Origin of the sequence: Nitrospirillum amazonense (assembly GCF_007828045.1) — a bacterium.
Taxonomy (GTDB): Bacteria; Pseudomonadota; Alphaproteobacteria; order Azospirillales; family Azospirillaceae; genus Nitrospirillum; species Nitrospirillum amazonense_C.
On the sequence record NZ_VITN01000002.1, the window covers coordinates 115,344 to 230,686 of the forward strand.

General features: G+C 66.3%; 94 protein-coding genes, 2 pseudogenes and 2 riboswitches (2 of these 98 cut by a window edge). Of the genes and pseudogenes, 38 read left to right on the plus strand and 58 right to left on the minus strand.

The window, feature by feature from the left end; translation table 11 throughout:
• Both FBZ89_RS02995 and FBZ89_RS03000 read left to right on the plus strand, forming a co-directional pair.
• Window positions 1-504, plus strand: partial view of a LacI family DNA-binding transcriptional regulator gene (locus tag FBZ89_RS02995; protein WP_145748563.1) — the 3' portion only. The gene continues 531 nt to the left of window position 1, outside the view; the window shows 504 of its 1,035 coding nt (coding positions 532-1,035); the start codon falls outside the window, past its left edge; it ends in the stop codon at window positions 502-504.
• A gap of 138 nt (window positions 505-642) precedes the next feature.
• On the plus strand, window positions 643-1,947 hold the full coding sequence (locus FBZ89_RS03000; RefSeq protein ID WP_145748564.1) for an Hsp70 family protein: 1,305 nt from the start codon (window positions 643-645) through the stop codon (window positions 1,945-1,947).
• Window positions 1,948-2,019: 72 nt separating this feature from the next.
• Here FBZ89_RS03000 and FBZ89_RS03005 read toward each other — a convergent pair whose 3' ends face one another.
• The 6 genes from FBZ89_RS03005 to FBZ89_RS03030 form a co-directional block, all read right to left on the minus strand.
• Window positions 2,020-2,169, minus strand: coding sequence for an entericidin A/B family lipoprotein (locus FBZ89_RS03005; RefSeq protein ID WP_145610108.1), 150 nt, complete (start codon window positions 2,167-2,169; stop codon window positions 2,020-2,022).
• Between the two features lie 32 nt (window positions 2,170-2,201).
• On the minus strand, window positions 2,202-2,666 hold the full coding sequence (locus FBZ89_RS03010) for a hypothetical protein (protein WP_145748565.1): 465 nt from the start codon (window positions 2,664-2,666) through the stop codon (window positions 2,202-2,204).
• Between the two features lie 50 nt (window positions 2,667-2,716).
• Window positions 2,717-2,962 (minus strand): hypothetical protein, encoded by a 246-nt coding sequence (locus tag FBZ89_RS03015; protein WP_145748566.1) that lies wholly within the window; start codon window positions 2,960-2,962, stop codon window positions 2,717-2,719.
• A gap of 121 nt (window positions 2,963-3,083) precedes the next feature.
• Window positions 3,084-3,566 carry a ferritin-like domain-containing protein gene (locus FBZ89_RS03020; protein ID WP_145748567.1) on the minus strand — a complete coding sequence of 161 codons (483 nt, stop codon included), beginning with the start codon at window positions 3,564-3,566 and terminating at the stop codon, window positions 3,084-3,086.
• A gap of 304 nt (window positions 3,567-3,870) precedes the next feature.
• A complete protein-coding gene (locus FBZ89_RS03025) occupies window positions 3,871-4,617 on the minus strand; it encodes a lipid-binding SYLF domain-containing protein (RefSeq protein WP_145748568.1) in 747 nt (248 codons plus the stop codon).
• 223 nt (window positions 4,618-4,840) lie between these two features.
• Complete coding sequence (locus tag FBZ89_RS03030; RefSeq protein ID WP_088873218.1) at window positions 4,841-5,041, minus strand: CsbD family protein; 201 nt, start codon at window positions 5,039-5,041, stop codon at window positions 4,841-4,843.
• A gap of 535 nt (window positions 5,042-5,576) precedes the next feature.
• On the opposite strand from FBZ89_RS03030, the gene FBZ89_RS03035 reads away from it, so the two are divergent.
• The 3 genes from FBZ89_RS03035 to FBZ89_RS03045 all read left to right on the plus strand — a co-directional run bounded on the left by FBZ89_RS03035 (window position 5,577) and on the right by FBZ89_RS03045 (window position 11,416).
• Window positions 5,577-5,735 carry a DUF3309 family protein gene (locus FBZ89_RS03035; RefSeq protein ID WP_145748569.1) on the plus strand — a complete coding sequence of 53 codons (159 nt, stop codon included), beginning with the start codon at window positions 5,577-5,579 and terminating at the stop codon, window positions 5,733-5,735.
• A gap of 303 nt (window positions 5,736-6,038) precedes the next feature.
• Window positions 6,039-10,427 carry a response regulator gene (locus FBZ89_RS03040; RefSeq protein WP_186457166.1) on the plus strand — a complete coding sequence of 1,463 codons (4,389 nt, stop codon included), beginning with the start codon at window positions 6,039-6,041 and terminating at the stop codon, window positions 10,425-10,427.
• 302 nt (window positions 10,428-10,729) lie between these two features.
• Window positions 10,730-11,416: a TetR/AcrR family transcriptional regulator gene (locus tag FBZ89_RS03045; RefSeq protein WP_145748571.1), complete on the plus strand. Its 687-nt coding sequence runs from the start codon at window positions 10,730-10,732 to the stop codon at window positions 11,414-11,416.
• A 63-nt stretch (window positions 11,417-11,479) separates the two neighbouring features.
• Here FBZ89_RS03045 and FBZ89_RS03050 read toward each other — a convergent pair whose 3' ends face one another.
• The 3 genes from FBZ89_RS03050 to FBZ89_RS03060 form a co-directional block, all read right to left on the minus strand.
• Window positions 11,480-12,568 carry a GGDEF domain-containing protein gene (locus FBZ89_RS03050; protein WP_186457167.1) on the minus strand — a complete coding sequence of 363 codons (1,089 nt, stop codon included), beginning with the start codon at window positions 12,566-12,568 and terminating at the stop codon, window positions 11,480-11,482.
• Window positions 12,569-12,827: 259 nt separating this feature from the next.
• On the minus strand, window positions 12,828-13,145 hold the full coding sequence (locus FBZ89_RS03055; protein ID WP_145748573.1) for a hypothetical protein: 318 nt from the start codon (window positions 13,143-13,145) through the stop codon (window positions 12,828-12,830).
• A gap of 102 nt (window positions 13,146-13,247) precedes the next feature.
• A complete protein-coding gene (locus tag FBZ89_RS03060; RefSeq protein ID WP_040843418.1) occupies window positions 13,248-13,646 on the minus strand; it encodes an acyl-CoA thioesterase in 399 nt (132 codons plus the stop codon).
• A gap of 187 nt (window positions 13,647-13,833) precedes the next feature.
• On the opposite strand from FBZ89_RS03060, the gene FBZ89_RS03065 reads away from it, so the two are divergent.
• Window positions 13,834-15,099: a CaiB/BaiF CoA transferase family protein gene (locus FBZ89_RS03065; RefSeq protein ID WP_145748574.1), complete on the plus strand. Its 1,266-nt coding sequence runs from the start codon at window positions 13,834-13,836 to the stop codon at window positions 15,097-15,099.
• A gap of 71 nt (window positions 15,100-15,170) precedes the next feature.
• On the plus strand, window positions 15,171-16,046 hold the full coding sequence (locus FBZ89_RS03070; RefSeq protein WP_145748575.1) for a dienelactone hydrolase family protein: 876 nt from the start codon (window positions 15,171-15,173) through the stop codon (window positions 16,044-16,046).
• A 404-nt stretch (window positions 16,047-16,450) separates the two neighbouring features.
• Here the strand turns inward: FBZ89_RS03070 and FBZ89_RS03075 are convergent, their stop codons facing one another.
• Both FBZ89_RS03075 and FBZ89_RS03080 read right to left on the minus strand, forming a co-directional pair.
• Entirely contained in the window at window positions 16,451-17,185 is a 735-nt protein-coding gene (locus FBZ89_RS03075) for an SDR family NAD(P)-dependent oxidoreductase (protein WP_145748576.1), read from the minus strand.
• Between the two features lie 110 nt (window positions 17,186-17,295).
• Window positions 17,296-17,802 carry an Lrp/AsnC family transcriptional regulator gene (locus FBZ89_RS03080; RefSeq protein ID WP_145748577.1) on the minus strand — a complete coding sequence of 169 codons (507 nt, stop codon included), beginning with the start codon at window positions 17,800-17,802 and terminating at the stop codon, window positions 17,296-17,298.
• Between the two features lie 160 nt (window positions 17,803-17,962).
• Here FBZ89_RS03080 and ald point away from each other — a divergent pair, with 160 nt between their 5' ends.
• From ald to FBZ89_RS03095, 3 genes are all read left to right on the plus strand, one after another.
• Window positions 17,963-19,078 (plus strand): alanine dehydrogenase, encoded by a 1,116-nt coding sequence (ald, locus tag FBZ89_RS03085; RefSeq protein ID WP_145748578.1) that lies wholly within the window; start codon window positions 17,963-17,965, stop codon window positions 19,076-19,078.
• Window positions 19,079-19,254: 176 nt separating this feature from the next.
• Window positions 19,255-19,449 (plus strand): hypothetical protein, encoded by a 195-nt coding sequence (locus FBZ89_RS03090; protein WP_145748579.1) that lies wholly within the window; start codon window positions 19,255-19,257, stop codon window positions 19,447-19,449.
• A gap of 35 nt (window positions 19,450-19,484) precedes the next feature.
• Window positions 19,485-19,826 carry a cupin domain-containing protein gene (locus FBZ89_RS03095; RefSeq protein WP_145748580.1) on the plus strand — a complete coding sequence of 114 codons (342 nt, stop codon included), beginning with the start codon at window positions 19,485-19,487 and terminating at the stop codon, window positions 19,824-19,826.
• A gap of 619 nt (window positions 19,827-20,445) precedes the next feature.
• Here FBZ89_RS03095 and FBZ89_RS03105 read toward each other — a convergent pair.
• The 8 genes from FBZ89_RS03105 to FBZ89_RS03140 form a co-directional block, all read right to left on the minus strand.
• Window positions 20,446-21,180 carry a DUF4262 domain-containing protein gene (locus FBZ89_RS03105; RefSeq protein WP_145748581.1) on the minus strand — a complete coding sequence of 245 codons (735 nt, stop codon included), beginning with the start codon at window positions 21,178-21,180 and terminating at the stop codon, window positions 20,446-20,448.
• A gap of 104 nt (window positions 21,181-21,284) precedes the next feature.
• Window positions 21,285-23,546 carry a putative bifunctional diguanylate cyclase/phosphodiesterase gene (locus FBZ89_RS03110; protein ID WP_186457168.1) on the minus strand — a complete coding sequence of 754 codons (2,262 nt, stop codon included), beginning with the start codon at window positions 23,544-23,546 and terminating at the stop codon, window positions 21,285-21,287.
• 96 nt (window positions 23,547-23,642) lie between these two features.
• Window positions 23,643-24,041, minus strand: coding sequence for a response regulator (locus tag FBZ89_RS03115; protein ID WP_145748583.1), 399 nt, complete (start codon window positions 24,039-24,041; stop codon window positions 23,643-23,645).
• A gap of 143 nt (window positions 24,042-24,184) precedes the next feature.
• Window positions 24,185-26,578, minus strand: a complete 2,394-nt coding sequence (locus tag FBZ89_RS03120; protein WP_145748584.1) for a response regulator — start codon at window positions 26,576-26,578, stop codon at window positions 24,185-24,187.
• Between the two features lie 273 nt (window positions 26,579-26,851).
• Complete coding sequence (locus FBZ89_RS03125; protein ID WP_145748585.1) at window positions 26,852-27,094, minus strand: hypothetical protein; 243 nt, start codon at window positions 27,092-27,094, stop codon at window positions 26,852-26,854.
• A gap of 194 nt (window positions 27,095-27,288) precedes the next feature.
• The gene (locus tag FBZ89_RS03130; protein WP_246172010.1) at window positions 27,289-28,602 is read right to left on the minus strand and encodes a pentapeptide repeat-containing protein; all 1,314 of its coding nucleotides are present in this window, start codon (window positions 28,600-28,602) and stop codon (window positions 27,289-27,291) included.
• Window positions 28,603-28,771: 169 nt separating this feature from the next.
• Complete coding sequence (locus FBZ89_RS31845; RefSeq protein WP_145748587.1) at window positions 28,772-31,090, minus strand: hybrid sensor histidine kinase/response regulator; 2,319 nt, start codon at window positions 31,088-31,090, stop codon at window positions 28,772-28,774.
• 174 nt (window positions 31,091-31,264) lie between these two features.
• The gene (locus FBZ89_RS03140) at window positions 31,265-34,069 is read right to left on the minus strand and encodes a M16 family metallopeptidase (protein ID WP_145748588.1); all 2,805 of its coding nucleotides are present in this window, start codon (window positions 34,067-34,069) and stop codon (window positions 31,265-31,267) included.
• Between the two features lie 361 nt (window positions 34,070-34,430).
• Between FBZ89_RS03140 and FBZ89_RS03145 the strand changes: the two genes are divergently transcribed.
• The 5 genes and pseudogenes from FBZ89_RS03145 to FBZ89_RS03165 form a co-directional block, all read left to right on the plus strand.
• Window positions 34,431-35,078, plus strand: coding sequence for a paraquat-inducible protein A (locus tag FBZ89_RS03145; RefSeq protein WP_145748589.1), 648 nt, complete (start codon window positions 34,431-34,433; stop codon window positions 35,076-35,078).
• Entirely contained in the window at window positions 35,075-35,791 is a 717-nt protein-coding gene (locus tag FBZ89_RS03150) for a paraquat-inducible protein A (protein ID WP_145748590.1), read from the plus strand. The genes FBZ89_RS03145 and FBZ89_RS03150 overlap by 4 nt, the downstream gene beginning before the upstream one ends.
• Window positions 35,784-37,421 carry a PqiB family protein gene (locus tag FBZ89_RS03155; protein ID WP_145748591.1) on the plus strand — a complete coding sequence of 546 codons (1,638 nt, stop codon included), beginning with the start codon at window positions 35,784-35,786 and terminating at the stop codon, window positions 37,419-37,421. Before FBZ89_RS03150 ends, FBZ89_RS03155 begins: the two co-directional genes overlap by 8 nt.
• Window positions 37,418-38,077, plus strand: a complete 660-nt coding sequence (locus tag FBZ89_RS03160; RefSeq protein WP_145748592.1) for a PqiC family protein — start codon at window positions 37,418-37,420, stop codon at window positions 38,075-38,077. Before FBZ89_RS03155 ends, FBZ89_RS03160 begins: the two co-directional genes overlap by 4 nt.
• A 220-nt stretch (window positions 38,078-38,297) precedes the next feature.
• A pseudogene (locus FBZ89_RS03165) lies at window positions 38,298-39,965 on the plus strand (methyl-accepting chemotaxis protein); the annotation flags it as partial.
• 29 nt (window positions 39,966-39,994) lie between these two features.
• On the opposite strand, the gene FBZ89_RS03170 reads toward FBZ89_RS03165, so the two are convergent.
• Window positions 39,995-40,525: a DUF3833 domain-containing protein gene (locus tag FBZ89_RS03170; RefSeq protein WP_145748594.1), complete on the minus strand. Its 531-nt coding sequence runs from the start codon at window positions 40,523-40,525 to the stop codon at window positions 39,995-39,997.
• A 178-nt stretch (window positions 40,526-40,703) separates the two neighbouring features.
• On the opposite strand from FBZ89_RS03170, the gene FBZ89_RS03175 reads away from it, so the two are divergent.
• Entirely contained in the window at window positions 40,704-41,813 is a 1,110-nt protein-coding gene (locus tag FBZ89_RS03175) for a DUF5694 domain-containing protein (protein WP_145748595.1), read from the plus strand.
• 222 nt (window positions 41,814-42,035) lie between these two features.
• On the opposite strand, the gene FBZ89_RS03180 is transcribed toward FBZ89_RS03175, so the two are convergent.
• Window positions 42,036-43,142: a recombinase family protein gene (locus tag FBZ89_RS03180; protein ID WP_186457169.1), complete on the minus strand. Its 1,107-nt coding sequence runs from the start codon at window positions 43,140-43,142 to the stop codon at window positions 42,036-42,038.
• Between the two features lie 38 nt (window positions 43,143-43,180).
• Window positions 43,181-44,737 carry an ISL3 family transposase gene (locus FBZ89_RS03185; protein ID WP_145748597.1) on the minus strand — a complete coding sequence of 519 codons (1,557 nt, stop codon included), beginning with the start codon at window positions 44,735-44,737 and terminating at the stop codon, window positions 43,181-43,183.
• 168 nt (window positions 44,738-44,905) lie between these two features.
• On the opposite strand from FBZ89_RS03185, the pseudogene FBZ89_RS03190 reads away from it, so the two are divergent.
• The 5 genes and pseudogenes from FBZ89_RS03190 to FBZ89_RS03215 form a co-directional block, all read left to right on the plus strand.
• A pseudogene (locus tag FBZ89_RS03190) lies at window positions 44,906-45,040 on the plus strand (IS21 family transposase); the annotation flags it as partial.
• A 576-nt stretch (window positions 45,041-45,616) separates the two neighbouring features.
• Window positions 45,617-47,158: a 2Fe-2S iron-sulfur cluster-binding protein gene (locus FBZ89_RS03200; protein ID WP_145748598.1), complete on the plus strand. Its 1,542-nt coding sequence runs from the start codon at window positions 45,617-45,619 to the stop codon at window positions 47,156-47,158.
• 63 nt (window positions 47,159-47,221) lie between these two features.
• Window positions 47,222-49,885: a molybdopterin cofactor-binding domain-containing protein gene (locus tag FBZ89_RS03205; protein ID WP_145748599.1), complete on the plus strand. Its 2,664-nt coding sequence runs from the start codon at window positions 47,222-47,224 to the stop codon at window positions 49,883-49,885.
• A gap of 47 nt (window positions 49,886-49,932) precedes the next feature.
• The gene (locus FBZ89_RS03210; protein ID WP_145748600.1) at window positions 49,933-51,309 is read left to right on the plus strand and encodes a hypothetical protein; all 1,377 of its coding nucleotides are present in this window, start codon (window positions 49,933-49,935) and stop codon (window positions 51,307-51,309) included.
• A 45-nt stretch (window positions 51,310-51,354) separates the two neighbouring features.
• Window positions 51,355-53,169 (plus strand): hypothetical protein, encoded by a 1,815-nt coding sequence (locus FBZ89_RS03215; protein ID WP_145748601.1) that lies wholly within the window; start codon window positions 51,355-51,357, stop codon window positions 53,167-53,169.
• A 462-nt stretch (window positions 53,170-53,631) separates the two neighbouring features.
• Here FBZ89_RS03215 and FBZ89_RS03220 read toward each other — a convergent pair whose 3' ends face one another.
• From FBZ89_RS03220 to FBZ89_RS03295, 16 genes are all read right to left on the minus strand, one after another.
• On the minus strand, window positions 53,632-54,264 hold the full coding sequence (locus FBZ89_RS03220; RefSeq protein ID WP_145748602.1) for a response regulator transcription factor: 633 nt from the start codon (window positions 54,262-54,264) through the stop codon (window positions 53,632-53,634).
• Entirely contained in the window at window positions 54,264-55,766 is a 1,503-nt protein-coding gene (locus tag FBZ89_RS03225) for an ATP-binding protein (RefSeq protein WP_186457170.1), read from the minus strand. Before FBZ89_RS03225 ends, FBZ89_RS03220 begins: the two co-directional genes overlap by 1 nt.
• Before the next feature lie 21 nt (window positions 55,767-55,787).
• Complete coding sequence (locus FBZ89_RS30680) at window positions 55,788-56,306, minus strand: hypothetical protein (protein WP_186457171.1); 519 nt, start codon at window positions 56,304-56,306, stop codon at window positions 55,788-55,790.
• A complete protein-coding gene (locus tag FBZ89_RS03235) occupies window positions 56,303-57,265 on the minus strand; it encodes a YncE family protein (RefSeq protein ID WP_145748604.1) in 963 nt (320 codons plus the stop codon). The genes FBZ89_RS30680 and FBZ89_RS03235 overlap by 4 nt, the downstream gene beginning before the upstream one ends.
• A gap of 1 nt (window position 57,266) precedes the next feature.
• Window positions 57,267-57,794 (minus strand): SRPBCC family protein, encoded by a 528-nt coding sequence (locus FBZ89_RS03240; RefSeq protein WP_145748605.1) that lies wholly within the window; start codon window positions 57,792-57,794, stop codon window positions 57,267-57,269.
• Entirely contained in the window at window positions 57,791-58,804 is a 1,014-nt protein-coding gene (locus tag FBZ89_RS03245; RefSeq protein ID WP_246172012.1) for a vWA domain-containing protein, read from the minus strand. The genes FBZ89_RS03240 and FBZ89_RS03245 overlap by 4 nt, the downstream gene beginning before the upstream one ends.
• Window positions 58,801-59,355, minus strand: a complete 555-nt coding sequence (locus FBZ89_RS03250; protein ID WP_145748606.1) for an MxaK protein — start codon at window positions 59,353-59,355, stop codon at window positions 58,801-58,803. The genes FBZ89_RS03245 and FBZ89_RS03250 overlap by 4 nt, the downstream gene beginning before the upstream one ends.
• Window positions 59,352-60,380, minus strand: a complete 1,029-nt coding sequence (locus FBZ89_RS03255; RefSeq protein WP_145748607.1) for a vWA domain-containing protein — start codon at window positions 60,378-60,380, stop codon at window positions 59,352-59,354. The genes FBZ89_RS03250 and FBZ89_RS03255 overlap by 4 nt, the downstream gene beginning before the upstream one ends.
• Complete coding sequence (locus tag FBZ89_RS03260; RefSeq protein ID WP_211115090.1) at window positions 60,377-61,300, minus strand: hypothetical protein; 924 nt, start codon at window positions 61,298-61,300, stop codon at window positions 60,377-60,379. Before FBZ89_RS03260 ends, FBZ89_RS03255 begins: the two co-directional genes overlap by 4 nt.
• A 3-nt stretch (window positions 61,301-61,303) precedes the next feature.
• Window positions 61,304-62,185 carry a DUF58 domain-containing protein gene (locus FBZ89_RS03265; RefSeq protein ID WP_145748608.1) on the minus strand — a complete coding sequence of 294 codons (882 nt, stop codon included), beginning with the start codon at window positions 62,183-62,185 and terminating at the stop codon, window positions 61,304-61,306.
• Window positions 62,182-63,204: an AAA family ATPase gene (locus tag FBZ89_RS03270; RefSeq protein WP_246172013.1), complete on the minus strand. Its 1,023-nt coding sequence runs from the start codon at window positions 63,202-63,204 to the stop codon at window positions 62,182-62,184. The genes FBZ89_RS03265 and FBZ89_RS03270 overlap by 4 nt, the downstream gene beginning before the upstream one ends.
• A gap of 165 nt (window positions 63,205-63,369) precedes the next feature.
• The gene (locus tag FBZ89_RS03275) at window positions 63,370-63,660 is read right to left on the minus strand and encodes a methanol dehydrogenase (protein ID WP_145748610.1); all 291 of its coding nucleotides are present in this window, start codon (window positions 63,658-63,660) and stop codon (window positions 63,370-63,372) included.
• Between the two features lie 28 nt (window positions 63,661-63,688).
• On the minus strand, window positions 63,689-64,294 hold the full coding sequence (moxG, locus tag FBZ89_RS03280) for a cytochrome c(L), periplasmic (RefSeq protein ID WP_145748611.1): 606 nt from the start codon (window positions 64,292-64,294) through the stop codon (window positions 63,689-63,691).
• A gap of 40 nt (window positions 64,295-64,334) precedes the next feature.
• The gene (gene moxJ, locus FBZ89_RS03285) at window positions 64,335-65,222 is read right to left on the minus strand and encodes a methanol oxidation system protein MoxJ (RefSeq protein WP_211115091.1); all 888 of its coding nucleotides are present in this window, start codon (window positions 65,220-65,222) and stop codon (window positions 64,335-64,337) included.
• A 114-nt stretch (window positions 65,223-65,336) separates the two neighbouring features.
• Complete coding sequence (locus FBZ89_RS03290) at window positions 65,337-67,214, minus strand: methanol/ethanol family PQQ-dependent dehydrogenase (protein ID WP_145748612.1); 1,878 nt, start codon at window positions 67,212-67,214, stop codon at window positions 65,337-65,339.
• Between the two features lie 370 nt (window positions 67,215-67,584).
• Complete coding sequence (locus FBZ89_RS03295; protein ID WP_145748613.1) at window positions 67,585-69,657, minus strand: TonB-dependent receptor; 2,073 nt, start codon at window positions 69,655-69,657, stop codon at window positions 67,585-67,587.
• A gap of 207 nt (window positions 69,658-69,864) precedes the next feature.
• Between FBZ89_RS03295 and nikR the strand changes: the two genes are divergently transcribed.
• Both nikR and FBZ89_RS03305 read left to right on the plus strand, forming a co-directional pair.
• Entirely contained in the window at window positions 69,865-70,338 is a 474-nt protein-coding gene (nikR, locus tag FBZ89_RS03300) for a nickel-responsive transcriptional regulator NikR (RefSeq protein WP_145748614.1), read from the plus strand.
• Window positions 70,339-70,482: 144 nt separating this feature from the next.
• A complete protein-coding gene (locus FBZ89_RS03305; RefSeq protein WP_145748615.1) occupies window positions 70,483-71,796 on the plus strand; it encodes an aminotransferase class V-fold PLP-dependent enzyme in 1,314 nt (437 codons plus the stop codon).
• On the opposite strand, the gene FBZ89_RS03310 is transcribed toward FBZ89_RS03305, so the two are convergent.
• The 3 genes from FBZ89_RS03310 to FBZ89_RS03320 form a co-directional block, all read right to left on the minus strand.
• Window positions 71,793-73,205 carry a PepSY-associated TM helix domain-containing protein gene (locus tag FBZ89_RS03310; RefSeq protein WP_145748616.1) on the minus strand — a complete coding sequence of 471 codons (1,413 nt, stop codon included), beginning with the start codon at window positions 73,203-73,205 and terminating at the stop codon, window positions 71,793-71,795. The genes FBZ89_RS03305 and FBZ89_RS03310 overlap by 4 nt on opposite strands.
• A 13-nt stretch (window positions 73,206-73,218) precedes the next feature.
• The gene (locus FBZ89_RS03315) at window positions 73,219-75,417 is read right to left on the minus strand and encodes a TonB-dependent receptor (protein ID WP_145748617.1); all 2,199 of its coding nucleotides are present in this window, start codon (window positions 75,415-75,417) and stop codon (window positions 73,219-73,221) included.
• Between the two features lie 122 nt (window positions 75,418-75,539).
• A complete protein-coding gene (locus tag FBZ89_RS03320; protein ID WP_145748618.1) occupies window positions 75,540-75,956 on the minus strand; it encodes a DUF2946 family protein in 417 nt (138 codons plus the stop codon).
• Between the two features lie 303 nt (window positions 75,957-76,259).
• On the opposite strand from FBZ89_RS03320, the gene FBZ89_RS03325 reads away from it, so the two are divergent.
• From FBZ89_RS03325 to FBZ89_RS03355, 7 genes are all read left to right on the plus strand, one after another.
• Window positions 76,260-76,748 carry a hypothetical protein gene (locus FBZ89_RS03325; RefSeq protein WP_145748619.1) on the plus strand — a complete coding sequence of 163 codons (489 nt, stop codon included), beginning with the start codon at window positions 76,260-76,262 and terminating at the stop codon, window positions 76,746-76,748.
• 88 nt (window positions 76,749-76,836) lie between these two features.
• Window positions 76,837-78,927, plus strand: a complete 2,091-nt coding sequence (locus FBZ89_RS03330; protein ID WP_211115092.1) for a TonB-dependent receptor — start codon at window positions 76,837-76,839, stop codon at window positions 78,925-78,927.
• A gap of 42 nt (window positions 78,928-78,969) precedes the next feature.
• A complete protein-coding gene (locus tag FBZ89_RS03335; protein ID WP_145748620.1) occupies window positions 78,970-79,806 on the plus strand; it encodes an MbnP family copper-binding protein in 837 nt (278 codons plus the stop codon).
• Window positions 79,807-79,847: 41 nt separating this feature from the next.
• Window positions 79,848-80,957, plus strand: a complete 1,110-nt coding sequence (locus FBZ89_RS03340) for a methanobactin export MATE transporter MbnM (protein ID WP_246172014.1) — start codon at window positions 79,848-79,850, stop codon at window positions 80,955-80,957.
• Window positions 80,958-81,176: 219 nt separating this feature from the next.
• Window positions 81,177-81,581 carry a hypothetical protein gene (locus tag FBZ89_RS03345; protein WP_145748622.1) on the plus strand — a complete coding sequence of 135 codons (405 nt, stop codon included), beginning with the start codon at window positions 81,177-81,179 and terminating at the stop codon, window positions 81,579-81,581.
• Window positions 81,582-81,685: 104 nt separating this feature from the next.
• Window positions 81,686-83,860, plus strand: coding sequence for a TonB-dependent siderophore receptor (locus tag FBZ89_RS03350; RefSeq protein WP_211115093.1), 2,175 nt, complete (start codon window positions 81,686-81,688; stop codon window positions 83,858-83,860).
• A gap of 15 nt (window positions 83,861-83,875) precedes the next feature.
• Window positions 83,876-84,805 (plus strand): alpha/beta hydrolase, encoded by a 930-nt coding sequence (locus FBZ89_RS03355; RefSeq protein ID WP_145748623.1) that lies wholly within the window; start codon window positions 83,876-83,878, stop codon window positions 84,803-84,805.
• A gap of 29 nt (window positions 84,806-84,834) precedes the next feature.
• Here the strand turns inward: FBZ89_RS03355 and FBZ89_RS03360 are convergent, their stop codons facing one another.
• The 7 genes from FBZ89_RS03360 to FBZ89_RS03390 all read right to left on the minus strand — a co-directional run bounded on the left by FBZ89_RS03360 (window position 84,835) and on the right by FBZ89_RS03390 (window position 90,020).
• Entirely contained in the window at window positions 84,835-85,311 is a 477-nt protein-coding gene (locus FBZ89_RS03360) for a copper chaperone PCu(A)C (RefSeq protein ID WP_145748624.1), read from the minus strand.
• Window positions 85,312-85,324: 13 nt separating this feature from the next.
• Complete coding sequence (locus tag FBZ89_RS03365; RefSeq protein WP_145748625.1) at window positions 85,325-86,374, minus strand: lysylphosphatidylglycerol synthase domain-containing protein; 1,050 nt, start codon at window positions 86,372-86,374, stop codon at window positions 85,325-85,327.
• Complete coding sequence (locus FBZ89_RS03370) at window positions 86,371-87,234, minus strand: hypothetical protein (RefSeq protein WP_145748626.1); 864 nt, start codon at window positions 87,232-87,234, stop codon at window positions 86,371-86,373. Before FBZ89_RS03370 ends, FBZ89_RS03365 begins: the two co-directional genes overlap by 4 nt.
• Window positions 87,231-88,226: a ferritin-like domain-containing protein gene (locus tag FBZ89_RS03375; RefSeq protein WP_246172015.1), complete on the minus strand. Its 996-nt coding sequence runs from the start codon at window positions 88,224-88,226 to the stop codon at window positions 87,231-87,233. Before FBZ89_RS03375 ends, FBZ89_RS03370 begins: the two co-directional genes overlap by 4 nt.
• 32 nt (window positions 88,227-88,258) lie before the next feature.
• The gene (locus FBZ89_RS03380) at window positions 88,259-88,954 is read right to left on the minus strand and encodes a Crp/Fnr family transcriptional regulator (RefSeq protein ID WP_145748627.1); all 696 of its coding nucleotides are present in this window, start codon (window positions 88,952-88,954) and stop codon (window positions 88,259-88,261) included.
• 65 nt (window positions 88,955-89,019) lie between these two features.
• On the minus strand, window positions 89,020-89,553 hold the full coding sequence (locus FBZ89_RS03385; RefSeq protein WP_186457172.1) for a DUF2244 domain-containing protein: 534 nt from the start codon (window positions 89,551-89,553) through the stop codon (window positions 89,020-89,022).
• 92 nt (window positions 89,554-89,645) lie between these two features.
• Window positions 89,646-90,020: a DUF2946 family protein gene (locus tag FBZ89_RS03390; RefSeq protein ID WP_145748629.1), complete on the minus strand. Its 375-nt coding sequence runs from the start codon at window positions 90,018-90,020 to the stop codon at window positions 89,646-89,648.
• Window positions 90,021-90,291: 271 nt separating this feature from the next.
• A riboswitch (cobalamin riboswitch) is annotated at window positions 90,292-90,517 on the plus strand.
• Window positions 90,518-90,625: 108 nt separating this feature from the next.
• On the opposite strand from FBZ89_RS03390, the gene FBZ89_RS03395 reads away from it, so the two are divergent.
• The gene (locus tag FBZ89_RS03395; protein WP_145748630.1) at window positions 90,626-92,539 is read left to right on the plus strand and encodes a ribonucleoside-diphosphate reductase subunit alpha; all 1,914 of its coding nucleotides are present in this window, start codon (window positions 90,626-90,628) and stop codon (window positions 92,537-92,539) included.
• The gene (locus FBZ89_RS03400) at window positions 92,530-93,627 is read left to right on the plus strand and encodes a ribonucleotide-diphosphate reductase subunit beta (protein WP_145748631.1); all 1,098 of its coding nucleotides are present in this window, start codon (window positions 92,530-92,532) and stop codon (window positions 93,625-93,627) included. Before FBZ89_RS03395 ends, FBZ89_RS03400 begins: the two co-directional genes overlap by 10 nt.
• Here the strand turns inward: FBZ89_RS03400 and FBZ89_RS03405 are convergent.
• From FBZ89_RS03405 to FBZ89_RS03425, 5 genes are all read right to left on the minus strand, one after another.
• Window positions 93,624-95,015: a peptidase gene (locus tag FBZ89_RS03405; RefSeq protein WP_186457173.1), complete on the minus strand. Its 1,392-nt coding sequence runs from the start codon at window positions 95,013-95,015 to the stop codon at window positions 93,624-93,626. The genes FBZ89_RS03400 and FBZ89_RS03405 overlap by 4 nt on opposite strands.
• Window positions 95,016-95,029: 14 nt before the next feature.
• Window positions 95,030-97,012 carry a TonB-dependent receptor plug domain-containing protein gene (locus FBZ89_RS03410; RefSeq protein ID WP_145748633.1) on the minus strand — a complete coding sequence of 661 codons (1,983 nt, stop codon included), beginning with the start codon at window positions 97,010-97,012 and terminating at the stop codon, window positions 95,030-95,032.
• A gap of 108 nt (window positions 97,013-97,120) precedes the next feature.
• Complete coding sequence (locus FBZ89_RS03415) at window positions 97,121-98,110, minus strand: MmgE/PrpD family protein (protein WP_145748634.1); 990 nt, start codon at window positions 98,108-98,110, stop codon at window positions 97,121-97,123.
• Window positions 98,111-98,161: 51 nt separating this feature from the next.
• Window positions 98,162-98,524: a dihydroneopterin aldolase gene (folB, locus tag FBZ89_RS03420; protein ID WP_145748635.1), complete on the minus strand. Its 363-nt coding sequence runs from the start codon at window positions 98,522-98,524 to the stop codon at window positions 98,162-98,164.
• Window positions 98,525-98,651: 127 nt separating this feature from the next.
• A riboswitch (cobalamin riboswitch) is annotated at window positions 98,652-98,888 on the minus strand.
• 50 nt (window positions 98,889-98,938) lie between these two features.
• On the minus strand, window positions 98,939-99,850 hold the full coding sequence (locus FBZ89_RS03425; protein ID WP_145748636.1) for a LysR family transcriptional regulator: 912 nt from the start codon (window positions 99,848-99,850) through the stop codon (window positions 98,939-98,941).
• Between the two features lie 108 nt (window positions 99,851-99,958).
• Here FBZ89_RS03425 and metE point away from each other — a divergent pair, with 108 nt between their 5' ends.
• Window positions 99,959-102,253, plus strand: a complete 2,295-nt coding sequence (gene metE / locus FBZ89_RS03430) for a 5-methyltetrahydropteroyltriglutamate--homocysteine S-methyltransferase (RefSeq protein ID WP_145748637.1) — start codon at window positions 99,959-99,961, stop codon at window positions 102,251-102,253.
• Window positions 102,254-102,324: 71 nt separating this feature from the next.
• The gene (gene glyA / locus FBZ89_RS03435) at window positions 102,325-103,572 is read left to right on the plus strand and encodes a serine hydroxymethyltransferase (RefSeq protein WP_145748638.1); all 1,248 of its coding nucleotides are present in this window, start codon (window positions 102,325-102,327) and stop codon (window positions 103,570-103,572) included.
• Between the two features lie 69 nt (window positions 103,573-103,641).
• On the opposite strand, the gene FBZ89_RS03440 is transcribed toward glyA, so the two are convergent.
• The 5 genes from FBZ89_RS03440 to FBZ89_RS03460 form a co-directional block, all read right to left on the minus strand.
• On the minus strand, window positions 103,642-104,841 hold the full coding sequence (locus FBZ89_RS03440) for a HEPN-associated N-terminal domain-containing protein (RefSeq protein ID WP_145748639.1): 1,200 nt from the start codon (window positions 104,839-104,841) through the stop codon (window positions 103,642-103,644).
• A 101-nt stretch (window positions 104,842-104,942) separates the two neighbouring features.
• On the minus strand, window positions 104,943-106,016 hold the full coding sequence (locus FBZ89_RS03445) for a helix-turn-helix domain-containing protein (RefSeq protein ID WP_211115094.1): 1,074 nt from the start codon (window positions 106,014-106,016) through the stop codon (window positions 104,943-104,945).
• Window positions 106,016-106,648 carry a hypothetical protein gene (locus FBZ89_RS03450; protein ID WP_145748640.1) on the minus strand — a complete coding sequence of 211 codons (633 nt, stop codon included), beginning with the start codon at window positions 106,646-106,648 and terminating at the stop codon, window positions 106,016-106,018. The genes FBZ89_RS03445 and FBZ89_RS03450 overlap by 1 nt, the downstream gene beginning before the upstream one ends.
• A 385-nt stretch (window positions 106,649-107,033) precedes the next feature.
• Window positions 107,034-108,077: an IS110 family RNA-guided transposase gene (locus FBZ89_RS03455; protein WP_145748641.1), complete on the minus strand. Its 1,044-nt coding sequence runs from the start codon at window positions 108,075-108,077 to the stop codon at window positions 107,034-107,036.
• A gap of 156 nt (window positions 108,078-108,233) precedes the next feature.
• Window positions 108,234-109,433, minus strand: a complete 1,200-nt coding sequence (locus FBZ89_RS03460; RefSeq protein ID WP_145748642.1) for an IS256 family transposase — start codon at window positions 109,431-109,433, stop codon at window positions 108,234-108,236.
• A 388-nt stretch (window positions 109,434-109,821) separates the two neighbouring features.
• On the opposite strand from FBZ89_RS03460, the gene prpC reads away from it, so the two are divergent.
• The 4 genes in view from prpC to FBZ89_RS03480 are tightly spaced (at most 17 nt apart) and all read left to right on the plus strand, a layout consistent with a single transcriptional unit that may run on beyond the window.
• Window positions 109,822-110,985, plus strand: a complete 1,164-nt coding sequence (gene prpC, locus FBZ89_RS03465) for a bifunctional 2-methylcitrate synthase/citrate synthase (RefSeq protein WP_186457174.1) — start codon at window positions 109,822-109,824, stop codon at window positions 110,983-110,985.
• An 11-nt stretch (window positions 110,986-110,996) separates the two neighbouring features.
• A complete protein-coding gene (gene acnD / locus FBZ89_RS03470; RefSeq protein ID WP_246172017.1) occupies window positions 110,997-113,633 on the plus strand; it encodes a Fe/S-dependent 2-methylisocitrate dehydratase AcnD in 2,637 nt (878 codons plus the stop codon).
• Complete coding sequence (gene prpF / locus FBZ89_RS03475) at window positions 113,633-114,838, plus strand: 2-methylaconitate cis-trans isomerase PrpF (RefSeq protein WP_145748643.1); 1,206 nt, start codon at window positions 113,633-113,635, stop codon at window positions 114,836-114,838. The genes acnD and prpF overlap by 1 nt, the downstream gene beginning before the upstream one ends.
• A gap of 17 nt (window positions 114,839-114,855) precedes the next feature.
• Window positions 114,856-115,343: the 5' portion of an isocitrate lyase/PEP mutase family protein gene (locus FBZ89_RS03480; RefSeq protein WP_145748644.1), read on the plus strand. The gene runs 373 nt beyond the window's last position; 488 of the gene's 861 nt are visible here — the first part of the coding sequence; the start codon lies at window positions 114,856-114,858; its stop codon lies off the right edge, out of view.

Genomic DNA, 115,343 nt, shown 5'->3' on the forward strand with positions numbered 1-115,343 from the left:
CAGATGACGCGCCACCTGATGGACCAGGGGCACCGCGACATCGGCTTCATCCAGGGCCATCCCAAACACGCGGCGGCGGCCCAGCGTGAGGCCGGCTATCGCGACGCCCTGTTTGACGGCGGCCCTATCCCCGAACGCCTGATCCAGCCGGGCCTGTTCACCTTCAACAGCGGCCTGCCGGCCGCCCGCGCGCTGCTGGAGCAAAAGCGGCGCCCCACCGCCATCTTCGCCGCCAACGACAGCATGGCCATGGCCGCCCTGTCCGTGGCGTACAAAATGGGCATCCCCGTGCCAGGCGCCCTGTCGGTGGCCGGCATCGACGACCTGCCCGCCGCCAGCGTCGTCTGCCCGCCGCTGACCACCGTGCGCCAGCCGGTGAAGGAAATGGGCGCCGCCGCCGCCCGCTTCATCATCGACCGCACCGCCGGCCAGGTGGGCAGCTATTTGAAGAAGGTGTTCGACCACAGCCTGGTGGTCCGCGAGTCCACCGCCCCGCCAGCGTGAGGCCAGCGGATGCGGACGCCCGGCGCTTGAGGGAAAATGGGCAACTCCATTTTTCCTAGCCGCGCCCGGCTATTTCCGTTAAAAACCGCGCCCCCATTCAAAAACCCGATCCTCTCGGCCGTCGTTGGAGCGCGCACCATGGGCTATTGCGGCCTGGACTTTGGAACGTCGAACAGCACGCTGGGCGTCGTCGATGATGGCCAAGCCCGCCTGCTGCCCCTGGAAGGGGAAGAGACCACCCTGCCCAGCGCGCTGTTCTTCGACTTCGCCGCCAAGCGCGAGGAGTTCGGCCGCGCCGCCATCCAGATCTATGCCGAGGGGGCCGACGGCCGCCTGATGCGCTCGCTGAAGTCGGTGCTGGGCACCGACCTGATCGACATGGAAACCCAGCTGGATCGGCGGCGCATCCGCTTCCGCGACGTGCTGAAGACCCTGCTGACGGAGATCAAGCGCCGGGCGGAGGAGCAGGCCGGCCGCCCCCTGACCCAGGTGGTCCACGGCCGCCCCGTGCATTTCGTGGACGGTGACGACGCGGCCGACCGCCGGGCGGAAACGGCCCTGGCGGAAATCGCGCGCGATATCGGCTACACCGACATCTCCTTCCAGTTCGAGCCCATCGCCGCCGCCCTGGATTACGAGCGCCAGGTGAACGCGGAGGAGATCGCGCTGATCGCCGACATCGGCGGCGGCACCTCCGACTTTTCCATCGTGCGCATCGGACCGGACCGGCGGGAGGCCGCCGACCGGGGCCAGGACATCCTGGCGAGCACCGGCGTGCGTATCGGCGGCACCGACTTCGACCGCCTGCTGTCCCTGCACGGCGTCATGCCGCACCTGGGCTATCAGTCGCCCATGAAGCGCGCCGGCCTGCTGGCGCCCAACAGCTATTTCAACGACCTGGCCACCTGGTCCAAGATCAACTTCCTCTACGCCCCCAAGGTGATGGCGGAGCTGCGCCAGGTGCTGCGCGAGTCCGCTAAGCCCGACCTGATCGGCCGGCTGATCCATGTGGTGGAAGAGCACCTGGGCCATCGCGTGGCCATGACGGTGGAGCGCACCAAGATCCGCCTCAGCGCCACGGCGACCCAAATGAACGCCAATGGGCCGGGTGGTTCCGACCCGAGCGGTTCAGACATAGTGGTGGAAATCCCGTTCGACTTCATCGAGCGCGGACTGACGATTCCCTTCACCGTGCCCGGCTTCGCCACCGCCACCACGCCGCTGACCGACGGCATCGCCGGCATGATCCGCAAGGCGCTGGGCGACAGCGGCCTCACGCGCGACAAAATCGACGCCGTGTTCCTGACCGGCGGCTCCACCCTGCTGCCCAACGTGCGCGCCAGCATCCTGGCGGAATTGCCGGAGGCCCGGGTGGTCGAGGGCGACAAGTTCGGCTCCGTCGGCCTGGGCCTGACGCTGGAGGCCCACCGGCGCTATCGTTGAGGCACGCAGAAAAACACCCGCCGGCGGTATCGCGGGCGGGTGTTTTTCCTTTGGCTACATGGGAGCGCCCTATCACGGGGTATCCTTGTGGGCCTCCTTGCTGATGGCGTGGCCGGTGGCGGAGATATCCTCGCCGGCGCCCTCGGTGGTATGGCAGGCGCTGACCAGCGCCCCCATGCCCAGCATGGACAAAAGAACAAGCGCGCGGAGTTTGGTAGTCATCGTGGCCCTCCTTGATGGGCTAGGGGTTGCACTCATTTGCGGGGCGGCCGACTGCCGGGGCTTCCGACAATCAATCCGGCCACCACGGCCGCCAGCAGGGCTGGCACCTTGTGTTGGACCACCAGGCGCTGGGCTTCGGTCAGCAGCACCTCGGGGTCCAAATCCAGGGCGGGATGCACCACCGGCGGGGCCGGCGGCTCACGCCGGCTGACCAGCAGCCGCATCACCAGCAGCAGCACCAGGCACAGCACGATCAGGGCCAGCGCCACCAGCGCTGGGGTCCAGACCGGGCCCATCTGCGGTTCCAGCCCGGCCCACAGCGCGGCGCAGAGCAGGCCCACCGCGGCGATGACCGCCAACATGGCCATCACCCCGGTGATGACGACGGTGACCACACCGTCGACCAGCGGCGCCGGAGAGGACCGGTGCACCGGACCAAAGGGGATGACCCCCAGTTGCGACAAGGCCATAACGGCCAGCTTGGTCCAGCCTTCCATCACCGGTCCCCCTTATGCGGCGCTTATGATCCAGCCTCGCCCGCCCCGTCTCAGCGGGACAGCAGGCGGCTGGCGATGAAGCCGGCGGAGAAGGCCAGCAGCAGGCTGGTGATGGGCTGCGCCTCCACCTGCGTGCCCACGGCCTTGGCGGCCGCCTCGCCCTTGGCCGCCAGCGTCTTGTAAAGGTCGCTGGCCTCCGCCTTGATGGCGTTGGACAGGTGGTCGGCGTCCTCCCGTGCGGCATCGCGCACGGAACGGGCGGCGGTGGCGGCGGCGTCGATGGTTTCGCTCTTCATCGTCCTTCTCCTTCGTCGGTTGGGGGCGTCAACCGGTTGGGTATCGGCATGGCCCCCGCAGATTGGCGGGCCCGCTCAAGCAAAGGAGGGGCCCGCCGGATCTGGCGTCACGCGCCGCCGGTCAGCGGCGTTCCAGCGCGTGCTTCAGGGTGCTCATCTGGTCGTGGTCGGCCTTGATGCTGTCATAGCAGGTGGCGACCACTTCGCGCGCCGGCATGGGCAGATCGCCCTGCAGCGCCCTCTCGAAGCTGGCCTTGATGTCATCCTCGCCTGCCTCGACGGCGGCGACGACGCTCTGGTCGCTGCCGGTGACGGCATTCTTCAGGTTGACGAACATGCGACGGGCGGCGCCCAGCACCGTGCCGTCCGTTTCCGGCTGGCCGCCCAGGCTGATGACCTCGGCTTGGAGGGCGGTGGTCAGTTGCCGGCGCTGGCGGGCACGGGTGGCGAACAGCGTCTTGAAGCTGTCGTTGGTCGACTCTTCCGCAGCGTCCTTATAGCCAAGGGCACTGTCCAGAGTCTTCTCGATCAGGTCATTCAACACCTTGACGGAGTGCTCCGTGGCGGCGGGGGGGACGCTGGGGGGAACCGTGGGCGGGATCATGGTCTGCTCCTCTCCTTGAATGGTTGCCATGTCGGGATCGTATTATTTGTCCCAACTTCAAATAAACAAACTCTGCATAAGAAGCGTTTCGCAGAAATTGTTTGCTATATCTTTATCAATAAATTTAGCCAGTTATTCATAGTATATAATGTTCTATCTAAGCTTTGAGGCGAACCCAGTACTGGCAAACCTTCCGCCTAGACCAAACGCGCCCGCCTTCGTCGGTGGACATATGTCAACGTGATCCGGATGCGTCCGAGTGAAGAGGGGCGGCACGCCACCCCTCCCCTTTCGGTGAACAACGTCAGCGTATGGTCGCCAAGTTCTTGCGCAGGCCATCGGCGTCGGCATTCTTGACGCTGCGGGCCGAGACGATGGCCGACACCGATTCCGGCTTGCCGTAATAGGCCTCGTTCCAGCTGTCGCGCGGCTTCAGGACCGAGCCGTTGAGCGTCAGGCCGGCATAGGCGCCGCTGGCCGAGGACCAGACGATGATGTCGCCGCTCATCGAGGTGCCGGTGGCGGCCTCGGCGGTGGAGCCCAAGGTCACCACGGCCAAGCCCGCCTGGGCACCGATCTTGAATTCATCCTGCAGGACGGACGACAAGGCCTTGTCGCTCATGATGAACAGGACCAGCTCCGCCTGCTCCACGCCGATCTGCAGACCGAAGGAGGCCGAGCCCAGGGTGTAGAAGGCGGGATAGCTGAACTCGCCGTTGGGGCCGCGCGTCAGCAGCACGGCATCGCCGCCCTCGCCGCCCACGAAGAAACCACCCTTGATGAGCTGCGGCACGATCAGCACGCCCTTGGCGCGCTTCATCAGCTCACGGGCGTTGCCAAATTCCTTGTCCTTGCGCAAATCGTCAACGGTGACGCGGGCACGTTCCACCAGGTTGCTCTGGTCGGTACCATGCGTGGCGACGGCGGCCAGCGCGTGCGGCGCGGTCGCGGTCATGGCGCCGAAAACCATCAGGGCCGACAGGGCGGCGGGAATGACTCGGGATTGCAGGGACGGCTTGGCCGCCGCCGAGATATGTGACACAGGCATCATGGTCACTCCGTTATTGGGCCGGCCGGGCGTACCGGCCAAGCCATCGCCGCTGAGGGTCCAGCCGGCGGGGATGGTGGACGGGAACGGCCGCGCGGGCCGTTCCCTTTGCTGTTTCAAGGCACTCGCCAATAAGGTCAGGGACCCCGCCGCGATGCGGGGGGTGACGGCGTTCACGCCGTCACCGGTCCAGCGGCGGGCACAACGGCAGACCACCGCCGCCCTATCAGTCCAGGGCCTTCTTGGCGGTGTCCTTCAAGGCCTTGCCGGCTTCCTGGATCTTGCCGGCGGCGTTCTGGGCGTGGCCTTCGACCTTCTTGGCCTTGCCTTCCGCCGCCATCTGGTCGTCACCGATGACCTTGCCGGCCGCTTCCTTCACGGCGCCACCGGCGATCTTGGCATTACCCTCGATACGGTTCTTGTTCATGGTCGTCTTCCTCACTTGGGGTTGAAGTACCAGTCGGACTGAAGAGCAGGACCGCCGCCCACCAACACCCGGAATACCTTGCCCCAGGGCGGTCATGACGGGGGCCCGTGGATCCATCCTGTGAATGCCCGTTCCAGTACGGGTAGGCGTTCCCAAGAGTTGATCCGTCAATAGCCAGTCAATGTTCGACACGCCTTATGGCGGGAATGTGGCGTGTTTAGGTGGATCATGCGGCAATTATCACTGGGAAATGAAGTAGGAGATTGGAAAAGAAGGACATTATTTATTTCGTCATCGCCACGATGGCCACACCCCGGCCCTGTACGACCAACCGCCTATGCCATCTCTTTTACTTACGCGCCAACCCGGCAATACGGGATACATCCGGGCGCGTAGGCATTATGGTTCGGATTATGTAGGCCCCTTTTCTTTGGCGAATAGACGGTTTTTCATGCCGCCGGGACTTTAAAAACATGTTTTGGTCACAATGAATTTCCATCATCCGTACGCCTTCGAATTCTGGAGAGAGGCCGCTATGAACATTGGAACCATCATCCTGATCATTCTAATACTGTTCCTGATCGGCGCCTTGCCCACCTGGCCGCATAGCGTCAACTGGGGCTACTACCCGGCCGGAGGCCTGGGTACGCTGATCGTCATCGTGCTGGTCCTCATCCTGATCGGCCGGTTGTAGGACCGCCTGTCCAAACGGGCCTTAACGGCCCCGGCGCTTTCCGGCGCCGGGGCCGTTCGCGTATCCCAGCCCTGATCCGGGGCCTGCAGCTGGCGGACAAGTACCCCTATGGATTTCGCCCTGCGGCGCCGATTGGGGATAGAATTGGGCCGGGGTCGGAACTACTCCCTATTTCCCGTCGATTTCGCGGGATTTGGTTGCTTGATTGATGGGAACGGCGACGCCAACCATGGCGCGGCCGTCCCATGGCCCCGCCCCTTTCCAAAGGGGGACGACGGCGGCGCTTCCGAGCGGGGGAGAGGCATGCGGTTCGGCTTGCGGCACCGTCTGCTGTTGTTTCTGCTGTTGTCGGTCCTGCCTTTCATCCTCCTGCTCGCTTGGGACATTCAGCAGCGCCGGGATGAAGCGGTGGCGGGCGTGCAAGCCACCGCCCTGTCCTTCGCCCGCCTGGCGGCCAACAGCCAGCAGCGCCTGCTGGAGCAGGTCCGCGACCTGACGGCCAGCTTCGCCACGCATTCCGCGCGGCTGCAGCCCGACGCCTGCAACGACGACGCCGCCATCATGAAGGATGCCCAGCCCTGGCTGGCCAACATCCACGTCGCCACCCGCGACGGCCAACTCGTCTGCTCCTCCCTGCCTAAGCCCTGGCCCAGCTACGCCGACCGCGCCTTCCTGCAGGAAGCGGTGCGCAGCGGCAGGCCCACCGTCAGCGGCTTCCTCATGGGGCGGGCCGCCGCCAAGCCCATTGTCGGCATGGCCTATCCCATCCCGCAGCCCGGCGGCGACGTGGACCGGCTGGTCGTGGCCGGCATCAACCTGGATTGGGTGGAACACAACAGCAAGGTCATCCTTGAGGACGACATGACCTTCCTGATGGTGGACAGGGAAGGCACCGTCATGGCCCGCCTGCCCGCCATGCCGGAGGTCATCGGCAAGAAGATGGCCGGCACACCCACCATCCGGTTCGCCCTGGAGCGGGATCAGGGCAGCGGCAGCGCCATCGGCCTGGACGGCCGGGAGAAATTGTTCGGCAGCGCCGTCCTGCCCGCCACCGGCATGCGGGTGATCATTGCCTTCGACCGGGCCGCCGTGTTGTCCAAGGTGGACCGGGATTCAGAGCGCATCACCCTGCTGGCCCTCGCCGTGACCCTGGCGACCATGAGCCTGGCCTGGGCGACGTTGAGCGGCACGGTGCTGCGCTGGCTGGCGTCCCTGCAGCAGGCCGTGGACCGCCTGGGCGCCGGCGACAAGACCACCCGCGCCAACTTGCCCGCCGGTGCCGGGGAACTGGGACAACTGGCGAACGCCTTCAACGTCATGGCCGAGGCCATCACCTGGCAGGACCGGGAACTGATGGCGCGGGAGGCCCGCTTCCGCGACCTGACCGAGATTTCCAGCGACTGGTTCTGGGAAACGGATGGGACCGGGCGTATTTCCACCATGTCGCAGGGCATCACCACCATAGGCCTGGATCCCACCGACATGCTGGGGCGCACACGGCGGGAACTGTCGGCCAGCCCCACCGATCCTTCCATCGCCCGGTATGAGGCCTTCCTGGCCGCCCGCCAGCCTTTCCGAGAGCTGACCTACGCCGCACTGGACCACCAGGGCGACACGCACTTCATCGCCATCAGCGGCGTCCCCCGCTTTGGTGAAGACGGTACGTTCCTGGGCTTCCGGGGCTCCGGCCGCGACCGCACCGCCGAGGTCAAGGCGACCCATGCCCTGGCCGCCAAGGTGGCGGAGCTGGAAAGCGCGCGCATCGACCTGCAGGCGCAGCGCACCCTCCTGGACAGCGTCATGAACAGCTCGCTGGACAGCATCCTCGCCCTGGCGGTGGTGCGCGACTCCAGGACCGGCGCCGTCATCGACTTCCGCTTCGCGCTGGTGAACCGGGCGGCGGAACACTTGATCGGCCAGCCGGCCGCCTACCTGGTGGGCAAGCGCCTGCGGGAGGAATTGCCGGGGCCCCTGGGGGGTGGCCTGTTCGAACGCTACGCCCGCATCGTCAGCCAGAACGCCACCGAGACGTTCGAGCATCTGAACCGTCAGGAGGGCGGGCCGGATGGCGAAGGCACTTGGCTGCGGATCTCCGCCGTCCCCTGGGAAAGGGGCCTGGCCGTCACCCTGTCCGACATCACGGCGGAGAAGACGCGCGCCGCCGCGCTGGCTGAAAGCGAGCAGCGCTTCCGCCTCCTGGCCGACAATGCCACCGACATCGTGGCCATGCACGCCCTCGACGGCCGCTGCCTGTACATGTCGCCTTCGGTGGAACGGGTTCTGGGCTGGCGACTGGACCAGGTGATGGGTCGGCGCACGGTGGAGTTCACGGAGCCGGCGGACATCCCCATCCTGGCCAACGCGCAGCGCCGCCTGCTCGCCGCCCCGAATGGCGAGCCCGTCACCTACCAGTTCCGGGTCATCAGGGCCGATGGCTCCACCGTGTGGCTGGAGACGGTGGCCCGCCTGATCACCGACCCGGTGGAGGGTCCGCGCTTCGTCGCCTCTTCCCGCGACGTGACGGAACGGCGGCGCCATCTGGAGACGATGACCGAGGTCAACAGCCGGCTGGAGGCCCAGGCCAGCGAACTGGTGGCCCTGGCCGACGACCTGGAACGGTCCCGCCACGCGGCCGAGGCCGCCAACCAGGCCAAGTCGGAATTCCTGGCCAACATGAGTCACGAAATCCGCACGCCCATGAACGGCGTCATGGGCATGACCCAGATCCTGCTGGAAACCGACCTGACCTATGACCAGCGCACCTACGCCGAGACCATCTATGACAGCGCCGAGGCGCTGTTGAACATCATCAACAACATCCTGGACATCTCGAAGCTGGAAGCCGGCAAGGTCGAGCTGGAGATGTTGGAGTTCGACGTGGGCGACGTGGTGGACGGCGTGGTCGCCATCCTGGCCACCCGCGCCCAAGAGAAGAAGCTGGACCTGACCGGCCTGGTCGACACCAAAGCCGCCGGCATCTATCGCGGCGATCCCACCCGCCTGCGCCAGATCCTGCTGAACCTGGCCGGGAACGCCGTGAAGTTCACAGCCACAGGCCAGGTGGGCATCAAGGTTACGCCCATGGCGGCCAAGGGCGCCGACAAGAAAACCCGCCTGCTGGAATTCTCCGTCACCGACACCGGCCCTGGCATGACGGAAAACCAGCGGGCCCGCCTATTCCAGAAGTTCACCCAGGCCGACACCTCCATCAACCGCAAGTTCGGCGGCACCGGCCTGGGCCTGGCCATTTCCCATCAGCTGGTGCGCCTGATGGGCGGCGACATCATCGTGACCAGCAGTCCGGGCCAGGGCGCCACCTTCAGCTTCGCCATCCCGCTGGAGGTCGTGTCGGCCAAGGGCCGCAGCGGTCGCGCGCCTGTGCTGAAGGGCCGGACAGCCCTGGTGGTCGATGACCTGCCCCTGAACTTGGCGGTGATGGAAAGCCACCTGAACCGGCTGGGCATCGACTGCGTCACGACCTCGGGCGGCAACGCGGCCCTGCGCCAGCTGGAGCTGGCCAACCAGGCGGGCCGCGCCTTCGACGTCATCTTCGTCGATCAGGCCATGCCCATCATGGACGGCCTGGCCTTCGCCGCCCAGATCCGTCAGGACACGGCCTACGCCGAGGTGAAGATGGTGCTGGTCACCTCCGTTGGTGGTAAACTGGGGGAGATGAAGGGCCTGTTCGACGGCGTGCTGACCAAACCCGTGCGCCTGGCCACGCTGAAGGACTTGCTGACCCGCCTGGTGCAGCAGGACACCCCCGCCAGCCGCGGCCGCGCCGGTCGCTCGGGCGCCGTCGCCCGTGGCAGGACGCGGGCGACGGCCACGGCGGGACGCAAGGTGCCGCCTGTCGCCACCCATCCCGGTGAGGGGCGCACCGTCCTGCTGGTCGACGACAATGAGACGAACCGCGCCATCGCGCGCATCATGCTGGAACGGGAAGGCTATGCGATCGACGACGCCACGGACGGCGAGCAGGCCGTGGGCCGCTGCGCCGTCCGGGCCTACGACCTGATCCTGATGGATGTGCAGATGCCGGTGATGGATGGTGTGGCCGCCACCCGCACCATTCGCGCCGGCGGGCCCTGCACCCGGGTGCCCATCATCGCCATGACGGCCAATGCCATGGTGGGCATGCGTGAGGAATACCTGGCGGCGGGCATGAACGATTATGTGTCCAAGCCCTTCGATCAAGAGCAGTTCCTGCACAAGGTGGACCATTGGGCGGGTCAGTCGGCCCCGCCTCCGCCTGAAGCCGCCGGCCCCGCAACGGCCGGTCCGCTGGAACCGGCGGAGCGGCTGGAGCCCGCCTTCGATCCCGGCGTGCTGTCCGGCCTGGGCGCCGCGGTGCCGGCCGCCGCCTTTCAGAGCCTGGTGCGCGGCTTCGCCGATAATGGAATGGCCCGCATCGACCGCCTGCGGGTCCTGGATCCCCGCACCGACCTTGGTGTCATTCAGGGCGAGGCGCACGACCTGGTGTCCACCGCCGGCAATGTCGGCCTGCGCCGGCTGCAGCGCCTGGGCCGCGACCTGCACCAGGCCTGCATGGATGGCGACCCGGCCGGCGTCAGGACGGTTCTGGAATGCATCATGCGCGAGGGTCCCCCGGCCTGGGCCGCCCTGCGCCACCGTTTCATCGGCGACGACCGCCCCGCCCTGGAATCCAGCGCCAACGGTACGGACGACTGAACCATCGCCCACGCCTGCGCCCGAGCTGGCCTATGGCGAGGGCCGAAGCGGGCGATGACACCGGTTCCCTGTTCGGTCGAAAATAATATGACCCATTGTTGCCCGCCGGCATCTTGTTTGTTGCAATCCGATGCGATAAGAGGGGTTGGACAAGACGCCGCGCAGCCAAGCCAGGGAGTGGTTGCCGTCACCCGAAACGCGGCCATTCCAAGCGCTTGCGCACCCTTTCCGCCGCGTTTGGAAACCGTCGCCTGGGTTGGACTGTCTTCCGAATTCCCATGCCGTGAGAGCGCAGACGCCCAATGACCGCCACCGCCCTCGCCACCGCTCCCGGCCCCGGCCAAGCCCCCCGGCAGCGTTCCGTCCGCGGCCGTCCGCGCTGTGACAAGTCGCGCCAGGCCATCCTCAGCAGCGCCTACGACCTGCTGGTGCAGGCGGGCCTGGCCGGTTTCACCATCGAGGCGGTGGCCGCCCGGTCCGGCTGCGCCAAAACCACCATTTATCGCTGGTGGCCCACCAAAGGCGCGCTGGCTGTCGCCTCGCTGCTGGAGATGGTGGAGGTGGCGGCCCCCATTCGCGCCACCGGCTCCGCCCGCCGCGATCTGGAAAGCCTGCTGGAGGTCATGGCCGGAACCATGGCGGGCCCCATGGGCCGGGTCATCGCCAGCATCATCGTGGAAGGGCAAAGCAATCCGGAAGTGCTGGAGACCTACTGCACCCAGGTGCTGCAGCCCCGCCGGGAACGCATCCGCGAGATTGTGCGCATGGGCGTGCGCTCCGGTGAGTTACCAACCGACCTGGACGAGGCGGTGGTGGTGGAGCTGCTGTACAACACCCTTTATAGCCGCCTGCTGATCCGCCACCAACCGCTGGACGAACCCGGCTGGACCCAGCGCCTGGTGGCCGCCGTGCTGGGCCCGGCGAACGCCGCCCCTCAGCCGGTGACCAAACCCCCGCGCATCCATAGCGACGCGCTGTACCCGGCTTAGAGTGCGATCGCTTCAGATCGCCTCCTCCGAGGGGATCGCACGATTGAACAAAAACTCAAAAACCTACGCCGCCACCGACACGCGGTTGCGGCCGGCGTTCTTGGCGGCGTAGAGGGCCTTGTCGGCACGGCCCAGCAGGCTGTCCACGCTGTGGTCGTTGGGGGACAGGGTGGTGACGCCCAGGCTGCAGGTCAGGGTCACGGACACGTCCGGCGCCAGGGTGATGGGCGCGGCCGCCACGGCGCAGCGCAGGCGCTCGGCCACCCGCTCCGCCTCCGGCCGGTCGGTCTGCGGCAGCAGGATCACGAATTCCTCCCCGCCGAAGCGGCCGATGACGTCGGTGTCGCGGATGGCACCCTGGCAGAGATCGACCACGGCACGGATGGCCTGGTCGCCGGCCTGATGGCCCCAGGTGTCGTTGATGCGCTTGAAATGGTCGATATCCAGCATCAGCACCGACAGCGGCCCGCCATAGCGCCGGGCCCGCGCCATCTCGCGCGCCGCCGTGTCGGTGATGAATCGCCGTGTGCCGGCCCCCGTCAGGCTGTCGGTGATGGCGACCAGCCGCAGCAGCCGCTGGCTCTCGTAACTGGTGTAATTGATCTGCTCGAACGCGAAGAGCACGCAGATGAACATGGCGCCCACCGGGCCCAGCAGCAGCGGATACTTCACATATTCGAAGTCTTGGGCGAAGCCCGCGGCCCCTGCCGCCGGCGGCAGGGAGATGATCAGCACCATGAAGGCGGCGCCGGTGGTGAAGGGCACGTACTGCATCACCAGCAGCGGCAGGAAGGTGAAGAACAGGAAGCCGGAGAATTGGGCCTGCATGCCGTGATCCAGGCGGTTCAGCACCTCGATGAACAGAATCTGGCAGGTGAAGGCGCCGATGAAGGCGTAGGCCGTGGTCAGGCGGCGCGGTACCCGGAAATGCAGCAGCAGGGCGTGCAGTACGATGATGACGGACATCACCAGCCGCAGGCCAATGGTGCGCCGCGCCCCTTCGGCGTCGATGACGTAGTCCCATCCCCACAGGCCACTGACGGTAATGGAGGTCGCCACCGTCATGATGGTGCTGAACAGCCGGTGGTGATCGAACTTGTAGTCGATATAGGCCCGGTCCGGCCAGACGACGTCCTTGATATGGTGGCCCACCGGGTCCGTTCCCTGTCTCCCCACCCCGGTGCGACACATGTCGGGATGGACTTATCCTGGGCAGCTTATACCGCGCCGGCCAATCCAGACTACGCCAGTATTTTGATGGTCACGCTGCCATGATGCCGCAGGATAAGGCTAGTCCAGGCAGGATGGACAACCCCATCCTGACCCTCTGGACCGAATTTTAACGGGCACCGCCTTTGGCCCCACTCCTAAGGTAATTTAATATCTCCTTAGGGAAACACTATTTCTTGCTTTAAACCTTACGCACAGGCTTGGTCGGCTTGGCTGTCGCCTGCCCGTAAGCCTTGACCGCCGCCTCTGGCTTCTTCATTTCTTCCATCAATTTCATGGCGAAGCGGCCGCCATCATGGCGGGACTGCAGGAAGGTCATCACCACGTCGCGCGCGGCCTGTCGGTCGAAGGGGATGTCGGCGGGCTCCTCGGCCGGAGGAGCCGACCGCGCCGTCTGCATGCGCTCCGCCGCCGCGGCCGCCTTTTCCAGGACGTCCGGGTCGATCCGCCGCCGGATGGCGCGGATCTGGCGCAGCAGTTCGTCACGGGGATCGGCCATGAAACCAGCTCTGACTTCAGCAAAAGGGGGCGACGATAGAGTGCGCGCGCCATGCCCCTGATGTCGAGGGAACTTTGGTCCGGCCTCTCGGCTCCCACCCGCTTATTCCTCCACGACCGGCAGGGGGCGGGGGCGGCGATTCTCGTCGATGGCGACGAAGGTGAAGACCGCCTCGGTCACCTTGTTGGTGTCGTCGGCGTCGCGGCTGCGGCGCCAGGCCTCCACCTCGATGCGCATGGAGGTGCGGCCACGCGACACCAGCCGGCCGAACAGGCTGACCTCATCCCCCACGAACACCGGGCCCAGGAAGGCGATGGCGTCCACCGCCACCGTGGCGGCGCGCCCCCGCGCCATGCGGGCCGCCACGTTGCCCGCCGCCAAGTCCATCTGTGACATCAGCCAGCCGCCGAAGATGTCGCCGGCGGGGTTGGTATCGGCCGGCATGGCGATGGTGCGGATGACGGGGACCTCGTCGGGCATCTTGGCGTTCTTATCGAGCATGGGGGCCTCGGGTTCGGCAGGTAAACGATTGGGATATCAGAGCGTGAAACGGCCCGCAGGGGAAGCCTGGGCTTAACAACCCCAATGCCATCTAGGCGCTGGTCGCGTCCGCCGTGTAAGATCGCCGCCGTGCAGACCAGGCATCCCCGACAGTCAGGCATCCCCGACAGAAGGTAGACCTGCGCCCATGACCCAGCCGCCCACCCCCGCCACCGGCCCGCTGACCGGCCTGAAGGTCCTGGACATGAGCCGGGTGCTGGCCGGCCCCAGCGCCACGCAGATCCTGGGCGACCTGGGTGCCGATGTGGTGAAGGTTGAACGGCCGGGCCAGGGAGACGACACCCGCGCCTGGGGCCCGCCTTTTCTGAAAGACGACGCCGGCCAGGACACCAAGGAAAGCGCCTACTACCTGTCGGCCAACCGCAACAAGCGCTCACTGACCCTGGACTTCACCAATCCGGCGGGCAAGGCGCTGGCCCTGCAGTTGATCGGCCACGCCGACGTGGTGGTGGAGAACTACAAGACCGGCACCCTGGGCCGCTATGGCCTGGGCTATGAGGACCTGCGCGACGCCTTCCCCCGGCTGATCTACTGTTCCGTCACCGGCTTCGGCCATACCGGGCCTTATGCCGCCCGCGCCGGTTACGACTACCTGGTGCAGGGCATGGGCGGCTTCATGTCCCTGACGGGGGAACCGGAGGGCCAGCCGCTGAAGGCCGGCGTCGCCATCGCCGATTTGATGACCGGCACCTACGCCGTCATCGCCATCCTGGCCGCCCTGCGCCACCGCGACCACACCGGCCGGGGCCAGGCCATCGACCTGTCGCTGTTCGACACCCAGGTCGCCTGGCTGTCCCATCCGGGCCAATATTACCTGACCAGCGGCCATCTGGCGCCACGCGTGGGCAACGCCCATCCCACCATCGTGCCCTATCAGACCTTCGCCACCAGTGACGGCTGGATCATCCTGGCCGTGGGGAATGACGAGCAGTTCGCCCGCTTCTGCCACCTGACCGGCAACGCCGCGTGGGCCAGCGACCCGCGCTATGCCACCAATCAGGCACGGGTGGCCAACCGCGACAGCCTGGTACCCGCCATCGCCGCCGTCATCCAAGGGCAGGGCAGCCAGTTCTGGATCGACGCGCTGGAACCGCTGGGCGTGCCCTGCGGCCCCATCAACAGCATCGACAAGGTTTTCGCCGACCCGCAGGTGGCCGCCCGCGAAATGCGCGTCACCCTGCCCCACCCTCAGGCCGGCGGGACTGGGGCGCCGGGTGCCGGCCTGCCGGGCACGGTGGAACTGATCGGCAGCCCCATGAAATTCAGCGACACGCCAGTCAACTACCGCCAAGCCCCACCCACCCTGGGCCAGCACACCGACGCCGTGCTGCAGGATTGGCTGCGGCTGGATGAGGAGGAAATCCGGCACCTGCGGCATACCGGCGCCTTGTGAGCGGCAAGGATGCGGCGCGCAGGGGCTTGCGGTAAGAGTTCAGCCATAACAACGACGCAGGGGCGACTTCCATGGAAGACAGCGTGATCAACCGTCGCGGCTTCACCACGGCCGGCCTGGCCGCGGGCTTCGCGCTGGCGGTGCAGCCGGTATCAGCCGAAACCATCATCACCGACGCCGACAACCTCGAGGCCGGCATGGTGCAGGTGCCCGTGACCGGCGGTGCCACCATGGGCGCCTACCGCGCCGTGCCCAAGTGGGCGGGCCAGGGCGGACACCATCCCGTGGTGCTGGTGGTGCAGGAAATCTTCGGCCTGCATGAGCACATCCGCGACCTCTGCCGGCGCTTGGCCAAATGGGGCTATTACGCCATCGCCCCCGACCTGTATTTCCGCCAGGGAGACGCCACCAAGGTGCCGGACATCCCCACCCTGGTGCGCGACATCGTGTCCAAGGTATCGGATGAGCAGGTCATGGCCGACCTGGATGCCACCGTCGCCTTCGTGAAGACCGATGGGAGAGCCGACACCCGGCGCATGGCCATCACCGGCTTCTGCTGGGGCGGACGTATCGTCTGGCTCTATTCCGCGCACAATCCCGACCTGAAGGCCGGCGCCGCCTGGTACGGCCGGCTGGTGGGCAACACCGATCCGGCGCACCCCAAGAACCCCATAGACCTGGTGGACCAGTTGAACGCCCCCGTCCTGGGACTGTACGGCGCCAAGGACGACGGCATCCCGGTCACCAGTGTGGATCAGATGCGGGCCGCCCTGGCCAAGGGCGATAAGGCCGCCAGCGACTGCAAGCTGATGGTGTTCGAGGACTCCGGCCACGGCTTCAACGCCGACTACCGCCCCAGCTACAACCCTGTCGATGCCAAGGCGGCGTGGAAGCAGATGCTGGAGTGGTTCAAGAAACACGGTGTGCCCTACGTGGCGCACGCTTGAATGAATTCGTAAATTTCTTGAATAGGACGCGACCGCGTCCGCCGGAGCGAGCACCGCCCAGTTAACGTAAAGGGGGCGGAGCGAGGAAGCCAAGGCCACGGATGTGGCCGCCCGGCGCCTGAGGGAACTATAGAAAAAGAAAAAAGGCCCGCCTGCGGGGGAGCGGCGGGCCTTTTAAGAGGCCGGGTTGGGCGCGGGGAGCAACCCACCCGGACGGGGAAGCAGAAACGGGACCGAGGTCACCGTCTCGGGCACCGGAGAGGTTGGGGCCATCCCCGGTACAAGAAGAAGACTATGCCCGCCGAACCGCCGCGGCTGTGACCAATATCACTACGGTACGGAGCGTAAGTATATCCTGCCATGCGCGGGCCTACCTTGAATCGCCGGCAGCAAATCCCGTCGCCTCAGGACAGCGCGATGCATTCACCGTGGCGGGTGTTGTCGGGCGCCACCAGGTCCAGGATGGTGGGCACGACCCGGGTCACGGGCGGCTGGGTGTCCGGCTTTTCCCCGGGGAAGGCCTGGGCGCGCAGCTTGGTGGGCATGGGGCCAGGGTCGACCAGGTTCACCTTCAGGGGGCTTTGCAGCACCTCCTGCGCGTAGGTCAGCGCCATCATCTCCAACCCCGCCTTGGCCACGGCGTAGGCGTTCCAATAGGCCACCGGCTCATGGCCATAGCGGTCGGTGATGAAGACGGCGCGGCCTGCGTCAGAACCACGCAGCAGCGGATCCAGCGTGCGGATGAGGCGCATGTTGGCGGTCAGCGTCAGGGCCAGCACCTTGTCCCACTGCTTCACGTCGGCATGGGCCATGGGCCCGATGGCGCCCAGCATGCCGGCGTTGGCCACCAGGATGTCCACCCGCTTGAACCGGTCCAGCAGGGCCGGGCCCAGCACGTCCAGCTGCGCCGGGTCGGCCGCCATGTCCTGGGGAATGAGGGTGGCGGTACCGCCGGCGGCGCGGATGGTGTCATCCACCTCCTCCAGCCCGCCCACGGTGCGGGCGATCAGCACGACGTGCGCGCCCTCCGCCGCCAGCCCCTTGGCGACGGCGGCGCCCAACCCGCGCGAGGCGCCGGTGACGACGGCGACACGGCCTTTAAGACGGCCTGGGACGGCGGGAGAGGCAGGCTCGGTCATGCGGGACGCTTTCCTCGGATAAAGGTTTTTCGGCGGTACGGGTGGGCGCGAGGTGCCCCCGCGTCACCGCAACGGCTGGCTTTGCGGTTTACGGCCTGGCATCGCGTCCGTCAATCGCCGCCCACGGTGACGACATCGGCCAGCGGCAGGGCCGTGCGCTTCATGACCGTACGCAGGGTGAAGCTGGAATGGACACGGGCCACCCCCGGCAGGCGGGTCAGGATGCGGTTGTGCAAGGCCTCGTAATCGGCGGCCCCCGCCACCACCACGCGCAGCAGATAGTCGCTGTCGCCCGACATCAGATAGCACTCCATCACCTGCGGGCAGGTAGCCAGCGCCTCCTCGAACGCGCGCAGGTAGGGCTCCGTCTGTTTTTCCAGCGTCACCTGCACGAACACGCTCTCCGGCCGCCCGCAGGAGGCCGGGTCCAGGATGGCAGTGTAGCCGCTGATGATCCCCGCCTCCTCCATTGCCTTGACGCGGCGCAGGCAGGCGCTTTCCGACAGATGGACATGGGCGGCCAGTTCCGAATTGGGGATGCGGCCATGCTCCTGCAGGCGGGCCAGGATGGCACGATCAATCCTATCCAGTACCGTTGTTCGCAGACTCTGCCGCATTGGACGCCTTCAACGATGTCTCCTTGCGTATTGTGCGCCGGTCCTAACCTTCAACGCAAGGACATGCACCGGCCTCCGGCCTTATCTTGAGCTTCGAAATCGAGGCAACGGTTGCGCGACCGGACAGGCGGCGCCAACCCAGATGATCCGGGAGATAACCATGCTGGTCGGCGTTCCTAAGGAAATCAAAAACCACGAGTATCGCGTTGGTCTGATCCCCGGCAACGTGCGCCAGCTGGTGGCCCACGGCCACTCCGTCGTCGTGCAGAAGAACGCCGGCACCGCCATCGGCCTGACGGATGAGCAGTACGCCGCCGCCGGCGCCACCCTGGTGGAGACGCCTGAGGAGATCTTCGCCAAGGCCGACATGATCGTGAAGGTGAAGGAGCCGCAGCCGCATGAGTGCCGCATGCTGCGCCCCGGCCAGGTCCTGTTCACCTACCTGCATCTGGCGCCCGATCCGGAACAGACCGAACTGCTGCTGGCCTCCGGCGCCATCTGCATCGCCTATGAGACCGTGACCGACGTCCGTGGCGGCCTGCCCCTGCTGGCCCCCATGAGCGAGGTCGCCGGCCGCATGTCCATCCAGGCCGGCGCCAAGTGCCTGGAAAAGAGCTACGGCGGCAACGGCATCCTGCTGGGCGGCGTGCCCGGCACCCCGGCCGCCAAGGTCGTGGTCATCGGCGGCGGCGTGGTCGGCCTGAACGCGGCCCGCATGGCCGTGGGCCTGGAAGCGGAAGTGACCGTCCTGGACAAGTCGCTGGACCGGCTGCGCCAGATCGACCAGCAGTATGGCCGCCGCGTCAACACGCTGTACGCCAACATCGACACCATCGAGCAGGCGGTGCTGGACGCCGACCTGGTCATCGGCGCCGTGCTGGTCCCGGGCGCCAACGCCCCCCGCGTCGTCACCAAGGAAATGGTGACCAAGATGCGCCCCGGCAGCGTGCTGGTGGACGTGTCCATCGACCAGGGCGGCTGCTTCGAGACCTCGCACGCCACCACCCACGCCGACCCCACCTATGTGGTCGATGGCGTCATCCACTACTGCGTGGCCAACATGCCGGGCGCCGTGGCCCGCACCTCCACCTTCGCCCTGAACAACGCCACCTCCCCCTTCGTCCTGGCCCTGGCCGACAAGGGCTGGAGCCGAGCGCTGACCGATGACGTGCACCTGCGCAACGGCCTGAACGTGTTCCGTGGCAAGCTGACCCACCCAGCATTGGTGGAAGAGGGCGACGCCCGCTACCTGGCCGCCGACAAGGCCATCGCCTGATCCCTTCCGGATCAGCGGCAAGAGTTGAGTTGCGAAGGCCCGGCGGCGACGCCGGGCCTTTTCGCTGCCCGCTCCCAGTGCCCCCATTGGCATGCTGCGCCGCAGCACAGACATTTCCCCTGGCAGGGGCACCGCCATGTCGCTTAAGTTGTATTTGTGTTTGTTTGGGGGCACCAATGACCGTGAGCGATGGGCTTCTGTTACTTCTCCTGTTCGGTGGCGCTTTCGGACTCTGGAACCTGTCGGACCTGCTTGAGGCCAAAGAACAGGAACTCCGTGAGCGCGCGCGGAAACTGAAGCTGGAAAATGATCGCGAGGAGCGGCGGATCCAGCAGGAACAGGACGCTGCCGTGCCTTCGACCAATAGCTGATCGCTCCACCCGACGCGACCGGAGACCGGACCGCAATGCAAACCCTGCCCTGGCTCCTGTCGGCATCGCCTGCGGTGACGGACCTGCCCGATGTTCCGGCGGGGGAACGGTTCCAATACCTGCTGCAGCACGGCACCATGAAGGTGGGCGTCTACGCCCCTCGGGGCCACGACCCGCAAGGCCCCCACGTCCGCGACGAAATCTATGTGATCATCAGCGGCACCGGCACCTTCGTGAAGAACGGCGAGCGCCGCCCCTTCCAGCCGCACGACCTGCTATTCGTGGAAGCCGGCGCCGAGCATCGCTTCGAAGACTTCAGCGACGACTTCGCCACCTGGGTCCTGTTCTGGGGACCGACGGGCGGGGAGGCCGCTTAAGCGCCGCGATCCCAGCAGCAACGTTGAGCCTTTTCGTTTCCACCGTTCAGGGCAGGGGCTTAAGAGAATCGACCCAGCGATTGGGGCGTCCCGCAAAATGGTCTCGGAGACGATCTTCGACGTGTCCCTGGCTCCAAACCGCCGCAGCTTCCAATGCCTTGCATTCGTCAAAAGTGCTGGGCCGTATATAGCCATCAGAGCTTCGATAAATTGAATACTTGCCAGATATCTTGTCCCTCATGAAGTACTCTACCGGAAGTGTCAGCTCCGGCTCCAACTTTCGATGGTCCACAATCGGCCACTTGGAAAACGCTGATCGCATGACTGTAATCGTCCAAAGGATCGGTGCATCGTAAACATCCCCCACATCCACTTCAGCTACTCTGGACTGATAAGCGTACGAGGCGATCTGGATAGGACACGCACAAACGTATTTGCGCCGTTCCCAAGGTCGATCCGCAGTAAACTCCCCTCACGTGCCCTTTTCATTGATTTGGCATCCAGATGTCATTCTGACGCCGAAGTGCGGGGAAGCCGCTCATGCGCTGCGCCCCTCGTGGCTAGCCTTACCGTACCACCAACAAGCCATCTTCTCCGCCTACCGCCCCTGACCGACTACTCAGACCGGCTTGGCTTTCCACTCACGCCACCGCGTTTCACCTTCTTCACGCCAGCGCGCCTCTCCGACGTTGAGGGGCAGCAGGGACGCGACGGACGGATCAAATCCGATCAATGTTCCCAGCGGAACGGCCCTCGCATCGCCCTCGCTAACATCCGGCCCGGGGCCCGCAAAGATTTCCCAGTGATCGGCTTCCCAACGGCCCGCTTCCGTGACCTGCCGCCCCCGCAGCGCCTCCAAATTGGTAAGCGCAACGGTTCCGCTGGGGGCGGGAAACGTCCATGGCTCGATCACCCACCTCCAGACCGGCTCGTCGCAGGGACTGAACTCCCTCGACATATCCGGCACGTCAATGGTGCGATGGTGTTCATCAGGGCAAACTTGGACGGCAGATACGGTCTTATCATTATAATAATCAAGAGCGCCCAACATGAGATGGTGGACCCAGGATTCATGAACAGGCTGGAGGCTGAACCCTCCAACCCCATCCACAGAAAATGATGTTTCTCCCACCTCATCGCCGCGCAAATACCCACGGGCCAATGTGCCAATGATGGAAAAAATATCATTGGCAGAATAATAGGCCCCTCCCCCAAATATTATTTCATATCCTATTATGTCGCAAATGCCGACGGCATATGCGAACCTTGGAATGTCCCCACCTGACACCAAATAAGCGTGATATCCGTATTGCCGAATGCTCTGCCTTATTTGATCGATGAACTTCGCCATCATCCGCACGCGCCTTTATGATGTAGCCAAATCTGCCACTGGACCAGGATCGATCTTAGAAATTCCACCCGGCGATTGGGACGCCCCGCCAGCCGTCCGTCCCACCCTCAGGCGCTGCGCCCCTCGCGCTCGTCCTCCCGCGCCATCAGCAGCGGGTGCAGGAAGCGGGCTTCCAGCTGGCGGGCGGGCATGGGCTCGGCGATGAAGAAGCCCTGGACGACGGGGCAGCCTTCGGCCACCAACCAGGCCAGCTGGTCCTCCCGCTCCACCCCCTCGGCCACCACTTCCAGGCCCAGGCGGGCGCCCAGGGTCAGGATCATGGCGGCGATGGCGCTGTCGCGCGGTAGGTCCTGCACAAAGGCCCGGTCGATCTTCAGGGTGTCGATGGGCATTTGGCGCAGATAGGACAACGAGGAGAAGCCGGTGCCGAAATCGTCCACGGCGATGCGCACGCCCAGCCGCTTCAGGCGCCACAGCACCTCCAGCGAGCGGGCGCTGTCCACCATGACGCTTTCCGTCACCTCGATCTCGATGCGGTCGGCGGGCACGCCGCTGCGCGCCAGGCAGTCGCGCACCCGCTCGACGAAGCTGGGGGCGATGATCTGCCGGGCGGAGACGTTCACGGCGATGTGGAAGTCGGGCAGCAGCTTGGTCCAATGCGTGGCCTCGCGCACCGCCTGTTCCAGCACCCAGCTGCCCAGCTCCATGATCAGGCCCGAATCCTCGGCCACGGTCATGAAGGCGCCGGGCTGCACCAGCTGGCCGTCGTGCTTCCAGCGCACCAGCGCCTCCGCCCCCACCAGCGCCTGATCGGCCGCCCGCACCTTGGGTTGGAAGTACAGCTCGAACGAGCCGATGCTGAGCGCCTGGCGCAGGTTGGCCTCGGTGCTGAGCCGGTTCTCCGCCCGCTCGCTCATCTCGCGGGAGAAGAAACGGTATTGGCCACGGCCGGCGGCCTTGGCGGCGTAGAGCGCGGTGTCGGCCTGGCGCATCAGGGTATTGGCATCCTCTGCCCCCTCGCTGGCCAGGGCCACGCCGATGGAGGCGCCGGCGTGCAGCAGGTGCCCGCCCTCCACCATCAGCGGTGATTCCAGGGCCTTCAGCAGGCGCTCCGCCAGCACGGCGGCGTCCACCGCCTCCAACGCGTTTTCCGTCACCACCAGGAACTCGTCGCCGCCCAGGCGGCCCAGCATGTCGTCCTCGCCGATGCAGTCGCGCAGGCGCCCCGCCACGGCCTTCAGCAGCCGGTCGCCCACGTCGTGGCCCAGGCTGTCGTTCACATGCTTGAACCGGTCCAGGTCCAGGAAGAACAGGGCGATGCCCCGCCCAGCGCCGCGGCCCGTCCGGCCGTGCGGCTCGTCCTGGCAGGCCAGTTCCGGACTGTACAGCCGCCGCTCCCGCCGTTTCAGCGCCTCTTCCAGACGGCGTTGCAGCAGCAGGCGGTTGGGCAGGCCGGTCAGAACGTCATGGGTCGCCAGCTGTTCCATGTCCGAGCGGCTGCGGTCCAGAAGGCGCAGCACCTCGTTGAAGCGGCGGACCAGATAGCCCAGCTCGTTATCCGCCTGGCGGGGGAAGTCGGGCAGGCGGGCGGCCCCTGGGCGCGACGGATCGATGCGGGCCACGGCCAGGCCCACCGCGCGCAGCGGCCGGGTCAGGAAGGTGTGCAGCAGCAGGGCCAGCACCACGCCCAGCGCGAGGTCACGCATAAGGCCGCCCAACACCGTGGTGCGGATGAAGGCGGCATAGTCAGCCGCCGCCCGGCTGGTGTCCATCTCCAGTTCCAGCCGGCCGATGATGGGACTGTTGCGGGGGCCGCCGGCGGGGCGGTACAGCAGGCGCTGGGTCCGCGCCAGGTCTTGGAAGACAGGGGTGAAGCGGGCGCCGGACAGCCAGCCGCGCCAGAAGGCCCCGCCCTCCTCCGCCGGCGGCAGGTCACGCATGCCGTCGGCCAGCACCCGATCCGGCATTTCGACAAGGCGCACGGCGCGCACGCCGTCAATGGCCAGGACGGACCGCACCAGGCCGGATGCCAGGTCGGGGTCCAGGTTCCACACGGCGGCGCTGGCCGTGTTCTCCACCAGGTCCAGCACCATGCGGCCGGCGTTGGCGAACTTGGCCCGCTCCCGCTCCGCCTGGCCGATGCCCTGGATCAGCGACAGGATGGCGCCGATGACCAGGGCGGACAGCAGGGCCAGGGCCGCCTGGCGCACCGCCAGGGACCGCCAGAAGGCCACGGTCATTTGATGGCGGCGCATCGCCTCCCGCCGGCGGGCGCGGCGCACGCGCCAGGCGCATACCCAGCGCGGCAGGCGGATGCCCAACAGCCGGGGGGCCGGCACACCGGAACGGATGGCGCTGGGCTTGGTCACGGCACGCCCTTCGCCGGTGAAACCGCCGGCGTCCGCCCCATCCCGTTTCCCTCGCCCCGCGCCATCGCCATCCCTATTCCCCGCCGCCATCCTCGCCTATCGCCGCGGCGCCATCACAACCTGCAGCTTCTCCCGCAGGTTCACCAGGGTGACGGGCTTGGCGATGAACGCGTCCGCACCCAAATCCCTGGCCTTCAAAACCGTTACCTTGTCCGCGCGATTGGTGAGGAAAACCACAGGAATGTGATGTCCTTGCGTTTCCCGCGCCCGAAGGTGCTGCAGGAAGGTCAACCCATCGACCGGCGCCATGTCGATGTCGGCGATGATGACGTCCGGCCGGCGTTCCATGGCCACGTTCAGGCCGGACGACCCGTCCTCCGCCTCCATCACCGTGCCGAAGTCCAGCTGCCGCAGGATACGGACGACGACACCCCGGATGAAACTTTGATCCTCAATCACCAGGGAGCTGCGGAAATTGAATGAAATCGCACCCATCTGCCATCCCCAAACGGCCGCCGCCTTCAAATCCAAACAATTTTATTTTAACGAGGAATGAATACACACCCCATTCCAGCTTCCGGAACATGAGGCCCCGGAATACAGGATTAGTATAGGCAGAAATGATGGTGGTCGTCTTCTTATAAAGAGGCGATGGCCGCCGCGACCTGTTCCAGCGCGCCCGGAACAGCCCTTGCCGCCTGCCGCGCCTCATCAACCTTCCCTTGGACCAGGGCATCTTCCACTCGGTCGGCCACGCGGGCCAGGACGTCGGCCCCGGCGCTTTTGGCCACCCCGGCCAGGGCATGCGCCTCGCGCCGGGCGGCACCCGCGTCATTCAAGGTGAAGGCATGGCCCAGGCCGTCCGCCAGCGGGCGCGCCGCCCCCAGGAAGTCGCGCAGGAAAGCCCGCGCCTCGTCATCCAGCACGCTGAACAATTCCAGCGTGCGGGCCAGGTTCAGCACCGCTGTCGTATCCGCCCGCGTCGCGCCACCGGGCGTCGTGTCAACCAGCGGCGGCGGCGCGGCCTTCGCACCGCCGTCCGACAGGGGCGGCAGCCATTGCGCCAGGCAGCGGTCCAGCCGGTCCAGCTCCAGGGGCTTGGCCAGAAAGCCGTCCATGCCCGCCGCCAGGCAGCGCTGGGACTCACCCGCCATGGCGTTGGCCGTCAGGGCAATGATGGGGGTGCGCAGACCCGTGCCCGTCTCCGCCTCCCGGATGGCGGCGGTCAGCTCGAACCCATCCATCTCCGGCATGTTGCAGTCGGTCAGCACCAGGCCGAAGCGGCCCGTGCGCCAAGCGGCCAAGGCCTGGCGTCCATCCTCGGTGACCTCGGCGGCGATGCCCAGCAGGCTGAGCTGCCGGCGGATGACCATCTGGTTGACGGGCTGGTCTTCCGCCACCAGCACCAGGCGGCCTTGCGCCATGGCCATCTCGACCGTCGGCGGCTCGCCGCGCCCCTGGCGCAAGGGCGACGCCGCGGCGCGGGCGGCCGTCTCCTGCCCCACCGCCGAGGCCACGGCCCGGATCAGGGGCACGCGGCGCACCGGACGGCCGATCTGCACCGTGCCCGACGGCAGGCCCGCCGGCCGCACCGAATCCGCCGCGGCCACCAGTACCGCCGGTTTGCCCGCCGGCAGGTCGGGCCAGACGTCGCCCGGTCGGGGAACGACCACGGCCACGTTCCAGGGCTGGCCGTCACCCGCCACGCGGCCGCCGGCTGCCTCGATATAACAGGCGACGGTGTCGCGCAGGGCCTGGGTCTCGGCCGCCACCAGCACGGTGATGCCGGCCAGCGACGGCAGGGCCGGCTGGGGCGCTGCCACCGGCTGTTCCTGGGCGACGGCCAGGTCTATCTCGAACCAGAAGGTGGACCCCTGGCCCAGCACGCTATCAAGGCCGATGCGGCCCTGCATCAAATCGATCAGGCGGCGGCTGATGGACAGGCCCAGGCCCGTGCCGCCGAAGCGGCGGCTTGTGGAGCTTTCGGCCTGGGTGAAGGGTTGGAACAGCTGCTTCTGCACGTCATCGTCGATGCCGATGCCGGTGTCCTGCACCGCCACCCGTACCAGAGCCCTGCCCGGCGCCGCACCGGGCAGGCAACGCACCGATAGGGTGACGCCGCCCTTCTCGGTGAATTTGATGGCGTTGCCCGTCAGGTTGTACAGCACCTGGCGCAGGCGCAGCGGGTCACCCATCAGCAACTCGGGGATGGCGGGGTCGATGTGCACGTGCAGGTCCAGCGCACGCTTGCGCGCCTGGGCCGCCAGCATGTCGGCCACGCCCTCCACCAGCGGACCCAGGGCCACCGGATGGCACTCGATGTCCATGCGCCCCGCCTCGATCTTCGAGAAATCGAGGATGTCGTCGATGATACGCAGCAGCGTGCCCGCCGCGTCGCGCGCGGTGAACAGCATCTCCATCTGGTCATCATCCAGGCCCGTGTGGGACATCAGTTCCAGCATGCCCAGCACGGCGTTCATGGGCGTGCGGATCTCATGGCTCATGGTGGCCAGGAAGCTGGACTTCAGCCGGCTGGCGCTCTGCGCCTCCCGCGCGGTGCGGATGTTGTCGTAGGACCGCAGCGCCGTGATGATGGTGATGAACAGCTTTTCCGAGGTGAGCTCGGTCTTCGCCTTGTAGTCGTTAATGTCGTAATTGACGATGACGTCGCGCACCGGCGCCTGGCCGGGCTGGCCGGTGCGCAGCACGATGCGCACGTCGTTGTTGTCGAATTCCTCGCGGATGCGCCGCGCCAGCACCAGGCCAGCGTCATCCGTTTCCATGACGATGTCCAGCAAGGCCACGGCGATGTCGCCGCGCTTGGTCAGGATGCCCGCCGCCTCCGCCGCCGATCGCGCGGTCAGCAATTCCAATGGCCGGCCCTTGTACGTCAGCCGGCTGAGCACCAGCCGGGTCATGATGTGCACTTCCTCGTCGTCATCGACGACCAGGATGGGCCAGGGCGGCAGCTCCGGCGCGCGCGTCGCCGGTGCATCCTCCGCCAGGAACAGGGAATCGAGGTCAGACGTCATCGCCGCCCGTCTTCAGGGCGGTGGGCAGTGACGGCCTGCTGTCGTTTGGAACCGCTGGTCACAGCCATGGATCGACGTGTCGGCACCTTTATGCCGCTGGATGATTGAACCCCATCGGGACGGGGCGCCAAGCGCGCCCTACCCCCGTGCTCGGCGCACTGTACATGACAGGGCCCCGCCAATCCAGCCGCGCACAATCCGGCGGTCGATCCGGGAGTGTAACGTCACCGGACCGCAACAGTGGACCAAAGGAGTCGAGAGTAAAGCGCCGCCTTAGCGGCTGGCAGCCTTGCGCCCGCGGCCGGTAGCCTTGGGGGCCGCCTTGGCACTGCGGCGGCCGCGCTTCACCGGCTCGGGCGGCGGCGGGGGCGGCGGCGCGATGCAGGCTTCAAGCCCCTGGTACGCCATCACAATAACCGACGGCAACGCCTCGACGCTGACGGGATTGGACCGGGCATATGACGTTGCGATCTTGACCGCCAGTTCCCGCAATTCCGGCCTTAGTCGATCGTTCATCTAACGCTCCCACCCGCTTCCCATGGACGACTTGATAGAAGGGACCGTAATCAAAGACGCTTCGTTTAGCGCCCATTAATTCGGTCTATGCGGTTTGGGTGAGTAATACTGGCCAAGAGTACTGGCTGGGCGCCGGTTCACTATGACCCGGGATGGAGGTGGGCAAGGGTTCGGGAAGCGTGCCGAGGCCGGTTTCAGCCCACCCGGGCCGACGGCGACAGCTCGGGCCGGTCCAGGCCCACCACCCCGTCGAGGCGAGCGTCGGCAAAGCGCACGCCGGTGATGTCCGCCTGCGCCAAATCGGCGCCGCGCAGGTCGGCACCGGTAACGTTGGCGTATTGCAGCTGGGCGCGCCACAGGCTGGCCCGGGCCATGTTGGCGCCGGTCAGGTCAGCGGGCCATGACCGGCCGCTGGGATGGCCGTCCGATTGCAGGATATCCGCGGGGTCCAGGCGGGCATCGGCCATGTCGGCGCCAGCCAGCCGGGCGTGACCCAGCGTGGCGCCGCGCAGCACGGCGCCACGCAGGCTGGCCTCGGTCAAGTCGGCACCGGAAAGATCGGCCAGGGTCAGGTCGGCGCCGCCCAGCAGGGCGCCCCGCAGATGGGCGCCGCGCAGGGTGGCGCCGGACAGCCGTGCGCCGCGTAGATCGGCGCCGTCGAGATTGGCGCCCTCCAACTCGGCACGGGCGCCGCGGGCACCGCCGCTGTCTATCCAGCGTTCGTGGTCGTGCACCCGATGGCGCATGTCCAGGGCCAGCGAATCGAGGGGGCGGGAGAAGCGCGCTTCATCCAGCAGGGCTTCGCTAAGATCGCAGTGGTCCAACTCCACCCCGACGAGATCGGCACCGGCGAAGCGCGCGCCCTGCAGCCGCGCGCCCACCAGCAGGGCTCCGCTGAGGCGGGCGGCCGTGAGGTTGGCCTGGCTCAGGTCAGCGCCAGTCAAATCCACCTCCCGCAGGACAGAACCGGTGAGGTCGGCGCCCCGCAGGTCGGCGCCGCGCAACACCGCGCCGGTGATGTCGCATTCCAGCATGACCACGCCGGACAGGCGCGCCCCCACCAGAAGGGCGCGGCCCAGGTGGGCCTTGCGGAAGACGATGCCATGGCCGGACCGCGGCGCCTCCGCCGCCCCCTCGCCTTCTCCCTCGGAATCCGGTACCGCGATCAACATGTCGCTGGAGCGCAAATCGGCGCCGCGCAAATCCGTGCGATCCAGCAGGGCGCCCCTCAAGGCGCAGCCGCGCAGGTCCGCCGCCGCCAGGCAGGCCTGGGTCAGGTCGGCATCCGTGAGGTCGGCGCCATAAAGGTCGGCCCCCTCCAACCGGCAATTCGTCAGGATGGCGCCGGACAGGTCGGCCCCGGCCAACTGGGCGCGGGACAGGTTGCGGTTCGACAGGTCGACGCCTCGGAGGATGAGCATCGCCAGATTGGCGCGCCGCCCGCCCGGCTTGGCCGCCAGCCAGCGCTCGTGCTCATCAATAATCTGGGTCAGCTGGGCGCCGAACATGGAACCATCCGCTCGCGACCAAGTAACAGGCATGCGGGACAGCCCGCCGGGCCAATCCCAAATGGGCGGGCCAAATGGGCGGGGTCGCTCCGCCGGGACCGAGTATAGGCGGCGGCGGGTTAATGGAAGCTGAAAGCCGGATGGGGAATCCGCATAGGGCGGCAGAATTTCAGTCCAAGGCGTCGAGGGCGTCCAGCAACTGGTCCATGCGATAAGGTTTGGGCAGCAAGCGCATGCCTTCCAGCGGCGGCAGGTTTTCCGCATAGCCCGTTGTCAGCAGCACGGCGAGATCGGGACGCAGCAGCCGGGCCACTTTGGCCAGTTCCACGCCATTCATGCCGCCGGGCATGACGATGTCCGAGAACAGGATGTCGATGGTGTCGCCGTCCTGCAGCAGGGCCAGGGCCTGGTCGGCGCGCGAGGCCTGCATCACGGTGAAGCCGCGTTCCTTCAGGCTGGCCGACACGGTGGCGGACACGGTGGCGTCATCCTCCACCACCAGCACGGTGCGTGTCTCCACCCGGTCGGCCGGACGGGCCTCGGCGGGCGCCACGGGCCGGCGGGGGGCGGTGGCGGCGCGGGGCAGGAACAGGGTGACGGTGGTGCCCACACCCGGCACACTGTCCAGATGGACGGTGCCGCCCGACTGGCGGGCGAAGCCATAGACCTGCGACAGCCCCAGGCCGGAGCCCTTGCCCACCTCCTTGGTGGTAAAGAAGGGCTCGAACACATGGGGCAGCACAGCGGGGTCGATGCCGGAGCCGGTGTCGGTGACGGCCAGGCGCACGAACTGGCCTTTCAGCGCATCTTCCGTCTGGTCCGGCGCCAAATGCACATTTTCGGCCACAAAGCGCAGCACGCCGCCGTTGGGCATGGCGTCGCGGGCGTTCACCGCCACGTTCAGCAGCGCCAGCTCCAACTGGGCGCTGTCGGCCATGGCTGGCCAAAGCCCCTGGGGCAGCACCATTTCCAACACGATGTCGGCGCGCAGCGCGTGCATCAGCAACTGGCGCATGGTGCGCATCAGGTCAGCCACGTCCAACGGTTCGGGACGCAGGGCCTGACGGCGGGCGAAGGCCATCAGCTGGCGGGTCAAGCCGGCCCCCCGGTCGACGGCCTGCATGCCGGCGCGAATCAGGTCGCGGCTGCGGTCATCCGGGGCCCGGCGCAACAGCATGTCCAGACAGCCGGACACCGCCTGCAGCAGATTGTTGAAATCATGGGCGATACCGCCAGTCAGGCGGCCCACCGCCTCCATACGGTGGGCTTGGAACAGGGCGGTATTGGCGCTCTCCGCCTCCGCCACCGCCGCCCGCACCTTCTCCTCCTGCTCGGCGCTGGAACGGGCCAGGCGCTGGCTGGCGTCGGCCAGTACCTGGGCGACGGCGTCCGCCTCGGCCAGACCCAGTGTCTCCGTCGGCACGGGCGCCCCGCGGCCCAGCGCGGCCGCCCGGGCAGCCAGTTGTTCCACCGGATAGGTGATGCCCCGGGCCAGGCGCAGGGCCAAGCCCATGGCCAGCGCGAACAAGCCCACCGCCCCCGCCAGCGCCAACAACAGGCCCCGCCAAGCCTCCCGCCCCAATTCGTCCCGCGGCGCCGCGATCGCCACGACCAAATCCTGGCTGGGCGTGCGGCGGAAAGAGACTATGGTCGGCATGCCCTCCAGCGACACGCCGGGCATGCGGCCCGATGTCTGCTTGGCATACGCCTCGGCGAATTCCGGCCGGGCCTTTTGCCCGACGTAGCGCTCAGGATCGCGGGTGCGGGCGATGATGACGCCGGAGCGGTCGACGACGGCGCCGATCCAGCCGGCCCGCAGCTGCTGGTCCGTCAACAACTGGGTGAATTCCGTCGACGGCATGACCAGCGACAGGATGTAGGCCGGGGCGCCATTCCGGAACACCGGCTCGTGCAGGGCGATGGCCTGCTGGTTGGTGACGGTACTGTTGAACAGATTGCCGACACGGCTGCGCCTCGTCTCCAGCGCGGCACGCAGGTTCGGGCCCAGCTGGCCGCCGGAGAGCGGCGTCCCCGGCGGCAGCGCGGTGTTCATCAGCACCCGGCCGTCGCTGGCCGCCGCCAGGCGGAACCAGTAGCCCTTGGGCAGGTCTATGGCCCTGGCCTGGGCTTCCAGCGCCGCAACGTCACCCTGGGCCAGGGCGGGAGATGCGATGAGTGCGCGTAAATAGGCCTGGCTTTGCCCCAACTGCTGGTCCACCGCCAGGGCCAGCATGTGAGCCGTCTCATCGAGGTGGCGTTCCGCCACCCGGCGTTCCCGCGTGTAGGCCCCGCCCAGCAGCAGGGCGCCGCCCAGCAGTGGCGGCAGCAGCAGGGCGACGGCTGCCAGCAATAGCCGCCCACGCACCCCCAAGGCTGAGGAGGAGGTCCGCGCCGGGCGCTTGGACGCAGCCACGCGCAGGCTCGCCGGCGCCGGCATCGCGGCCGCGATACCCCGCCCTCCCGCCGCTACGTCCTCGCCATCCGCCATGTCTCGATCCCTTTGCCGGGGTCCAGCCGCACGCCTACCCCGCATGAAGCCGGTTTCCCGATCCGCCGCCCATCGCCGGGGCGCCAAGCTAACCCGGCCATGCGCCCCTGGCTAGAGGAGGTATTCCATGATGGGTGGCACCACCCGGCCAGGATACGCCCGAAAGCAGAGGCTTCAGTTCGTCGCCTTGGCGAAGTCCCCGGCGCGGAAATAGGACAGCTTGTCCGGATCGATGCGGGCGCGCAGGGCCGACGCCACCTGTGCCGGCGTCACCGCCGCCACCTTGGCTTCCATTTCCGCCGACCAGGCCATGGTGCGACCCAGGTAAAGGTTGGTGGCCAGCAGGCTGGCCAGGCGCGCATCCTCTGTCCGGCCCATGCGGAACTGATCCAGGAAACCGCTTTTGGCCTCCGCCAGTTCCTGGTCGGTGACACCGTCGCGCACCAGGCGCGCCAATTCTTCACCAAACGCCGTCTTCACCTTGGCCACGTTCTGGGGGGCGGCGATGGCCTGTAAGGTCAGCCGTCCCACGTGGTCGATGGCCCCGACCGACAGGGCGGAGCCGGCGCCATAGGACAGGCCTTCCTTCTGGCGGACGCGATCGCCCAGGCGGGAATGCAGGGTGCTGCCGCCCAGGATGCGATTGGCCATCAGCAGGGCGGGATAGTCGGGGTCATCCTCGGTCATGGACAGGGGCAGGCCGGCCAGCAGGATGGCGTTGGACTTGTCCGGCGTCTGGATCACCTGGTCCAGGCCGGCCACCTGGGCGGGGATCTCGGGAATGCGGGTGTAAGGCTGCGGCGCCACGAATCCGCCCAGGGCCGTCTGCACCAGCTGCGGCATGGCGGCGGCGTCGAAGTCGCCGACCACGGACACCTGGGCCCCGTGAGCGCCGTAAAAAGCGTGGTAGAAGGCCTTCACCTCCTCCAGCTTCAGCGCCTTGATCTTGGCGATCCACTCGTCAACCGTGTCGATATGGCCGGGATGGTCGGGCTGCGTCGTGTCGAAGGCCCGGTCGAAGGCGTTGCTGGCCAGGGACTGGGGATCGGTGCGGGACGATTCCAGGTCGGAAATGGTGGCGGCGCGCCACTGTTCCAGTTCATCGGCAGGGAAGGCAGGCTCCCGCAGGATCTCGGTCACCAGCGCCAGCACCTCGGCCACATGCGCGCGGTCGGTGCGCACGGCGATGCTGGTCTGCTGCGTGCCGGACGAGATGGCCAAATTGGCCTTCATCTTGTCCAGCAGATCGGCGATCTGCTGGCGGCTGTGCTTGGCCGTGCCCTTCAGCAACATGCTGGCCACCGCTTCGCAGGCCGCGTCCTTGCCCGTCAGGCCGGCATCATCGCCATAGCGCAGGCGGATCAGCAGGTTAACCGCCTGGCCCCGGGACGGCTTGGCCAGCAAGGCCAGCTTGCCACCGTCCGCCAAATCCAGGCGCTGGGTGTGGGCATCGATATTGGCCGGACTGCTGTCGAACACGGTGTCGGCGACCGCCGCCTCCCGCCCCTTATAGCCCTCCACCAGGGACGCGGCGGTGGGCGCGGCCGGGATGTCCACCCGCTCTGGCGCCGTGGTCGGAATGAAATGACCTTCCGTGCGGTTGGCCTGGCGGAAATAAGTCTCCGCCACGCGCTGCACGTCGGCCGTGGTCACGGCGGCGATGCGGTCGCGCCCCACGAACAGCAGGCGCCAGTCCCCCTGGGCGATGGGGTCGGTCAGGCTGAGCGCCACGCCGCCGGGGCTGTCCATCAACTGGTCGTAATTCTTCAGCATGCGGGTCTTGGCGCGGTCGACCTCCTCATCTGTGATCGGATGGTCATGCACGCCCTCCACCACGCCCGTCATGACCGACAGCACCTTGGCGGCGTCGCCGCCCTTGGGCACCTCAGCCAGGGCTATGGCCAGGCCAGGGTCCACGCGCTTTTCCGCCGAGGCCGACACGCCGGTGGCCAGCTTCTGCTCCACCAGCGCCTTGTGCAGGCGTCCTGAGGGCGTGCTGCCCAGGATGAAGGACAGGATGGACAGCGCGGCGCTGTCGGGATGGGTGGCGGCCGGGATGTGATAGGCCAGCCCCTCGTAACCCGTGTCGCCCACGCGGCGCAGGGTGGCGGACCGCTCGCCGTCCTGCGCCGGTTCCACCGTGTATTCCGGCGGCAGCGCCTCGGCCGGGTCTTTCAGCCCGCCGAAGGCCGCCTGCACGCTGGCCAGGGCCTTGGCCGGGTCGAACTTGCCGGCGATGACCAGGGTGGCGTTATCCGGCCGATAATAGCGGTGATAGAAGGCCTGCAGGTGGCCGATGTCCACGTTCTCCACATCCGAGCGCGCGCCGATGGTGGAATGGCCGTAGTGGTGCCAGAGGTAGGCGGTGGAGTGCATGCGCTCCATCAGGATGCCGACGGGATTGTTCTCCCGCATCTCCATCTCGTTGCGCACCACCGTCATCTCGCTGTCAAGGTCCTTGCGGGCGACGAAGGAATGGACCATGCGGTCCGCCTCCAGGCCCAAGGCCCAGTCCAGATAGTCCTGTCGCGCGTCGAAGGTCTCGTAGTAGTTGGTGCGGTCCTCGGCCGTGGTGGCGTTGTTCTGGAAACCGCGTTTCTGCGTTTCCTGGGGGGTGTCGTGGTGATCGGGCGTGCCCTTGAACATCATGTGTTCCAGCAAGTGGGCCATGCCCGTCTCGCCATACCCTTCCATGCGCGAGCCGACGCGGTAGACGACGTTGACGGTGATGGTGGACTTGGCCTCGCTGGGGAACAGCAGCACGCGCAGGCCGTTGGCCAAGCGGTATTCCGTAATGCCCTCGACGCTGGCCACCGCCTTGAGGGCGGCGAAATCAGCCTTGCCCGCCTTGGCGGAGGCGGCGGCCTTGGGTTGGTCCGCGGCATGCGCCAAGGCGGGAACGAGAACAGGCGCCATCAGCGCGGACAGGGCACAACTGGTGGCGAGGGCCACCGCCAGGAAGGTCTTACCAGAGGCCAAAGCCGTCCCTTTCTTTCACACCCGTATTCTTTTGGCACCCGGCCCTTCACACACGGCCCGGGACGCACCACAGTGCCCACCGAATGGGCAGGCCGGCTAGTGTGCACGAAGCCGCACCGTCTGGGCAGGGAATTATCAGCGCGCCCGCCCGCCCCACGCGGCAGTGGCGCGGGGCCTATCCGTTGCAGGACTGCTACGTCGACCGGCCTCCCCCGATCAGCATCGGGTTCACACCCGCCCACCCGATGGTGCTATTCAAGAAGCTGGGCTATCGTGGCGGCGGCAAGCCGCTCACCATGAGGGCTAACGCGGCAACGGCCATGCACCGGGGCCGAACCATGACGACGAACTGGCATCCTCTGTGACCGACTCCCTGGTCGCCTGTCCTGAATGCGACGCCCTGCACGAACGGCGCGAGCTGGCGCCCGGCACCAAGGCCCGATGCGTGCGCTGCGGGGCCGTGCTCTACCGCCGCTCCTACCTGGAACTGGACCACCAGCTGGCGCTGGTGACCACCGCCATCCTGATCTACCTGATCGCCAACAGCTTCCCCATCGTCGATCTTGAGATCCAGGGGCGCAGCAACAGCACCACCCTGGTCGGCAGCGTGCTGGCCCTGTGGCGGGAGGGGCGGGAGATCGTGGCCGTCCTGGTCTTCGCCACCACCCAGCTGTTCCCCCTGGTGGATCTGGGCGCCCTGTTCGCCCTGCTGCTCATGATCCGGCGGGGACGGCCGGCCCTGGCCTTCGCCCCCGTCCTGCGTTTCCTGCAGGCTCTGCGGCCCTGGGGCATGATCGAGGTATTCATGCTGGGCATCGTCGTGGCCCTGGTGAAGCTGTCCAACATGGCCGAGGTGGTGCCGGGCATCGCGCTGTGGGCCTTCGGCCTGCTGACCATCCTGCTGGCCGTCATCCTGTCGCTGGACCTGCGCAGCCTGTGGCGCGCGGGCGAAAGCGTCATCGTGCGGCCGAGGCGGCGCTTCCCGCCCAGACAATCGGCACACCCATGAGCGCGGCCCCGACCACCCCTTCTTCGGAATCCCGCGTGACCACGGCGGCGCAGGCGGGCTTGGTCGCCTGTCCGCACTGCCATCTGGTATGCCGCGACACGGCCAGGGATGGGCACGGGAAGGGCCGCGCCCGCTGCCCCCGGTGCGCCGGGCGGCTGCACCCGCGCAAGGTGGACAGCCTGTCACGCACCTGGGCGCTGCTGATCGCGGCCGCCATCCTGTACATCCCGGCCAACGCCTTTCCGGTGATGCAAACCTCCACCCTGCTCAGCACCCAAAGCGACACGATCCTGTCCGGCATCCTTTATTTCTGGAACACCGGCTCGCCCGAACTGGCGGTGCTGATCTTCACCGTCAGCATTCTGGTGCCGCTGCTGAAGCTGGCGACGCTCAGCACCCTGGCCGTGTCCATCAAGCGCGGCGCGCGGGCCCGCGCCGACCAGCGCGCCCGCCTTTACCGCATCATTGAATTCGTCGGCCGCTGGTCCATGCTGGACGTGTTCGTCGTGGCCCTGATGGTGGGCCTGGTGCACTTTCAGGGGCTGGCCGTCATCCAGGCCGGCCCGGGTGCGGCCGCCTTCGGTGCCGTGGTGGTGCTGACCATGCTGGCCGCCCACAGTTTCGACCCCCGCATGATCTGGGATCGCGCCCACCGCCCGCGCAGGGGGCGCCCGTCCAAGAAACGACTAGCCTTCGGAACCCGCCATGGCTGAAACCACGCCCCCCTCCCCCCACCAGGACGACCTGCCGGAACCGGTGGTGGACTCGGGCCGCCGCTGGATCCCGTCGTTGGTATGGCTGATCCCGGCCATCGCCGCCATCGTGGGCCTGACCCTGGTGGTGAAGACGGTCTGGATGAAAGGCCCCAGCATCACCATCAGCTTCCTGACCGCGGACGGCATCGAGCCGGGCAAGACCAAGGTGAAGTTCAAGGACGTGGACATCGGCGAGGTGAAGGGCGTCACGCTGACCGACGACCACGCCCGCGTGCTGGTGACGGTGGAGCTGACCAAGGACGCCAAGGGCTTCGCCGTGGACGACAGCCGTTTCTGGGTGGTGCGCCCGCGGTTCGCCGAGACGGGCGTCTCGGGCCTGAACACCCTGCTGTCCGGGTCCTATATCGGCGTCGACGCCGGCAAGTCGGACAACCAGCGCAAGGACTTCACCGGGCTGGAGGATCCGCCGGTGGTGGCCTCCGACGTGCCGGGGCAGCGCTATGTCCTGCACACCGATGACATCGGCTCGCTGGCGGCGGGATCGCCGGTCTACTACAAGCGCATCCCCGTGGGCCATGTAGAGCGCTACACCCTGGATGAGGATGGGCGCCATATCACCCTGCATGTCTTCATCAAGTCGCCCTACGACCATTTCATTACCAAGGACAGCAAGTTCTGGCACGCCAGCGGCGTGGACGTGCGCATCGACGGCTCAGGCCTGAAGGTGGATACCGAGGCGCTGGCCACCATCCTGATGGGCGGCATCGCCTTCGAGGATCCGCCGGACACGCCCATGACACCGGCGGCCGCCGGCAGCCAGTTCTGGCTGGCCGCCAACCATGTCGACGCGATGAAGGCGCCGGAAGGCTACCACGTCGCCATGGTGATGCGCTTCCACCAGTCCATCCGCGGGCTGACCGTGGGCGCGCCGGTGGATTTCCGCGGGGTGGAGATCGGCAACGTCACGGGGCTGGGCATCGATTACGACCCGGCCACCCAGGACTTCACCTCCCGCGTCATGGTCAACATCTTCCCCGACCGCCTGGCGTCGTTCGAGCAGACGCTGCCGCCGGAAAGCGAGCGCGCCGCCCGGATGCAGCGCCTGGCGGAACTGGTGGACCGGGGCCTGCGCGCCCAGCTGCGCACCGGCAGCTTCCTGACCGGGCAGCTGTACGTGGCGGTGGACTTCATGCCCAAGGCGCCGCCGGTGCAGTTCAACCCCAACACCGATCCCGTGGAACTGCCCACCGTGCCGGGTGATCTGGAGGAGCTGTACCAGAAGGTGCAGGAGATCGTGGCCAAGCTGGACAAAATCCCCTTCGACGCCATCGGCGAGAACGCGCGCAAGGCGCTGGCCAGCGTGGACGGCGCCACCCGCCATATCGACGAGCTGGTGCAGCATGCCGACCACGACGTGCTGCCGGAAATCCGCGACAGCCTGAAGCAGATGGAACAGACCCTGGCCGCCACCCAGGCCAGCGTCGCCCCGGACGCCCCCCTGCAGCAGGACACCCGCCAGGCGCTGAAGGGCGTCATGGACGCCACCCGGTCCCTGAAAGCGTTGAGCGACAGCCTGGAACGCCACCCGGAATCCCTGGTGCGCGGCCGGAAGGACAAGGACGAATGAGCACGAGCCCCACCCTGTTCCCCCGTTCCCTTTCCGCCCTCGCCGGCCTGACGGGCCTGGTCCTGCTGGCCGGTTGCGGCGGTTCCACCCCCATCCGCTACCACGCGCTGGCCCCGCAGCCGGCCGATGTCCCCGCGACCGGCAGTGCGCGCGTGCTGGTGGAGGTCCTGCCCGTCACCGTGCCGGAGCGGCTGAACCGCACCCAGCTGGTGCTGACCGACGCCGGCGGCCGGCTGGACGTGCGCGACGACGACCGCTGGGCCGCCCCGGTGGCGGATGAGATGCGGCTGGCGCTGGCCAACGCCCTGTGGCAACGGCTGCGCGCCACCGACATCTACCAGGCGCCCGTGGCCCCCGCCCCCAATGGCCCGCCGCAGTACCGCCTGGCGCTGCGCATCGAGCGGTTCGACGCCACCCCTGGCGGCACCGCCGTGGTGGACGGCAGTTGGACCATGCGGCGCCTGCCGCAGGGGGCGGCATCCACCTGCCGCGCCGGCTTCAGCCTGCCCGTGGCCGCCGCCACGCCCGACGCGGCCGCCACCGCCCTGTCCACCGGCGCGGCGCAACTGGCGGCCGCCGTGGCGGACAGCCTGTCGCGTCTGGACCAGGCGCCGCCGGGCGCCACGCCCTCGCCCTGCGACGGCGGCGGGAGTTGAGAAGAACTTAGGGCCCTAACCCACAGCATAGTTCCGCACTTTACCGTTCCTTAATATGCTTAACGGAGTATTCGGCTTCATGGCGCCGTCCCTCGTTAAGTCTTCAGGGCCCATTTTGGCCTAGAGCCCGACGACGGCGATGGCGCCCCGATTTGGGGGGGAGCCGCCTGCATGGGGGCTCCGGCTAGGGTGAGGAGCCTCGAAGGCCATGAAAAACCTGTCCATCCGTCACAAGGTGATCCTGGCGTTCAGCGCCGTCCTGGGCATCACCCTGATTTTGGGCGTGGTCGCCATGATGCAGGCTGCGCGCATGAACGCCTCCGCGATGGACATCCGCGACAACTGGTTGCCCTCAACCCGTGCGGTCGGACAGATCGTCCAGGCGACGGAGCGCTTCCGCTCGCTGGAAGGATCCTATCTGCTGGTCAAGGAACCGGCCATGCGGGCAGAGGTGGAAAAGCGCTTCGCCGCCACCCTGGCGGACTTTGACAAGTCCTGGACGGCTTACCAGCCAATGATCAGCGCCGGCGAGGAACGCGCGGCGGCGGACGACATCCTGCGCATATGGACGACCTATCGGGGCATGCATGAGAAGCTGCTGGTCACCGCCCATGACGGCACGTTGGACGAGGCCGTCGCCTCCTTCCGGGGGGAGATGATCGATACCTTCACCAAGTTGCGCCAAGCGTTGAAGGCCGACGCCGACATTAACATGAAGGGCGCGGACGAGGCCGCCAAGGCCAGCCGCGACAGCTACCAGACCGCCAGGGCAGTGGTCATCGGCGCGCTGATCCTGTCGCTGGCCCTGGGTGGCCTGGCCGGCTTCACGCTGATCCGCCTGGTGTCCAAGCCGCTGGACGACATGACGGGCGCCATGGGCCGCTTGGCCGACCATGACCTGTCGGTCCGGATCCCTGGCGCCGACCGTGTGGACGAGATCGGCCGCATGGCCGCCGCCGTCGCCATCTTCCGCGACAGCATGATCCGCGCCGATGAACTGGCGGAGCAGGCCCGGCAGGAGCAGCTGCGCCGTGAGGCCCGCGTGCGCCTGCGCGAGCAGCATATCGAGGAGTTCGACAAGGTCTCGACCGAATTGGTGAACTTCGTCGCCCACGCGTCGGAGGAACTGGGCCAGACGGCCGCCCGCCTGACCCAGATCGTGGACGGCAACCGCCGCCAGGTGCAGGCCGTGGCCACGGGCGCGGAGGAAGCGTCCACCAACGTGCAGACCGTGGCCGCCGCGACCGAGGAACTGACCGCCTCCATCGGGGAGATCAGCCGCCAAGCCCTGCAATCCGCCACTGTGGCCGACGAGGCCGTGCGCCAGGCCGAAGAGACCGACGCCACCGTCAACGGCCTGGCCGAAGGGGCCCAGCGCATCGAGGCGGTGATCAGCCTGATCCGCGAGATCGCCAGCCAGACCAACCTGCTGGCGCTGAACGCCACCATCGAGGCGGCGCGGGCGGGTGAGGCCGGCAAGGGCTTCGCCGTCGTCGCCACCGAAGTGAAGGCCCTGGCCAACCAGACGGCCAAGGCGACCGAGGACATCGGCGCCCAGGTCGCCGCCATCCAGCAGGAGACGACGGACGCCGTCAGCGCCATCCGCCAGATCCAGTCCACCATCCGCGGCATCGGCGCCGGCACCTCCGTCATCGCCGCCGCGGTGGAGGAGCAGGGCGCGGCCACGCGGGAAATCACCCGCAACGTGAGCGAGGCCTCCAAGGGCACGGTGCTGGTCTCCAACAACATCGGCGCCGTGGCCGAGGCCTCGGAAGAAACCGCCGCCGCCTCGGTCCAGGTGCTGGGCGCCTCGCAGAGCCTGGCCCAGGAATCGGCCCGCCTGCAGGAGGCCGTGGCCGACTTCTTCGCCAAGCTGCGCGCCGCCTGAAGCCAAGGCCAGGCCGGGACCCTTCCCCTTTATTCCTTCTGGAAGAAAATGCTGACCGACCCGATTTCGACGCCCCATCTGGTGACGTGGGCCCGGTTCAGCAGGACGCCACCAGGCTGCAGGAACATCCAGTCATCGAAGGCGACGCGCATGGCGCCGTCGCCGACCTTGAGGTCAAGACGGTAGGCCCAGTTGAAGGCGTTGCCCGATGCCACGCCACGCGCCAGGCCCACGACGCCGCCGGCCGTCCCCTCATAGCGGTCCGGCGCCACCCGCCGCACCGTCCACGTCCGCTCCTCCCGCTCACCGTCGTTGTACAGGAAGCGTTCGTGCAGGATCAGGGCGCCGTCATCCTGGCGGGTGCCATCGATATCGACGGTGAATTGGCGGCGCACCTTGCCGAAGCGGTCCTCGAACAATCCCCAAGCCCTGGCATGGCCGGTGAAATAGTCCTCAAGGACCAGGGGCGGCGTGCCGTTCGCGAAATCCACCGGGGTCATATTGGCGCACCCGGTGAAAAGGGGCGCGCACAGCAGCATGGCGCAAATCCGTCTCCACATCTCCAACCCCTTCCCAGGTGTACCCCGGGCCCCTGTTGTCCCCGGCACCGTAAGGTACGGCGGCGATAGGGCGGCGGATCACGGCCGGACCTGCCAGCCTGTGGCCAAGCGGTCCTTTCCCAGGGTGGCAGGGATGCGGATGATCATGGCGGCGCGTCACATTCCGCTTGGGGGCTTCATGAAACGCATCCGCCGTCCGTCCATCGGCCTTGTCCTGGTTCTCGGTGCCTTGGCCGCCGCCGGCGTTCTTCCGGCCGAGGCCGATGCATCCGATTACCATCCGGCCTTCCAGCCCGATCAATTGAAGGGGCCGCCGCCGGGCAAGGCCAACGAGGTGCTGGTCCTGGGAACACCACATCTCTCGGGGTTCAAGGACGACCCTCGGCCTGACATGCTGGAGCCGTTGCTCACCCGCCTCGCGGCCTGGCATCCCACCGCCATCGCCACCGAAAGCCTCTCGGGCCTTCAATGCGACAGCCTGCGCCGCTATCCGGCCCGTTACGCGTCGACCGTGCAGGATTATTGTCCAGACCCCACCGCCGCCGCGCAGGCCACGGGGCTTGACGTGCCCGCGGCGACCGCCGAAGCCGAACGCCTGCTGGCGGCTTGGCCGGCCATGCCCACCCCCGCCGATCGCCGTCGCCTGGCGGCCGTCTTCCTGGCGGCGGGGGAGCCGGCCTCTGCCCTGGTGCAATGGCTGCGCCTTGAGCCCGGTGAACGGCGGGAGGGGGACGGCCTAACCGGCGAACTGGCCGCGAAGCTGGACACGCTGAAGAGCCGTCGCAACGAGACCTATCTGGTCGCCGCCCCGCTGGCGGCACGGCTGGGCCTGGAACGGGTGTGGAGCGTTGACGACCACACCGCCGACACGCCCGACCCGGTCGATCGCGACGCCTACGCGGCCGCGATCACCAAGGCCTGGGACAACCCCGCCTCCAAGGCCCGCAAGGCGGAAGACCAGCGGCTGGAAGCCGACCTGCCCAAACCCGATGGCCTGCTGAGGATGTACCGGGCGTACAACGCGCCGACGGCCCCGCTGGTGACCTACCAATCCGACTTCGGCGCCGCCCTCATGGAGCCGTCGCCCCAGGCGTTCGGCAGAGGCTATGTCGGTTATTGGGAAACGCGCAATCTGCGCATGGTCGCGAACATCCGCGACGTGCTGGGCCAGCATCCGGGCACACGCCTGCTGGCGATCGTCGGTGATTCCCACAAAGGCTATTACGAGGCCTACCTGAACCAGATGCACGATGTGCGCCTGGTGGATGCAAGCGCCGTGCTGCGGTAGGCGATGGCCAAGGTGGTTTGACACGCCGGCCGCTGCAAACGCAATTCGCTGATTTTTTGGAGAAAAATGGTGCCCAGGGGCGGAATCCCAATCCACATCCTAAGATACTGTTATGAAATCATTCTATAGGCTATCTCCGGCACTAGGATACCAATAGCAATACCAACATAAAATTTTTGTTGCAGGGTTCTATTCCGGCTGAATCCCACCCTCTGATTTACCTCATCCATTCGCAGGCTCAAATCCCGGGCCCGCAACCGCGTTCGTTATACCTCGTCGCCAAAGGGACCCCCGTTGGCCTGTGGCGACACCTAAAATGCCCATAAGGTCACCGCGTAAAACGCCTTCGATGCCCCTTCGCCTATTACCCGGCGTCAAAACCACCTCTCCCACAAGGGAGCGGATGTCTTCTCGCGCTTCATCATTCGCCGCTGGCTCCGACAACGTCACAGCCAGACGAGCCACCTTAGCCTTATAGAATTCAATGACGTTGAAGGGAACATCCGGTGTTTCGGCCGTTACCACAGCGAGGCGCCCCACGATTTCAGCCTTCTGCGCTTCAAGCTCAGCAAGGCGCGTCCTCATCGTTGGCAGGTACATGCCATCCTCTATAGCCACCATAATACCCTTGATCCCGCGCTCTACCTTTTCCAGGGCACGGCGATCGACCTGAGCGACTTGGCGCCGCTCCTGGTTCTGCTGATTGGTCTCGTCGGCGTAAGCCTGGATGGCAACGCCGATCGCCTGCGGCGAAACCAGCTTCCCGGTCAGCCCGACCAGAACGCGATGCTCGATGACCTCCCGCCTGATCGTGCGGCCATTGTCGCATTTCCCTTTGCGATAGTGGTGGAGGCAGCCATAGCGGTCCCGGGCAATGATGGCGTACTTGCCGCCGCCGCAGCCGCAGGTGAGCAAACCGGAAGGCAGAAAAGCGGGGCGGCGCAGTCCATTCATCCGTTTCGCGCGCGCTTCACGGACACCGATCGTCGTCGCCTCGAATTGCTTGGCCAGCTCCGTTTGCCGGGCCCGCACCGCCTGCCACAGTACGTCGTCAACGATGCGCAAGTCCGGCACATCGGTCCTGATCCATTTCTCTTCCGGATTTAGGCGCGACACCCGTTTTCCAGAGCTGGGATCCTTGATGAACCGCAAGCGATTCCAAACCATGACGCCGGTATAGAGTTCATTGTTGATGATGCCGGTCCCACGGGACGTGTGCCCCCGGATCGTCGTGTCGCTCCAATCGCGACCAAGCGGGCCGGGAACGCCGTCCCTATTCAAGTCGGCCGCGATAGCCCGCGGTGAACGACCCAGGGTGTGAATCGGCATGGAATAAGGGCTCTGACGCAAACTTGGTGATGGGGCGCTCATCCGGTGCCGATGACGCGGGCCTGGAGTAGATCGAGCTTCCCGCGTCCATACATCTGGCGTTTGACGAGCTTGAGCTTGGTGATCTGGCCTTCGGTTTGCCCATTGGACCAAGGCGACGTGATGGCGGCGGCAACGGCTGCGCGGTCCTTGTTGATGCCGTTGGCGAAGGACGCGACCAAGCCGCCTTTGGCTCGCTCCAACCAGGGATCGAGGTCGCCGAGTGACTTGCGCCGGATCATGCCCTGGAAGTCGGCGACAACGTTCCTGGTATCGACCAAGGTGGGGATACTTCCTTCAATCGCGGCGACGAGGACGGTTTCGGCCTTGGTCAGGGCTTCCCGCCCCAGGGTCATGAGCCGGGCGACGGTTCGCGCCGATGGCGTGCGGCTCAAGGCCTCCGCCCCCATCCGATCAGCCCGGCGGCGTCGGGTCGCCCATTCGGCGACCACGCGCAGAGAACCCCGGTATCCATGCTGCCGCAACCGGCGCCAGAGGTCGGCGCCGTTGCGCTGTCCTGCCGCCCATTGCTGATCCAGCCAAGGGAGATGGACCTCAAGGGAGCTTTCCCGGGTACGGAAAATGTCTGATCGCTGGCCGCGCAGGATTTTCCGTACCAAGCCGCGACTGTGGCCTGTCCGGCGGACGATCTCGCGGATTGGCATGCCTTCCTTGGACATTCGCTGAATGGCGGCATTGGTTTCCTTACGGCGGATGTATCCGTCGTACTGCAGCCTCTCCGCCGCCGTCAGCAGGGCGGGATCGATGGTGGTGGCGCCCACCGCAGCGCGGATCTGTTTCATCGACTTGCGCACAGCATCCAGAAAGGCGCGGCTGGCGTTCTCCATCAAGTGCCAGCGGTCGGCCACCTGGGTCGCGTCCGGCAAGGCCTTGGCGGTTGCCATCGCATAGCCGCCGCCGCGATCCCGCGCGACGATGCTGACCTGGGGTTGGCCTTCAAGCCAGGCCTGGACGGTCGCGGGTTCGCGATCCGGCAACAGCGCGATGGTCCGGCGGCGCTCCAGGTCACAGATCAGGGTTCCGTAGCGCTGATTGCGCCGCCAAGCCCAGTCATCGATCCCGATAACGGTCGGCGGCACGAACTTCGGACTGCCTTGGCGGCGAACCACGCGTAGCAACGTGTCGTTGCTCACCGGCATCATCAGCCGTTGCGCCATCGCCGCCGCCGGTCGGCCGCCCAGGGCCAAGCCCAGATGATGAACGATCTTGTCCAGCCTCGCCGTCCGGCGCGCCCTGGGCGCAAGGACGGTCGGATCGAACCGTTCGGTGAAGACGCGACGGCCGCATAGAACCGCGTCACAGAAGAACCGGCGGGCGAGCAGTATCAACTGCACCGTACGGCCGGCGGCGGGGAGATCCATCAATCGGCGTCGATAGCGACTATGAACCCGGCGGGACGGCAAGCCACACCCAGGGCAACGGCTGACAGCGCTGGACGAACGGATGCTGAGCCGGATCACCGTGCCGTCATCAGCGACGTCGGTGATCTCCATGCCAGGAAGGACAAATGTTGAGCGGAATGTCTTTGGGGGCATCGCCTTGATCTCACTGGAAAAGCGATCTCAAAAAGACTCTCCGATTTCATCATTTTTGAGTCAGAGCCGAATAAGGACCCCGCATGAGGGGTGATCGGCGTCCAATCGGGACCCCTTTTGTACGGGTCCATACTGGCTCCCATGGCAACGGCGGGAGCCTTGATTGGGATGCTGGTGGTGGAGACGATCGCGAAGATCCGGCGCGCCTACTTTGTTCAGCAGAAGCCGATCAAGGCTATCTGTCGGGAACTGGGTTTGTCGCGGAAGGTGGTCCGCAAGGTGCTTCGTTCGGAGGCGACGGAGTTCGCTTCCTGGAAGGATCGCAAGGCTATCGCCGGTGCCCTGAAGACAATTTACGACGCCGTGGACGACAAGGCGGCCTGGTCGCGTCCTTTGCCAACGGCATCAACAAGGACCGCGCAGCCGTTGCCGCTGCTATCACGTCGCCTTGGTCCAATGGGCAAACCGAAGGCCAGATCACCAAGCTCAAACTCGTCAAACGCTAAATGTATGGACGCGGGAAGCTCGACCTACTCCAGGCCCGCGTCATCGGCGCCGTATGGGCTACACATCACCAAGTTTGCGTCAGAGCCTTATTCATGGGCGAGGCTCTTGGCTGAATACCGATACCATTTATTGGAGTAATTTTATATATAAATAGGCTCGTTATTCCCTTCTGTATATAGCGATGCGTCTTATTAATTGCATTAATTTTGACATTAATTTTTAAGGTTGAATAAAGTCCGTTTTCCCCTTAAGGTTGCTTATCCTGGCGAACGGCTTCGCAAAAGCGGTATTTCGTCACTCAAGGTGGGTTCAGTACGCCTCCAGCAGGTTCGGCACCAGGCGCTTTGCGCGGCGCAAACCCGGGAGATTCCAATGGCTGCTTTGGGAACGTCGGCGACAGCCGCCTGCCCCGTGCCCCAGCCGGGCACGGTGATCCGCTTCTTCCTCAACGGCCAGGAATGGCTGTTGGAGAATCCCGACCCAACCTTGCTGCTGCTGGACTGGCTGCGGTCCCCCGCCGTGGGCCTCACCGGATCCAAAAAGGGCTGCGGCCAGGGCGGCTGCGGCCTGTGCACCGTCATGCTGTCGCGATGGGACAGACAGATGGACGCGGTGCGCCATGAGGCCATCAACGCCTGCCTGCGACCGGTATGCTCATTGGACGGGGTGGCCATCACCACCATCGAGGGTGTCGGCAGCGTGGAGACGGCGCTGAATCCGGTCCAATACAGCATTGCCAAGGAAAACGGGTCGCAGTGCGGCTATTGCACGCCCGGCTGGACCATGGCGATGACGGCCTTCCTCGCCGCCCATGGCGATACCAAGCCCACGCAATTGGCGATCGAACGGATGTTCGACGGCAACCTCTGCCGGTGCACCGGCTATCGGCCCATCCTGTACGCCATGCGCCATTTCGCCAGCGACTGGACGCCGGCTGACGAAGCGGGCTGCATGACCTGCCTGGCCGATCCGCACGTCCCCCACACCGATGCCGTCGATGCCCCGATTCCGCCGGAGGACCCATACCAGCTGCCGTTGCGGATCGTCAGGGACGGCCACACCTGGTATCGGCCCACCGACCTGGGTGACCTGTTCACCTTGTTGCAAACCCTGCCGGCCGACGACCTGAAGCTGGTCAATGGCAACACCTCCATCGGCATCTATGACCGGTACGAGGAAGACCCGCACCACCTGGTCGACATCTCAAAGCTGTTCTTGCTGAAGAACCGGGCCGTTGATTCGGATAATTATTCTTTAGGTGGTGGCGTCAGCTACGGGGAATTGCTGGATTTCCTGGATCAGAAGGTCGCCGAGGGCGTCACCGACGAAGGAACCCTGGCGCTGCGCTACATGGCCCAACGCACGGCCGGCACCATCGTCCGCAACGCCGCCAGCCTGGCCGGCAATACCATGCTGGTGGTGCGCCACGTCCGGCACGGGGTGCCTTTCCCCTCCGACATGTTCACGATCCTGACGGCGCTGAACGCCGTGGTGGTGGTGGGCGACAGCTTTCCCGATAGCAATTGGCGCTTCATGCCCATCCTGGATTTCGCCCGGGACTGGCAGACCGACGACGCCATGAAGCGCATGGTCATCATCGGCTATGACGTGCCCCGGTCCGTGGCCCGGGAATATGTGCGGCCTTACAAGGTGGCCCTGAGGGAGGTGAACGCCCATTCCATCGTCAATGCTGGCTGCCGGGTCCGCTTCGACGATCAGGGGCTGGTGACGGACGCCGCCATCGTTCTGGGCGGCATCGGGCCCATCGCCTTCCATGCCACTGCGGCCGAGGCGGCCCTGAAGGGGCGCCGATGGGAAACGGCGACCTTGCAGGCGGCCTTGTCCGGCCTGCGCGACGATGTCGATGCCGCGCTGGACCAGTGGAAGGACCGGCGCGCCAGCTTGCCCGATTAAGGCTTCACCGATGTCTATCGCCGTCATCTGGCGGAAAGTTTTCTCTACAAATTCTTTATCGAGGTGGCCACGGCGACCGGGTCCGCGACGATTCCGCCAGCCATCGCCTCGGCCGGAATTCCCTATGAACGGCCGCTCAGCCGGGGAACCCAGACCATCCCGTTCAACCCGGACAAGGCGCCCGTGGGCTTGCCCTTCATCAAGCTGGACGCCTTCCTCCAGGCCTCGGGGGAGGCCCGCTATATCCATGACCTTCCCCTGCCGCCCCGGGGGGTGAACGGCGCCTTCGTCCTGTCCAGCCGGGCGCTGGCGCGCTTCGTCTTCCGCATTCCGGACGCGCCGTTAACACCCGTGGACCCGCCCACGCTGACCGCTTGGCTGCGCGGACGCTTTCCAGTGCTGGTGGCGCTGCTGACCGCCCAGGACGTGCCGGCGGGCCAGAACAACCGCACCGGCGTCCTGGCCGGACAGATCGGTGGCACTGACCCCCTGTTGGCCCAGGATCAGGTCGAGTGGTACGGGCAACCGATGGCGCTGGTGCTGGCGGAGGATGAGACCGACGCCATTGACATCGCGCACTACGTCCGCCGGTCCTGCATCCTCTACGACGACGCCACCAGCGACCCCAACGTGCGTCCCCCCATCCTGACCATCCAGGATGCGAAGGATCAGAACTCGTTGCTCGTCGATACTACCCATCCGCCCTACAACCACATCCTGTACGTGATGCGGCCCAACTCTCAACTGGGGTGGGTCGGGCAGACAGGCGCCGTGACCCTGGACGGCAGCGCCTGCCTGATCGTGAACGGAACCCAGACTGTCGGTTCCCAAGCCCATTTCTATATGGAGACGCAGTCGGCGCTGGTGGTGCCCGGTGAACGGGGGCAACTGACGGTCAATCCATCGTCGCAAAGCCCGGACAGCGTCCAGAGCACCATAGCCGGCGTATTGGGCCTGGCCATAAGCGGGGTCGCGTTGGCGATCAAGCGCATCGGCGGCGGCTATGGCGGCAAGACCACCCGATCGCCTTTTGTCGCCGCGCCGGCGGCCGTCGCAGCGGCCAAGCTGAAGCGGCCGGTCCGCATCGCCATGCGTCGGGAAGAGGACATGGAGATGATCGGCCGGCGGCATCCGTATGAAGGCGGTTACAGCCTGGCGGTCGCGACCGGTGAGGGCACGGCGCCGCGGGGGCGGATCCTGGGCCTTTTCCTGGATCTCTACTCCAACGGCGGCGCCACCTACGACTGTTCGTTCACGGTCATGGACTGCGTCCAGATGCGGATCGACAGCGCCTATATGGTACCGAACTGGAAAACTCAGGGCCACGTGGCCCGCACCAACCTGGCCAGCAACACCGCCTTCCGGTCCATGGGACTGATCCAGGGCATCTTGATCCTGGAGGACGCCATCGCCCGCGCCGCCCACGAGCTGGGCATGCGGGCGGAGGCCGTGCGCGAAGTGAACCTGTACCAGCCCGGCCAGCAGAGCGTCGTCGGCACCGTGCTCACGGGCTGCTACATCGCCCAGGTCTGGCAATACCTGAAACAGCGGGCGGACTTCGACCGCCGCGCCGCCGCGGTCGAGGATTTCAACCAGCAGAACCGCTGGCGCAAGCGGGGCATCGCAATGATGCCGGTGCAGTATGGCGCCGGCTACAACGCCGCCTTCCTGGAACAGGCCGGCGCCCTGATCGATGTCGCGGACCAGGACGGATCGGTACTGGTGCACCAGGGCGGGGTGGAAATCGGCCAGGGCCTCGCCACCAAGATCACCCAGGTGGCGGCAGAAATCCTGAACCTGCCGATGGCTTTCATAACCATGGCGCCGACCGACCTGCAGGTGGTGCCCAACCCCGTGTCGACCGGCGCGTCGACCGGCTCCGGCTTCAACGCCGAGGCGGTGCGCGTCGCCTGCCTGGACCTGCGGAACCGGCTGGAGGTCTACTGCCAAGAGCTGCGCGCCAAGTTCGGCGACGCCTGGTGCACCCAGCAGCACATCGACTACTGGAATTATCCCGACGGCTGGCAGGCTGTGATCCCGAACGCCGGCGGCCGCCTGATCTGGCAGGCCATCATCAGTTTGGCCCATTTCGACCGGATCAATCTGTCGGCACAATCGCGGGTCGCCATCCCCGGCGGCGACAAGCCGGCCGAGAATCTCTACTACACCCCCGGCGCCCCGGAACAAGGGGTCGATCAATTCACCGGCTATACCTATTCCGCCGCCTGCACCGAGGTTGAAATCGACGTGCTGACGGGCGAGACCACTGTGCTGCGCACCGACCTAGTCTACGACATCGGCGACACCCTGAACGCCGCCATCGATATCGGCCAGGTGGAGGGCGCTTTCGTGCAGGGCGCCGGATACGTGCTGACGGAAGACATCGTCATCCAGCCCGATGGCTTGGATGTGGGCCGGCTGAACTCCAACAACACCTGGGGCTACAAGCTGCCGGCCATCACGACCATCCCACTGCAATTCAACGTGGGGTTCTATCCCCGCACCGGCCCGATCGAAACCGCGAGCCGCGACATGGTCCTGGGATCCAAGGAGGTCGGTGAACCGCCCCTGGTGCTGGCGGCCTCGGTCTACCTGGCGCTCAAGAACGCGGTCCTCGCCGCCCGGCGGGACCGGGGCCGGGCCGACTGGTTCGCGCTGGCGGTGCCAGCCACGGTGCAGCGCGTACGTGAGGCCTGCCTGGTCGATGCCGGGGACCTGCGGATCTGAGACGCGCCGGGGCGTGCCGGAAACGCCTGGAACAAAGGGAGCGGGAAATGCGCAGCCTGATGCATGTCGCCTGCGGAATGTTGGGGGTGCTGCTGGCCGCCACCGCGCACGCGCGGGAACCGGCGGCCGGAAAATCGGCCGATCCGGCGCAGTTGGCGCTTCGCGACGCGGTGAACCGCCCACCGGGGGACTGGGATGGGCATCGGTTCGCGCTCAGCCATCAGTATCCCGCCACCAAGCCGACCTGCGACGCCCCCTGGCTGCGGCAGGAGGTGTCCTTCACCGACCCCAACCCGTCGTGGGAACAGTGGCAAGCCTATATCCAGACCATCGTCGACTACGTCTGGGAGGATCAGGATCCCAACCTGCCCGACCGGCTGGGCTGGAAGGTCGCCGTCAGGGGCAAGGTGCGCTGGTTCCATGTGCCCTGGATGGCCTATGACGGCCAGCGTGGCCGGGAATACGTCCACGGCCTGACCAATGAGCTGTCGACCGCGGAGTCCACGTTCAGGGGCGGCTGCCGGGGCAGCGGCCGGCATCATCTGCCGGGGGCCGTCGCCGTCGACGGCGTGGATCCCCTGTTCGAGACTTGGTCGGTGGGGATGTACAATCCCTGCGGCGCCTGGTCCCTGGGGCAGGCCATCCCGCATACCGGCGTGCCGGCCACCACCGACGGCGGCGCCCTGGCCCGGGGGCTGCCGTTCCCCGAAGGCACGGTCGTCATCAAGATCCTGAACACCACCGCCGATGAAAAGGCGGTGCCCTACCTGAAGGGCTCCACGAACTGGAGCGCCGACGGCCATGTGCGGACCTCGCCCACGCAGTATGAAACCTGCCGGCGGGCGGTGACCAAGGTGCACATGGTGCAGATGGACATCGCCGTGGTCGATCCCCGCTCCCCCACCCGCTGGGTCTACAGCACCCTGGCGTACGACGGCCGCCTGCCGGGCCCCACCGTCCGGTCGCGCCTGGTGCCCCTGGGCGTGCAATGGGGCAGCGACGGGCTGACCTTCCCGGCGGTGCCCCAGGGAAAAAGCCGGCCGTTGCGGGAAACCATCCACGCCCCCATCGACCTGCCGCAGCACTATGGCTGCCAGGGGCGCCTGGCAGGGGTGGTCGACCAGGCCAATTCCAGTTGCGTGTCCTGCCACATGGGGGCCTACGCGGCCCCGGTGGGCGTCCTCGGTGTCCAGGGCAAGAATGTCCCGGCCATCTTCACCTTCGACGATATCTGCACCCGGAACACACCGGACAACCAGGCCTATTTCTCCGACTACAAATACCCGGCGGGCTACCCGTCCGGGGCGTTCAAGACGGCCATTCCGCTGGACAGTTCATTGCAACTGGCGGTCGCCTTCCAGCAATACGCCGTCGCCACCACCCGGCCCACCAACCCGCCGACATGCCCACCGGCCGGCCGCTAGGACGCCCGGGGCCGGCCGAACCTTTCTGACCAGGGGAGTTTCAAGATGACGAGTGCGCATGGACGACGCCACCGCGCGGCGCCTTGGCTATGGGCGGCGCTGGCACTGGAACTGGCCATGGGGACCATCCCCGCCACCGCCGTGGCCGACGAGGTGGACGCCGCGGCGATCATCAAGCAGATCACCTCCCGCAATGATGTGGTGTCACCGCTGCCGCCGACCGATATTCACGGCGGTGCCGCGAACACCGACCTGCAGGGCGCCGCCTTTTTCGCCTGGCAGGAATTCATCGCCCTGAACTGGCCGGCGGCGCAGTCGAACGGCGTGGTGCAGCGCGACGTCCCGGACGAGAAAGCCGTGTTCGGCCAACCCGGCGCGGGGCCGCTGGTGTGGCAGACATACCGGCAAAAGGTGGAGATATTCCCTGGCGCCAATGCCCTGACCGCCCCGCCCCACGGCTACCAAGCCCACGGCGTCGACTACGGCTACAACGATCCCCCGAAGTACCAGTACAAGGAAACCATCGCCGCCTGTCCGGGCGAACCGCCGGTGGGGCAGACTCCATGGGTCAACCTGGACGAAACCAGCCAGATCGAATTGGACACCATGTACGCCGGCATCCTGCGGGATGAAGCGCCGTCCACGAAGAACAGCGCGCCGCAACTGATCCGCTTCCTGGCCAAGGCTAACAAGACGGAATACGACTACGTCGCCGCAAACAAGTTCTGGTATTCCGGCACCGGCACGCCCTTGCAGGCGCAGATCGACACCTGGACGACGGCCTTGGCGCATAAGAAGGTGCCGGCTCCCGGCACCGTCCCGGCCCTACCGACCGGCACGTTCGAGGTCAAGTCCGCCTGGCGGCCCCTGGCCAAGGGCGAGGATCGCAACCGCTTCCACATGGCCACCGTCCGTTATTACGAAAAAGTGCGGTTCGGCACGTCCGCGGTTGCGGTGCCGTGCTACCGGCAAGACGAATGGGCCCTGGTGGCGCTGCACATCATCCAGAAAACCCCTTCCGCCCCCTACTTCGTCTTCGCCACCTTCGAGCAGGCCGACAACATCCTGACGGCCGACGGCAAGCCTCTCGAGAATGACAACGGTGTCGCCATCAACCTGCCGGGCCAGCCCCCATCCCCGACCCAGCCCGCCTTGACCTACACGGACGATCCCCAGACGCCAAAAGTCACGGCGGTACCGGCGGAGTTCTGTAACGATACCGGCAGCCGGCTGTATTTTCGCGAACTACCGCCGGCGCCTGCCAGCCCCAGCTCGCCAGTGCGCCCGCCCGCCCCCGGCACGCCGGTCGGCGGCAACATCTGCGTCAACAACCGCTATGAGCGTATTCCGTCCATCATCGCGACCATCAACCAAGCTGTGCACGCCAGCATCAAGCTTTACAACGATGACCATCAACTGAAGGATTCACCTTGGCTGCACTATAAGTTGGTCAACGTGCAGGCGGTTCCCTTCAACAAGAAGGACATCGTGCCAACGTTTTCCTCCACGCGGCAGGTGGGAAACTTCTTCCAAGCCAACATCGTTGTCGAAACCGACTACACACTGCAGCAATTCGTGGCACGGATCGCGGACAACCAGGCACCCACGGCCTATCCCAAGGGCGGCACCCAGCCCGATTTCCAGAACGTGTATGTGGCCGGTCCGCATGGCTTCACCACCTATCAGATGGGGGGATGCATGGGCTGCCATGGTAACGCCCAGGTTGGCGGCACGGACTTCAGCTTCATCCTGGGGGGCAACCGCTTCAATTCCGAACCCGATACCCCCGACCCGACGAATGCCGCGTTGAAGCGGTCGTATTTCCACGAACTGTTCGACCACGCGGCGGTCGCCAAATAAAGAGATTCCCTCGGCTGAACGTAAATGAGAAAGGTCTATTCGCATTCGAGGTGGTGGGTAAGAGGAGCAAAATCCCGGGCGGTGACCACCACCATTAGCCTGTTCGGCCTAAACCCGGACACCACCTTGGTCACGGTCGTCGGCATACTCTGGTGGAGATGCCGGTCATGCTGTCGGTGGTGCTCCTCAAGAATGTCTCCCGGGCCCGGTATGAACGCGGCGCCACCTGACGTACTGCACCGGCTTTACCAGCACGAGTTTATTTCCGGCGTGGACGCAGACCAGATCGTCTGCTGGGACATGCTAATGCACGCGTAATTGGTTGCGGGGGCCCGCAACCAACGATACTTGCGCTTGGTTGAACATCAGGTTCCCCGAATGGCGGCCTGACTGAAATGCTTGGTATCGGCGACAAGGGAGAACGCAGCGCCCGCTTCGCCGCCGCGCATGTAGGCGAAATCATCAACTGTCCATCTGGTTCGAAATCGCGAAGCGGATCAGGCCGGCCAGGTTCTTGACCCGCAGCTTGTCGCGCATGAGCGACGAGGCGTTGGCGACGGTCTTGTAGCTGATGCCCAGCTTGGCGGCGATCTGGTCATAAGTGTTGCCGCGGGCGAGCAGCGCCAGCACCTGCTTCTCCCGTTCCGACAGGTCTTTGGCCGGCATGCTGTCGGCACGGCTGCGCAGCAGGGCCACCTGCATGGCCAGCTTGTGGTTCAGATGCGGCTCCCCCGCCAGGGCACGCTCACAGGCGGCCATCAGTTCCGATGGTGGCGCGTCCTTCAGCACATAGCCCAGGGCCCCGCACTCCAGCGCCCGCGCCACGACGGTGGGATCGTTGTGCATGCTGAACACGACGACGCGCGCGTTGACGTTGGAGGTGCGGATGCGGCGGATCAGGGACAGGCCGCCCAAGTCGTCGCCGCTGAACGTCAGGTCGGCGATGACCATGTCCGGCTTGCGCCGCAGGAAGGAGCGATAGCCCGCCACCACCGACCCGGCGTCCAAGACCGTCTGCACCCCCATGTCCTGCAGGACCCGGCGACAGCCTTGGTAAACGATGGGATGGTCGTCAACGACAAGGGCTGTGGTCATCAGGTCGTCTCCTGGGAAATGGACCGGGCAAGGTCTTCAATGGCGTCCAGCGGCAGGCGGATGGTCAGCATGGTGCCGTCGGTCGAGGTGCGCAGATCAAACCAGCCGGACAGCGCGTCCACCCGTTCCCGCATGCCGGACAGGCCCATGCCCGGCCGGCTGCGCTGGTTGAACCCCTTGCCGTCATCTTCGATCCGCATTTCCAGGTATGCGGTGCCGGCGTCCGTCACCTCCCCGAAGGTCAAACGCACCTGCTGGGCGCGGGCATGGCGGATGGCGTTCAACAGGCCCTCCCGGGCGCAGCGATAGAAGGTGAGGTCGACGATGACACCGTAGCTGTCGTGCAGAATGCCGAAGCTGTGGTCGATGACGGGGCCATTTCCCGCGCCACCGCCCTCGCTGAAGTCCAGCAGAACCTTATGAACACAATCCTTGAGCGGCACCTGGCCCAGGGCCATGGGCCGCAGGCCATCCAACACTTGGCGGTTCACCCGCTTGATGTTCTGCACCAGGGAGACGACATCCTGCGCCCGCTCATGCAAGCGGGCATCCGTCTCCCGCCCCTGTGTCATGGTGACGATGGAGGCGGCGCTGGCCTCCAGCGCGAACAGGCAGGGGCCGACGTCGTCATGCAATTCCATGGCGGTGCGCCGCCGTTCGTCGTCATGCGCGGTCAACAGCTTGCGGTTCAGGTCGCGGTTGGCCTGGTTGGCCGCCAGCAGCGCCGCCGCCGCCTTGTTGAAATGGTCGGTGATCTGCCCCAGCTCCCGCGAGGATGGCCGTGGCAGACGCACCATATAGTTCTTGCCCTCCAGTTCCCGCAGCCCCGCCCCCAGGCGGGTGAGCGGCGCCAACACGCGCCCGAAGGCTAGGTAGAGGACGGCCAGGATGGCCAGATTGACGCCAAGTACCAAGCCCATGACCGAACGGGCGTAGGTCCAGGCCTCATCAATCTCATCGCTGGGTTCGGACTCCACCGTCACCGCACCGATGTGCCGCTGCCGCACGACGATGGGGAAGACCTTGGACTCGATGGGCGGGGCGATCAGTCGGTTGAACCAACGCGGCGCCTCGGCATAGGTGTCGGCGCTGGCATGCCCGACGGCGGCGGCGCCTTGGGCGGGAAACGGTTGCCGGCTGCCCTCGATCACCCGGCCGCTATTGTCCGTCACCGTGATCTTGACGTGCCGCAGGGAGCGCAACGGCAGGGGCACGTTCTCCAGCCGGGGCGTGCCGGTATCATCGGCCAGCAGCCGGGTGGCATCGGCCACCAGCAGGTCGGCCAGTTGGATGGAGGATGCGATCTCCAGGCGGGTGGAGGTCCGCGCCTTCAGGATGATGACGCCGCCCAACAGCACCGCCGCCACGCAGTCGACCGCCAGCACGATGGCGATCAGACGGACGCGCAGCGAATAGCGCGACACGTCGAACACACCCACGCGGCGTGGCCATACCGACGTATCCGCCACCGGTTCAACCATGGGCACCGAACTACGCGGCAATGACGTATCCATCCCTGCCCGTCATAGGTTGTTTTGGGCCTTATAGGACGCGACCAGCCGCGCCAGCGCAGCCGACCGTTCCATGCCTGATTTCCGCAAGTTTAGGTAATGCTGGCACAACGCACCATAGATTTGCTTGTGCGCCGTGGCGTCAGCCACATCGATCATGCCCACCAGGATATCCACGGCCAGTTCAGGCTGCCCCATTTCCATCAGCGCGTCGCTGATTTGGGCGGTGCGGTTGGCGATCATGCGCGGTTCCTCGATGAAGCGCTCCGCCGCCTGGCGCAGGGCCCGGCGCAGGCGATCCACCTCCGGATCGGTGGCCAATACCGGGCGCCCCACCTCCCGGCGGCGCAGCCACAGGGCGGGTTCCATCGTCTCATTGACGTCCAGCCAGGCGGGCAGCTTCTCATTTCCCTGCCTCGCCACCACCTTGCCTGTCGGCGCCGGTTCCGCCCCGTCATCGCAAGCCATGAGTGCCAGGCCGCAGAGCACAAGGACCACCCGGGTTGCCGTCTTGCAGGTCGCCACCCTCACGGCGCAGTACCCTTGACGCCGCCCGATGGCGGGGGCAGCAGCGCCAGGAAGCGAGGGCCGTCACCAACCTTGATGCGGCCGAGTTCCCGCTGCCCGGCGATGTCGACGACCGACACGTCAGCCGAAAACCAGTTGGCGACATAGGCCCGGCCGCCGCTGTCCGCCACGACACCTTCCGGGTAGAGACCCACCGGAACCTGGGCCTCCTGCGTCAGGTGCGCGGCGTCGATGACGACCAGGCTGTTGCCATGCTGACTGGTGACCAGGACATGAGCGCCATCCGGTGTCACCGCCACGCCATAGGGCATGCGGCCAGCCGGCATGCGCGTCGTCCGCGTCAGCGTGGCGGTGTCCACCACCGCCATGTCGTCGCTGCGGACGTTGACGACATAGAGGGTGCGCCTATCCGGCGACAGGGCCAGGGCGTAGGGGCCATCCCCCGTGGGCACGGTGGCCAGGACGCGCATGTCGTCCGCCGCCAGCACCGTGACATCGCCGCTTTCACGGCCGGCGACGTAGAGACGGCCGCCGCCCAGCACCACGCCCGCCGGGCTGCCGCCCACCGCCGCCGTGGCCACCACCCGGCCGCTTGCGGCGTCGAGCTTGATCACGCGATCCTTGGACCAGTCGGAAACGTAAATGAAGCGGCTGTCCGCAGCGATTCCAAAGGGCTGGCCCGGCACCGGCATGGTTCGCTGTACCGAGCCGGTCGCCCGGTCCAGCACGGCGACGTGGCCGCCATCGGGGAAAGCCACGTAAATCGCCATCCCATCCGGCGACAGGGCGATCCCTGCCGGCGCCTTCCCGACCGGGTGGGCGGTGACGACATCATCCCCAGCCTCCAGCAGGCTGAGGGTGCCCGCATCCTGGCTGACCACCGCGATCCGCTCCCCCGCCCGGAGCGGGCCCGCCACCAGCGACAGGACCGCGGCCAACAGCGATAGACGCTGGCGGATCATCTCAGCTTTTCCCTTCGGCCTTGGCCTTGATGCCCTGCAACCCGGCCTTGAACAGCTGGCTCAGCGCGGTCTTCGCCGCCTCGTCGTTCAATTCGTCCGGGGGTTCGTTGCCCGTGTCGCCGCGGTAGACGCGGGCGTACCACTGCACGTGGGTGGTGCCCTGCGCGCCCGGCGTCACCACCAGGGTCGCGGAGTAGGAACTGGCGGGCAGCGCCTTCAGGTTCGGGGCCAGCATGCGGTAGGTGTAGGTCATGCGGGCGGGGTCGTATTCGTCCACCTCTTCCTCGATCTTCTCACCGTTCTTCAGGGTCATGACCCGCTTCTTGTTGCTACCTTCACTGGCCTTGACCTCCGCATCCCATTTGGCGATGCCGGCGAAGTCGCCGGCCACGGCCCAAACGGCGGCGGGGGATGCCTTGATCTCCACCGTCTCATCCACCTTTTGTGGCGTCGGGCCATGGGCCCCCGCGCTGTGGGCCAGCAGAACCCCGGCAACCAGAACCAGGGGGAAAAGAAGCGTGCGTTTCATGACCACCTTCCAACTGCTTTGATGAAACCGGGAACCGTGGGCCGCCAACCCCGCACCGGGATCAGACCGTAAGCCGCCAGCAAGGCCGCCAGCGCGCCCGCGCCCGGCACCCAACGGACATCGGCGAGGGCCGGGCTGGGACGCGGCGTGGCGGTGGCCAACAGGGCGCGGGCCAAGTGCCGGCCATCCTCCAGGTGCGTGTAGGTCAGGCCGGTGCCCCCGGCCAGGCCCCGCAAATAGGGTTCACGTACCGATGACAGATGCTCCGTCCCCGTGGGGATGCCGGACCCAAAGGGCGCGTTGCGGGCCTGATAGCCGGGGCGGCTTTCGGCATCAGGGGACGGCGCGCCGAAATGGTTCTCATGCTGCACATCGTTCACGCCCCAGAAGCCGACCTCGTTGCCCCGGTCGTCGAACTTAGGAATGGGCGCGAGGCTGTAGCCGCCGGCGCCGACAATCACGCCGCGCACCGCCCCTGGCTTCCCATCGAAAACCGGCCCCCCGGACAAGGGCAAGGGCGGCGTCTCCTGACCGTCGGTGATGAACATCAGGTCGCTGTCCAGGCCCTGGGCCATGGCGATGGCGCCATACAGGCCCTCGGCGATATGGCTGTCCCCCTCCCACCCCTCCCGCCAATCAAGGGCGTCGGCGGCCCCTTCCACGGCGCCATAGTCGCGGCAGACGTCCACAGGCTCGAACAACAGAAAGGGCACACGCTCGCTGAACAAGGCCAAGCCCACGCGGCTGGGGCATGGCAGACGGCCCAGCAGATCGCGCACCGCCTCCTTGGCGACGGCCAAGCGGCTGACGGGCGCGCCGTCCCGCCCGTAATCACGGGTGTTCATGCTGCCGGTGATGTCCACCACCACCAGCACCCGCACACCGTCGCGCGTGATGGGTAAGCGGGGCAGTGCGACGGCGGCGATGGCCAGAACAAGGGCGGTGACCAGGGCCAAGGTGCGCGGGTCGCGGACGTTGCGGCGGATCAGCCCGGCGAAGGGAGCCATCATGGCCCACCCCGCGGCGTGCCGGGGATGTCCGTCCACAGGCGCTTGCGGTCCACCTGGCCGGTATCGCCCACCGTGCGCTCGAAGGCCGGGAAGTCGCGGATCAGGCGGGATGCCACATCCAGGTTGAACTTGGCGTCCCAATCATCGGGCGCCAAGGTCAAGGCGCGGCGATACTCCTGGCGCGCCAATACGACGAAGGGGCCGGCGGCGTCGACCTTGCCCTGGGTGATCAGGTCCAGCCCCCGGCGCAGCCAGGCGTTGGCCAGGTTGTAGTGGGCGTCGTCGCGCAGCCGCGGATCGGCACGGCCGTCCAGCGCTTCCGCCAGCGGCTGGGCCTCGGTCAAGCGATCCTGGCGGATCAGGAACTCCATGCGCGCCAGAACCACGGGCGGCGGCGCGTCCGCCGCCACGGCCACGTCGCGGTTTGCCTTCAGCGCGGCGATGGCACGGTTGCCCGCTGAGAGGTGCAGCGCCCAGACAGCGGCCGAGAGCGCCGCCACGGTCAGAGCGATGGGCAGGCCGGTGAGGACAAGGGAGAACGCGTGCCTCATGTCGCCCTCCCCCGCGCTGGCGGCGCAACGAAAACGGAACGGGACGGCGCCAGGCGCGCCTCCACCAACTTGGCGGCCAGCAACAGCAACAGGGGCAGGCCTGCCGAGGCGTAGGCCCAGCCGGTCAGATCGCGGCGGGGCAGCCGTTCCGTATAGGTGATGGGGTAGCGTTCCAGGGCATCGACTTGGCGGATCGCCTCCTCCACCTGCTGGGGGCTTTCCGCCTGGAAGGCGCGGTAGGGAATGCCCAGGGTCTGGAAATAGCGATGCAGGAAACGCTCCGGCATGGCCTGGGGCGTGTTTTCATCCGGGCCGGGCTCATCGAACAGGCCCTTGGATCCGGCGGTACGCAGGAACAGGAAATAGAGATCGGCGCGATAGCGGGCGAAAAGGGCCCGCAACTGGTCCTGCGCATGCGGGTCGATGACGGCACCACCGTCGGAAACCAACAGGATGACATGGTGCTCGTCCGGACGGTCCGCGGCGAACATGGACAGCGCCATGCCAAGGCCGCGCGCGATGTTGGTGAAGTCCAGCCCACGCCGGTCGCTGGCGTTCACCGCGGCCAGCACCGCGTCCTGGTGGTCGGTCAGGGGCAGCACCAGCATGGGGGCGGTGGAAAAGGCGGCGACGCCGAACAGGTCATGCGGCCGACGGCCGATGAAGTCGCGCAGCAGGCGCTTGGTGGCCGACGCCTTGGACTCCTCCGTCCCCGCCGGCGTCCGGCCGGCGAAGGTGTCGTTCATGCTGCCACTGCGGTCCAGCAGCAACACCACCTGGGCGCCAGTGCCGGTCCGGCTGATCAGCCGGCCCCCATGATAGGGGCTGGACAAGGCCGTGACGATCAGGGCGACGGCCAGCGTGCCGGCGATGCGCAGCCCACCCCGCAGCCCGGCGGACAGCCGGTCGGCGGGCACGAGTATAAGGGCGCCGATGGCGATGCGCCGGTGCGGACTGCTCAACCAGGGAACCAGCGCCAGCGGCAGCAGGGCCAACACCCAAGGATGATCGATGCCCAGGGTCATGGCCGCCCCCGCTCGGCGGCGGCCAGGGACCGGCCAAGCCCCTGCACGTCCTTGAACGGCAGCTGGTGTCGCGCCCGCGCCGGCGCGCTGCCGAAAAACGCCTGGCGGGATGCCTGGAAGAAGGTCTCCAGGCCCGCCCGCAACGGCGCGAAAAGGGGGTGGCGGTCGAGGAAGGCGGGCAGGTCGTCGGCCAGGACGCGGCGACCGTCGGCGCCATCCAGCGCGCGATGCAGGATCAGCAGCGCCTCAAGATACCCCGCCTCCGTCTCCCCCCTTGCCCCCAGACGACGCAGATGGCGGGCGGCGACCGCGAAATCCCGGGCGGCCCGGCGGCGGAAGGGGCCCCAGGCGCGATGATAGGCCAGGGGTAACAGCGCCAGGATGGCCGCCACCATCAACCCACCGGCCACCATCCGCCAGCGTCCCGCATCCAGGAGAGGCGCAAGCCGGTCGGCCTGTAAATAGGCCTTGGGATCTTCCTGTACGGGTGGCGCCACCTCGCGCAGGGGGGAGACGCCGATGGTCCAGGACGGCACGTCCACGTCCCGCGACACCCCATCCCCCAGGAGACGCACGGGGAAACCAGGAATTTCCAGTCGCCGCGCATCCAGCGCCACATAGAAATTCTGGTAGACCAGATGCAGGACGACGGCTTGGCCCTGCCGCGTCAGGGTGATGCCGCGCAGGTCCAGCCAGTAGGTCACCGGGCCCGGCGCCGGCAGGGAGGCGGGGTCGAGCCTGGCACCGCCGGGCAGGGGGACAAGGACATCGGCGCGGACCAGATCGCCGGTGAAAAAGCCGATGTCCCGCTCCGCCCGCACGGTCACGGCCTGGCCATCGCCCGCCGCCGGCTGAGCCTGTGCCGCGCCGACCCGCAGGGCCAGCAAGACCATCCCGGCGACAAGGATGCGGGGGCCCATGGTTCACGCCTCCAGCAAGACGCGGGAGAATTCATCCGGGTCCAGCCGGTCGGTCACCGTCAGCGGCACGCGGCCATGGCGGGCGGCGAGTTGGCGAAGGGCGGCCAGGCGGTCGGCCTCCTGGGCCAGCCACCGCCGTTTCAGCGACGGGCGCATGAACACCAGACGCCGGCCACCGCTTTCCAGGTCGGCCAGGTCCAGCAATCCCCAATCGGGCAGGTCCACCCCTTCCGTGGAATCGCGGATGACGACGGGCACGACGTCATGCATGGCCAAGCCCTCGAACACCCGATGCAGCAACTCCAGCGGCAGCAGGAAATCGGAGATGAGGAAGACCATCTTGCGGGCGCTGGCCAGATAGGGCACCGCCTCAAGCAGGCCCCCCGCCCCCCTTTCCGGCCCTGGCCCCATCCCCGTCCCTGGCCCGCCCCACCGCGACGGCGCCAGCAGCACCGCCACATCGGCGGCAACGCCCCGCCGGGCGGTGGCGGGCAGGAAGCAATCCCGCCGCAGGACGGCGCCGCAGCCGATCAGGCCGAAGCGGTCGCCGATGCGCGTGGCCGACCGGGCCAGCGCGACACACAAGTCCCGCGCCACCGCCGCCTTCATGGCATGCCCCTGGTAGCGCAAGGAGGCTGAGAGATCGACCAAGGCATAGACATCGATGGAGGCCCGCTGGCGAAAGCGGCGGACCATGACGGTGTCGAAGGGATCCAGCGCCGTGGCCCGCACGTCGATGCGGCGAGCGTCGGGATGGGCGGCGAAGGGCACCAGATCGCGGAAAGTCCCCAGCCCCCCCACCTGCCGGCTGGGATGGGCGCCGGCGCGCCGTCCGGTGATGGGCCCGCGGGGCCGGTAGTGGATTTCCAGGCCGTCGGACCTCATGGTGCGGACACCGTCGCCAGGACGGCGGCGCACAGGTCGCGGACGATGCTTTCCCGCCGCAGTTCATAGACCGGATCCAGGAAGAGGCGATGCGCCATGGTTTCAACGAAGACGTCGCGCACGTCCTCCGGCACCAGCATGTCGCGCCCCTCCAGCCAGGCGCGTACCCGCGCGGCGCGCACCAGGAAGGCCACGCCCCGCGGGCTGGCTCCCCCTTGGACCAGGCGGTCCATATCGATGCCCGAAAGCGCGACGCCGGCGGCGGCGGGATGGACGATGGCGTCCCACAGGCGGGCGACATAGTCCTGCACGGCCGCGCTGGTATGGATGGCCTGCTGCACCCGGGCGGCGGCGGCCTCCAGCCCACGGTGGTCAAGGACGGGCGCGGCAATGCCATCCAGGAGCCGGTCCACGTCATGGAAACGGGGATCGAAAATCAGGTGGCGCCGCGCCTCCAGATCCGTGGGCGCTTCCACCGGGATTTCCATGAGGAAGCGGTCACGCGCCGCCGCCGGCAGTTCAAAGGTCTCCTCCTTCTCCACCCGGTTGCGGTCCGCATAGACCTGAAGGAAGGGGAACTGGAACGTGCGGTTGAAGGCCGTGACCGAGCGCTCCGCCATCAGGCGCAGCAACAGGGCATGGACCTGAGGCCGGGCGCGGTTGATCTCATTGAAGAAGAAGATGGAAAGGTCGTCGGCCTTGGCCAGCAGCGCCGAGAGCTCCACCCGTGGGCGGCCGTCCTCATGGATGAAGGTGTGATAGAGCAGGTCACCTGGCATCATGTCCACCGTGCCCTCCATCCGCTCATAGGCGCCGCCCAGAGCGCGGCCGAAGGCCCGCAATAGCGTGGTCTTGCCCACGCCGACATCGCCCACCAACAAGACGTGCCCCCGCGCGAAAATGGAGATCGTGACCAACCGGATGGCGCGCGCCTGGCCCACCACCACTTGGCCCACGGCGGCCTCCAGGGCGTTCGCCGCCAGCCGCAGGTCGTTCAACGTCACAGCGTTGGATGCCATGTCTTTCATGAGCGCCGTTTTCAGTGAAGGCCATCAAGCCCGCGACTTCACCGACAATTCCCGACGGAAAGGTCGGCCCGGATGGATCAAGGCCACCCGGGCCGCCGCGACGAAAAGCGGAAGTCCCAGGGTAAAAATCGGTACTCAGATGAAACAGCGGCACGTTCAATCGTTCGGGATCTTGTCCACGTCGTAAATGAACTTGCCGGTCTTCTTGAAGTACGCGACACGCTTGGCGTTCCGCGCCTCCATCTCCCGTTCGGACTGGTCCTGCTTGGCCAATTCCTTGGGGTCATGCTTGGGGTCATACTTGGAGCCCGCGATCACCGCTGGGAAGCCGGGCTTCGGCTCCCAGCAGTTGCCAGGCTCCTTGCAATGGGTGCCGTCGTAGGCGAAGGCCGGGGCGGCGAGGCCCAGACCCGCAGCCATGGCCAGCACCGCGACAGTATTTTTCATGGTTTCCTCCGTTGCTGTGGGCGACACGTCAGCGGACGTGCGTCTTGTCCGCTGCACACATCCCCGGCGCGTCTTCCGGGAATTTCTCCCCGACCTTGAAAGGTCGGAAATTTTTCTTCTGGGCATCGGTCAGCCACGGGGCGTGCTTCACGTCATCCTTGTAAAGGTGACGCACCCAGGCCATGACCTTCAGTATTTCATCCAGGGTCAAATCATAGTGAGGTCCCATCTGGGCGCGCGCGCCGCCGAAAATGGTCTCGAATAATCCCTGGTCCGTCTCATTCTTCGGGTAAGTCCAGTAATCGTCGTTGAGACCTGGACCGATCTTGCCCTCGCCCACATGGCCATGGCAGCCGGAGCAGGCCTCAAGATAAATGACCTCCCCCTTCTTCAGGCAGCTCTTGTCCTCCAGGTAGGGGTCGACGCCGGTTTGAAAGAACTTCCTCACACCCGGCGTATCGCGCCCCTCCTCCTGCGCCATCGACAGATCCAGGGGCTCGCCCGTGTCGGTGTTGCGCAGGTCCAGGCTGGTGGGCGGCAGGCTGGCGGCGGCACGCGCGCTGGTCCACCAGGCGCCGCCGGCCGCCACGCCGGCACAGGTGAGCAAGGTAAGGCTGACGAACAACTTCTTCATGACGCATCCCGATTTCGATGAACCCCATTGAGGCCAGCGCTCAGTTGGCGGCCTGGACCAGCGGTATTCCCTCCTCCGCCAGGATGGCCGCGATCTGTGGGCGGGCCTTGGCCAGCGCGGCGTTCAGGGCGGCCAGCAACTCGGTGTCGCCCTGGCGGACGCCCATGGACTGGTCATAGGTCTGGGGCAGCTTCTGTCCATCGCCACGGCTGGCATCGTCCCTGACCGGCGTCATCCGCAGGGTGGGGTCGGCCTTGACGTAGCGGGCGATGGTGGGCCCAAAGGCCACGGCCAGATCAGCCCCGCCGCTCCGCACCTCCCCCGCCATGCGCTCCGGCGCGATTTGGACGTATTCGTTCCGGGGGGAGCGAAAGCCCACCAGGGAATAGAGGTAGGACATGTTGTCGTTATAGCGGTCCACCTGCTTCAGCATCGCCTCGCTGGGGGACCCGAACTCCACCACGATGTGCCCGACCTTGCGGATGGCCGGATCATTCCAGGAATGAACGTCCAGGTGCTTGTCCTGGCGGGTGACGAAAACGTAGCCGGTGCGATAGTAGGGGACGGTGGTCAGCACGCGCGGGTCGCTGGCATCCAGACCGACGACAACGTCGCACTTCTTCTTGTCCAGCCAATCGCGCACCAGGTAGATCGCCGGCTTGTCGGCATAGACGAAGACCGGCTGGCGACCCATCGCCTGGGCGACGGTGGTGGCGATCTTATTCTCGAAGCCGGACCCGTCGGCGGCGGAGTACGGCAGTTCCTTGGCACTGGCGCAGATGCGCAGGGTGGGCTGGGGAGTTCCCGGCGCGACGGCGGGACCGGCGCCGGCCGCAGCGGCGGCGGGGACCAGCAAGACGCTAACGGTCAGCAGACCACACGCGGCCAGGGTACGGACTGTCATGGACGGGGACACGGATTTGGACATGGCGATCACCAACGACGATGACGGGGGGTGCGAAGGGGCCTCCCCGGCCCGACCGGCACCGTCCCGGGGGGCGGGACGGTGTCAGCGGACCGGGGGAGCGGGGCTGGGAAGCGCCTACTTCCCGCCCTGGTATTCGCCGACGTTGACGTCGTCGTAGGGGCCCTTGCCGTTCAGCGAAAAGACCATGACGCCGCCGCCCATCTGGGTGTAGTTGGCCAGTTTCTTGAAGGCGCCCACCGCACCCAGACCCGCGGTCGGGTCCTGCAGGTCGAACACCAGGCCCACGCCGGGCCACCCACCGACACCGTAATAGATGGCGACGTACTGGGTGCCGTTATGGGTGTAGGTGATGGGATAGCCGATGGCGCCGGACGGCAGCTTGAATTTCCACAGCAATTCGCCCGTGTCGCTGTTGCGCGCCTTGATGAAGCCGTCCAGCGTTCCGTAGAAGACCAGATTGCCGGCGGTGGCCATCGTGCCGCCCCAGACGGCGAACCGCTCCATCTTCTCCCATTTGAACTGGCCGGAGATGGCGTTGTAGGCCTTGATCTGGCCCAGCCCCTCGAAGTTCTGCCGGTCGCCCTTGGGGCCGGGATACATGTTCAGCGTGGCGCCGACGAAGAACTGGCCGGCGCGGTAGGGCAGCATGAACGGTTCCCAGTCCATGCAGATGTGGTTGATGCCCATGAAAAACAGCTGCTTGTTGGGGTCGTAGCTGTCATGACCCTGGTTGTGATAGCCCATGGCCGACGGGCAGATGTCCTTGCCGAGATGGTCCATGCGGGTGCCGTATTCCGGGTCGCGCACCGGCACGCCGGACTTCAGGTCCACCGTCTTGAAGACGTTGACGGTGTCGTCGATCTTGTTGGCAGAGACCAGGTCGCCGTTGGTGCGGTCCAGGGTGTAGACGATGCCGTTGCGGTCGGGATGCGTCAGCAGGCTGCGCACCTTGCCATCCTTGTCCTTCTGTTCGGACAGCATCATGACGTTGACGCCGGCGTAGTCCCACTCGTCATGCGGCGTCTTCTGGTAGCCGAACTTGGCCTGGCCGGTATCGACGTCGCGGCCGAAGATGGTCATCGTCCACTTGTTGTCGCCGGGCCGCATGGTCTCGTTCCACGGGGCCGGGTTGCCGGTGCCGAAGTATATCAGGTTGGTCTTGGGATCGAAGGCGTACCAGCCCCAGTTGGTGCCGCCGCCGATCTTCCAGGCGTCGCCCTCCCAGGTGGACAGACCCAGCCCCTTCTGGCCGTAGTGGGCGTTCTTGATGTTGAAGTCGGACGCCAGCAGCAGGTCCTTGTCCGGCCCGGTGGCGTAGGCGCGCCACACCTGCTCGCCCGTGTGAACGTCGTAGGCAGTGATATAGCCGCGCACGCCCAGCTCGGCACCCGACGACCCGACGATGACCTTGTCCTTCACCACATAGGGCGCGATGGTCAGGGTGGAGCCGACCTTGATGTCGGAATTCTCCATCTTCCACACCAACTCGCCCGTCTTGGCGTTCAGCGCCTCGATATGGCCGTCCAGCAGGGTCTTCAGGATCAGGGCCGGCGTCTTGGCATCGCCGGGCCAGTAGGCCAGGCCGCGGTTGACGATGTCGCAGCAGGCGACTGAGCGGGCCGCCGGGTTCTGCTTGGGCTTGTCCTGCCACAGGATTTTGCCGGGATCGTCCAGGCCCACCGCAAAGGTCACGTTGGGGAAGGAGGTGTGGATGTACATCACCCCGTCGACGACCAGGGGCGCGCCCTCATGGCCGTTCAGCAGACCGGTGGAAAACGTCCAGGCTGCCTTCAGGTTCTTGACGTTGTCGGTGTTGATCTGGTTCAGCTTGCTGAAATTGTCCGAGTGATAGTCCTTGCCCGGCATCACCCAGTTGTTGTCGTCGTTGGACATCTTGTCCAAGGTGTCGTTGGCCTTGGCCACCCCCACGCACGCGAGCATCATTACTGAGAAGATGGCGACCATCGACGTGGTTGCGCGAAGCTTCTTCATGTTTCGTGACCTCCCTGCTGTTCAGCGAGCCAGCCTTGTTATCGCAGCTGGTAACGAAGCCAATAAGAACCGCACGGAAATGCCGGGTCTATAGTACTTTGTGTGGGGATCTTTATTTGTTTTGGTCTAATTTTTATTTTAAAGAATGGCCAGATTAGTATTCAACTATGAGCCGGTCGATTGGGAATTCCATAAGGATGTTGCGCAAAAGCGATGGGAAGATCTGGCAAAATTTCTGCCAACCCTGCCCGGAAATCACAGTTCCCCAACATCCCGGCATGGCGTCCGCCTTTGGAAGAAGCACGTCTCGCCCTGGTGATGCCCCGTCCTGCGATGCCTTGGAATTTCCAATGGTGGCGATGAGAGGCCATCAGAACGCCGCACTGACCGTGAACCGGGCCGAACGCGGCTCCACCGGATGGAAGTGGATATCGTTCACCGGCCCGGCCTCCCCAGGCAGCTGGGAGGGGTAGTAGTAGTCGATCTGATGCGCGCGGCGGTCCAGCAGGTTGAAGACGTCCACCTGCATCTTGATCGCATCCGTCAGCTTGTAGCCCAGGCGGGCGTTCACCAAGCCGGTGGCGGGGGACCAGACGCTGCCGTCCTCCAGCAGCGGGCGGGGACCGAAGTAGCGGAATTGCAGGCCGGCCTCCAGCCCCGACGCCCACGCCCCCAGGGCGCCCAAGTCGGTGATGGTCACGCCCACCGAAGCGTTGACCTTCGAGGCGCCAGGGATGAAATCCCCCGGATGGCCGTCGATAACGTCGGCTTCGCCCATGTCCGCGCTGGTGAAGCGGGCGCGGGACACCGCCAGATCGGCATCAATGATCAGCCAGGAGGCCGGCGTATAGAAGGTGGATATCTCCACGCCCTGCCGCCGGCTGGGCCGCCCGGCGGAGGTCTGTCCGGCGTCACCGCTGAAGGTCAGTTCCGAATCCAGGTCCAGCACGAACAGGCTGAGCGTCGCCTGCAGGTGGGGGACGATGCCGGTGCGGAAACCCACCTCGTACCCCGTGGCGGGCGTCATCAACGGCACCTTGTTCTGGGCTTGGAGGGCACCCGACAGGATGGTGCCCAGCGCGTCCACCTTGGTGACGGCGCCACGCACATCATTGCTGTGAAACCCCCGGCCCACGCTGGCGTAAACCTCCGTCTCCGCCCAGGGGCCCAAGACCAGGCTCATCTTGGGGCTCAGCAAGCCCTTGGACGTCGCGCCGGAGTTCAGGGCATCGCTGCTGCTGTCATCCCCGTGGAACACGTCCCAGCGCAGGCCGGTCACCGTGCGCGCCCAGTCCGTCCAGCGGGTTCGGTTTTCCAGGTAAAGGCCGCCACTGGCCTCCAGAACATCGTCAGCGCGAACCAGGAAGCGCTCCACACGTTGTGTCGTGGGGGCCAGGATCAAATTGATGTCGTCCACCCGGGTCTGAAAGCCCACGGTGTTCTGTCCCGCCAGGCCGAACAGGTTGGAATAGCGGGTGTAGCTGACCTCCCCGCCATAGATGTGCCGATGGTCCTTCTGCTCGAACTGGTCATTGATGGGGGACGGGAAGTCGATGGAGTAGTCGAAATCGTTGAACAGCGTCATGTCATAGCCGATGACATAGGCGCTGGCCTTGATCTGCCGGTCGCCGTCGGTGTCGGCGTAGCGGCCCGACACGCTCCAACGCGAGGAACTGCCGCCGTCGGTGGGGTCGATGGCATCATAGAGACCGATCAGCCCCTCCTCCACCGCGCGTTCCGGGATTTGGTTGGTGGCATGGAAGTGGTCACTCATGCCCATGGCGGTGAGTGCCCAACCGTTGGCCACCGTCCCCTGGCTATAGCGCAAAACGCCGTTCACCTTGTGGAAGTTGTCCGGGATGGTCCACGGCCCGTCCACATGGGTGTAGTCGGCCGCCGCCAAGAGCGTGCCGCCCGCCACGGCGCGGGAGGCGGCAGCGAAGACCCGCTGGTCGCCCAGCGTGCCGGCGCTGACGCTGGCCAAGTCATGATCCAGATGGTCGAGATAGCCGATACGCACCGTGCCGGCGGTGGCGAAGTCACCGTCCGCTGCCGTGTAGGTGCCCTTGCCGTACTGAAGGCCGCTGGCCAGTTCTGGAATGAAGAAGTTCAGGTCGGCGTAGCCCTGGCCATGGGCGTGGGTGCGCATGTTGACCGGCATGCCATCCAGTGAGATGGCGATATCGGTGCCATGATCCAGATTGAAGCCGCGCAGAAAATACTGGTTGGCCTTCCCCTCCCCGCTGTGCTGGGTGACGATCAGGCCGGGGACCGTCTCCAACAGTTCCCCCACTCGGTAGGCGGGGCGCAGGTCCAACTGCTCCTTCAGCACCGTGCCCTGGCTGGCGGTATCGGCGCTGCCGATCAGGCCTTGGGGACGCTGACCGATGATGTCGATCACCGTGGTCCCGGCGTCCAGGGTCGGCACCCCGGCGCGGGCCATATCGCAGAATAGCAGTCCAGCCGCGGCCGTCCCGGTTAGCATCCATGCCCGCATCATACCCCCCGCCACATTTGCTTATGCCCCTGGGCCCCGCCATCATCCGCCCATGCCGATGGCTTGATCATTTCAAGGACCATAGAGACGTATGATGATTTTTAGAATACGTCATACATACACCGGCAGTGGCAGAAATAAACGGGTGGATCCATGCAGCGGGTGACGATCAGCGTATCGGATGAGTTTGCGGCGGAGTTGGAGGCCTTCATGGCCCGCCACGGTTACGAAAACCGCTCGGAAGCGCTGCGCGACCTGGCGCGCGCCGGCCTGGGCCAGACGGCCGTGGCGGAAACTGCCGGCGCGGGCCAGTGCTACGCCACGCTGGCCTATGTTTACGACCACCACACCCGCGATATTCCCCGCCGCCTGACGGAGACCTATCACAGCCGACACGACCTGGCGGTGGCCAACCTGCATGTGCACCTGGACCATGACCATTGCCTGGAGGTCGCGGTGCTGCGGGGACGCACCGTCGATGTGCGGGACTTCGCCCAGGCGATCATCGCGGAGCGGGGCGTGCGCCACGGTAACGTGACCTTCGTGCCGGTGGACATTGGCGCGGAGCCCCACAGCCATAGCCAAAACGGCGGTACCGGTCATTCCCACGCCCGGCCCAAGGGCTGATTGGCGAGAAACGCGCCCACCAGAGCCCCCTACGCCCAAACGGTGGCGCATACCGCGACAAGCGCTTGGAACAAAAGCGCTATCACCTGTGCCGCCCCTGCCGGAGAATGCTCTGTCCTCATAGTCCCAGGAGCCGATAGCCTCATGCCGTTCAGCCCCAACCGCCGCGATCTCCTGAAATTCGCCGCCGCCAGCGGACCGGTCTTGCTGGCCGCCGCCCAGCCCGCCGGTGCTGTGGTCGCGCAAGCGGAAGCCATACCGGCGCTTCAGCCGAACTCCATCCCCGTGACCGACCTGCCCCGGCATTATGATGTCGAGCCCGGCATCCATAACCTGGAAAACGGCTATTGGGGCATCATGCCCCGGGTGGTGGCGGACGCCTACGTCCGGCACAGCCTCAATGTGAACCGTACCAATTCCATCTGGGCGCGCAGTGCGCTGCCCGGCGGCGCCTGTTTGGCCGGCGGCGGACGCGATGCCCGCGCGGCCATCGCCCGCCAAGTGGGATGCCTACCGGAGGAGATCGCCGTGGCCCGCAGCGGCGCCGACGCCCTGCAAATCCTGATCACCAGCTACAAGCCGCTGAAGCCCGGCGACGCCGTCATCCACTGCGACCTCGACTATGACGTCATGATCGACGCCATGAACTGGCTGGGTGACCACCGCGGCGCGCAGGTGGTGACATTCGCCATGCCGGAGCCGGCTACCACCGCCAACATCCTGGCCGCCTATCACGACATCCTGAACCGCACGCCCAACGCCAAGCTGCTGCTGGTCACCCAGGTCTCCAACCGTACCGGCTTGGTGACGCCGGTGCGGGAGATCGTGGCCATGGCGCGGGAGCGTGGGGTGGACACGGTGGTGGACGCGGCGCACGGCATCGCCTGCCTGGATTTCCAACTGGAAGACCTGGGCGCCGACTTCGTCGGCTGGTCGGTCCATAAATGGACCTCCGCCCCGCTGGGCACCGGCGCGCTGTACATCCGCAAAGGCCGCATCGCCGACATCGACGTCGCCTTCGACAACCGGGAGGATCCGGACGACATCACCGCCCGCGTGCCGGAGGGCACGGTCAACTTCGCCGCCATGCTGGCCATCCCCACCGCCGTCGACTTCCATTTCGCTGTGGGCGCCGCAGCGAAGGAGAAGCACATGCGGGGCCTGCGCGACCGCTGGGTGAACGCCATCCGCGACCTGCGGAACGTGGAAATCTGCGTGCCCGACGACCCAGCCCGCTTTTGCACCATCACCAGCTTCCGCCTGAAGGGCATGAAGACGGACGAGGACGCCCAGCGGGTGCAGCACGTCCTGTTCGACAAGTACAAAATCCACACCGTCTGGCGCAAAGGCATCGCCAAAGGCCCCGTGATCCGCGTGACACCCGGGCTATACAGCACGGCCGCCGACGTCGACGCGCTGGTCAAGGCGCTGAGGGCGGAGCACGCGATGTTCGTTTAACGAACCGCCCGCCGCCCCAGCACCCCCGTCACCGCCCGGTCGCCCGCCAGCACCAGCAGCAGGGAGCCGCCAGCCAGGGGAAACAGCGCGGACAGGACCAGGGTGATCAGCGCCAGGGGGCGCAGGCGGGCCGGGTGAGGGGCCACCGGCGCGGCCAACTTGCCGGCCGGGCGGCGTTTCCACCACATCCAGGGGCCAGTGACGCACAGCAGGACGATGCCCAGGCAGGGGATCAGCATGACGATCTGGTTGGCGCGGCCGAAGTAGTTGCCCAGGTGCAGTTGCACGCCCAATTCCACCGCCTGGGCGCCCCAGCCGTAGTCAGCGAAGCCGACGTCGCGCAGCACCCGGCCGCTGTACTGGTCGATGTAGAGCGTGCGCTGGCCCTGGGGCCGGTCGGGGTAGGTGAAGGCGAAATAGACGCCCTGGGTGCCGCGCGGCATGAACAGGCGGTAGGGGGCCGCCATGCCCTGGCTCGCCAGAACAGCAGCGGCACGGTCGATGCCAATGGCGCCGGCCATGGAGGCGACCATCCCGCCGCCGCCATGATGGTGGGCATGCGGGTCGGCAGCCGGGGTGCCGGCTGGTGGCGTGGAGGCCGGCATGTCCGTTCGCTCCACCGTCCAGGGCGCCTCCCCGACCGCCTGCTTCACCGTCTGACTGGTGGGGACATTGACGCCGCGGTAGCTGGCGGGATAGCCGATGCCCACTGTTTCCATCAGCGACACCAGCCGGCCACCCCACAGGTTGGCCCAGGGCAGGCCCGTCAGGATCAGGAACAGGATCAGCAGCGCGGTCCAGAAACCGGTGACACCGTGCAGGTCGCGCAAGGCCGCCCGCCCACCGGCGGTGAGGCGGGGCCACAGCACGCCCCGCACCCGCCAGCGGCCAGCCGCAGGCCACCACAGGTACAGCCCGGTAACGGTCAGCACGGCCCCCCAGCTGGCCATCAGTTCCAACACGGCGTTGCCCGCATCGCCCAGCATCAGCGACCCATGCACCTTGTCGGCAAAGCCCACCAGGGTCCGGCGGTAGTCCAGGGTGCCCAGCACCGTGCCGGTGTAGGGGTCGACGAAGGCCTGGAGGGAGGAGCCATCCGGCAGGGCTAGATAGACCTGGACGCTGCGGTCGGATGCCGAGGGCGTGTCCACCCGCGTGGTGACGGCGCCCGGCAGGCGCGCCTCCGCCGCCGTGACCACCTGGCCCAGGGCCACCGGCTCGCTACCCCGGGCCACGAAGCGCAGCCCGGGATAGGAGAGATCGTTGATCTCATCATTGAACAGGTAGATGGCCCCCGTGACCGCCAGGATCACCAGGAAGGGGGCCACGGCCAGGCCGGCATAAAAATGCCAGCGCCAGACCAGGCGGTAGAGCGGGCCATAGGGTTTGGCGGCGGTGCTGGTGGACATGTCGCCCTCCCCCTTAGAACTTGGCGCTCAAGGATATTTCCCCGCTGCGCGGCGCACCGATGTAGACGTTGGTGGTGGGGTAGCCCGAATACTCGCCATAGAAGGCGTCGGTCAGGTTGCGGCCCCGCACCGTCAGCGTCATGTCCGGCGTCAGCTTGTAACTGACCGAGGCGTCCAGCACCCAGTGCCCTTGCACATGGATGCTGTTGGCTGTGTCGGTGTAGAAGCCGCCCGCATGGCGCACGAAGGCGCCCAGGGTCACGGGCAGAGCATCGAAGCTGTAGAGGGCCGACGCGTTGACGGTGTTGTCCGGCGTGTTGATGGGCCGGTTGCCGGTACGGTCCACCCGCACGCCGCTGATCAGTTCGCTGAGCGCCGTGTACTTTGCGTCCGTGTAGGAATAGCCGGCGGACAGGTGCAACTGCCGCGTCACCGCCGCGTCCACCATCATCTCAACGCCCTTGGACTCCTGCTGGCCGCCCTGCACCGATTGCGACGGGTTGTTCGGGTCGCGCGTCAGGATGTTGGACTGGGTGATGCGATAGACCGCCCCGGTCAGGCTGGCGCGGCCGTCCAGCACGGTCGCCTTCACGCCAGCCTCCACCGCGCGGCCGGTGGTCAGCCGGTACTTGGTGTTGGCCAGCGACTGGGTCAGCACGCTGGAGACGGGCGTCACCGCTGTCGTATACTGGCTGTACAGCGTCACCGCCGGCGTCAGGTCATAGGTGGTGCCAGCGCGCCAGGAGACAGGGCCGTAGTTGGGATTACTGCTGGAGAAAGCGCCGCCGGCGTTCAGGTCAGTGACACCCCGTTCCAGACTGATGTGGTCATAGCGACCGCCGGCCACCAGCAGCCAGGACGGCGTCAGGTTCAGCGCATCCTCCACGAAGGCCGCCGTCGTCGTCAGCTTGGAATCGTAGACGACATTGGTGCTCTTGTAGACGGAGGCGGCGGTGGGGAAGCTGCCCAACACGGGATTGTAGGGGTCGACGGCGGCGATGGCGCCCACGGCACTTTGCTGGCGCGGGTCGACAAAATTGGTGTGGTTGTATTCCCCACCCACCGTGAAGCGGTTGCGCAGGCCCGCGATCTCTCCCTGGTTCGCCAGGGCCAGACGCTCGTTCCAGAATTGTTGGTCGTGGTAGATGCGCTGGACGGAACGGGCGAAGCTGCCGTTGGGGAAGGCGGCCGTGGGCGCGGTGTAGTTTTGGTCGCCGCTCAGCACGAAATCGCGGGTGGCGGTGTACCACATCAGGTCGTTGGCCAGGGACCAGCCGTCGCCCAGGGTATAGTCGATACGGGAGCGCACGGTGGTCTCGTCCGCCCCGGAATAGGCACCGTCGGGGTTGTAGTTCTTGGTGCGCAGCGCCTTGTCGATGACCATGCCGTTGCTGGTGCTGACCGCATCGCTGGGGTCGCGGGCAGTGGCGCGGGCCACCAGCGGCACACCCTGGTAGGTGCCATCGTAGCGGTCGCTGTAATGGTCGACGGCCAGCAGGACGGACAGGTCCTGGCGCGGCTTGTACAGCAGGCTGCCGGTCAGGCCATCGGACCGGGTGCGGTTGTGGTCCACGTCGTACAGGCTGTCAGAGCGCATGTGGCTGCCGTCAGCGCGGATGGCCACGTCGTCGGACAGTTGCACGTTCACACCGGCCGCGGCTGTGACGGTGTTGAAGCTGCCGTAGCTGACCATGGCCTCGCCATGGTCGCCATCCAGCGTGGGCTTGCGCGTCACCTTGTTGATGACGCCGGCCAATGCGCCCTCGCCATACAGGACGGAGGCTGGGCCCTTGATCACCTCGATCCGGTCATAGTGCCAGGTGTTGGTGTCGCGGGTCACCATGGTGGAGGTGGAGACACGCACCCCGTCCTGCAGGATGGAGACGGCGCCGCCGGAAAAGCCGCGCAGGGTCACCACCGCCGGGTTACCCGGCACGTTGCCGGAAATGGCGCCGACCACGTCGTCGAACGCCTCACGCGAGGTACGCAAGCCGCGCACCTGCAAATCCTCCTGCGTCAACACCTCGGTGGAAGCGGGAGTCTCGCGGACAGTGAGGCCCAAGCGGCTGGCGGTACCGCTGGGCTGGTCCAGCTTGGCGGCGGGCCGCTGGCCCAGCACCAAGACATCGTTCAGCGTATCGGTTCCTTCCGCGTGGGCGGCGACCGTCAGCGCCAGCAGTGAGACGCCGGCGACAAAGCAGCTTTTCAGCATGACAAATCCTTCTGGGCCCGCCGTGGACACGGCGGGCAACGACCGTCCGCCGGGCGACAGGACCAGCGGACGGTGACGGGCCGGCACGAACGGCCGGCCCCATGAATGCGAGAGAGGGGGTGTCAGGCGAGGAGCGGCGGCGCCCGGGCGCCGGGCGGGCGGCAGGCAAGGATGCGAATACGGGGCACCTCGACAGGGCGCCCCTGGACCACGGCCCGTGGCAGCCAGCGCGGCAGCAAGGCCGCCAGCAGCAGCACCGGCGCCCAGCCGCCCAGCATTGCGAAGGGACAGATGCCGTCGCCGTGCGGGTCCGCCGGGTGAGGTCCGGCACCGCCCTGATGATGATGGGCCGCGTGGTCGGCCATGCCGGAGCATACGATCAGCAGGCTATCGCCCGCGCCGGCATTGACGTTCGGCATGTAGCCGGGCGGAATCAGGCCCCGGAACAGCAGGCCCGAGAGCACGGCGCACAGCAGTAACCAGCCCGCCAGGCGGCGGGTTGTCGGCATGGTGATTCCGGCCCGCCAATGCGTCATCATGACGCGTTTCTGGCCTGATCGCACACGGCCGTCAAGCGTGCTGGCTCTTCACGCGCCTTGGACAAAATGCCCTTGCCAACACCGGGCGCCGATGCCCCTGCAGCGTTCGCTCCGGCGGCAACGGCTCACGGCGGCACCTCCCGCCTACCGTCAAGCCCAAATCCGGAAAATTGATGCGGCACATTGACATTCCACCAGAGGCGACCCTATCAGGGCGTCATGAGATCACGCGCAGCCCACCGTCGCCGGCCCCGGCCGTCGGCCCAAACCGCGCCCTGGTGGGCGTGGCTGGTGGCGTGTGCGGTGCTGCTCCGTGGGCTGATCCCCGTCGGCTACATGCCGAATCCGGACCGGATCACGGCGGGTGGAGGCCTGTTCATCCTGTGCAACAGCGTCCACGACGCGCTGTCGGAATCGCTAGCCTCGCCGGCGCCGGAGACGGCCGTGCACCCATCGGCCACGCCAATGCCGGCCGACCATGCGCACTACAGCCTGGTGCACCACATCCACGACCTTCATGCCCAGCATGCGCATGCCGTCGATCCACATGACCTCGGTATGCCCATGCCGATGACCGGTGGACACCATCATGACATGGGCCGCCATCCGGCCGACGCGCCCTGCGTCTTCGCCGCCGTGGTGGCGCTGGCGGCCGCGCTGGCCATCGTCATCCTGGTGCTGCAGCCCAACCGGCATCGCGGCGCTTGGACCCTGGCGGCGGCGCAGCTCCATCCCGACCCCAAACCGCCGGGCGCGCAGCCGGCACGCGGCCCCCCGCTCCCGTTCTCCTGACCGTTGACCCGCTTCCGGCGCCCCTCCGGCGCCGGGCCCGTGCTGCTTGTTAGGGCGGTGCCGTCAGGCCCGCCCCAGGAGAACATTCGTGCATTCCGTGCAATTCCCCGGCCTCGCTCTGGTGGCGGTGGCCGCGTGCCTTGGCGCGCCCGGCGCCTCGTGGGCGGCCACTCCGGCCGATGGCGCCGCCGAAGCCGCCCCCCCCACGGTGCTGATCACCGCCGACCGGTCGGCATCCGGCTTGGCCATGGGCGTGCCGGGCCGCGACCTGGACACCCCCCAGGCCATCACCTCCGTCACCATGCCCGTGATGCAGGACCAGGGCGGCCTGACCCTGCAGGACGCGCTGCGCAACGTGCCCGGCGCGCAAACCGACTTCGGCTTCACCGGCAGCCATTCCCAAGTGTTCGTGCTGCGCGGCTTCCCGGCCGACAGCGGCACCGGCGCCAGCCGCATCCTGCGTGACGGCGCGCGGCTGTCGAACTACGCCTTCGTACCGGCCTTCGTGGAACAGGTGGATGTGCTGCGCGGCGCGGGGGCCGCCATCGGCACCCGCGCGGAGCCGGGCGGCACGGTCAACGTCGTGACCAAGGCGCCGGAACTGCACGACTTCGGCGCCATCGGCGTGGAAATCGGGGAGAATAACGCGCGCGAGGCCTATGCCGACCTCAACCGAGTCATCTCCGCCCCCGATGAGCTGGCCGTGCGCTTGGTGGCCAACCATTCCGCCGCCGACCAGTGGCGGCATGTTCCCGACAAGCTGGACGGCGCCAAGCTGGCGATCGCCAAGGGCAGGGGCGACCTCTATCACCTGCGCGTGGGCGTTGAGGCCACCAACCAGATCTATCAGCCGGACTTCGGCGTGCCGGCCCTGAACGGCCGCCCGGCCGCCATCCCGTTGGACCGGCAGCTGGCGGAAAACTGGCAAAACTCTCTGACCACCAACCGCCTCTACGACCTGCACGGCGATGTGCGGGTCCTGCCGGACGTCACTCTGAGCCTGGACTACACCCACATGGACGAGTGGACCCGATCCATCCGCCAGTCGGTCAGCACCCAGGTGGCGGGCACGGCCGGTACCTTCAACCGCGTCACGGCGGTGGAACCCGACGGCCGGCGCGGCATCGATTCCGTCGCCCTGTCCTTGCAGGCGGTGCGCGCCACCGGCCCTCTCACTCACCACCTGTACGCAGGGTTCGAGTATTACCGCGAGGACTTGACCCTGGATTCAGCCTCGGTGGCGAACCCGGCCATCAACATCTTCAACCCCGTCTACGGCCGGGTGACGGTTCCCGCTTCCTTCAAGTTCAGCCGGACGACCGAGAACCTGGAAAGCCAGATCCTGTCCCTGCAAGACCGTGCCGACATCGGCGACTGGAGCGTCATCGCCGGCCTGCAATACATGTGGCAGGACTTCCTCTACGGCACCGTGGGGACCCTGCCGGTGCATGAACAGCGGGCGTCGCCCAAGGTCGGCCTGCTGCGCCGCCTGACACCGGACCAGACCGTCTATTTCACCTACAGCACCGGCACCGCACCCAACCAGTCGCCATCCTCCACCAACCAGTCCCTGGCGTCGCGCCATTCGCAGCAATATGAGGCCGGATGGAAGTCGCAATGGCTGGACGGCCGCTTCGGCAGCAGCGTGGCGCTGTATCGCCTGGACCAGAGCAACATGCTGTCCAGCGACCTCCGCACCGTCTACGCCTATGACAAGACCCTGGCCGGCACGGGCCGTGCCGACGGCGTGGAGTTCCAGGTCAGCGGCGCCCTGACAGACGCGCTGAGCGTGGAGGCGGCCTACGCCTACACCTATTCCCGCTTCCTGGTGAACAGCGACTTCGCCGGCAAGGCCACCCCCGACGTGGCGAAGCACAGCGCCTCCCTGTGGGGCCATTACCAGTGGGACGCGCATTGGCGAACCGGCCTGGGCCTACAGGCACAAAGCGACCGCTGGGCGAACGAAGCCAACACCACCATCCTGCCCGGCTACGTCCGCCTTGACGCCAACCAGTCCTACGAGATGGCGCTGGGCAACGGCGACCAGGTACGGCTGCAGCTCAACGTCCGCAACCTGCTGGACCGGCGCTATTACGTCGCCGCCCATCTGCATGTGGACCGCTACATCCTACCGGGTGAGGGCCGCAACGTCTCTGTCGCCGCGACCTATCGGTTCTGAGCCCCCACCGCCTTTCCCTTCTTGCGAACCAGGAGTTCGACGATGCGGTATCTACCCCTGCTATCCCTGTTGATCGCGACTGTTTCCGGCACAGCGCTGGCCGCCGACCGGCCCGTCACCATCCGTTTCGCCGGCGCGCTGGGCGGCACGCCCTTCGCCTGTGGCCAGCCCACCCCCGGCATCGGCAAGACCGGGGCCACGGTGGTGGCGAGCGACTTCCGCTTCTATGTCTCCGGCCTGGCCCTGGTGAACGAGGCCGGGAAAGAAGTGCCGGTGGCGCTGGACCAGGGCACGCCCTGGCAGCATGCGGACGTGGCCCTGGTGGACCTGCGCCAGGGCACCGGCCCCTGCGCCGGCCCGGGCCCGCGTACCGAGGTCACGGGTCATGTCCCCGAAGGACATTACAAGGGCGTGCGCTTTACCATGGGCGTGCCCTTCGCGCTCAACCACGCCGATGCCACGGTGGCGCCGGCGCCGCTGAACGTCGCCGCGATGTTCTGGACCTGGCAGATGGGCTACAAGTTCCTGAAGGTGGACCTGACGGCCACCACGCCGGAGGAGCGGCGCGTGCTGTTCGCCCTGCACATAGGCAGCACCGGCTGCGGTACCGGCGGACCCGGCCAGCCGCCCGTCAGCTGTTCCAATCCCAACAGCCCGCGCATCGACCTCGCGGACTTCGACCCCGACCGGGACCAGGTGGTGGCCGACCCGGCCGCGCTGCTGACCGACAGCGACGTGACCGAGACCATCCAGGGCACGGCACCCGGCTGCATGTCGGCGCCGACCGACCCGAAGTGCCTGCCCATCTTGCCCAAGCTGGGCCTGCCCATCGGCAACCATCCCGCCGAGGCGCAACGGTTGTTCCAGGTGGCGCGATGAAAGGCAGCCACCTTGGGCTTATTCTGGCGAGGGCGCTGGCGTTGTCAGCGCTGACCGCCCCCGGTGCCCATGCCGGAACCGGGGTGGCGCCGCCGCCCTGGACCTGGGATCTGCCCCCCGGCGTGCCGGCGCCGTTGGTGCCGGCCGACAATCCCATGACCAGCGACAAGGTCGAACTGGGCCGGCGCTTGTTCCACGACACCGCCCTGTCCATCACTGGCACGGTGTCATGCGCCACCTGCCACCGCCAGGACCTGGCCTTCACCGATGGCTTGCCTCAAGCGGTGGGCGCCACCGGACAAAGCCACCCGCGCGGTTCCATGTCCCTGGTCAACGTCGCCTACGCCTCGGTCCTCACCTGGGGCAACCCGTTGATGACCAACCTGGAGGCGCAGTTGCTGGTGCCCATGTTCGGCGACCATCCGGTGGAGATGGGCATGGCCGGACATGAGGGCGCCATCCTGGCCCGGCTGCGCACCGACAAGACCTACACCCTTCTGTTCGCCGCCGCTTTCCCAGGACCCGATCCCGTCACCCTGCATCATCTGGCCCAGGCCATCGCGGCGTTCGAACGCTCCATTGTCTCCTTCCGCTCCCCCTACGACCGGTACCGTTACGGCCACGATGCCAGCGCCATCTCCGATGCCGCCAAGCGGGGCGAGGCGCTGTTCTTCGGGGAGCGGCTGGAGTGCCACCATTGCCATGGCGGCCTGACCTTCGCCGATGACGAGCGCACCGCGACCACCGCCCTTGCCGAGGTGCAGTTCCACAACACTGGCCTGTATAACCTGGGTGGCTCCGGCGCCTATCCAGTAGGCAACACGGGCGTGCACGAGATCACCGACAAGGCGGAGGACATGGGCGCCTTCAAGGCACCCACCCTGCGCAACATCGCCCTGACCGCGCCCTATATGCATGACGGCAGCATCCACACCCTGTCCGAGGTCCTGGACCACTACGCCGCCGGTGGCCGCACGCTGAAGGACGGCCCGCACGCCGGTGTGGGCGCCGACAACCCCCACAAGGATCCGCTGATCCAGGGTTTCACCCTGACGGAGCCGGAGAAGGCCGACATCATCGCCTTCCTGGAAAGCCTGACCGACCAGGCGCTGCTGACGGATCCACGGTTCAAGGATCCGTTCAGCAAATAGGCGGCGCCGCCCCCTTCGGCGGGCGGCCGAAGGGATCGCCCCCACGACCACACCGCGCAGCACGCGCGAAAGTTGAATTTTGTCCGACACCCCAATGCCCCGCGTCATTGACAGGATGTCGCCCCCTGCCTATCAAGGCCCATGAAGTCGCACCGCCGCCACGCCCGCCGACACGCACCGCAGGGACGCCGATCCCTGCGGTGGGCGTGGCTGGTGGCATTGGCCATCCTGCTGCGTGGCTTCATACCCGCGGGCTATATGCCCAACCCGGCCGCCGGAGGCCCCGGTGCCAGCGCCATCATCCTCTGCGACAGCGTGCACGACGTATTGTCGGTCATCACCAACCCAATGATGGCCGACCCTGCCATGGCTCAGGCGATGATCGCCAACCCGTGGATGCACCATCATCATGAGGATGGCGGCGGCCATGCCGGGCACACCGTCGACGCGCCCTGCGTGTTCGCCGCTGTGGCCGCCTTGGCAACCTTGTTGCTGGCCATCATCCTCGTCCTGCCGCCACAGTCCCGCTCAGTCCGGTGGGCAGCCGCGCTTGCGACATCCTGGCCCCGTGCCCGGCCACCGGGAACCTGCCTGGCACGGGGGCCGCCCGCAATCTTCTCCTGATCTATCCGCACCTGGCCTTTCGGGCCGGGCTTAGCACTCGCCCCTGCGCGCCCGCGCGGGATTGGCGTCATGGCGGCCTGCCGGGCCGCCTCGGGAGATAGTTCGTGTACCGCTTCGATCATAAGACCAGCGGCGCCGTCGCGCTGACCGCCGCCCTTGCCCTGTCCGTCACCTGGGCGCGCCCGGCCCAGGCCCAAGCCACCCAAAGCGCCGAGGCTCCTCCGAACGCCGGCACGGCGAGTTCATGGACCTCAATCAATGAAATCATCGTCACGGGACTGCGTCAGAGCTACACCGGGCCCAATTCTGATTCGGCGACCCGGACCGATACGCCGTTGATTGAAATTCCGCAGTCTGTCCAGGTTCTGACGCGTTCGCTGATCACGGAACAAGACCGCCGCACGCTCGGTGACGCCCTGATCAATGTCTCCGGCGTGGTGCCTACTCGTTCGGAAGAGCTGCTGCTGATCCCGCCCCTCGTCCGCGGTTTTCCCGCCGAGGTCTATCTCGACGGTCTGCCCATTTACGCCGGCAATCAGCAAGCGTTCGATCCAGACAGCCTGGTGGGCGTCGAGCGTATCGACGTGCTGAAAGGGCCGAGCGCCACGCTTTATGGCGGTGGTCTCGGCACACCACTGGGTGGCGTCATCAACATCGAATCCGAGCGGCCGAACGACAAGCTGGGTGGCTATGTCGCGATGCGTGCCGGCAGCTTCTCAACCTGGAACCCTTATGGCGACATCAATGTCCCCCTGGCACCAGGAGTTGCCGCCAGGGTCGCGGCCGAATATCAGAGCAACGATAGTTGGATTGACAAGGTTCACGGCAAGCACTGGTCCGTGCAGCCCAGCCTGTCGATCCAGATGGGCCCCAGCACCGATCTTCTTCTCCAGGGCCAGTTCAACAATCGCAGCCAGCTTGAATATTCGGGCCTGCCGGCCGAGCAAGCGCTCGCCGGGCAAATCGACCGCAATGCCTTTCCCGGATCCCCCAACGGCCAGCCACTGACCACCAACAACAACCGGATGGGACAGGCGACGCTGCATCACAACTTCACCGACGATATGAAGCTGACCGTCACCGGCCGCTACTACGACAGCTCGATCCGTGAATATGGCAGCTTCATTGATCTGTATATGTTTCCATCCGACCCAGCCACGCCGACCGTCTATCCGATCATTCCGATCACCATGATCACTGATACGAAGGAAGGGACGCTCGACGCCAATCTTCAGGCGAAGGTCAATATGCTGGGGGGATCTCATACCTTCCTGGCCGGCGTCGATTATGACTGGACGCGCTTCGCCAGCGCCATGGGCCTGTTCGTCAGCAACACACCCGATGGCACGATCGACCTTGCCCATCCGGTCTACGATGCGACCTATACCCCGCAGCTTCCCCCCAATTACCCTCAGGTCGACAACTATCGGACGGTGGCGGGTTATGTGCAGGATCAGGCAACGTATGACAGGCTGCATATCACCGGGGCGTTGCGCTACACGCGCCTCGAATTCCGCGAAGTCAGCAGTGCCAATGTCGGGGTAAACAATGACGCCACCTACGGTCATGTTTCGCCCCGGATCGGCGCGACTTTCGATGTCGCACCGGGCGTCGCGCTTTTTGCAGGCTATGCGACCGCGTTTCGCGCGGCGTTCGGCTTTATTGGCCTGACCGCGCCCAAGCCTGAGACGTCGCGTAATCTGGAAGCCGGCCTGAAAGTGGCGCTGCCCGGGACTGGCCTTTCGGGCACGATTTCGGTCTTCGACCAGACCCACGACAACGTCGCGACGAGCGATCCGAACAATCTCGGCTTTTCCATCCAGACCGGCAGGCAACGGGCCCGTGGCGCGGAAGTGGATCTTATCTGGGAGCCGACACCAGCCTTCTCGCTGCTCGCCAACTATGCCTACACCGACGCCAAGGTGACGGCGGACAACTCGATCCCGGTCGGCAGCCTGCTGACGCGCGTGCCCAAGAACAGCGGCCGCATCGCCGCGCGCTACCGGCTGCTCGACGGCCCGGCGAAGGGCCTGTCGTTCGGAGCAGGCCTCACGGCGCTCAGCGAGCGTCAACTGACGATTCCCAACACGGTGAGCGTGCCAGGCTATGCCGTGATCGACGCCCAAGCCGCGTATGACTTCCAACGGTTCACCATCCAGGTCTCGGCCGTTAATCTGGGTGGGCGACGGGCGTTCGACACCTATCAATATTTCACAAATCCGCTGGTGATGCCGATCCAGCCACGATCCGCCTACGTCACGCTCATCGCCAAGTTCTAGGGGCGGAGACATCTGATGAGACGCTCAGCAAGAAATATAGTTCTCGGCATCACCGCCGCGCTCTTCGTCACGGCGGCGACCGCGCAGACGTCTGCGGTCGATGGGTCAATCATTCCGCTCTATCCCCAAGGCACGACGGCATCGCTGGGCGTCCCGGAGATTCGGGAGCGGCGTGACGATGCCGGCGGGCTCATGATCCGCAACGTCAGCGAGCCCACCCTTGAACTGTTCCGTCCCGCCCCCGGGCGCGCGAACGGCACGGCCGTGATCGTCGCGCCCGGGGGCGGCTTCGTGGGGCTGGGATATGACGCCGAAGGAACCGCGGTCGCGCGCGCGCTGGCGCTGCGGGGCGTCACCGCCTTCGTGCTCAAATATCGCACCATCCTGAGTCCCCCCAATCCAACGGAATTACCCGAAGTCCATATGAAGGAGATGGACGCCATCATGAAACGGGCAACGAGTGGCATCCCCGTGGAGGTGCCGCTCTTCGCCGGTGAAAAGCATGCGGTGGAGGATGGCGCGCGGGCGATGGTGATCGTTCGCCAACGCGCAAGCGAATGGGGTATCGATCCTAAGCGGGTTGGCTTTCTCGGTTTCTCCGCTGGTGGATTCCTCGCCGCCGACCTGGCGATCGGAGACAAGGCGTCGCGACCCGACTTCGTCGGCCTGATCTACGGCGGTCTGCGCACACCGGTTCCCACCGACGCCCCCCCCGCCTTCATCGCGGCCGCCGCGGACGACGAGTTTCTACCGAACGACTCTGTCCAGCTTTACGCCGCATGGCGACGGGAGGGTGTGGCCGCCGAGCTTCACGTCTACGAACACGGCGGACACGGTTTCGGCCTCAGGCCGAAGGGCACGACAAGCGACCATTGGTTCGACGAATTCGTCCGGTGGATGCAATCGCGAAGTCTAATGGGACCGGGCACGCCTCATCCGGGCTAAGATCCTTCCCGGTCTCGAACGTGAAGAAATCAGTGTTGATGGTGATCATGCTCGGGTGGAGAGCCTGTGCCCATGGGGCGAACGGTCACCGTGACGGTGACGGGACCGTCCTTGGCTAGGTCCAGGGTCAATGGGAACGTCTTCCCCACCACCAACGGCTGGGTAAGCCCCATCAGCATGACGTGATAGCCAGCGGGACCGAGTTTCACCGGCTGGCCCGCCGGCAGATCGATGCCATCCACGGCGCGCATGGTCATGACCCCGTCACTGCCTTGGCTCTGGTGCAGACCTGCATGGGCCGCCACTGGCGTGCTGATCCCGGTCAAGCGGTTGTCTCCGGTGGCGGTGACCGTCATGTAGACGACCCCGGGAATATGGGTGTTCGGAACCGGGCGGGACCAGGCGTCGGTCACCGTGACCGTCGGAGCCGGCGCCTGCTGAGCCCAGCAGGTACCCGCCAAGGCTAGCCACAGTGGCGCGACCATGATCATGGAGCGCTTTATCATCAAAGTTTTCCTTTCATTTCACCGATCGACCAGTGGCCGCGTCGCCCGCGCCCATGGCATCCCCGCCTAATTGCCGCGTCCCGGCGGACGGGACGTCCCGTCCCCTCCAGGCGCGGCGCCCCTCCATCGCCTGCCAGGCCAACAGCGCCGGCACGCCGATGGCCAGGTCGCGGGCCCGCTTGATGAGGGATAGCGCCAGCGTCGTCGCGGGCCCCACGCCGAAGATGCCACCGAGCAGGACCAGGGCCCCTTCCTGCACGCCGATGGCGTTGGGGATCATGAACGCCAGGCTGCGCAGGCCATAAAGCAGGCTGTCCACCGTCATCGCCTGCCACAACCCCAGGGGCGTACCCATCAGATGCAAGGTCGCCCACGTTTCAACGCCGCTCAGCATCCAGGCGGTGAAATGCAGGGCGACTGCGGTGGCGACGGCCCAGGGCCGGCCGTAAATGGCGTGGATGCCCTCCTGCACCGCACCCGCCGCCGACAGCGCCCGTCCGAGGAATTCCTGTGACAAGCGAAGGCCCACCCGCTCCGCCCAGCCGAACCCCCGCCTTTGCACCGCCATGAACAGGGCGGTGAGAAGCCCCATGCCGGCGACGGCGAGCAGGATGGGCCAGACATAGGGCGTCTCGGGCCGTAGCCCGCGCAACAGCAGCAACCCCAACAAGGTGTAGAGCAGCTGCGCCACCAACTCGGCGGTGACATCGACCACGGTGGAGGCGGCGGCGAAGGCGCCGCGCACGCCCGTCAACGCCAAGGCGCGGGCCCCCAGGACATAGCCGCCGATCTGCGAGAGCGGCAAGGCTTCGGAGCCGGAATCCCGGATCAGGCGTCCCCAGGCGAAGCGCTGGGGTGCCCGCCCATCCCGGCCCCGCGCCAAGGTCCACCACGCGCCGCCCATCAGGCCGATGAGGACCAGATGGAAGGCAACGACGACCGCGAAGCCGCCCACGCCCAGAAGGGCGATGCCATGCCAGACGTTGCCTATCCCCTGCGACAGCACCAGCACGGTGCCCAGGGCCAGACCGGCCACCAGGCCGATGAAGACCAGCGCCCTCACGCCGCCCTGCCTTCAGGAGCCTGCCGCCGGCCCCGGTCCCAAAGCCGCAGGCCGCGCAGGGCCATATCCGCGATGGCGGGCAGCAGACGGGGCTGCATCAGGCCAGGATCGAACACGCTCATCCGCCGGGCGTTCTCGTGGTAACAGTCCTCGACGAAGCTGCGAAAGCTGAACCCGTCCAGGAACATGTTAGCCTGGGTCACGGCGAAATCACGGCCGTCGTTGGCGTCCTGCCCGCGTTGCACCATGCCCAGAAGCCGCCGGGCCGCCCGGCCGTAGAACCAGCCGGACTTCAGCGCCCGGGCCATGGCCCCATGGCCCCGCGCCTTTTCCCGCCAGGCCATATAGTTGATGAAGAACACGATGTGCCGCGTCTCCTCATGCATCAACACATCGAAGATCTGGAACATCGATTCCGGCAGGAATTCCGACTGCCGCGCCGTCTTGAAGGCGCCGAAGCCCAGGAAGGCGTCCAAACACTCCCCAAAGCCGAAATCGATGAACGCCTTTTCCCTATCCTCGGGCAAGGCCTCCAGCGGCTGTTCGCTGGCGTCCAGGCCATAGCGGTCGATCATGACGCGGATCAGCCGGGCGTGGCGGGCTTCCTCCATGCCCTGGATCGCCATGGCCTCGCGCACCAGCGGATCGTCGATCAGAGGCATAAAGGCGGCGACGATGGCACCGGCCCTCCGCTCGGTATGGAAAACCTCTTGCCAGAAAGGGACGCCCCGCAGGCGCGCCAACGCCGCCTCGTCCAACGCCGGCCAGGGCAGCATCTCCGGCTCGAAACGCTCATGCGTCTCGATGAATTGGCGGCAGAACAGCTCTTTATGCGCCTCGGAACCAGGTTCGATGTTCATGCTGGGGGCCCCTTTCGCGAAAAGGCCTTGGCCACGCGCAGCGCCAGACGGGTCAGCCAAGGCATGGTGGTGGGGCGCAGCAGGCGTGGATCATAGCCGGCGAAGCGCCGGTCGTTCTCTTCCAGGCACAAGGCCATCAGGTCGATGACGCTGATATCGATGTCGCTGACGGCCTTGCTGCCGGTCAGGGTGAAGTTGTTATCCTGCGGCTTGGCGGGTTGACCACCATCGTCCATACCCCGGGCAAGGCCGACGCGTTCCCAGCCCAGGAACACCCAAACGGCCCAGACCCGCAGCTCGAACCAGACTCGGCGCAATGGCCCCAGGCTCTTGCGGTGGGCGGCCAGCCAGTTGGCGAACAGCAGGATGTGCCGGCATTCCTCCTGCATCACCGGTTCGAAGGTGTCGACCAGTTCAGGCGGAAAAAAGCCGGACCGTTTGGCCAGGGCGAACAAGCCGAAGGCGAAAAAGCTGTCGATGCATTCACTGAACCCGGTGACCAGATAGGCCCATTCGGTGTCGCGCGGCCTCAGATATTCGGGCTCCGGCTCCAACGGAATGCCATAAACCGCCACCAGGTTGGAGAGGATGACCTTGTGCCGCTTCTCCTCCCATCCGTTCAGTTCCAGCGCCGCCCGCCAATCCGGATCGGTTTGGGTCTCGGCGTAGGTCGCCATGCGCAACGAGGCCTTGCCCTCCGTCTGCACCGCGATATCCCAGATCGGCAGCGTGATCAGGCGGTCGCGTTCCTCCTGGCCCAGCTTGGGCCAGTCGATGATGGTGGGTTTATAGGAGTTGAACGTCTCGCGGAACATGCGGGCCACCGCCCGCCGGTGCTCCACCGAGCCGGGGCGTAAAGGGCCACGCTCGGTACTGGTCCAGTGCCGAGCCGTCCTATCGGCTGCTTCGACCACGGCGGCAGCCAGGGACCCCGGCGGCGCCAATTCCAACCCGCCCGGCGGGGGCGGCAAATGGGTTGCGGCAACGGTCATGGAAACCTCCTCAGGCATGCAAAAAAGGACTCTTAAGCGACCAAGGACTGGCGGCGGTTGCCGAAGCGGCCACGCGGCCGCTGGCGAGGCCGCGCGTCGTCGGAAGGCGCGGGCGGTCGAGACTGTAGGGTTCCAAATTCGGCCAGGTGACGCAGGGCGCGGACATCCCGGACCGCCACGCTGTCCACCGCCTGGTAGTCGATGAGGCCCCGACGCCGGAGATCCGAGAAAAGACGAGAGACCGTCTCGGGGCTGAGCAGCAGATAGTTGGCGATGTTGACACGGCTGAGCGGCAGGGGGACATCCATGCCGCTGGCCGCCGGAGTACCGAGGATCTGAATATCCATCAACCGCGCCAGCAGAAACGCCAGCCGCTGGGGGGCGCCTGCCCGCCCCACCATCAGCATCTTGCGCTGAAGCTGGGACATTTGCGCGGACAGCCGTTCGGCCACCCCGCGCCAGAACGGGACCGCGTCGTCCTGGTCGGGTGCCAAGGTGCGCACCACCGCCGGCGTCAGGCACTCGGCGGCGACCGATTGCCGCTGGCCGGGCGGAACCCCAACCAGCGCTCCGGGTCCGAAAACCTCCAGGACATGATGGCCGCCATCGGCCTCACGATGGCGAAGCAGCACGACACCGGATTGAATTTCATAAAGGGCCGCCGTCGATCCGACCTCAAAGATCAGGTCGCCAGCCGCGAAACATTGGATGCTACTGGGGTTGTTCATAACACCCCTCCTATCTCGTCTCGGCGCTCCACCGCCCTCAGCGGGGCGGAGCCTCCGCCGATTGGTCAGAGAACAGTGGTGCGCAGGCGGATGCGAAATCCTGCCCTATGCAGGCAATCGCCCAGGTTGTCGGCAAACGCCTCACGCTCTTCCGAGGTCAGGTCGGCGGCGAATGGCAAGCGCCGATCCCGGTGGTGCAGTTCCAGCCGCCGGCAGTCGCCCGTGGCATCGCGGACCCGAACCAGATTGAGGCCCAGCAGGGGCAGGGTGATGGCGATGCCCTGCCCCGCCTTGGCCCACCGTTCCAACACCAGGACACCGTCGGCGACGCGCACGCGCTCCCAGCGCCGGGCGGCCCGCCGCCACAGGAAGAACGCCAGCAGCAGAAAAGCCATGTCCCCCGTCAGATAGACCAGGACCAGCCAATAGCCGGCGAGCAGCAGACCGAAATCAAGCAGGCAAACGCCAGAAAGCACCACGCCCATGAACCAGAGAAACCCCCGGTCGGATAAGGAATTGGGCGGTGTGATCGTGGCATCGAAAACGGGACGTGCAGGCGTCGCCCAATCAGCGACGGCCGCGGTAATGTCGGACGGCATCGGAACTCTCATACGCGGGAGGGAACGGACGGACGAACCGACCCGCAGCGCCGATGCTCAAAGAAAAGGAGGATGGCCGTCGTGGAACCGGTTCAGGACATGCCTGACATCGACGGCGGCCCGCGGGCACTGATACCGCTGGGCCGGCGCACCGGGCCGGGGCGGGCCATGACCGGCGTCAAACGGTCCAGCAGGACGGTCCAGACCACCGCGAGGACGGGGCCAGCCGGCGCCGTCAGCCCCAAAGCGCCCATGCCGGCGAAAGGACAAGACGCGCCATGGTCCTTCGACGTGCCCTGGTGGACGGGCAAGCCCATCTCCCGCAACACGCCGGCGTCGGGCACGGAACCGGAGCACAGGACCATCGTCAGGACCGGCTCGTCATCCGTAACGGACACCTCGGGCATCATGCCCGCCGGAACGAGGGCACGCAGCATGAAGGCGGCGACAAGGAGCCAAAGCCCCATCGCCCCCACACCGCATCGCATCGTCATCCGGCTTGCCGACACCTTGGCCCCGCCCCTGATTTGGCCGTCACCACACATTCGCCCCATGACCATGGCGTGCGCGCTGCGCTGCGTCAATGAGACAGCGGAAAGTGCCGAATCCTGTGAGAAGCTGATGCCACGGAGCAAACAATGGAGGAACTGCCGCACTCCGGAATCGGGTCAGCGTCGGCGATTGCCCCTGACGACTTGGTTACATCCGATATCCGCTTGACGATCGCGCCCACCCGGAACAAGATTTTGCGTTCACGGTCCCCAGATCATCTAGATCTGGGGCTAAGAGGGAAGCCGGTGCGGCCTCGCAAGAGGGCTATGCCGGCGCTGCCCCCGCAACTGTAAGCGGAGAGCGGCCGTCCACTTCAGCCACTGGCGCCACCCCTGTACGGGGGACGCCGGGAAGGCGGGACGGGCCGCATCGACCCGCGAGCCAGGAGACCTGCCGTGATCGCTAGAACGTCCTCGGGCGGGGTGTCCCGATGGCCGCTAGGCGTGTGCGCGCCCGCTGGGTGGCCCACGCCTGCGCGCCACTCCCCCGTCCGCTTCCGTCTTGATCTTGGGGGATGCAGATGTCCGCGCTTGCCTACGACCTCGACCAGAACGGCCACCTCGTGCCGCTGACCCGGCCGCCCGCACGCCCCGCGCAGGAGCACCGCGCCCCCCTGATCCCGCCCCTGGCGCCGCTGCCGCAGCCGGCGGACCTGGTGCTGGACCGCCGCCGCGACGACCTGCTGACGGCCTTCGGCAAGGCCACGCTGCAGGACCGCTACCTGTTGCCCGGCGAGAGCTTCCAGGACATGTTCGCCCGCGTATCCTGCGCCTTCGCCGACGACACAGCCCACGCCCAGCGTCTGTACGACGCCATGTCGCGCCTGTGGTTCATGCCGGCCACGCCCATCCTGTCCAACGGCGGCACCACGCGCGGCCTGCCCATCAGCTGCTTCCTGAACACGGTGCCGGACTCGCTGGACGGCATCGTCGGCACCTGGAACGAGAACGTGGCGCTGGCCTCCAACGGTGGCGGCATCGGCACCTATTGGGGCGGCGTGCGCTCCATCGGCGAATCGGTGAAGGGCCTGGGTGCCAGTTCCGGCATCATCCCCTTCATCCATGTCATGGACGGCCTGACCCTGGCCATCAGCCAGGGCAGCCTGCGCCGGGGCTCCGCCGCCTGCTACCTCGACATCCACCACCCGGAGATCGAGGAGTTCCTGGAGATCCGCAAGGCCTCGGGCGACTTCAACCGCAAGGGCCTGAACCTGCACCACGGCATCAACATCACCGACGCCTTCATGGAGGCGGTGCGGGACAATGCCCCGTTCCCCCTGATCAGCCCCAAGACGGGCAAGGCGGTGCGTGAGGTCAACGCCCGCCAGCTATGGCAGCGCATCCTGGAAACCCGCATGCACACGGGCGAGCCCTATCTGCTGTTCATCGACAGCGTGAACAAGGGTCTGCCCAAGCACCAGCGCGAGTTGGGCCTGAAGGTCAGCAGTTCCAACCTGTGCAGCGAGATCGTGCTGCCCACCGGCGCCGACCATCTGGGCAACGAGCGCACGGCCGTCTGCTGCCTGTCGTCGCTGAACCTGGAGACCTGGGACCAGTGGCAGGAGAAACCGGCCTTCGTGGAGGACGTGCTGCGCATGCTGGACAACGTCCTGACCCACTTCATCGAGACCGCCCCTGACAGCATGGAGCGCGCGCGCTACTCCGCCCTGCGCGAACGCTCGGTGGGCCTGGGCGTCATGGGCTTCCACTCCTTCCTGCAGGCGCGGAACATCCCCTTCGAAAGTGCCTTGGCCAAGTCCTGGAACCTGAAGATCTTCCGCAAGATCCGGCGGGAGGCGGATGCCGCCTCCGTCATCCTGGCGGTGGAGCGGGGCCCGTGCCCCGACGCGCAGGAGCGGGGCATGAAGGCGCGCTTCAGCCACAAGATCGCCATCGCCCCCACCGCCAGCATCAGCATCATCTGCGGCGGCACCAGCGCCTGCGTGGAGCCCATCCCGGCCAACGTCTACAACCACAAGACCCTGTCCGGCGCCTATGTCGTGCGCAACCCGCACCTGGGCAAGGTGCTGGCGGCCAAGGGCCTGGACACGCCGGAGACCTGGCAATCCATCGTGGAGCATGAGGGCTCCGTCCAGCACCTGGACGGGCTCACCGAGGACGAGAAGGCCGTGTACCGCACGGCGTTCGAGATCGACCAGCGTTGGGTCGTCGACCTGGCCGCCGACCGCACGCCCTTCATCTGCCAGAGCCAGTCGCTGAACCTCTACCTGGCGGCCGACGTGGATAAGTGGGACCTGCACATGCTGCACTGGACGGCGTGGAAGCGGGGGGTGAAGAGCCTCTACTACTGCCGCTCCAAATCCATCAGCCGCGCCGCCGTCGCCGGCCGGCTGGAGCAGGCGCCCGCCGCCGAGAGCGCCATGACTGTGCCCGCGACGCGAACCGACTATGAGGAGTGCCTGGCATGCCAGTGACCGGCCTGTCCCACCTGGACCCGCGCACCCTGGTCAACACCGGCCGCGTCGGCCTGCTGACCGGCACCGGCACCTACGACGTCGAGCGCTATCCCTGGGCCTACGAATTCTGGAAGCGGCAGCAGCAGACCCATTGGATGGGCGAAGAGGTGCCGCTGGGCGCCGACATCAAGGACTGGACCTCCGACCGGGTGACGGATGCCGAGCGTGCCCTGCTGACCCAGATCTTCCGCTTCTTCACCCAGTCGGACGTTGAGGTGGGCGACAATTACCTGAAGCGCTACATCCCCCTGTTCCAGCCCCTGGAAATCCAGATGATGATGGCCGCCTTCTCCAATATGGAGACGGTGCACATCGATGCCTACGCCCTGCTGCTGAAGACCTTGGGCATGCCCAAGACGGAGTTCGAGGCCTTCCGCAATTACCGGGAGATGCAGGCCAAGGCCGACTACATGCACACCTTCGGCGTGAACACGGTGGCGGACGTGGCCCGCACGCTGGCCATGTTCGGCGCCTTCACCGAGGGCATGGCCCTGTTCGCCAGCTTCGCCATGCTGCTGAACTTCCCCCGCCACAACAAGATGAGCGGCATGGGGCAGATCGTCACCTGGTCGGTGCGTGACGAGAGCCTGCACTGTGAGGGCATCATCCGCCTGTTCCACGAATGGAACCGCGAGACCGGCGCCGTCACGGCGGGCGTGCGCGACGACATCATCGACGTGGCGAAGACCATGGTGGGCCTGGAGGAAGGCTTCATCGACCTGGCCTTCGAACTGGGCCGTGTGGAGGGCATGACCGCGCCCGACATCAAATCCTATGTCCACTACATCGCCGACTGGCGCCTGACCCAGCTGCGCCTGCCGCCCGTGTTCGGCTACTTCACCGAGGCCGACAGCGGCTACCGCCAGGTACGGCCCCACCCGCTGCCCTGGCTGGTGGAGATCCTGAACGGCGTGGAGCACGCCAACTTCTTCGAGCAGCGCGCCACGGAGTACAGCAAGGCCGCCAGCCGCGGCAGTTGGGACGGCGATGACGGGGTATGGGCGGCCTTCGACAAGGCGGAGGGCGGACGCGGCCGGGCGGCTTAAGCCCGCCAGCGCCGCCGCACCCAGCGGACGGTGAGGTAGAGCCCGGTGGCGAAACTGAGGGCGACGCCCGCCAGCAGGGGCAGCATCACCAGGTCGCGCACTGGTCGCGCCCGCAGCCAGGGGGTGAAATCCAGGCGGTGTGGCGCCTGGTAGAGCCAGCGGTAGCCCCGATCCGCCGCATCCACGCTGCCCAGTAACTCCCCAGATAAGGGATCGACGTAGAAGCGGCGGCCATCGGGCTGGATCAGGCGATAAGCCGGCAACGGTGCGATCTCGCCATGATGAGGGAAATAGTAGTCGTCCTCCTTATCCAGGCGCTGCAAGTCGCCACCTCCCAGCAGGACCGCCGCGCGATCCATGACGGCGGGGGTTGTGGGCGCGCCAACGGCATCCAGGCGGGTACGGCTGCCATCGCCTGCAAAGGCGATGAAGGCCAAGGCGCCATCGAAGGGGGCCGCGCTGAAGGAAACGGCACCGCCAGGCCGTGTGGCGGCCAGGTCGCGCAGGGCCTGCCTCAGTTGCGTGCCGGTGAGGTGCAGGCCCCGCAACTGGGCGCGCTCAGCGGTGGCGTCGCCGCCCTCCAGGGCGCCCCACGGGTTCATGGACAGCATGCCACTGACCACCCAGGTCAGGGCGAACAGGCCGAAGATCACGCCCGGCACATGGTGCCAGTAGGTCCAGCCGCGATAGGGCGACCAGCGACCGCTGGCGCGGCGGCGGAACTGGCGGATGCCGATGATCATGCCGGTCAGGGTCAGCACGCCGCCGGTCAACGAGGTCCAGACAACGGTCTGGGACCACAGCGCCGCGTCCCGCCGCAGGTCGGCGAAGTAAATCCAATGGGGCACGGCACCCAACCAGTTCCAGAAGCGCTGCCGCCGGTTGGTAGCCTGCACCACCTTGCCGGTGGTGCCGGAGACGTAGACCTGCCGACCGTCCGGCCCCGCCAAAGTGACGCGGTATAAGGGACGGTCACGGTTGAAGCCGCCGGCGACCGTCCACTGGTCATACGCTATCATCTCCATCGCGGCGACGGTGCCGTAGGAGGAGGCGACAAGGCGTGCGTCATCCTCCCCCACCGCCGTGATGCGCTGGCCGCTGGCGAGGTCGATGGCACCGGCCCGCAAGCGCAGGATGGGCCGGTCGCCCAGCATCTCCACCTGCGCCCGGTCGACCACCGCATCGTCGGCCAAGGCCCCATCCGCGACGGTGCAGCACCGGTCCCAGTCCAAGGGGGTTAGATGGCCAAGGCGCACGTCTTCCCTTAGGGCCGGATAGCCCACATAGATCATCACCATGCCGGACAGCACCCAGGCCAGCATGGGGATGCTCAGCACCAGGCCCAGATAGCGATGGGCGATGGTGAGCCAACGGAACACGCGCGTCATGGCCGCCCTCCCCATCAGAACCGGTAGCTGTAGCGCACCTCGGCGGTGCGGGGCACGGCCAGGGTCTGATAGGTGTAGTTGGCGCCCGTGCCGTCCACCTGGGTGGTGCCCAAGCCGGTGGCGTAGCGCCGGTCCAGCAAGTTCTGGATACGCAGGGTCAGCGTCTGATGCCGGCCCTGGTCCAGGAAATAGCGGCCGGCGAGGTCGACCACGGGATAGTTGCCGTAGCTCTCCCGCCCATCCCATAGGCCGGAGCGGTACAGGGTGCCGACATAGTCGACGCTGGCGGTCAGGCCGAAGGGCAGGTCCTGGGGATGATAGTCCACGCTGACCTTGGCCTCCTGCCGGGGAATGCCGTCGATCTGCTGATTGCCGTCCTGCACGGCGCGGGAATAGGTGTAGCTGGCGGCGGCCGACCAGTCCGGATAGTCGGCGTTCAGGATGACCTCGCCACCGCGCAAGTGGACCTGGCCCTCCACATTGCCGAACACCGCCTGATTGGTGGCGTCGTCGAAGGTGGCGTAGTCGATCATGTCGGTGATGTTGCGGGCGAAGCCCACCACCTCCCACCGCAGGGTCTGGCGGGCGTCGAGATAGCCGCCGACCGAGGCGTTGGCGTAGACGCTGCGCTCCGGCTTCAGGTTGGGGTTGCCGCGCTCATCCTCCGGATCGTTGGCGAACAGTTCCTCCGCCGTCGGTAGGCGGAAAGCCGTGCCGCCGCCGGCGCGCACGAACAGGCGGGGCGTCAGGTCGTACTTGCCGCTGACGGTCCACACTGTGGCCGACCGGCCCTCGCTGGGCGCGTTGTAGCGCAGGCCCAGGGCCAGGGCGCCGTCAGGCAAGAGGGCCGAACTGGTGGCCAACTGGCCGAAGACGGCATGCACACTTTCCGACTGCGGAGCGATCACCAACACGGCGTCACTGCCGGAATAGGCCTGGAAATCATAGCCCGCGATGGCATTCGCCCAAGGACCGACGGCGGTTCGGGCCATCAGGTTAGCGCCAGCGTCGTGATAACCCCAGTAGCCGTCATTCTCGGCGGATTTGGTGACACCTGGCGCGCCGATGACGTTGTCGGTTTCGGTGTAGTGGGAATCCCAGGCATGGTAATAGCCCTTGGCGTACAACTGGAACTGGTCGCTGGGCGTGTAGTCGATCTTGCCGGTGATGATGTTCTCGGACCGGTCGTTGAAGGCCTCGAACACCTTGACGGGGCGCAAATTGTCCAGTTTGGCCTGGTTGTCCTGTAAGGTGGCGCTGACGCGCAGCGCGTCTGTGACGTCGTAGGCGTACTTGGCGCCTGTGGTCACGACGCGATAGCCCCGGTCGCGCTGCGTAGCGCTGGGCTGAACGTCCTGGCTGCGGAAGGGCTGGTAACCCTGCGATGTGTCGCCGTTGGCGTAAATCACGAAATGGCTGCGGCCGATGCTGTCGCTGTAATAGCCATCGCCGTGGAAGCCCCGGTTGGTGTCGCCGCCGACGGTGAAGCCGCCGGACGGCTTGTCGGTGAACGCCTTGGTGACGACGTTGACGGCGCCGGCCACGCCCTGGGTGCCGTAGAACAGGGCCTGCCCGCCCTCCAGCACCTCGATCCGGTCGACCATGGAGGCCGGAAGGGTGTCCAGCGGCGTGGTGCCGGCGTAAAGCCGGTTGTTGATGCGCACACCGTCGACCAGCCACAGCACGTCCGATGTCCGCGAGCCCTGCAGCGACACGGTCACATAGTCGTACGGGCCCGTCTTGGAGCGGAGGTAGAGGCCGGGCACGGTGGTGGCCAAGCTGTCCGCGATGTCGACGTAGCCGGCCTTGGCGATATCGTCCGCCGTCACCGTGTCGACGCGCACGCCCTGCTGTTCCAGGATGGCGGGGATCGAGCCTTCCAGTTTCCTGCTGGTGATCACGATTTCAGCCGGCGCGTCCTCCGCATGGGCGATAGCGGCCGGCGTACCGGCTAAAATCAACCCGCCCAGAAGCTGGCAGGATTTCTTGAATACCATGGATGTAATTCCCCAAAAAAAGAAGCGCCCTTTTTGTTCCGGTAGCCGAACCGGCAGGACGTTGATTGCGATTTCTTGAAGCCGATTTGAGAAATGTTGGCCGAGACGTCAGACGCGATCAAAGAGGCCGGGATTACCCGACTGCAAAATGTCAGGGTTCACCTGGAAACCCAGGCAGATGACCTCTTCCGCCGTGAGCATGGGCAGCCGCGCCGCCAGGGCAAGGAAGCGATCCTGCTCAACGGGATGGACAATTCCGTCCACCAAGGCGCGGAACCTGGCCATGCTGGAAGGCCGGGTGCCGGGTTGGGCTGGATCGGCAGGGGTTTGATCTACAGGTCCGCGTGTTTCTGGCAGCGGGGCGATGAATCCATCCGCACCGCCAAGGCCGGTGGAAAACCCACTCCCTTCACGAAGTGACCGGTCCACGACTTCCACCGCCATCTTGCCAGCAAAGGCCACCGAGGAGGCCTGCCGACTGGTGGCCGGCATCAACCGCACCGCCCGGTACATCGTCTCCACCGACAGTTGGAGAGCGGCTCCGATGCCAGCGGCGATGGAAAGGCTCAAGGAGTCGATGCCGTCCGCCTCAGGGTGGTGCGGATAAATGCCCCAAGGGAGGTTGGCTTGGGCCTGATGGGCTGCCAGCAAGCCGCGCACCAGGTCAGCGCCCGCCAGGCCGCAATGCTGGACCACAGCCACTACCCCGGGGATGGCGTCGCCGAGGTGGAGGTGACCAGCGGTTGGGCCGGTGCCCTGCCTGCCCGGCCCCCGTATCGCTACCCCATTGGCCCAGGCGGCCCATTCCGGTGAGATGCGGCGGCGGGGCGCCAGGCCGAACAGGGTGGCGCCGCGGCGGTAGGGGTGGGCCAGGGCCTGGTCGCGGGCGCTGATCACCGGGGGATGGTTCAGCGCGGCGGCGGCCAGGGCGGCGTTGTCGATGAGGTGGTTGATCATTGTCGCCACCAGGGTGTCGTCCACCGGTGCGCGGTCCGGGGATGCGGCCTTAGCCGCCAGGGTGGCGATGGTCCAGGCCAGCTGATCTTTAGGGAACGGGCGATCTGCGATCAGGTTGGCCCGGGCGGTTAGGTGCTCCACGGGAGGACACTCCTGGATTGGAAACTTTGGGACGATGGGGCCGCTTGCCGCCTATCGGTCCCGGCTGATCCGCACCGACACGCCGTCGATGATGGCCGGCACGGGGGCGGAGGGCTTGTCCACCTGCACGGTGACGGCCTGGATAGCGGGATAGCCTTGCAGCAAGTCGGCGGCGACGGCCTCGGCCACGCCCTCGATGGTGCGGAAGCGGCGGGCCGTGGCCACGCGAGTGGTGGCGGCCGTCAGCTTGGCGTAGCAGACGCTGAGGTCCCAATCGTCGGCACGGCCAGCGGGGCCCAGGTCCAGGGTGCAATCCAGCGAGATGTAGAAGCGCTGGCCCAGCTTGGCCTCTTCCGCAGTCAGGCCGTGGTGGGCGTAGACGGCGATGCGGTGGACCAGGATGTGATCAGTCATCGGCATGGGAACCCCGTGGAGACGAGGCGAGGGCCATGGCGAACGCGGGGGCGGCAGGGAGAGGCCGCACCCGAAGGCGAGCGCCGGCCCCATGCCGCTGGCGACGCAACCGGGACACCCCGCCCGTGAACGTTATCGGGTCGTGGCAGGTCTCCTGGCTTACGGGTCACCGCCTTGCCACCCGGCCTTCCCGGCACCCCCTTGAAACACGGGGAGACGCCAGTGGCTGGAATTGGGCGGAAGGCTCGCCGCTGACAGTTGCGGGGGCAGCGCCGGCCTTGCCCCGTGGGGCGCACCGGCTTCCCTCTTAGCCTCACGGGCGGGCAGACGCCTGCCGTGGGGAACCATGACGCGGCGGAGGGTAGGCCAAGGGACCCAAGACGTCAACAGCTACATAAAGAGATGTTTATGTCTCTATGCGTTGTGGAAACCCGCATCCCGATGGGTCCGGGCCAGGTCAACGAAGGCCCGCAGGTAGTCGAGGGTGGCGTCGGCCTCGCGATAGCCCAGGAAGATCTGCTTGGCGACGCCGGACCGGCCCAGCCGCACCGGGCTGACCCCGAACTTCCCGGCGTTCTCCTCCACCAGCCAGCGCGGCAGGGCGGCGACGCCGCGCCCATGCGCCACCATCAGCAGCATGATGTCGGTGGTCTCGATCGGCTTGTGCTGGCGCGGGCTGACCCCGGCCGGCAGCAGGAACTGGGTGTAGACGTCCAGGCGGTCGGTCGCCACCGGGTAGGTGATCAGGATCTCATCCGTCAATTGGTGCGGCTCCACGAACTCGGCACCGCACAGGGGATGCTCCGGCCCCACCACCAGCACCTGTTCGTAATCGAACACCGGCTCGAAACTCAGCCCGTTCTTGAACAGGGGATCGGGGGTCACCAGCATGTCGATCTCATGGCCGAACAGGGCGCCGATGCCGCCGAACTGGAACTTCTGCCGCACGTCCACATCCACCCGGGGCCAGATGTCCAGGTAGGGCGCCACGATCTTCAGCAGCCATTGGTAACAGGGGTGGCACTCCATGCCGATGCGCAGCTTGCCCCGCTCGCCCTCGGCGAACTGGTGCAGGCGTTCCTCCGCGTGCACCAGTTGCGGCAGCAGGCGGTTGGCCACGGCCAGCAGCCATTCGCCGGCCTGGGTCGGCCGCAGGCTGCGCCCCTCCCGCCGCCAGACCTCCACCCCGATCTGATCCTCCAGCTTGCGCATGGCATGGCTCAATGCCGACTGGGTGAGGTTCAGCCGCTCGGCCGCCGCGGTCAGGGAGCCTTGGCGGTCAACCTCGCTGATGATGGCCAGATGGATGCGTTCCAGGATCGCCATGCACCACCTCTATGAATCAGATTCATTGAAAGATGAATTCATACCATTTTTTCTCATGGATCGAACTCCGTATGGTCCCGGTCGACCCTCTCTTGCAAGGCGAAACCCATGGCCACCACCCACAACCTCGGATTCCCCCGCATCGGCGCCAAGCGCGAGCTGAAGTTCGCCCTGGAAGCTTATTGGAAAGGGGAAAGCACCCGTGACGACCTGGTGCGCGTCGGCGCCGACCTGCGCGCCCGCCACTGGCGCGACCAGGCCGGCCTGGACCTGGCCCCCGTGGGGGATTTCGCCTTCTACGACCAAGTGCTGGACATGAGCTTCACGCTCGGCAACCTGCCGGAGCGGGTGCGCGATTTCCACGGCGACGCCCTGGACAACTATTTCCGCGTGGCGCGCGGCCGTTCGGCCAAGGGCACCGAGGACCACGCCGCGTGCTGCGGCGGTGTCGCCGCCGGTGAGATGACCAAGTGGTTCGATACCAACTATCACTACATCGTGCCGGAGTTCGACGCCGGCACTGAGTTCAAGTTGGATGCCACCCGCCTGCTGGCCCAATTGGCCGAGGCCAAGGACCAGGGTGTCAAGGCCAAGCCGGTGATCATCGGCCCCGTCACCTATCTGGCGCTGGGCAAGGCCAAGGACCATTCCGACAAGCTGGCCCTGCTGCCCCGCCTGCTGCCGGTCTACGCCGACCTGCTGGCCGCCTTGGCTGACCAGGGGGTCAAATGGGTGCAGATCGATGAGCCCATCCTGGTGACGGAGCTGGATTCCACCTGGCGCGACGCCTTCGTCCAGGCCTACGAGGCCCTCAACACCGGTGCGGTGAAGCTGCTGCTGGCCACGTACTTCGGCCAGTTGAAGGAGAACCTGGATCTCGCCGCCACTCTGCGGGTGCAGGGCATCCATCTGGACGCCATCAACGCCCGGGATGAGGTCGATGCTCTGGTTCGGGCCCTGCCCGCCGACCGCGTGGTCTCGCTGGGCGTGGTCAACGGCCGCAACATCTGGAAGACCGACCTGGAGGCCGTGCTGGCCTGGTTGGAGCCGTTGGCCCAGACCCTGGGCGACCGGCTGTGGATCGCGCCCTCCTGCTCCCTGCTGCATGTGCCGGTGGATTTAGGCGGCGAGCGCAAGCTGGACGGGGAGGTCAAGTCCTGGCTGGCCTTCGCGGTGCAGAAGCTGGAGGAAATCCGTGTCCTGGCCACCGCGCTGAGCCAGGGCCGCGCCGCCGTCGCCGCCGACCTGGCCGCCAACGCCCAGGCCATCGCCGCCCGCCGGGCCTCCCCCCGCGTCAACAACCCAGCCGTGAAGGCGGCGGTCGCCCGCATCGACGCCGCCCTGGGTCGGCGCAAGAGCCCCTTCGGTGAGCGCACGGGAAAGCAGGCCGCCCTGCTGAACCTGCCGCTGTTCCCCACCACCACCATCGGCTCCTTCCCCCAGACCAAGGAAATCCGCCTGGCGCGCAGCCAGTTCAAGGCCGGCGCCATCGATGCCGCCGCCTATACCCAGGCCATGCGCAACGAGATCGCGCGCAGCGTGCGCGAGCAGGAGGCCCTGGGCCTGGACGTGCTGGTGCATGGCGAGGCCGAGCGCAACGACATGGTGGAGTACTTTGGCGAGCAGTTGGACGGCTACGTCTTCAGCCAGGGCGGCTGGGTGCAGTCCTACGGCTCCCGCTGCGTGAAGCCGCCCATCCTGTTCGGCGACATCAGCCGGCCCAAGGCGATGACGGTGGACTGGATCAGCTACGCCGCCTCGCTGACCAAGAAGCCGATGAAGGGCATGCTGACCGGCCCGGTCACAATCCTGAACTGGTCCTTCGTGCGCGACGACCAGCCGCGCGCAACCTCCTGCCTGCAACTGGCGCTGGCCATCCGCGGGGAGGTGCTGGACCTGGAGAAGGCCGGAATCCGCGTCATCCAGATCGATGAGGCGGCCCTACGCGAAGGTCTGCCGCTGCGCCGGTCCCAATGGCGAGAGTACCTGGACTGGGCGGTGGAGTCCTTCCGCATCACCGCCAACGGCGTGGCCGACGAGACCCAGATCCACACCCACATGTGCTACTCGGAATTCAACGACATCATCGCGTCCATCGCCGATATGGATGCCGACGTCATCACCATCGAGACGTCACGGTCGGCCATGGAGCTGCTGGACGCCTTCGACGATTTCAACTACCCGAACCAGATCGGCCCGGGCGTCTATGACATCCACTCGCCCAACATCCCCACGGAAGACCACATCGTCACGCTGATGAAGAAGGCGGCGGCGCGCATCCCGGCCGACCGCCTGTGGGTCAACCCGGACTGCGGCCTGAAGACCCGCCAGTGGAACGAGGTGATCCCAGCCCTGACCAGCATGGTCAGCGCCGCCAAGACCCTGCGCGCCACCGTTTCCTAATCGGCTTGCCTGTCAGCACGGGAGGGGCGCCACGTCCCTCCCGCCTTTCTTTTCTTTCGGAGGTCCCGCCCATGTTCGACCGCAGCCGCCACACCCTGGACCTGATCGATCCCGAACTCTCCTCCGCCATCGCCGATGAGAACCGCCGGCAGGAAGACCATATCGAGCTGATCGCGTCGGAGAACTACACTTCCCCGGCGGTGATGGCGGCCCAGGGCTCGCAGCTGACCAACAAGTACGCGGAAGGTTATCCCGGCAAGCGCTACTACGGCGGCTGTGAGCATGTGGACGTGGTGGAGCAGTTGGCCATTGACCGCGTGAAGGCGCTGTTCGGGGCGGAGGCCGCCAACGTCCAACCCAATTCCGGCAGCCAGGCCAACCAGGCGGTGTTCTTCGCCGCCCTGAAGCCCGGCGACACCATCCTGGGCATGAGCCTGGCGGAGGGCGGGCACCTGACCCACGGCATGGCACTGAACATGAGCGGCAAATGGTTCAATGCCGTCAGCTACGGCCTGGATGCCCAGGAGGACATCGACTACGCCGCCCTGGAGCGCCAGGCCCACAAGCATCGCCCCAAACTGATCATCGCCGGCGCCTCCGCTTTCGCCCTGCGCATCGATTTCGAACGCATCGCCCGGGTGGCCCGGGACGTCGGCGCCCATTTCATGGTGGACATGGCGCACTACGCCGGCCTGATCGCCGCCGGTATCTACCCCAACCCGGTGCCGCACGCCGACTTCGTCACCACCACCACGCACAAGAGCCTGCGCGGCCCCCGCGGCGGCGTCATCCTGATGCGCGCCCAGCATGAAAAGGCCATCAACGCCGCCGTCTTCCCCGGCCTGCAGGGCGGCCCGCTGATGCACGTCATCGCCGGCAAGGCGGTGGCCTTCAAGGAAGCGGCGACGCCGGAGTTCCACGCCTACCAGGCCCAGGTGGTGCACAACGCCCAGGCCCTGGCCGGCACGCTGATCGAGCGCGGCCTGCGCATCGTCTCCGGCCGCACGGAAAGCCACCTCATGCTGGTGGACCTGCGGGCCAAGGCCATCACCGGCAAGCGGGCAGAGGCGGTGCTGGGCGCCGCCCACATCACCGTCAACAAGAACGCCATCCCCAACGACCCGGAAAAGCCCTTCGTCACCTCCGGCATCCGCCTGGGCACCCCCGCCATGACCACGCGCGGGTTCACGGAACTGGAGGCGCACACCGTCGGTCATTTGATCGCCGACCTGCTGGAGGCACCGGAGGACGAGGCGGTGAGCGCACGGGTGCGTGAGCAGGTGGGGCAGCTAACGCGGGCGTTCCCGGTTTATCGGTGAGTATCTGCAAGGGCTGTTGCGGAGGGCGGAAATCATTGGCGGGTTGACATAAGGAAGATAGTCTACCGATTAAGTCCGTTCATGTTCCACAGTTATTAAACGAACAAGTTTCTCCGCTATCCCAGAATATTCGGTCGACTCAGAGCATTGTTCGTTTTCACAAAATAAAACGAATGCTCGACCATCGGCACGCCGCGAACTGGTATAGATGATTCCGTCAATCGGGTTACCATTAGAATCCCGAAAAACCCGTCTGAAGTATTCGGTAACAATCTGGGTTGGTACATATTCTATGTGCTCGCGACCGTCCCGCGTAATTGGCCGCGCAATGTCACTCGCAAAGGCATGAAGGAACCGGAGTGGATGGATACGGTGGTGTCCATCTTCTTCAAACACACTCGGAATAGCTGGCAGATCGGCTAGATCAAGCATGCGTAGATCCCGCGTCGGACGAAAGGTTCCAATCGATATGACTTGGCCAGCGTGGGTAGCAGCATCAAAGGTTTCAACACGCGCGGTGTCCAGATCGAAAGCACCATAGAACATTGGAATACCGGCGGGACTCATACGGTTGGACTGGATGGCGAATTCGGGCGGGGGCGTGCCTATTTCGGCACTGGTCGTATAAGGCGTTTTCCCGATGCGGATTCGAATCAAATCGGTATCGCTGATGATCGCCGTGATTAGGTTGAGATCTGCGAGTTCATTGACGACTGTTTCGCCAATCGCGGCGAGCATCTGCGAAGGGGGTACCTCCGTCATATCGTCGCTGTCATCGGGTGTGAGGAACACGTAGCGGGTCTGATGTTTCACAACGTGCTTAAATTGATCCCACCCCCAAGAAAGACGTTGGCTCTTATCACCGATATAATATTCACGATCAACCCAACCGTTATGGCCAACAGCACTGATGATCGCGTCGATTACATCGCTATTTTCGCTGATGTCGTAGTCACTTAATACATCCCAGGTGTCGGAGATTGATGCCTGATATCCGCCCTCGGCGGATTCATAGGCGATCCCCTCGTCATCGGGGTTATTCCAGTCAAACTTTATGCCAATGAGTACGATGCCGATAAAAGCATCAAAGCTTGCTGCGATTGGCTCCGCTGACTCCTCCCCGCAAAAAGAACACCTATAACTCTCAGAATTATTTGTGACCCATTGCTTAAGTACTGGATCGGTGACGCAACTCGCGCAGATATCGCCAGCGACTGCACTGTAGCCGCGCTCATATTGCTCTAGCTGCCATTCCTTGGCCCTGCCCACACGCGTGTCTCCTAAAAGTTTGCGCCGATCATAACACCGGAGGCTGTGGTCTAATTCGCCTGATCTCTCGCATGCCAGGAAATAGCGCAAACAGCACAACTTCAGATTACGCGCAGGCCACTCTTTTTCTCAGGCTCACTCATTGCGCGGCCCGTGAGTTGAAACAGTATTCCATCCAGTTCGCCCGTTGGGACGTGAAGTTCGTTAGCAATATGGTCGCGCGTGATCCGCTCACGCCAGAGCGCCGCGAACACCTGCGGCCACAAGGCCGACACCTCCGGATCAAGTCCTTCGGGTTCCTGACGACGATATCCGCGGCTCGACATCTCAATATTGAAGTTACGATTTTGCCAATCACTGACAACGCCGAGCTTGTGGAGCCGGTAGTTCAATGCAGCCACCGAAACACCCCAGCGTTTCTTGGCATGAATTAGTGCGCCAAGATCTGGCACATATCGAACCCGACTTACAACGTCATCTGCCGGCATCAGGAAGGCCGAAGCGAACCGATCCGCTTCGCTTTCCGCTTGCCTACTATCCTGCGGTGTACCATGTTTGTGCATTACTAAATGACCAAGTTCATGCGCGGCATCGAAGCGACTACGCTCCGTCGATTTGAACGTATTCAAGAAAGCGAACGGCTGTTCATTTCGCCAACACGAAAAAGCATCGACGTTCCTAGTATCTTCACAGAGTGAAAATACGCGAACGCCTTTGGACTCAAGTAACTTGATCATGCTCGAAATCGGCTGCTGACCGAGGCCCCAATTAGCACGCACGATTTGCGCCGCTGCCTCCGGGGTCGCGTCCCTAACCTGTGGGACGCTTATCTCGGGAAGGTTGAAACGCTCAGCAATCCAATCATGAAACAGGTATGCGATTACGCCGGCCGATAATGCAGCATCGCGTTCTTTCGCGGTCATTGACGAAAGGCTGCGGAAACTCGCGGCTTCGGTTGGAAGTTCATCAACCTCCTTTGCAAAAAAGAATGACTGCGGGAAGCCAAGGACGCGCGACAGTGCCTGCGTGGTCCCATCCTCCGGTTCATTCGCTCCATTCTCCAACCGCGAAATCGTAATCGGTGAGACATCGATCGCGCTCGCCAAGGCACGCGCAGTCAGCTTCCGCCGCTTGCGGGCCAAGATCAGTCTCTGAGGATTGAACACAGCAGCCATCAATCCTTGCGTGAGACGGTAACCTCATAGTCGGCTGGCGGCTCACTATCGTCCGCAAGCGGATTGGGGCCGTCCCATTCGCCCTTCTTAACGAGTAAGATGCGTTCGTGAAAGCCGTCGTACTTCTCGTCATTGATCGCGATCGGACAAGACAGTTCCGCGCGGACGTCATCACCATCAGCGTAAACAAACAACATCCAAGCTGCAGCGGTGATCTCCGCGGTCTCCTTGATCTTGTGCTCTGGGAATAACTCGTACTGACCGAGCTCCACCGCACGGGCCGATCCGGCCCCTTTCTTGGAAGATGCGATTGGATCGTATAACGGATCGCCAGCCCGATCAGCGTTCTGGAAGACGACCTTGATGCCGACGGATTCGTTGAAGATCGATTCGATATTATCGCGTCGGCAAACTTCCCAGCCCTGAGGTACGAAGACACGCCGCAAATGGGTAGTGCCCTCGATCCACGAAAACTGACCGGCAGCACTCAGCGGATGGAAGGGGGTAGCGTTTCGCCTACTGCCCACAGCAGCACGGACAACGTCCAGGAGTGCTGCCTTGGGAAGACCCAGCTGCTCGAGCCTAGGGACAACTTCCATCTCTTCCGCAAGAACCACCACGGCACGCTCCATGTTAACTTTCAAGCCCTCATTTGAGATGAGGAAAGTTAACATGTCAATGTTTTCATCATGGTTTTGTGCTCTTCTGACAAGAGGGGGAATTTCGCAAGCCGCCGCTCAGCCACCATAGCGAAGGCACTTCCAGATCGTGTCCCCATGCGTTCTCTAATCTGGACTGTCAATGCCCATGTGGGTTGATTGGCCTTATGGGGAGACATCGCCGCCGGGCTCACGGTTCTCTTCGTGGTCGCTGAGCGCCACACCATGGCCTTGGATGGCTGGAGCGGGTCAATGTGGTGTCCGCCATTCCTTTGCAGGCGGCAGGCGCGGGAACGACCTTGCTCTGGCCTTCGTCCCGGCGGGGACGACCCCTTGTGGCTGACCTGTTCCGGGGTGGTCAGGGGACCGCGTCTGGTTCTGGCATCCACCGGAACTCCGATCCATCGCACCACATGCTGTGCAGAATGACGGCCAGTTTGCGGGCGACGGCGACTTTGGCCTTTTTGAAGCCCGAACGCTTGGCGATACGCAGCCCCCAGGTCTGAAGCCCGGAGGGCTTCTTGATCCGGGTGAGGAGCACGTTGGCCGCTTCATAGAGATGGGTCCGGACCTCCTGGTCCCCGCATTTCGAGATGTGCCCGGAGAGATCGACCTCCCCTGACGCATAGCGCCTGGGGGTCAGGCCCAAATAGGCCCCGACGCTGCTGGATCGGACGAAGCGGGCGGGATCATCAATCGCCGCCCATACCGACAGTGCGGTGACCGGTCCGACCCCCGGGACCGCCATGAACCTGCGACAGACCTCGGAGGCCTTGGCCTGGCGCATGAGGTCGCGGTCGAGATCACTGATGCGGGACTGCAGCTCGGCCCTGGTCTTCAGCAGCGTTCCGACCAGCTTGCTCAATTCGGGGCTGGCGGACAGCTCACCGGCGAGAAGCTCCTCGGCCCGCTTCATGAACCCGCCGACCCGCTTGCCGAATAGGATCCCGAAGGTCTTGAGCAGGCCGCGGACCTGATTGTCGATGTCACCCCGCATGCCGACCAGCAACCCACGCGAGGTCAGAAGCGCCCGGGTCACATGGCTGGCGCCAGACTTGACGTGAACCTGCCGGAACCAGCCGGTACGCATGATCTGGGCCAGGCCGACCGCATCGTTCCGGTCCGTCTTGTTGATCATCATCGACAGCCCGGCCTTGGCGTGGCGGGCATCGATGCAGATCGCCGGCAAGCTGAACGCCCGCAGCTCGTTCCACAGCCAGACGGCCAGCGGGCCCGTTTCCAGCCCGATGCGATCAACCTCGCCGGCGCGTTCCCGGATGAAAGCAGCGATTGCCTCCGGCAGCGATGGTACCTTCCGCTCCGCCAGAATTTTACCCTGGTCGTCGACAATGCAGATCGCAGTCTCTTCCAGCGAGACATCCAGCCCGACATACTTCTTCATGGCAGCCCTCCTTCCGTGTTCCGGCGCGCGCCGATCCATCCCCACCGACCAGTGTGGAGGGCTGCCGCCTTCCTTCGAAAGGCCCCAGCGCAATTAGGCTATGTGGTGTAACAGGCGCCTGGCCATCGGGCTCTCCGGCGGGTTTGGCCGGGAGGGTCATGCAGCGGCAGTTGGCAGCATGATGGTGTGATCATCGCCGACAGCGGCAACGGATTCCAGGGTCATGTATCGGCCGCGCTGAACGGCCCATTCATCGTTGATCTCCATGAGGACGGCGCCGACCAGACGGGTGATGGCGTCCTCATTGGGAAAGATGCCGACGACCTCGGTTCGGCGCTTGATCTCGCCGTTGAGGCGTTCGATGGGGTTGGTGCTATGTAACTTGGTCCTGTGGGCGGCGGGGAAGGACATAAAGGCCAGCACGTCGTCCTCGGCCTCGTCCATGAGGGCGGCCAGCTTGCCGACCTTGGGACGGAGTTGATCGGCAACCTGGCGCCACTGTGTCCGGGCGGCGGCGGCATCGTCCTGGGCAAAGGCGGTGCCGATGAAGGCGGCAACGACACGGCGGCCCTGCTTGCCGGCATGGGCCAGGGCGTTGCGCATAAAATGAACGCGGCAGCGCTGCCAGGTGGCGCGGAACACGCGGGCCACGGCGGCCTTGATGCCCTCGTGGGCGTCGGAGACGACCAGCTTGACGCCACCCAGGCCGCGGCGCTTGAGCTTGCGCAGGAACTCCACCCAGAAGGTCTCGGCCTCCGAGACGCCGATGTCCATGCCCAGGACCTCCCGGCGGCCGTTGGTGTTGACCGCCACGGCGATGGTGACGGCGACGGAAACAATGCGGCCGTTCTGGCGGACCTTCACGTAGGTGGCGTCGATCCAGAGATAGGGCCAGTCGCCTTCCAGCGGCCGTTCCAGGAAGGTCTTCACCCGGCCGTCGATCTCCTCGCACAGCCGGCTGACCTGGCTCTTGGAGATGCCGGTCATGCCCATGGCCTGGACCAAGTCGTCCACCGCGCGGGTGGAGACGCCCTGGATATAGGCCTCCTGGATCACGGCCGTCAGCGCCTTCTCCGCCATGCGGCGCGGTTCCAGGAATCCCGGGAAATAGCTGCCCTTGCGCAGCTTGGGGATACGCAATTCCACTGTGCCGGCCCGGGTGTGCCAGTCGCGATCGCGGTAGCCGTTGCGCTGAACCAGCCGGCTCGCCGACCGCTCGCCAGGTTCGGCGCCGGTCAGCCCCTGGACCTCCAGTTCCATCAGCCGCTGGGCGGCAAAGCCGATCATCTCTCTGAGCACATCGGCATCAGCGCCCTTCTCAAGCATCGAACGCAGCGCCATCATCGGGTCGGTCATCGTGGTCACCTTCGGTTGGAGGGTGTGTGTGGTGACCAAACTCTACCGAAGACCCGCGATGACCGCCCGCCGGGTCAGGCCTTCCAGCCGGCTACGCCGGCCCCCAGGCCTGACCCGGCGGATGCGCTCCTACACCACGCGGTGGGGCACGATCCACTTCCAGATATCCGAAATAGGCACAAGTAAATGGCTTGGTGCGCCCTCAAAACCAAGGCGGCACGCAGCAACCCCCTTCGCAACCTTCGCCACTTCGCAGCGCCCTCTCGGCTAATCTCCACCATTTCAGCCATTCACCGGACCGGATCACCTTCCGATGATGCCGCCGAACGGCGAAGGACGGGCGTAGGCCTTCCTGCCGCCCCGGCATCATTCGAACAGGAACGCCCCCATGAACGCGATCGCGCCCGAGACACCCACGCCTTTCAAGCCCAAGAAGTCCGTGGCCCTGTCCGGTGTCACCGCCGGCAACACCGCGCTGTGCACCGTGGGCAAGTCGGGGAACGACCTGCACTACCGGGGCTATGACATCCTGGACATCGCCGAGCGCTGCGAGTTCGAGGAGGTGGCCCATCTGCTGGTGCACGGCAAGCTGCCGACGGGCGCCGAGTTGCGTGCCTACAAGGCCAAGCTGAAGGCCCTGCGCGGCCTGCCCACCGATGTGAAGCGCGCCCTGGAATGCCTGCCGGCTTCCGCCCATCCCATGGACGTGATGCGCACCGGCGTCTCCGCCCTGGGCTGCGCCCTGCCGGAGAAGGACGATCACAACATCCCCGGCGCCCGCGACATCGCCGACCGGCTGATGGCCTCGTTGGGGTCCATACTGCTGTACTGGTACCACTGGTCCACCAACGGCAAGCGCATCGACGTCGAGACGGACGATGAGTCCATCGGCGGCCATTTCCTGCACCTGCTGCACGGCCGCACGCCGTCGGCGGCGTGGGAGCGGGCCATGCACACCTCGCTGATCCTGTACGCCGAGCATGAGTTCAACGCCTCCACCTTCGCCGGGCGGGTCATCGCCGGCACGGGTGCCGACATCTATTCGGCGGTGACGGGCGCCATCGGCGCCCTGCGCGGGCCCAAGCACGGCGGCGCCAACGAGGTCGCTTTCGAGATCCAGAAGCGCTACGACACCCCCGACGAGGCGGAGGCCGACATCCGCCGCCGGGTGGAGGCCAAGGAGGTGGTGATCGGCTTCGGCCACCCCGTCTACACCGTCTCCGACCCGCGCAACGAGGTCATCAAGCGCGTCGCCCACAGCCTGTCGGTGGAGGCGGGCTCCACCAAGATGTTCGACATCGCCGCCCGGCTGGAGGCGGTAATGTGGGACATCAAGCGCATGTTCCCCAACCTGGATTGGTTCAGCGCCGTCAGCTACCACATGATGGGCGTGCCCACGGCCATGTTCACGCCGCTGTTTGTCATCTCCCGCACCTCCGGCTGGGCGGCGCACATCATCGAGCAGCGCATCGACAACAAGATCATCCGCCCCAGCGCCAACTACACCGGGCCGGAAGACCGCGCCTTCGTGGCCATCGACCAGCGCCAGTGAGGGTGGGGATCGTGCTGAACAGTGCCTATCGCAAGCCGCTAGCGGGCACGCGGCTGGACTATTTCGACGCGCCGGCCGCCGTCAACGCCACCCGGCCGGGCGCTTGGGCCGGGCTGCCCTATGTGTCGCGGGTGCTGGCGGAGCAGCTGGTGCGCCGCTGCCACCCGGCGCTGCTGACCGACGCCCTGCGCCAGCTGGTCGAGCGCCGGCGGGATCTGGATTTCCCCTGGTACCCGGCCCGCGTCGTCTGTCACGACATCCTGGGCCAGACAGCGTTGGTGGACCTGGCGGGCCTGCGCGACGCCATCGCGGACCAGGGCGGCGACCCGGCCAAGGTCAACCCGGTGGTGCCGACCCAGCTGATCGTGGACCATTCGCTGGCCGTGGAGTACGGCGGCCACGATCCGCAGGCGTTCGAGAAGAATCGCGCGGTGGAGGACCGCCGCAACGAGGACCGCTTCCACTTCATCGACTGGACCAAACGCGCCTTCGAGAACGTGGACGTCATCCCCGCCGGCAACGGTATCATGCACCAGATCAACCTGGAGAAGATGTCGCCGGTCATCCAGGTGCGGGACGGCGTGGCCTTCCCCGATACCTGCGTGGGCACGGACAGCCACACGCCGCACGTTGACGCCCTGGGCGTCATCGCCATCGGCGTGGGCGGGCTGGAGGCGGAGACGGTCATGCTGGGCCGCGCCTCCATGATGCGCCTGCCGGACATCGTCGGCGTCCGCCTGACGGGCCGGCGCCAACCGGGCATCACCGCCACCGACATCGTGTTGGCCCTGACCGAGTTTTTACGCCGGGAGCGCGTGGTCGGCGCCTGGGTGGAGTTCTTCGGCGGCGGCGCCGACAGCCTGTCCATCGGCGACCGAGCCACCATTTCCAACATGTGCCCAGAATACGGCGCCACCGCCGCCATGTTTTACATCGACCAGCAGACCATCGAGTACCTGACCCTGACCGGCCGGGCGCCGGAGCAGGTGGCGTTGGTCGAGACCTACGCCACGGCCCTGGGCCTGTGGGCCGACGCCCTGACGACGGCGGAGTATGAGCGGGTGCTGGAATTCGACCTGGCCAGTGTCGAACGCACCATGGCCGGCCCGTCCAACCCGCATAAGCGCCTGCCCACATCCGCCCTGCGAGACCGCGGCATCGCCGTGAACCTGGAGGGGGCGCTGGCGGAGGAGCGTGAGAGCCTGCTGCCCGATGGCGCCGTTATCATCGCCGCCATCACCAGTTGCACAAACACTTCCAACCCGCGCAACGTGGTGGCGGCCGGCCTGCTGGCCCGGAACGCCAACGCCCTGGGCCTGGTGAGCAAGCCCTGGGTCAAGACCTCCTTCGCCCCCGGTTCCAAGGTCGCGCGGCTGTACCTAGAGGAGGCGGGCCTGCTGCGGGAGCTGGAGGCGCTGGGTTTCGGCATCGTCGCCTATGCCTGCACCACCTGCAACGGCATGTCCGGCGCGCTGGACCCGGCGATCCAGCGGGAGATCATGGAACGCGACCTCTATGCCACCGCCGTGCTGTCGGGCAACCGCAACTTCGACGGCCGCATCCACCCCTACGCCAAGCAGGCCTTCCTGGCCTCCCCGCCCCTGGTGGTGGCCTATGCCATCGCCGGCACCGTACGCTTCGATATCGAGCGCGACGTGCTGGGCACCGATGACCAGGGCCGGCCGGTCACGCTGAAAGATCTGTGGCCGTCGGATGAGGAGATCGACGCCATCGTGGCCGCCAGCGTGAGGCCGGAGCAGTTCCGCCAGGTGTATGAGCCCATGTTCGGCGCGGGGCGGCACAGCGTCGAGAAGGTCAGCCCTCTGTACGACTGGCGCCCCACCTCCACCTACATCCGCCGCCCACCCTATTGGGACACGGAAGGGGTGGGCGCCCTGGCCGCCACCCCGCGCACGCTGAAGGCCATGCGCCCCCTGGCCATCCTGCCGGACAACATCACCACCGATCATCTGTCGCCCTCCAACGCCATCTTGGCGAACTCGGCGGCGGGCGAGTACCTGACGCGCATGGGCGTGCCGGAGGAGGACTTCAACTCCTACGCCACGCATCGCGGCGACCATCTGACCGCCCTGCGCGCCACCTTCGCCAACCCGCAGCTGGTCAATGAGATGGCGGTGGTGGACGGGGCGGTGAAGAAGGGCTCCCTCACTCGGCTGGAACCCGACGGCACGGTCACGCGCATGTGGGAGGCCATCGAGACCTACCTGGATCGCCGGCAGCCGCTGATCGTCATCGCCGGCGCCGACTACGGCCAAGGGTCCAGCCGCGACTGGGCGGCCAAGGGCGTGCGCCTGGCGGGGGTGGAGGCCATCGTGGCCGAGGGGTTCGAACGCATCCACCGCACCAACCTGATCGGCATGGGCGTGCTGCCGCTGGAGTTTAAGCCGGGCACCACCCGCCTGACCCTGGGCCTGGATGGCACCGAGACATATGATGTGGAGGGTGGACGCGAACCGCGCGCCGACCTGACGCTGGTCATCCACCGCCGCGATGGCACGGCTGAGCGGGTGCCCGTCACCTGCCGCCTGGACACGGCCGAGGAAGTGTCGATCTATGAGGCCGGCGGCGTGCTGCAGCGCTTCGCCCAGGATTTCCTGGCCGCTACGCGAACGAAGGAGGCCGTGTGATGGCCCAGGCCCCACAAGTCCGCATCCCCGCCACTTATATGCGCGGCGGCACCAGCAAGGGCGTGTTCTTCCGCCTGGAGGATCTGCCGGAAGCTTGCCGCGTGCCCGGTGAGGCCCGTGACCGCCTGTTCCTGCGGGTGATCGGCAGCCCCGACCCCTATGGCAAGCACACCGACGGCATGGGGGGTGCGACCTCCAGCACCAGCAAATGCGTCATCCTGTCGAGGAGTGCGCGGCCGGACCACGACGTGGACTATCTCTACGGCCAGGTCGCCATCGACACCGCCTTCATCGACTGGTCGGGCAATTGCGGCAACCTGTCCACGGCGGCCGGCGCCTTCGCCCTGCATGCCGGCCTGGTGGACCCAGCGCGCATCCCGCAGGAGGGGGTGTGCACGGTGCGCATCTGGCAGGCCAATATCGGCAAGACCATCATCGCCCACGTTCCGGTCAGCGGCGGCCAGGTGCAAGAGACCGGCGATTTCGAGCTGGACGGCGTGACCTTCCCGGCTGCGGAGATTGTGCTGGAGTTCATCGACCCGGCCGACGAGAGCGACGGGGACGGCGGCGGGTCCATGTTCCCCACCGGCAACCTGGTCGATGTGCTGGAGGTGCCGGAGAGCCTGGTGCCCGGCGGCCGGCTGAAGGCCACGCTGATCAACGCCGGCATCCCCACCATCTTCGTGCGGGCCGCTGACATCGGCTACACCGGCACCGAACTGCAGGGCGCCATCAACGGCGACGTCGATGCCCTGGCACGGTTCGAGGCCTTGCGTGCCATCGGCGCCGTGCGCATGGGGCTGATCCCTGACCTGGCCGGGGCGGCCAAGCGCCAGCACACGCCCAAGATCGCCTTCGTGGCGCCGCCGGCGGACCATGTCGTCTCCAGCGGCAAGGCCATCGCCGCCGGCGATGTCGATCTGCTGGTCCGCGCCCTGTCCATGGGCAAGCTGCACCACGCCATGATGGGTACGGCGGCGGTGGCCATCGCCACGGCGGCGGCCGTGCCCGGCACCCTGGTCAACCTGGCCGCCGGCGGCGGTGAGCGCACCTCCGTCCGCTTCGGTCACCCCTCCGGCACCCTGCGCGTGGGTGCCGAAGCCAAGCTGGTGGACGGCCAGTGGGCGGTCACCAAGGCGATCATGAGCCGTAGCGCCCGCATCCTGATGGAAGGCTGGGTTCGCGTACCCGCCGATGTGTTTTGAGCCTCAAGGAAACAGCCATGTCTACCCGCAAGAAACTCAAGGAACTGGTGGAGGCCCGCCGCGGCGTCATCGTGCCCGGCGCCTTCAACGCCCTGTCCGCCAAGGTGGTGGAAGACCTCGGGTTCGAGGCCATCTACGTCACCGGCGCCGGTGTCACCAACATGTGGTTCGGCATGCCGGACCAGGGCTTCATGGGCCTGGCGGAGATCGCCGACCATACGGCCCGCATCCGTGACACGGTGAATGTTCCGCTGCTGGTCGATGCCGACACCGGCTTCGGCAACGCGCTGAACGTCTATCACACCGTGCGCACGCTGGAGCGGGCGGGTGCGGACTGCATCCAGTTGGAAGACCAGGTGGCGCCCAAGCGCTGCGGCCATTTCAATGGCAAGGACGTCATCTCCACCGAGGAGGCGGTGTCCAAGATCAAGGCCGCGGTGGATGCCCGCCGCGACCCGGGCCTGCTGATCATGGCCCGCACCGACGCCGCCGCCGTCCACGGCTT

Bases quoted from the DNA above. Each gene is read 5' to 3' on its own strand.
- FBZ89_RS03000 (WP_145748564.1), top strand. From the start codon at position 643: ATGGGCTATTGCGGCCTGGACTTTGGAACGTCGAACAGCACGCTGGGC.
- FBZ89_RS03005 (WP_145610108.1), bottom strand. From the start codon at position 2,169: ATGACTACCAAACTCCGCGCGCTTGTTCTTTTGTCCATGCTGGGCATG.
- FBZ89_RS03010 (WP_145748565.1), bottom strand. From the start codon at position 2,666: ATGGAAGGCTGGACCAAGCTGGCCGTTATGGCCTTGTCGCAACTGGGG.
- FBZ89_RS03015 (WP_145748566.1), bottom strand. From the start codon at position 2,962: ATGAAGAGCGAAACCATCGACGCCGCCGCCACCGCCGCCCGTTCCGTG.
- FBZ89_RS03020 (WP_145748567.1), bottom strand. From the start codon at position 3,566: ATGATCCCGCCCACGGTTCCCCCCAGCGTCCCCCCCGCCGCCACGGAG.
- FBZ89_RS03025 (WP_145748568.1), bottom strand. From the start codon at position 4,617: ATGATGCCTGTGTCACATATCTCGGCGGCGGCCAAGCCGTCCCTGCAA.
- FBZ89_RS03030 (WP_088873218.1), bottom strand. From the start codon at position 5,041: ATGAACAAGAACCGTATCGAGGGTAATGCCAAGATCGCCGGTGGCGCC.
- FBZ89_RS03035 (WP_145748569.1), top strand. From the start codon at position 5,577: ATGAACATTGGAACCATCATCCTGATCATTCTAATACTGTTCCTGATC.
- FBZ89_RS03040 (WP_186457166.1), top strand. From the start codon at position 6,039: ATGCGGTTCGGCTTGCGGCACCGTCTGCTGTTGTTTCTGCTGTTGTCG.
- FBZ89_RS03045 (WP_145748571.1), top strand. From the start codon at position 10,730: ATGACCGCCACCGCCCTCGCCACCGCTCCCGGCCCCGGCCAAGCCCCC.
- FBZ89_RS03055 (WP_145748573.1), bottom strand. From the start codon at position 13,145: ATGGCCGATCCCCGTGACGAACTGCTGCGCCAGATCCGCGCCATCCGG.
- FBZ89_RS03060 (WP_040843418.1), bottom strand. From the start codon at position 13,646: ATGCTCGATAAGAACGCCAAGATGCCCGACGAGGTCCCCGTCATCCGC.
- FBZ89_RS03065 (WP_145748574.1), top strand. From the start codon at position 13,834: ATGACCCAGCCGCCCACCCCCGCCACCGGCCCGCTGACCGGCCTGAAG.
- FBZ89_RS03070 (WP_145748575.1), top strand. From the start codon at position 15,171: ATGGAAGACAGCGTGATCAACCGTCGCGGCTTCACCACGGCCGGCCTG.
- FBZ89_RS03075 (WP_145748576.1), bottom strand. From the start codon at position 17,185: ATGACCGAGCCTGCCTCTCCCGCCGTCCCAGGCCGTCTTAAAGGCCGT.
- FBZ89_RS03080 (WP_145748577.1), bottom strand. From the start codon at position 17,802: ATGCGGCAGAGTCTGCGAACAACGGTACTGGATAGGATTGATCGTGCC.
- ald (WP_145748578.1), top strand. From the start codon at position 17,963: ATGCTGGTCGGCGTTCCTAAGGAAATCAAAAACCACGAGTATCGCGTT.
- FBZ89_RS03090 (WP_145748579.1), top strand. From the start codon at position 19,255: ATGACCGTGAGCGATGGGCTTCTGTTACTTCTCCTGTTCGGTGGCGCT.
- FBZ89_RS03095 (WP_145748580.1), top strand. From the start codon at position 19,485: ATGCAAACCCTGCCCTGGCTCCTGTCGGCATCGCCTGCGGTGACGGAC.
- FBZ89_RS03105 (WP_145748581.1), bottom strand. From the start codon at position 21,180: ATGATGGCGAAGTTCATCGATCAAATAAGGCAGAGCATTCGGCAATAC.
- FBZ89_RS03115 (WP_145748583.1), bottom strand. From the start codon at position 24,041: ATGGGTGCGATTTCATTCAATTTCCGCAGCTCCCTGGTGATTGAGGAT.
- FBZ89_RS03120 (WP_145748584.1), bottom strand. From the start codon at position 26,578: ATGACGTCTGACCTCGATTCCCTGTTCCTGGCGGAGGATGCACCGGCG.
- FBZ89_RS03125 (WP_145748585.1), bottom strand. From the start codon at position 27,094: ATGAACGATCGACTAAGGCCGGAATTGCGGGAACTGGCGGTCAAGATC.
- FBZ89_RS03130 (WP_246172010.1), bottom strand. From the start codon at position 28,602: ATGTTCGGCGCCCAGCTGACCCAGATTATTGATGAGCACGAGCGCTGG.
- FBZ89_RS31845 (WP_145748587.1), bottom strand. From the start codon at position 31,090: ATGGCGGATGGCGAGGACGTAGCGGCGGGAGGGCGGGGTATCGCGGCC.
- FBZ89_RS03150 (WP_145748590.1), top strand. From the start codon at position 35,075: ATGAGCGCGGCCCCGACCACCCCTTCTTCGGAATCCCGCGTGACCACG.
- FBZ89_RS03155 (WP_145748591.1), top strand. From the start codon at position 35,784: ATGGCTGAAACCACGCCCCCCTCCCCCCACCAGGACGACCTGCCGGAA.
- FBZ89_RS03160 (WP_145748592.1), top strand. From the start codon at position 37,418: ATGAGCACGAGCCCCACCCTGTTCCCCCGTTCCCTTTCCGCCCTCGCC.
- FBZ89_RS03170 (WP_145748594.1), bottom strand. From the start codon at position 40,525: ATGTGGAGACGGATTTGCGCCATGCTGCTGTGCGCGCCCCTTTTCACC.
- FBZ89_RS03175 (WP_145748595.1), top strand. From the start codon at position 40,704: ATGAAACGCATCCGCCGTCCGTCCATCGGCCTTGTCCTGGTTCTCGGT.
- FBZ89_RS03180 (WP_186457169.1), bottom strand. From the start codon at position 43,142: ATGCCGATTCACACCCTGGGTCGTTCACCGCGGGCTATCGCGGCCGAC.
- FBZ89_RS03185 (WP_145748597.1), bottom strand. From the start codon at position 44,737: ATGCCCCCAAAGACATTCCGCTCAACATTTGTCCTTCCTGGCATGGAG.
- FBZ89_RS03200 (WP_145748598.1), top strand. From the start codon at position 45,617: ATGGCTGCTTTGGGAACGTCGGCGACAGCCGCCTGCCCCGTGCCCCAG.
- FBZ89_RS03210 (WP_145748600.1), top strand. From the start codon at position 49,933: ATGCGCAGCCTGATGCATGTCGCCTGCGGAATGTTGGGGGTGCTGCTG.
- FBZ89_RS03215 (WP_145748601.1), top strand. From the start codon at position 51,355: ATGACGAGTGCGCATGGACGACGCCACCGCGCGGCGCCTTGGCTATGG.
- FBZ89_RS03220 (WP_145748602.1), bottom strand. From the start codon at position 54,264: ATGACCACAGCCCTTGTCGTTGACGACCATCCCATCGTTTACCAAGGC.
- FBZ89_RS03235 (WP_145748604.1), bottom strand. From the start codon at position 57,265: ATGATCCGCCAGCGTCTATCGCTGTTGGCCGCGGTCCTGTCGCTGGTG.
- FBZ89_RS03240 (WP_145748605.1), bottom strand. From the start codon at position 57,794: ATGAAACGCACGCTTCTTTTCCCCCTGGTTCTGGTTGCCGGGGTTCTG.
- FBZ89_RS03245 (WP_246172012.1), bottom strand. From the start codon at position 58,804: ATGATGGCTCCCTTCGCCGGGCTGATCCGCCGCAACGTCCGCGACCCG.
- FBZ89_RS03250 (WP_145748606.1), bottom strand. From the start codon at position 59,355: ATGAGGCACGCGTTCTCCCTTGTCCTCACCGGCCTGCCCATCGCTCTG.
- FBZ89_RS03255 (WP_145748607.1), bottom strand. From the start codon at position 60,380: ATGACCCTGGGCATCGATCATCCTTGGGTGTTGGCCCTGCTGCCGCTG.
- FBZ89_RS03260 (WP_211115090.1), bottom strand. From the start codon at position 61,300: ATGGGCCCCCGCATCCTTGTCGCCGGGATGGTCTTGCTGGCCCTGCGG.
- FBZ89_RS03265 (WP_145748608.1), bottom strand. From the start codon at position 62,185: ATGAGGTCCGACGGCCTGGAAATCCACTACCGGCCCCGCGGGCCCATC.
- FBZ89_RS03270 (WP_246172013.1), bottom strand. From the start codon at position 63,204: ATGGCATCCAACGCTGTGACGTTGAACGACCTGCGGCTGGCGGCGAAC.
- FBZ89_RS03275 (WP_145748610.1), bottom strand. From the start codon at position 63,660: ATGAAAAATACTGTCGCGGTGCTGGCCATGGCTGCGGGTCTGGGCCTC.
- moxG (WP_145748611.1), bottom strand. From the start codon at position 64,294: ATGAAGAAGTTGTTCGTCAGCCTTACCTTGCTCACCTGTGCCGGCGTG.
- moxJ (WP_211115091.1), bottom strand. From the start codon at position 65,222: ATGTCCAAATCCGTGTCCCCGTCCATGACAGTCCGTACCCTGGCCGCG.
- FBZ89_RS03290 (WP_145748612.1), bottom strand. From the start codon at position 67,214: ATGAAGAAGCTTCGCGCAACCACGTCGATGGTCGCCATCTTCTCAGTA.
- FBZ89_RS03295 (WP_145748613.1), bottom strand. From the start codon at position 69,657: ATGGCCCGCGCCGGGGTGCCGACCCTGGACGCCGGGACCACGGTGATC.
- nikR (WP_145748614.1), top strand. From the start codon at position 69,865: ATGCAGCGGGTGACGATCAGCGTATCGGATGAGTTTGCGGCGGAGTTG.
- FBZ89_RS03305 (WP_145748615.1), top strand. From the start codon at position 70,483: ATGCCGTTCAGCCCCAACCGCCGCGATCTCCTGAAATTCGCCGCCGCC.
- FBZ89_RS03310 (WP_145748616.1), bottom strand. From the start codon at position 73,205: ATGTCCACCAGCACCGCCGCCAAACCCTATGGCCCGCTCTACCGCCTG.
- FBZ89_RS03315 (WP_145748617.1), bottom strand. From the start codon at position 75,417: ATGCTGAAAAGCTGCTTTGTCGCCGGCGTCTCACTGCTGGCGCTGACG.
- FBZ89_RS03320 (WP_145748618.1), bottom strand. From the start codon at position 75,956: ATGATGACGCATTGGCGGGCCGGAATCACCATGCCGACAACCCGCCGC.
- FBZ89_RS03335 (WP_145748620.1), top strand. From the start codon at position 78,970: ATGCGGTATCTACCCCTGCTATCCCTGTTGATCGCGACTGTTTCCGGC.
- FBZ89_RS03355 (WP_145748623.1), top strand. From the start codon at position 83,876: ATGAGACGCTCAGCAAGAAATATAGTTCTCGGCATCACCGCCGCGCTC.
- FBZ89_RS03360 (WP_145748624.1), bottom strand. From the start codon at position 85,311: ATGATAAAGCGCTCCATGATCATGGTCGCGCCACTGTGGCTAGCCTTG.
- FBZ89_RS03370 (WP_145748626.1), bottom strand. From the start codon at position 87,234: ATGAACATCGAACCTGGTTCCGAGGCGCATAAAGAGCTGTTCTGCCGC.
- FBZ89_RS03375 (WP_246172015.1), bottom strand. From the start codon at position 88,226: ATGACCGTTGCCGCAACCCATTTGCCGCCCCCGCCGGGCGGGTTGGAA.
- FBZ89_RS03380 (WP_145748627.1), bottom strand. From the start codon at position 88,954: ATGAACAACCCCAGTAGCATCCAATGTTTCGCGGCTGGCGACCTGATC.
- FBZ89_RS03385 (WP_186457172.1), bottom strand. From the start codon at position 89,553: ATGCCGTCCGACATTACCGCGGCCGTCGCTGATTGGGCGACGCCTGCA.
- FBZ89_RS03390 (WP_145748629.1), bottom strand. From the start codon at position 90,020: ATGGGGCTTTGGCTCCTTGTCGCCGCCTTCATGCTGCGTGCCCTCGTT.
- FBZ89_RS03395 (WP_145748630.1), top strand. From the start codon at position 90,626: ATGTCCGCGCTTGCCTACGACCTCGACCAGAACGGCCACCTCGTGCCG.
- FBZ89_RS03400 (WP_145748631.1), top strand. From the start codon at position 92,530: ATGCCAGTGACCGGCCTGTCCCACCTGGACCCGCGCACCCTGGTCAAC.
- FBZ89_RS03405 (WP_186457173.1), bottom strand. From the start codon at position 95,015: ATGACGCGCGTGTTCCGTTGGCTCACCATCGCCCATCGCTATCTGGGC.
- FBZ89_RS03410 (WP_145748633.1), bottom strand. From the start codon at position 97,012: ATGGTATTCAAGAAATCCTGCCAGCTTCTGGGCGGGTTGATTTTAGCC.
- folB (WP_145748635.1), bottom strand. From the start codon at position 98,524: ATGACTGATCACATCCTGGTCCACCGCATCGCCGTCTACGCCCACCAC.
- FBZ89_RS03425 (WP_145748636.1), bottom strand. From the start codon at position 99,850: ATGGCGATCCTGGAACGCATCCATCTGGCCATCATCAGCGAGGTTGAC.
- metE (WP_145748637.1), top strand. From the start codon at position 99,959: ATGGCCACCACCCACAACCTCGGATTCCCCCGCATCGGCGCCAAGCGC.
- glyA (WP_145748638.1), top strand. From the start codon at position 102,325: ATGTTCGACCGCAGCCGCCACACCCTGGACCTGATCGATCCCGAACTC.
- FBZ89_RS03445 (WP_211115094.1), bottom strand. From the start codon at position 106,016: ATGGCTGCTGTGTTCAATCCTCAGAGACTGATCTTGGCCCGCAAGCGG.
- FBZ89_RS03450 (WP_145748640.1), bottom strand. From the start codon at position 106,648: ATGGAGCGTGCCGTGGTGGTTCTTGCGGAAGAGATGGAAGTTGTCCCT.
- FBZ89_RS03455 (WP_145748641.1), bottom strand. From the start codon at position 108,077: ATGAAGAAGTATGTCGGGCTGGATGTCTCGCTGGAAGAGACTGCGATC.
- FBZ89_RS03460 (WP_145748642.1), bottom strand. From the start codon at position 109,433: ATGACCGACCCGATGATGGCGCTGCGTTCGATGCTTGAGAAGGGCGCT.
- prpC (WP_186457174.1), top strand. From the start codon at position 109,822: ATGAACGCGATCGCGCCCGAGACACCCACGCCTTTCAAGCCCAAGAAG.
- prpF (WP_145748643.1), top strand. From the start codon at position 113,633: ATGGCCCAGGCCCCACAAGTCCGCATCCCCGCCACTTATATGCGCGGC.